Source organism: Clostridium fermenticellae (assembly GCF_003600355.1).
In the GTDB taxonomy this organism is placed as follows: Bacteria; Bacillota; Clostridia; order Clostridiales; family Clostridiaceae; genus Clostridium_AV; species Clostridium_AV fermenticellae.
The window spans coordinates 748933-864275 of the sequence record NZ_CP032416.1; the positions used below are offsets into that span (position 1 = coordinate 748933).

101 protein-coding genes, 5 tRNA genes and 1 other annotated feature (1 of these 107 running past the window's edge) are annotated in these 115343 nt (G+C 30.2%); of the genes, 79 read left to right on the forward strand and 27 right to left on the reverse strand.

Annotated features, from left to right (window positions below; translation table 11 throughout):
- The 8 genes from D4Z93_RS03760 to D4Z93_RS03795 form a co-directional block, all read left to right on the forward strand.
- Nucleotides 1–1450 carry the 3' portion of a sigma 54-interacting transcriptional regulator gene (locus D4Z93_RS03760; protein ID WP_119970512.1) on the forward strand. 128 nt of this gene lie to the left of the window's left edge, so only the last 1450 of its 1578 coding nucleotides appear in the window; its start codon lies off the left edge, out of view; the stop codon is at nt 1448–1450.
- Nucleotides 1451–1731: 281 nt separating this feature from the next.
- Nucleotides 1732–2928, forward strand: coding sequence for a methionine gamma-lyase (gene megL, locus D4Z93_RS03765; protein ID WP_119970514.1), 1197 nt, complete (start codon nt 1732–1734; stop codon nt 2926–2928).
- 401 nt (nt 2929–3329) lie between these two features.
- Entirely contained in the window at nt 3330–4553 is a 1224-nt protein-coding gene (gene tyrS, locus D4Z93_RS03770) for a tyrosine--tRNA ligase (protein ID WP_119974210.1), read from the forward strand.
- Between the two features lie 154 nt (nt 4554–4707).
- A complete protein-coding gene (locus tag D4Z93_RS03775) occupies nt 4708–4881 on the forward strand; it encodes an aspartyl-phosphate phosphatase Spo0E family protein (protein ID WP_119970516.1) in 174 nt (57 codons plus the stop codon).
- Between the two features lie 129 nt (nt 4882–5010).
- Nucleotides 5011–5439 (forward strand): hypothetical protein, encoded by a 429-nt coding sequence (locus D4Z93_RS03780; protein WP_119970518.1) that lies wholly within the window; start codon nt 5011–5013, stop codon nt 5437–5439.
- A 78-nt stretch (nt 5440–5517) separates the two neighbouring features.
- Nucleotides 5518–6870, forward strand: a complete 1353-nt coding sequence (locus D4Z93_RS03785; RefSeq protein ID WP_119974212.1) for a CCA tRNA nucleotidyltransferase — start codon at nt 5518–5520, stop codon at nt 6868–6870.
- A 137-nt stretch (nt 6871–7007) separates the two neighbouring features.
- On the forward strand, nt 7008–7916 hold the full coding sequence (locus D4Z93_RS03790; RefSeq protein WP_119970520.1) for a chemotaxis protein: 909 nt from the start codon (nt 7008–7010) through the stop codon (nt 7914–7916).
- Nucleotides 7917–8004: 88 nt separating this feature from the next.
- Nucleotides 8005–8904, forward strand: a complete 900-nt coding sequence (locus D4Z93_RS03795; protein ID WP_119970522.1) for an SDR family oxidoreductase — start codon at nt 8005–8007, stop codon at nt 8902–8904.
- Nucleotides 8905–8992: 88 nt separating this feature from the next.
- On the opposite strand, the gene D4Z93_RS03800 is transcribed toward D4Z93_RS03795, so the two are convergent.
- Nucleotides 8993–9616, reverse strand: coding sequence for a GntR family transcriptional regulator (locus tag D4Z93_RS03800; RefSeq protein WP_119970524.1), 624 nt, complete (start codon nt 9614–9616; stop codon nt 8993–8995).
- Between the two features lie 193 nt (nt 9617–9809).
- Between D4Z93_RS03800 and D4Z93_RS03805 the strand changes: the two genes are divergently transcribed.
- The 16 genes from D4Z93_RS03805 (at nt 9810) to pyrE (ending at nt 26702) form a co-directional block, all read left to right on the forward strand.
- Nucleotides 9810–10943 (forward strand): betaine/proline/choline family ABC transporter ATP-binding protein, encoded by a 1134-nt coding sequence (locus tag D4Z93_RS03805; protein WP_119970526.1) that lies wholly within the window; start codon nt 9810–9812, stop codon nt 10941–10943.
- Complete coding sequence (locus tag D4Z93_RS03810) at nt 10936–12528, forward strand: ABC transporter permease/substrate-binding protein (RefSeq protein ID WP_119970528.1); 1593 nt, start codon at nt 10936–10938, stop codon at nt 12526–12528. The genes D4Z93_RS03805 and D4Z93_RS03810 overlap by 8 nt, the downstream gene beginning before the upstream one ends.
- A 239-nt stretch (nt 12529–12767) precedes the next feature.
- Nucleotides 12768–13529 (forward strand): DeoR/GlpR family DNA-binding transcription regulator, encoded by a 762-nt coding sequence (locus tag D4Z93_RS03815; protein ID WP_119970530.1) that lies wholly within the window; start codon nt 12768–12770, stop codon nt 13527–13529.
- A gap of 29 nt (nt 13530–13558) precedes the next feature.
- The gene (pdxA, locus tag D4Z93_RS03820) at nt 13559–14575 is read left to right on the forward strand and encodes a 4-hydroxythreonine-4-phosphate dehydrogenase PdxA (RefSeq protein WP_119970532.1); all 1017 of its coding nucleotides are present in this window, start codon (nt 13559–13561) and stop codon (nt 14573–14575) included.
- A gap of 229 nt (nt 14576–14804) precedes the next feature.
- Complete coding sequence (locus tag D4Z93_RS03825; RefSeq protein ID WP_119970534.1) at nt 14805–16106, forward strand: four-carbon acid sugar kinase family protein; 1302 nt, start codon at nt 14805–14807, stop codon at nt 16104–16106.
- 49 nt (nt 16107–16155) lie between these two features.
- Complete coding sequence (locus D4Z93_RS03830; RefSeq protein WP_119970536.1) at nt 16156–17538, forward strand: GntP family permease; 1383 nt, start codon at nt 16156–16158, stop codon at nt 17536–17538.
- Nucleotides 17539–18059: 521 nt separating this feature from the next.
- Entirely contained in the window at nt 18060–19280 is a 1221-nt protein-coding gene (gene ilvA / locus D4Z93_RS03835) for a threonine ammonia-lyase (RefSeq protein WP_119970538.1), read from the forward strand.
- Nucleotides 19281–19540: 260 nt separating this feature from the next.
- Entirely contained in the window at nt 19541–20806 is a 1266-nt protein-coding gene (locus D4Z93_RS03840; protein ID WP_119970540.1) for a double-cubane-cluster-containing anaerobic reductase, read from the forward strand.
- Complete coding sequence (locus tag D4Z93_RS03845) at nt 20806–21057, forward strand: putative Se/S carrier protein (protein ID WP_119970542.1); 252 nt, start codon at nt 20806–20808, stop codon at nt 21055–21057. The genes D4Z93_RS03840 and D4Z93_RS03845 overlap by 1 nt, the downstream gene beginning before the upstream one ends.
- 14 nt (nt 21058–21071) lie before the next feature.
- Nucleotides 21072–21827, forward strand: coding sequence for an acyl-CoA dehydratase activase (locus tag D4Z93_RS03850; RefSeq protein WP_119970543.1), 756 nt, complete (start codon nt 21072–21074; stop codon nt 21825–21827).
- A gap of 184 nt (nt 21828–22011) precedes the next feature.
- Complete coding sequence (pyrB, locus tag D4Z93_RS03855) at nt 22012–22947, forward strand: aspartate carbamoyltransferase (RefSeq protein WP_119970545.1); 936 nt, start codon at nt 22012–22014, stop codon at nt 22945–22947.
- A 4-nt stretch (nt 22948–22951) separates the two neighbouring features.
- Nucleotides 22952–23383, forward strand: a complete 432-nt coding sequence (locus D4Z93_RS03860; protein WP_119970547.1) for an aspartate carbamoyltransferase regulatory subunit — start codon at nt 22952–22954, stop codon at nt 23381–23383.
- 39 nt (nt 23384–23422) lie between these two features.
- Nucleotides 23423–24283 carry an orotidine-5'-phosphate decarboxylase gene (pyrF, locus tag D4Z93_RS03865; RefSeq protein WP_119970549.1) on the forward strand — a complete coding sequence of 287 codons (861 nt, stop codon included), beginning with the start codon at nt 23423–23425 and terminating at the stop codon, nt 24281–24283.
- A 20-nt stretch (nt 24284–24303) separates the two neighbouring features.
- Nucleotides 24304–25044 carry a dihydroorotate dehydrogenase electron transfer subunit gene (locus D4Z93_RS03870; RefSeq protein ID WP_423243040.1) on the forward strand — a complete coding sequence of 247 codons (741 nt, stop codon included), beginning with the start codon at nt 24304–24306 and terminating at the stop codon, nt 25042–25044.
- A 1-nt stretch (nt 25045) separates the two neighbouring features.
- A complete protein-coding gene (locus tag D4Z93_RS03875; RefSeq protein ID WP_119970551.1) occupies nt 25046–25942 on the forward strand; it encodes a dihydroorotate dehydrogenase in 897 nt (298 codons plus the stop codon).
- Nucleotides 25943–26120: 178 nt separating this feature from the next.
- A complete protein-coding gene (pyrE, locus tag D4Z93_RS03880) occupies nt 26121–26702 on the forward strand; it encodes an orotate phosphoribosyltransferase (protein ID WP_119970553.1) in 582 nt (193 codons plus the stop codon).
- 326 nt (nt 26703–27028) lie between these two features.
- Here the strand turns inward: pyrE and D4Z93_RS03885 are convergent, their stop codons facing one another.
- From D4Z93_RS03885 to D4Z93_RS03900, 4 genes are all read right to left on the reverse strand, one after another.
- Nucleotides 27029–27703, reverse strand: coding sequence for an ABC transporter ATP-binding protein (locus tag D4Z93_RS03885; protein ID WP_119970555.1), 675 nt, complete (start codon nt 27701–27703; stop codon nt 27029–27031).
- Nucleotides 27704–27705: 2 nt separating this feature from the next.
- The gene (locus tag D4Z93_RS03890; RefSeq protein ID WP_119970557.1) at nt 27706–28947 is read right to left on the reverse strand and encodes an ABC transporter permease; all 1242 of its coding nucleotides are present in this window, start codon (nt 28945–28947) and stop codon (nt 27706–27708) included.
- Nucleotides 28948–28949: 2 nt separating this feature from the next.
- Nucleotides 28950–30044: an FtsX-like permease family protein gene (locus tag D4Z93_RS03895; RefSeq protein WP_119970558.1), complete on the reverse strand. Its 1095-nt coding sequence runs from the start codon at nt 30042–30044 to the stop codon at nt 28950–28952.
- 84 nt (nt 30045–30128) lie between these two features.
- A complete protein-coding gene (locus D4Z93_RS03900; RefSeq protein WP_119970560.1) occupies nt 30129–30488 on the reverse strand; it encodes a hypothetical protein in 360 nt (119 codons plus the stop codon).
- Between the two features lie 360 nt (nt 30489–30848).
- On the opposite strand from D4Z93_RS03900, the gene D4Z93_RS03905 reads away from it, so the two are divergent.
- The 17 genes from D4Z93_RS03905 to D4Z93_RS03975 all read left to right on the forward strand — a co-directional run bounded on the left by D4Z93_RS03905 (nt 30849) and on the right by D4Z93_RS03975 (nt 50955).
- Nucleotides 30849–31589: a LytR/AlgR family response regulator transcription factor gene (locus D4Z93_RS03905; RefSeq protein ID WP_119970562.1), complete on the forward strand. Its 741-nt coding sequence runs from the start codon at nt 30849–30851 to the stop codon at nt 31587–31589.
- Complete coding sequence (locus D4Z93_RS03910) at nt 31577–32908, forward strand: sensor histidine kinase (protein WP_119970564.1); 1332 nt, start codon at nt 31577–31579, stop codon at nt 32906–32908. The genes D4Z93_RS03905 and D4Z93_RS03910 overlap by 13 nt, the downstream gene beginning before the upstream one ends.
- Before the next feature lie 589 nt (nt 32909–33497).
- On the forward strand, nt 33498–34559 hold the full coding sequence (carA, locus tag D4Z93_RS03915; RefSeq protein WP_119970566.1) for a glutamine-hydrolyzing carbamoyl-phosphate synthase small subunit: 1062 nt from the start codon (nt 33498–33500) through the stop codon (nt 34557–34559).
- 86 nt (nt 34560–34645) lie between these two features.
- On the forward strand, nt 34646–37837 hold the full coding sequence (gene carB / locus D4Z93_RS03920; RefSeq protein ID WP_119970568.1) for a carbamoyl-phosphate synthase (glutamine-hydrolyzing) large subunit: 3192 nt from the start codon (nt 34646–34648) through the stop codon (nt 37835–37837).
- A 256-nt stretch (nt 37838–38093) separates the two neighbouring features.
- Entirely contained in the window at nt 38094–38870 is a 777-nt protein-coding gene (locus D4Z93_RS03925; RefSeq protein WP_199798408.1) for a hypothetical protein, read from the forward strand.
- A 181-nt stretch (nt 38871–39051) separates the two neighbouring features.
- The gene (gene tig, locus D4Z93_RS03930; RefSeq protein ID WP_119970570.1) at nt 39052–40350 is read left to right on the forward strand and encodes a trigger factor; all 1299 of its coding nucleotides are present in this window, start codon (nt 39052–39054) and stop codon (nt 40348–40350) included.
- Nucleotides 40351–40450: 100 nt separating this feature from the next.
- Nucleotides 40451–41059, forward strand: coding sequence for an ATP-dependent Clp endopeptidase proteolytic subunit ClpP (gene clpP, locus D4Z93_RS03935; RefSeq protein WP_279220969.1), 609 nt, complete (start codon nt 40451–40453; stop codon nt 41057–41059).
- Nucleotides 41060–41079: 20 nt separating this feature from the next.
- A complete protein-coding gene (clpX, locus tag D4Z93_RS03940) occupies nt 41080–42369 on the forward strand; it encodes an ATP-dependent Clp protease ATP-binding subunit ClpX (protein WP_119970572.1) in 1290 nt (429 codons plus the stop codon).
- A 175-nt stretch (nt 42370–42544) separates the two neighbouring features.
- Nucleotides 42545–44236: an ATP-dependent protease LonB gene (lonB, locus tag D4Z93_RS03945; RefSeq protein WP_119970574.1), complete on the forward strand. Its 1692-nt coding sequence runs from the start codon at nt 42545–42547 to the stop codon at nt 44234–44236.
- 184 nt (nt 44237–44420) lie between these two features.
- A complete protein-coding gene (lon, locus tag D4Z93_RS03950; RefSeq protein ID WP_119974218.1) occupies nt 44421–46742 on the forward strand; it encodes an endopeptidase La in 2322 nt (773 codons plus the stop codon).
- Between the two features lie 14 nt (nt 46743–46756).
- Entirely contained in the window at nt 46757–47350 is a 594-nt protein-coding gene (yihA, locus tag D4Z93_RS03955) for a ribosome biogenesis GTP-binding protein YihA/YsxC (protein ID WP_119970576.1), read from the forward strand.
- Between the two features lie 22 nt (nt 47351–47372).
- Nucleotides 47373–48152 carry a CPBP family intramembrane glutamic endopeptidase gene (locus tag D4Z93_RS03960; protein WP_119970578.1) on the forward strand — a complete coding sequence of 260 codons (780 nt, stop codon included), beginning with the start codon at nt 47373–47375 and terminating at the stop codon, nt 48150–48152.
- Nucleotides 48153–48279: 127 nt separating this feature from the next.
- On the forward strand, nt 48280–48858 hold the full coding sequence (locus D4Z93_RS03965; protein WP_119970580.1) for a hypothetical protein: 579 nt from the start codon (nt 48280–48282) through the stop codon (nt 48856–48858).
- A gap of 228 nt (nt 48859–49086) precedes the next feature.
- Complete coding sequence (locus D4Z93_RS13180; RefSeq protein WP_162920254.1) at nt 49087–49248, forward strand: hypothetical protein; 162 nt, start codon at nt 49087–49089, stop codon at nt 49246–49248.
- 77 nt (nt 49249–49325) lie between these two features.
- On the forward strand, nt 49326–49664 hold the full coding sequence (locus tag D4Z93_RS03970) for a hypothetical protein (protein ID WP_119970581.1): 339 nt from the start codon (nt 49326–49328) through the stop codon (nt 49662–49664).
- 54 nt (nt 49665–49718) lie between these two features.
- Nucleotides 49719–49847 carry a hypothetical protein gene (locus D4Z93_RS13600; protein WP_279220954.1) on the forward strand — a complete coding sequence of 43 codons (129 nt, stop codon included), beginning with the start codon at nt 49719–49721 and terminating at the stop codon, nt 49845–49847.
- Between the two features lie 154 nt (nt 49848–50001).
- Nucleotides 50002–50955, forward strand: a complete 954-nt coding sequence (locus D4Z93_RS03975) for a helix-turn-helix transcriptional regulator (protein ID WP_119970583.1) — start codon at nt 50002–50004, stop codon at nt 50953–50955.
- A gap of 160 nt (nt 50956–51115) precedes the next feature.
- Here D4Z93_RS03975 and D4Z93_RS03980 read toward each other — a convergent pair whose 3' ends face one another.
- A complete protein-coding gene (locus tag D4Z93_RS03980; RefSeq protein ID WP_119970585.1) occupies nt 51116–52051 on the reverse strand; it encodes an FG-GAP repeat domain-containing protein in 936 nt (311 codons plus the stop codon).
- 129 nt (nt 52052–52180) lie between these two features.
- Here D4Z93_RS03980 and D4Z93_RS03985 point away from each other — a divergent pair, with 129 nt between their 5' ends.
- Complete coding sequence (locus tag D4Z93_RS03985) at nt 52181–53410, forward strand: ABC transporter substrate-binding protein (RefSeq protein WP_243105977.1); 1230 nt, start codon at nt 52181–52183, stop codon at nt 53408–53410.
- A 43-nt stretch (nt 53411–53453) separates the two neighbouring features.
- Here the strand turns inward: D4Z93_RS03985 and perR are convergent, their stop codons facing one another.
- Complete coding sequence (gene perR / locus D4Z93_RS03990; RefSeq protein ID WP_119970587.1) at nt 53454–53879, reverse strand: transcriptional regulator PerR; 426 nt, start codon at nt 53877–53879, stop codon at nt 53454–53456.
- A gap of 153 nt (nt 53880–54032) precedes the next feature.
- Here perR and D4Z93_RS03995 point away from each other — a divergent pair, with 153 nt between their 5' ends.
- From D4Z93_RS03995 to D4Z93_RS04030, 8 genes are all read left to right on the forward strand, one after another.
- Nucleotides 54033–55379: an aspartate aminotransferase family protein gene (locus D4Z93_RS03995; RefSeq protein WP_119970589.1), complete on the forward strand. Its 1347-nt coding sequence runs from the start codon at nt 54033–54035 to the stop codon at nt 55377–55379.
- Nucleotides 55380–55454: 75 nt separating this feature from the next.
- Nucleotides 55455–56858, forward strand: coding sequence for an amino acid permease (locus D4Z93_RS04000; RefSeq protein WP_119970591.1), 1404 nt, complete (start codon nt 55455–55457; stop codon nt 56856–56858).
- A 616-nt stretch (nt 56859–57474) separates the two neighbouring features.
- On the forward strand, nt 57475–58020 hold the full coding sequence (locus tag D4Z93_RS04005) for an NADH peroxidase (RefSeq protein ID WP_119970593.1): 546 nt from the start codon (nt 57475–57477) through the stop codon (nt 58018–58020).
- Between the two features lie 152 nt (nt 58021–58172).
- Nucleotides 58173–58757: an alpha-ribazole phosphatase gene (gene cobC / locus D4Z93_RS04010; protein ID WP_119970595.1), complete on the forward strand. Its 585-nt coding sequence runs from the start codon at nt 58173–58175 to the stop codon at nt 58755–58757.
- 47 nt (nt 58758–58804) lie between these two features.
- Nucleotides 58805–59554 (forward strand): adenosylcobinamide-GDP ribazoletransferase, encoded by a 750-nt coding sequence (gene cobS, locus D4Z93_RS04015; protein WP_119970597.1) that lies wholly within the window; start codon nt 58805–58807, stop codon nt 59552–59554.
- A 20-nt stretch (nt 59555–59574) separates the two neighbouring features.
- A complete protein-coding gene (cobU, locus tag D4Z93_RS04020) occupies nt 59575–60123 on the forward strand; it encodes a bifunctional adenosylcobinamide kinase/adenosylcobinamide-phosphate guanylyltransferase (protein WP_119970599.1) in 549 nt (182 codons plus the stop codon).
- Between the two features lie 122 nt (nt 60124–60245).
- The gene (locus tag D4Z93_RS04025; RefSeq protein ID WP_119970601.1) at nt 60246–60443 is read left to right on the forward strand and encodes a DUF1858 domain-containing protein; all 198 of its coding nucleotides are present in this window, start codon (nt 60246–60248) and stop codon (nt 60441–60443) included.
- Between the two features lie 150 nt (nt 60444–60593).
- Nucleotides 60594–61277 carry a TetR/AcrR family transcriptional regulator gene (locus tag D4Z93_RS04030; protein ID WP_119970603.1) on the forward strand — a complete coding sequence of 228 codons (684 nt, stop codon included), beginning with the start codon at nt 60594–60596 and terminating at the stop codon, nt 61275–61277.
- A 78-nt stretch (nt 61278–61355) separates the two neighbouring features.
- Here the strand turns inward: D4Z93_RS04030 and greA are convergent, their stop codons facing one another.
- On the reverse strand, nt 61356–61823 hold the full coding sequence (gene greA / locus D4Z93_RS04035) for a transcription elongation factor GreA (RefSeq protein ID WP_119970605.1): 468 nt from the start codon (nt 61821–61823) through the stop codon (nt 61356–61358).
- 221 nt (nt 61824–62044) lie between these two features.
- On the opposite strand from greA, the gene D4Z93_RS04040 reads away from it, so the two are divergent.
- The 6 genes from D4Z93_RS04040 (at nt 62045) to D4Z93_RS04065 (ending at nt 68077) form a co-directional block, all read left to right on the forward strand.
- Nucleotides 62045–62635, forward strand: a complete 591-nt coding sequence (locus D4Z93_RS04040) for a flavin reductase family protein (RefSeq protein WP_119970607.1) — start codon at nt 62045–62047, stop codon at nt 62633–62635.
- A gap of 49 nt (nt 62636–62684) precedes the next feature.
- A complete protein-coding gene (locus D4Z93_RS04045) occupies nt 62685–63383 on the forward strand; it encodes a L,D-transpeptidase family protein (RefSeq protein ID WP_119970609.1) in 699 nt (232 codons plus the stop codon).
- Between the two features lie 112 nt (nt 63384–63495).
- Entirely contained in the window at nt 63496–64728 is a 1233-nt protein-coding gene (locus D4Z93_RS04050) for a M16 family metallopeptidase (protein WP_119970611.1), read from the forward strand.
- Nucleotides 64729–64739: 11 nt separating this feature from the next.
- Nucleotides 64740–65612 (forward strand): recombination regulator RecX, encoded by an 873-nt coding sequence (gene recX / locus D4Z93_RS04055; protein WP_119970612.1) that lies wholly within the window; start codon nt 64740–64742, stop codon nt 65610–65612.
- 81 nt (nt 65613–65693) lie between these two features.
- The gene (locus D4Z93_RS04060) at nt 65694–66878 is read left to right on the forward strand and encodes a transglutaminase-like domain-containing protein (RefSeq protein WP_119974221.1); all 1185 of its coding nucleotides are present in this window, start codon (nt 65694–65696) and stop codon (nt 66876–66878) included.
- 335 nt (nt 66879–67213) lie between these two features.
- The gene (locus D4Z93_RS04065) at nt 67214–68077 is read left to right on the forward strand and encodes a polysaccharide deacetylase family protein (protein WP_119970614.1); all 864 of its coding nucleotides are present in this window, start codon (nt 67214–67216) and stop codon (nt 68075–68077) included.
- A 60-nt stretch (nt 68078–68137) separates the two neighbouring features.
- Here D4Z93_RS04065 and D4Z93_RS04070 read toward each other — a convergent pair whose 3' ends face one another.
- From D4Z93_RS04070 to D4Z93_RS04080, 3 genes are all read right to left on the reverse strand, one after another.
- The gene (locus D4Z93_RS04070) at nt 68138–68494 is read right to left on the reverse strand and encodes a tetratricopeptide repeat protein (RefSeq protein WP_119970616.1); all 357 of its coding nucleotides are present in this window, start codon (nt 68492–68494) and stop codon (nt 68138–68140) included.
- Nucleotides 68495–68594: 100 nt separating this feature from the next.
- Nucleotides 68595–69398 carry an ABC transporter permease gene (locus D4Z93_RS04075; RefSeq protein WP_119970618.1) on the reverse strand — a complete coding sequence of 268 codons (804 nt, stop codon included), beginning with the start codon at nt 69396–69398 and terminating at the stop codon, nt 68595–68597.
- Complete coding sequence (locus D4Z93_RS04080) at nt 69395–70156, reverse strand: ABC transporter ATP-binding protein (RefSeq protein ID WP_119970620.1); 762 nt, start codon at nt 70154–70156, stop codon at nt 69395–69397. The genes D4Z93_RS04075 and D4Z93_RS04080 overlap by 4 nt, the downstream gene beginning before the upstream one ends.
- A 489-nt stretch (nt 70157–70645) precedes the next feature.
- Between D4Z93_RS04080 and D4Z93_RS04085 the strand changes: the two genes are divergently transcribed.
- Nucleotides 70646–74932, forward strand: coding sequence for a 2-hydroxyacyl-CoA dehydratase (locus tag D4Z93_RS04085; RefSeq protein ID WP_119970622.1), 4287 nt, complete (start codon nt 70646–70648; stop codon nt 74930–74932).
- Between the two features lie 69 nt (nt 74933–75001).
- On the opposite strand, the gene D4Z93_RS04090 is transcribed toward D4Z93_RS04085, so the two are convergent.
- Entirely contained in the window at nt 75002–76027 is a 1026-nt protein-coding gene (locus D4Z93_RS04090) for an ABC transporter substrate-binding protein (protein WP_119970624.1), read from the reverse strand.
- A gap of 214 nt (nt 76028–76241) precedes the next feature.
- Between D4Z93_RS04090 and D4Z93_RS04095 the strand changes: the two genes are divergently transcribed.
- Nucleotides 76242–76625 carry a phage holin family protein gene (locus D4Z93_RS04095; protein WP_119970626.1) on the forward strand — a complete coding sequence of 128 codons (384 nt, stop codon included), beginning with the start codon at nt 76242–76244 and terminating at the stop codon, nt 76623–76625.
- A gap of 82 nt (nt 76626–76707) precedes the next feature.
- On the opposite strand, the gene D4Z93_RS04100 is transcribed toward D4Z93_RS04095, so the two are convergent.
- The 5 genes from D4Z93_RS04100 to D4Z93_RS04120 form a co-directional block, all read right to left on the reverse strand.
- Entirely contained in the window at nt 76708–77751 is a 1044-nt protein-coding gene (locus D4Z93_RS04100) for a methylcobamide:CoM methyltransferase MtbA (RefSeq protein WP_119970628.1), read from the reverse strand.
- Nucleotides 77752–77835: 84 nt separating this feature from the next.
- Nucleotides 77836–78498 (reverse strand): corrinoid protein, encoded by a 663-nt coding sequence (locus tag D4Z93_RS04105; RefSeq protein ID WP_119970630.1) that lies wholly within the window; start codon nt 78496–78498, stop codon nt 77836–77838.
- A gap of 29 nt (nt 78499–78527) precedes the next feature.
- Entirely contained in the window at nt 78528–79400 is an 873-nt protein-coding gene (locus D4Z93_RS04110) for a uroporphyrinogen decarboxylase family protein (protein WP_119970632.1), read from the reverse strand.
- A gap of 90 nt (nt 79401–79490) precedes the next feature.
- Nucleotides 79491–81221 (reverse strand): ASKHA domain-containing protein, encoded by a 1731-nt coding sequence (locus D4Z93_RS04115; RefSeq protein ID WP_119970634.1) that lies wholly within the window; start codon nt 81219–81221, stop codon nt 79491–79493.
- Nucleotides 81222–81387: 166 nt separating this feature from the next.
- Nucleotides 81388–82440 carry a uroporphyrinogen decarboxylase family protein gene (locus tag D4Z93_RS04120; RefSeq protein ID WP_119970636.1) on the reverse strand — a complete coding sequence of 351 codons (1053 nt, stop codon included), beginning with the start codon at nt 82438–82440 and terminating at the stop codon, nt 81388–81390.
- Nucleotides 82441–82780: 340 nt separating this feature from the next.
- On the opposite strand from D4Z93_RS04120, the gene D4Z93_RS04125 reads away from it, so the two are divergent.
- The 3 genes from D4Z93_RS04125 (at nt 82781) to dut (ending at nt 88192) form a co-directional block, all read left to right on the forward strand.
- Nucleotides 82781–84301 (forward strand): Ig-like domain-containing protein, encoded by a 1521-nt coding sequence (locus tag D4Z93_RS04125; protein WP_119970638.1) that lies wholly within the window; start codon nt 82781–82783, stop codon nt 84299–84301.
- Between the two features lie 291 nt (nt 84302–84592).
- Nucleotides 84593–84813 (forward strand) — a binding site (T-box leader).
- An 82-nt stretch (nt 84814–84895) separates the two neighbouring features.
- On the forward strand, nt 84896–87550 hold the full coding sequence (locus tag D4Z93_RS04130; RefSeq protein ID WP_119970639.1) for a valine--tRNA ligase: 2655 nt from the start codon (nt 84896–84898) through the stop codon (nt 87548–87550).
- 210 nt (nt 87551–87760) lie between these two features.
- A complete protein-coding gene (dut, locus tag D4Z93_RS04135) occupies nt 87761–88192 on the forward strand; it encodes a dUTP diphosphatase (RefSeq protein WP_119970641.1) in 432 nt (143 codons plus the stop codon).
- 133 nt (nt 88193–88325) lie between these two features.
- Here the strand turns inward: dut and D4Z93_RS04140 are convergent, their stop codons facing one another.
- The gene (locus D4Z93_RS04140) at nt 88326–88844 is read right to left on the reverse strand and encodes a nitroreductase family protein (RefSeq protein ID WP_119970643.1); all 519 of its coding nucleotides are present in this window, start codon (nt 88842–88844) and stop codon (nt 88326–88328) included.
- Nucleotides 88845–88986: 142 nt separating this feature from the next.
- Between D4Z93_RS04140 and D4Z93_RS04145 the strand changes: the two genes are divergently transcribed.
- The 3 genes from D4Z93_RS04145 to D4Z93_RS04155 all read left to right on the forward strand — a co-directional run bounded on the left by D4Z93_RS04145 (nt 88987) and on the right by D4Z93_RS04155 (nt 93212).
- Nucleotides 88987–89334, forward strand: a complete 348-nt coding sequence (locus D4Z93_RS04145; RefSeq protein WP_119970645.1) for a winged helix-turn-helix transcriptional regulator — start codon at nt 88987–88989, stop codon at nt 89332–89334.
- Nucleotides 89335–89412: 78 nt separating this feature from the next.
- Nucleotides 89413–91845: a type IA DNA topoisomerase gene (locus D4Z93_RS04150; protein WP_119970647.1), complete on the forward strand. Its 2433-nt coding sequence runs from the start codon at nt 89413–89415 to the stop codon at nt 91843–91845.
- A gap of 26 nt (nt 91846–91871) precedes the next feature.
- On the forward strand, nt 91872–93212 hold the full coding sequence (locus tag D4Z93_RS04155) for a bifunctional folylpolyglutamate synthase/dihydrofolate synthase (protein ID WP_119970648.1): 1341 nt from the start codon (nt 91872–91874) through the stop codon (nt 93210–93212).
- A gap of 1666 nt (nt 93213–94878) precedes the next feature.
- On the opposite strand, the gene D4Z93_RS04160 is transcribed toward D4Z93_RS04155, so the two are convergent.
- The gene (locus D4Z93_RS04160) at nt 94879–95127 is read right to left on the reverse strand and encodes a TIGR03905 family TSCPD domain-containing protein (protein ID WP_119970650.1); all 249 of its coding nucleotides are present in this window, start codon (nt 95125–95127) and stop codon (nt 94879–94881) included.
- 145 nt (nt 95128–95272) lie between these two features.
- Here D4Z93_RS04160 and D4Z93_RS04165 point away from each other — a divergent pair, with 145 nt between their 5' ends.
- Complete coding sequence (locus tag D4Z93_RS04165; protein WP_119970652.1) at nt 95273–96160, forward strand: YncE family protein; 888 nt, start codon at nt 95273–95275, stop codon at nt 96158–96160.
- A 3-nt stretch (nt 96161–96163) separates the two neighbouring features.
- Here the strand turns inward: D4Z93_RS04165 and D4Z93_RS04170 are convergent, their stop codons facing one another.
- The gene (locus D4Z93_RS04170) at nt 96164–96691 is read right to left on the reverse strand and encodes a DUF4364 family protein (RefSeq protein ID WP_119970654.1); all 528 of its coding nucleotides are present in this window, start codon (nt 96689–96691) and stop codon (nt 96164–96166) included.
- 237 nt (nt 96692–96928) lie between these two features.
- Between D4Z93_RS04170 and pdaB the strand changes: the two genes are divergently transcribed.
- The 3 genes from pdaB to D4Z93_RS04185 all read left to right on the forward strand — a co-directional run bounded on the left by pdaB (nt 96929) and on the right by D4Z93_RS04185 (nt 99093).
- Nucleotides 96929–97639, forward strand: coding sequence for a polysaccharide deacetylase family sporulation protein PdaB (gene pdaB / locus D4Z93_RS04175; protein WP_119974223.1), 711 nt, complete (start codon nt 96929–96931; stop codon nt 97637–97639).
- A gap of 174 nt (nt 97640–97813) precedes the next feature.
- The gene (locus tag D4Z93_RS04180; RefSeq protein WP_119970656.1) at nt 97814–98296 is read left to right on the forward strand and encodes a hypothetical protein; all 483 of its coding nucleotides are present in this window, start codon (nt 97814–97816) and stop codon (nt 98294–98296) included.
- 101 nt (nt 98297–98397) lie between these two features.
- Complete coding sequence (locus tag D4Z93_RS04185) at nt 98398–99093, forward strand: single-stranded DNA-binding protein (protein ID WP_119970657.1); 696 nt, start codon at nt 98398–98400, stop codon at nt 99091–99093.
- Between the two features lie 180 nt (nt 99094–99273).
- Here the strand turns inward: D4Z93_RS04185 and dapD are convergent, their stop codons facing one another.
- Entirely contained in the window at nt 99274–99987 is a 714-nt protein-coding gene (gene dapD, locus D4Z93_RS04190) for a 2,3,4,5-tetrahydropyridine-2,6-dicarboxylate N-acetyltransferase (RefSeq protein WP_119970659.1), read from the reverse strand.
- Between the two features lie 505 nt (nt 99988–100492).
- Between dapD and D4Z93_RS04195 the strand changes: the two genes are divergently transcribed.
- Nucleotides 100493–101635: a pyridoxal phosphate-dependent aminotransferase gene (locus tag D4Z93_RS04195; RefSeq protein WP_119970661.1), complete on the forward strand. Its 1143-nt coding sequence runs from the start codon at nt 100493–100495 to the stop codon at nt 101633–101635.
- Nucleotides 101636–103483: 1848 nt separating this feature from the next.
- Here the strand turns inward: D4Z93_RS04195 and D4Z93_RS04200 are convergent.
- Entirely contained in the window at nt 103484–104308 is an 825-nt protein-coding gene (locus D4Z93_RS04200; protein WP_199798409.1) for a class I SAM-dependent methyltransferase, read from the reverse strand.
- Nucleotides 104309–104358: 50 nt separating this feature from the next.
- Nucleotides 104359–105813, reverse strand: coding sequence for an MDR family MFS transporter (locus D4Z93_RS04205; RefSeq protein ID WP_243105978.1), 1455 nt, complete (start codon nt 105811–105813; stop codon nt 104359–104361).
- Nucleotides 105814–105974: 161 nt separating this feature from the next.
- On the opposite strand from D4Z93_RS04205, the gene D4Z93_RS04210 reads away from it, so the two are divergent.
- Nucleotides 105975–106583, forward strand: a complete 609-nt coding sequence (locus D4Z93_RS04210) for a TetR/AcrR family transcriptional regulator (RefSeq protein WP_119970664.1) — start codon at nt 105975–105977, stop codon at nt 106581–106583.
- A 121-nt stretch (nt 106584–106704) separates the two neighbouring features.
- On the opposite strand, the gene dapB is transcribed toward D4Z93_RS04210, so the two are convergent.
- The 3 genes from dapB to D4Z93_RS04225 form a co-directional block, all read right to left on the reverse strand.
- Nucleotides 106705–107454: a 4-hydroxy-tetrahydrodipicolinate reductase gene (dapB, locus tag D4Z93_RS04215; protein WP_119970666.1), complete on the reverse strand. Its 750-nt coding sequence runs from the start codon at nt 107452–107454 to the stop codon at nt 106705–106707.
- A gap of 391 nt (nt 107455–107845) precedes the next feature.
- Nucleotides 107846–108727 (reverse strand): 4-hydroxy-tetrahydrodipicolinate synthase, encoded by an 882-nt coding sequence (gene dapA / locus D4Z93_RS04220; RefSeq protein WP_119970667.1) that lies wholly within the window; start codon nt 108725–108727, stop codon nt 107846–107848.
- 36 nt (nt 108728–108763) lie between these two features.
- Nucleotides 108764–109756 carry an aspartate-semialdehyde dehydrogenase gene (locus D4Z93_RS04225; RefSeq protein ID WP_119970669.1) on the reverse strand — a complete coding sequence of 331 codons (993 nt, stop codon included), beginning with the start codon at nt 109754–109756 and terminating at the stop codon, nt 108764–108766.
- Between the two features lie 277 nt (nt 109757–110033).
- Here D4Z93_RS04225 and D4Z93_RS04230 point away from each other — a divergent pair, with 277 nt between their 5' ends.
- From D4Z93_RS04230 to D4Z93_RS04270, 9 genes are all read left to right on the forward strand, one after another.
- Nucleotides 110034–111719 carry a peptide ABC transporter substrate-binding protein gene (locus D4Z93_RS04230; RefSeq protein ID WP_119970671.1) on the forward strand — a complete coding sequence of 562 codons (1686 nt, stop codon included), beginning with the start codon at nt 110034–110036 and terminating at the stop codon, nt 111717–111719.
- A 113-nt stretch (nt 111720–111832) separates the two neighbouring features.
- Nucleotides 111833–112090, forward strand: a complete 258-nt coding sequence (locus D4Z93_RS04235) for an alpha/beta-type small acid-soluble spore protein (protein ID WP_119970673.1) — start codon at nt 111833–111835, stop codon at nt 112088–112090.
- Between the two features lie 189 nt (nt 112091–112279).
- Nucleotides 112280–113023, forward strand: a complete 744-nt coding sequence (locus tag D4Z93_RS04240) for a class I SAM-dependent DNA methyltransferase (RefSeq protein WP_119970675.1) — start codon at nt 112280–112282, stop codon at nt 113021–113023.
- Between the two features lie 15 nt (nt 113024–113038).
- The gene (hslO, locus tag D4Z93_RS04245; protein WP_119970677.1) at nt 113039–113923 is read left to right on the forward strand and encodes an Hsp33 family molecular chaperone HslO; all 885 of its coding nucleotides are present in this window, start codon (nt 113039–113041) and stop codon (nt 113921–113923) included.
- A gap of 131 nt (nt 113924–114054) precedes the next feature.
- Nucleotides 114055–114130, forward strand: a tRNA-Val gene (locus D4Z93_RS04250).
- Between the two features lie 16 nt (nt 114131–114146).
- Nucleotides 114147–114223, forward strand: a tRNA-Asp gene (locus D4Z93_RS04255).
- A 4-nt stretch (nt 114224–114227) separates the two neighbouring features.
- A tRNA-Phe gene (locus D4Z93_RS04260) sits at nt 114228–114303 on the forward strand.
- Between the two features lie 5 nt (nt 114304–114308).
- Nucleotides 114309–114383, forward strand: a tRNA-Gly gene (locus D4Z93_RS04265).
- A gap of 6 nt (nt 114384–114389) precedes the next feature.
- Nucleotides 114390–114463, forward strand: a tRNA-Cys gene (locus D4Z93_RS04270).
- A gap of 66 nt (nt 114464–114529) precedes the next feature.
- Here D4Z93_RS04270 and D4Z93_RS04275 read toward each other — a convergent pair.
- Nucleotides 114530–115225, reverse strand: a complete 696-nt coding sequence (locus D4Z93_RS04275; protein WP_119970679.1) for a DUF6873 family GME fold protein — start codon at nt 115223–115225, stop codon at nt 114530–114532.
- Between the last annotated feature and the right edge of the window lie 118 nt (nt 115226–115343).

The window sequence follows — 115343 nt, forward strand, 5'->3', positions numbered from 1 at the left end:
TATGAAGATAGAAACTCTGCAGGAGGAGAGAAAGTTAAATATAATTGAAAAGATAGCTAATATAGAGGGTGTTATAAAAACACAGGAAGTAGAATTGCTATCTTATGAAAAAAATGAGAGAAGACTTATAGCAATTATAGATGCTGTACAAGATGGTATATTGGCTGTAAACCAAAATGAGAAAATAGAACTTTTTAATAATTATTGTGAGAAAATATTTCACATAAAGAAGGAAGAGATAGTCGGAAAAAATATAAAAGAATTGTTAACTCCAGAAGATCCAGTAGTTACTCTTTTAAGGACTGGAAAAGATTACAATAATATTGAAATGTTTAGACAAAATTCAACAAACAATTTTCATTACATTACTTCAGGGCGTTCTGTAAAGGATGACAAAGGGAAAACTATAACAGCTGTTGCTTCCATAAAAGATATCAATGAAGCAATAGAAATGTCAAATGCAATTACGCCAAAAGAAGACCTTACATTTAAAGATATTATAGGTAATAGTTCTGCGATTATGGAAACCAAGAAAATATGTGTGTCTGTTGCAAAGAATAATTCTACTATACTTCTTCGTGGTGAAAGTGGCACCGGTAAAGAGTTATTTGCAAGAGCAATACATAAATTAAGTTCAAGAGCAAATAAAAAGTTTTTGGCAATAAATTGTGCAGCACTCCCAGATAATTTAATAGAAAGTGAATTGTTTGGATACACAAAAGGAAGCTTTACTGGCGCATCGGGAAATGGTAAAGACGGTTTGTTTAAAGCAGCTAATGAAGGCACATTATTTTTAGATGAGATAGGAGAATTATCTCTGACGCTTCAAGCAAAACTTTTAAGGGTTTTACAAGAAGGCACTATAAGAAAGATAGGCAGCAATATAGAGGAAAAAATTGATGTTAGAATAATTGCAGCAACTAATAGAAATTTAGAGGATATGATTAAAAAGAAAACGTTTAGGGATGATTTATATTACAGATTAAATGTCATACCTATATATATTCCAAGTCTTAAGGAGAGGCTTGAAGACATACCAATGCTCGTTAACTTTTTTATAAAAATACTTAATAAGCAAATGGACAAAAATGTAAAAGGGGCTGATATGAGTTTTATAGAAGAGCTTGTAAAGTTTGATTGGCCAGGAAATGTGCGCGAATTAAGAAATGTTGTAGAAAGAGCCATGAATTTATGTCAAGGTTACTTGCTTAAAAAAGAAAATTTGATTATGGATTTTCAAAAAAATACAGATTGTGAGCAAAAGCAAGAAAATTCATCTTTTAATTTTAAATTAAAAGATGTGGTGGAATCTGCCGAAAAAAAGGCACTTATATCTGCTATGCAAAATTGTAAAAGTTGTAGAAAAGCTGCAAAGGCTCTTGGAGTATCTCATACTACCATAATAAATAAGTTAAATAAATATGGTATAAATTTTCATAGTCTATTTTGAAAACCACTTGCTGTACAGGTGTGTTCAGTAATAGCTTAAATGGTAAATAAAAAAACTTTGCTTTAATAAAATGGAAGTGATTTTGGCAACAAAATCTATAATCAAAGTAAGTATGTCCTAAATGTAAATATTTCTTTACAAGTGTAAATAAAGGTTTACATTTATCCTTAAGAAATGGTTGAAAACATTTACAAATTTCGATAAATACTGCAATAATAAGTTGGCATGAAACTTGCTTATATAATATAGTGTAATTAAAATTTATAAGGAGGATAAGTTTTATGAAAAATGAAAAATTGGGATTTAATACATTAGCAATACATGGAGGACATGTTGGTGACACACAATTTGGAGCTTTAGCAACTCCAATATACCAGACATCAACTTTTATATTTGATTCAGCTGAACAAGGAGGAAATAGATTCGCTGGCAAAGAAGATGGATATGTATATTCAAGACTTGGTAACCCAACTTGCTCAGAAGTTGAAGCAAAACTTGCTATATTAGAAGGTGGCGAGGCCGCTGTATCTACTGCATCTGGTATGGGAGCAATTTCAGCTTCACTTTGGACTGCATTAAAAGCTGGAGATCATGTAGTTGCATCTGATACATTATATGGCTGCACTTTTTCCCTTTTAAATCATGGCCTTACAAGATTTGGTGTTGATGTAACATTTGTTGATGCAACAAATATTGATAATATAAAAAAGGCTTTAAAACCAAATACTAAGGTTGTTTATCTTGAAACTCCGGCAAACCCAACATTAAAAGTTAATGATATCAAAGCTATATCTACTGTAGCTCATGAAAATAACAAGGATTGTCTTGTATTTGTAGATAATACATTCTGTACTCCTTACATACAAAGACCTTTAGAATTGGGTGCTGATGTAGTTGTTCATTCTGCAACTAAATATTTAAATGGACATGGAGATGTTATAGCCGGATTTGCAGTTGGTACAAAAGAATTTATAGATCAGGTTAAAGTTTTCGGATTAAAAGATATGACTGGTTCTGTACTTAGTCCTTTCAATGCATATCTTATCATAAGAGGTATGAAAACTTTACCTATAAGAATGGAAAAACATTGTGAGAATGCTATGAAGGTTGCTGAATTCTTAGAAGGACATCCTGCTGTATCCAAAGTATACTATCCTGGTCTTGAAAGTTTTGAATATCATGATCTTGCTAAGTCTCAGATGAAACTTCCTGGTGCTATGATTTCATTTGAATTAAAGGGAGGAGTATCAGAGGGTGCATTAGTTATGAATAGTTTAAAACTTGCAACTCTTGCAGTAAGTTTAGGAGATGCTGAAACTCTTATTGAACATCCTGCATCTATGACACATTCACCATATTCTGCAGAAGAAAGACATGCTGCAGGAATAAGTGATGGACTTGTAAGATTATCTGTTGGACTAGAAAATGCTGAAGATATAATAGCTGATTTAAAACAAGCACTTGATTTAATAGTATAATCATAACTTTGTATTGAAAATCTAAAAGACCCTGTAGTTTATGGGTCTTTTAGATTTTTTTAAAATTTCTATTGACATTTGTCTGCTTTTAAACTACAATTCAATTAAATTATTTAAAGCTATGATGGGGATAAGTAAATCGGTATAAGTTTATTAAGAGAACACTCGGTTGGTGTGAGAGTGTATAAATTTTCCGTATTGAATACATCCTGGAGCTGCTGCCTGAATTGTAGTAGGGTTTTGCTGGGTGTGCCCGATACAGCATATGAGTGTGTTTGCACTCTTTGAGAAAAATTCTGTGAGGGATTTTTAAGTTAGAAGTGGTACCGCAATTTATGCCTTCTGTTCCGTGTTGGGAGCAGGAGGCATTTTTAATATTTATAAAGGAGTTGTTGTTTTTTATGGAAGTTTATGATGAACTTGTAGCCCGTGGCTTAATTGCTCAGGTTACTGATCAAGATGAAATTAGAGAACTTGTTAATAATGGCAAAGCAACATTTTATATTGGTTTTGATCCGACTGCTGATTCACTTCATGTTGGTCATTTTATGGCTCTTTGTCTTATGAAACGTCTGCAAAAGGCAGGAAATAGACCTGTAGTTCTTATAGGTGGCGGAACTGGATATGTCGGAGATCCATCTGGACGTACTGACATGCGTTCTATGATGACACCTGAAATAATACAGCATAATTGTGATTGTTTTAAAAAACAGATGGAGAGATTTATAGAGTTTGGTCCGGACAAAGCAATTATGGCAAATAATGCAGATTGGCTTTTAAAATTAAATTATATTGAAATGCTAAGAGATGTAGGAGCTTGTTTTTCGGTAAATAATATGCTTAGAGCAGAATGTTATAAACAGAGAATGGAAAAAGGTTTATCATTTTTAGAGTTTAATTATATGATTATGCAGGCATATGATTTTTATCATTTATATAAAACTTATGGATGTAATATGCAGTTTGGTGGTGATGATCAATGGTCTAATATGCTTGCAGGTACAGAATTAATCCGCCGTAAATTGGGAAAAGATGCTTATGCTATGACAATCACACTGCTCACGAATTCTGAAGGTAAAAAAATGGGGAAAACTGCAAACGGAGCTGTTTGGCTTGATCCTAATAAAACAACACCTTTTGAATTCTTCCAGTATTGGCGTAATGTTGGAGACGATGATGTTTTAAAATGTATGCGTATGCTGACATTTCTTCCACTTGAACAGATTGATGAAATGGATAAATGGGAGGGGAGTCAGTTAAATGAGGCAAAAGAAATACTTGCCTATGAATTGACTAAACTTGTTCACGGAAAAGAGGAGGCGGAAAATGCAAAAAAAACATCACATGCACTCTTTATAGATAGAAAAGATGATTCATATATGCCGACTACTGAAATTAATATTGACAAATTAACAGATAATTCTATTGGTATTTTGGATTTGATGATACTATCTGGTCTTGCTTCTTCTAAAAGTGAAGCCAGACGATTGATTAACCAGGGAGGAGTATTTATTGATGATACTAAGGTTGAATCAACAGATTTAAATATTACATCCAGGCAGTTAAAGAATGGAATAAAAATACGTAAAGGTAAAAAAACCTATCGTAAAGTTTTAGTGAAATAATGTATAAAAGATAGTCCGTGTTTTAGCACGGACTTTTTTCTTTTCGATAAATTATTCTAAATATTTATAAGGTTCAGCTGAATTTCCATTAGTTTAATATTTATCGTCTTTTCTCTCTTTCGTATACTTATTTAAAGAAAGGAGGGAAAAGGCAATGAACGAAATAAAAGAGATTTTGCGGCAAATAGAAGATCTAAAGGAAAATCTGAATAACTTGATTAACCAAAAAAGTATACTGTTAGACCCTAAAATAATTGCTGCAAGTCAGATGTTGGATTCGATTTTAAATGAATATGACGGAATAATTAAAAAGCAGCAAGGAGACTAAGAAAGGGAGAGGATAACCCTCTCCTTTTAGTAAAATGAATTTGAAATCTTTTATTTTTGTTACTTTTCGTTTTTAATTTGTAAATATGTGTTATAATTTTATATATAATTCTTAATTGGAGGCTTATATATGATAAAGGTTAAAAGAAGTATGTTTTGGTTTGTAATAATATGTCTATTGGCCTGTATTGGAATTTATGATTATACGATAGACAAACAAAGAAATAATTTCAATATAGTTGATGTTAGATTGCATGCCGATGCTAAATTCTGGACAGATAATACTAAAAGTAATATTTATGACATAAAGTTTAAATTGCTTGATGGAAAAGATACAAAGCAGATAACTTCTAAAAAGTCTGATTATACAATGAAAATTAGTTCTTCAGAAAAACAGGGGAATATAATTATAAAAGTATATAATGATAATAAGACACTATTTGAAAAAGGTGGGAATATAAATAATACAGTACATATTTCTGGGAATGACTCTAAAAATGTTAAAGTAGAACTTGCTGGTAAAAAAGCAGAAGGATATGCAAAAATAGTTCTAAAATAAAATAAATTTAATCTATATGACTGTCTTAATTTTGACTTTTGAGACAGTCTAATTTTTTATAAAAATAATATCGAGGTGATTTCGATGAGGAATATAAATATAGAAATCCCATGCCGTGTGAAATTTGTTTTAGAAAGATTAGGTTATGCTGGATATGAAGCATATGTTGTTGGTGGATGTGTTAGAGATGCTTTAGTTGGTAGAAGGGCTAATGATTGGGATATTACTACAAGTGCACTTCCGGATGATGTTATAAGTATATTTGAGAAAATTAATTTTAAGGTAATTGAAACGGGGATAAAACATGGTACTGTTACCGTTGTTATAGAAAATGAATATTTTGAAGTAACTACGTACAGGACTGATGGAGATTATAGTGACTTTAGGCATCCTGATACTGTGGCTTTTACAAGAAATTTAAAAGATGATTTGGCAAGAAGGGATTTTACTATAAACAGTATGGCATATAATGAGCAAAATGGACTAATAGATTATTTTGGTGGAGAATTAGATATTAAAAACAAGATAATAAGATGTGTTGGAAATCCTTTTAAGAGATTTAATGAAGATGCTTTAAGAATGCTTAGGTGTATAAGGTTCTCATGTCAGCTTGATTTTGACATTGATAAAGATGCTCTGCTTGCTATATCAAAACTGGAAGTTAATATTAAAAGAGTATCAGTTGAAAGGATCAGAGATGAATTGAATAGGATTTTAATTTCTGAAAATCCTGATAAAGGTTTGATTTTTCTTGCACATTTTAAATTACTTGAAAAATTCATTCCAGAATTAAAAAATACATATGATTTTAATCAACATAACAAACATCATGACAAAGATATATTTATGCATACTATAATGGTTGTTAAGAATGTACCTAAGAATTTGAATTTAAGGTGGGCGGCATTACTTCATGATATAGGTAAACCTTATTGTTTCACATTAGATAGCGACGGGGTTGGACATTTTTATAAACATGAATTAGTTAGTTTTAAGTTAGCAGAAAAAATTCTTACGAGACTAAAGTTTGATAATAAAACAGTAGATATTATATGCAAACTTATTTTAAATCATATGATATCTACAAATTTGAATGATAAGTCAGTTAAAAAACTAATTGTAAGGCTTGGAAAAGAAAATATATATGATCTCTTAAAACTTATAGAGGCCGATAGAAAGGCCCTTTCAACAAAATATATAAATTTTGACGATGTGCTGATTTTAAAATCTAAAGTAGACGATTTAATAAATAAAAAGGATCCGATGTCAGTAAAAGATCTTTCCATTAATGGTGATGATTTGATTGAAATTGGTTATAAAGAGGGAGTTAATATAGGAATTATATTAAATGATTTACTAGAAATGGTTTTGGAAAATCCAGATATTAATACAAGAGAACAATTATTAAAAATTGTTTTAAATAGAAAATAGGAAAAATTAAAAATAAATATCAAAATTATTATAAGCTTATTCATAATATAAATATTCTGACGAAAATATAGTATTAGGGGAATTATGTATTAATCGATTTTTAATTAAAATAGTGAAAGAGAGGTATGAATAATATTATGAATGCAGATATATTACTAGAAAGTGGAACAGGTGAGCTTGAGATATTAGAGTTCGTAATAAATAAAAAACATTATGCGATAAATGTTATAAAGGTTAAAGAAATAGTGGAAGTTGATAATTTAACAAAATTGCCGCAGTCAAATCCGGCTGTAGGAGGACTTATTCTATGCAGAGATGAGATAGTGACTTTAGTTGATTTGAAATATGTTTTGGATGGAAAAAGCGGCGTGGAAAATATTAAAAACTTTAGAGTTATAATATGTGAATTTAATAAAATTAAAGTGGCATTTAATATTGACGAAATATTAGGGGTTCACCGTATAAAATGGGAAGATATAATGAAGCCTCAAGATATATATGACAATCCCTTAGTTACAGGAAATATTATTTTAGATAATAAAATAATACTGATGCTTGATTTTGAAAAAATAGTTACAGATATAAGTCCTAAAACAGGTATAAGTGAGGACAGAATTGTAGATGTAGAGTATAAGGATAGATCTAACATTAAAATAGTACTAGCTGATGATTCTGTTTTAATAAGAAGATTACTAAAGGATACACTTACAAAAGCAGGATTCAAAAACTTACAATTCTTTAATGATGGTAAACAAGCCTATGACTATTTGATTAATTTAGAAGACGAAAAGCATGAGAAATTTACAGAAGACGTTCAAATGTTAATTACAGACATTGAGATGCCTCAAATGGACGGGCATACACTTACGAGAAAAATTAAGGAACATCCTATTTTAAAAAGGCTGCCGGTTATAATATTTTCTTCACTTATAACAGATGATTTAAAACACAAGGGGATATCTGTAGGTGCAGATGCACAGCTTAGTAAACCGGAAATAGGTGATCTCGTAAAAGTAATAGATAAATATTTGGAGACGTCCATTTAAGTATAAAGTGTAAAAATTTACAAAAATATTTAACATAAACTATTTATAAGCATATAATGTAATGATAATTTTTTTAGGAGGTCTATATTTGATATTTAGTTATCCATATTATGGTTGGAAGGAAAAATGTGAAAAAGTTCCTATAGCATTTCCACCTCAGCATCAGCCTGTACAGCCGGGACTTGAGACTCTTATGTGTCCTAGACCAATATTTAATGATCCAGATTATACTGGAAGCAATAAACTAAAGAATAAAGTAGCTTTAATTACAGGTGGAGACAGTGGAATTGGGAGAGCTGTATCATTGGCTTTTGCTAAAGAAGGTGCAAATATTGTTATTGCATATTATGATGAACATAAGGATGCTGAGTATACAAAAAAATTGATTAAGAATCAAGGGAGAAAATGTGTTTTGATTTCAGGTGATTTAAAAAATGAGCGCTTTTGTAAAAAAATAGTTGAAGAGTCTATTAATGCTTTTGGACATTTAGACATATTGGTAAATAATGCAGGAGTACAATTTCCGCAAAATAGCATTGAGAATATCTCGACAGAACAGCTGGAATGTACATTTCGTACCAATATATTTTCATTTTTTCACGTTACAAAAGCTGCCCTGCGTTACCTTAAAAAAGGAAGTAAAATTATAAATACAGCTTCAATCACGGCTTATAGAGGTGAAAAGCTTTTGATAGATTATTCATCTACTAAAGGGGCTATAGTAAGCTTTACACGTTCTCTTGCACTTTCACTTGTTTCAAAGGGAATAAGGGTAAATGCTGTTGCCCCTGGAGAAATTTGGACTCCATTACAGCCATCAAGTTTTGATGCTAAGTATATAACTACTTTTGGTACGGATGCTCCTATGAAAAGAGCCGGTCAGCCGGTAGAATTGGCACCAATTTATGTTTATTTGGCATCTGATGATTCAAGCTATGTTACAGGTCAGGTTATTCATGTAAATGGAGGCGAATTTGTAGCAACTTAAGGTTTCTATATTGATTTAAATGTTAAGAGTATGAAATAAAGGTTCACGAGAATAGCAAAGAATTCTCATGAGCCTTATTAATTTTTAGTCACTCTTTAAAAAATTTTTTTATTCTCTCATACGCTTGTTCGTCACCTATAGCTATGAATACGTCATTTTTATTAAAAGTTGCATATGGTCCTGGTGAAAGAATTAGTTTATTATTACGCCTTATAGCAATTATAGTAGCCCCCGTATTTTGCCAAAAATTAACCTCAGCTATCGTTTTACCTATAAAACTTGAAGTATTTTCTATTTCAAATTCTAATGGGATAAATGGATTGCAGTTTTTAAACCTATCTGAATAATCGATCAGCTTGTTTGTTAACAGCTGCAGATTATTTTCTAATTCGTGTTTTTTTGTAATTATATTTGAAATTTCTTTTTTTAGCGACTTCATGGAATCTATATCCTTAAATTTATCAATAAACTTAATGGCATTATCTACAGATTTTATAATGATACCGCTGCCTTTTATAACCGTAACTATATCCATATCACTTAATAATGTAACAGATCTTCGTATTGTTTCAGGAGAAACATTATAATTCCCAGCAAGTGTAGATCTCCCGTGAAGCTTTGATCCTATAGGGAAATCACCAGATACTATTCTTGATGCAATATCAATTGCTATTTGTTGGTAAACGGGCCTTATGATTGATTCGTTTGTCATTTGAAAAACTCCTAACTAGTATATAGTCAATGTTTAAAATATTATACTTAATTTTATTTATAACCTAAAACTATTTTAAGTTCATATTGGTGAAAAATCAAGTTAACTTTACAAAGGTACAACTTTATGATAATATATAAGTTGTATCTTAATTTAACAAAATAATTAAATTAATTTGAATTGGGGGAATAATATGATAAAGCTTAAAAATATTAGTAAGAAATTTAAAAATAAGATTGTATTAAAAAATATAAATGTAGAAATAAATGAAGGCGAATTAGTTGTATTTATAGGTCCAAGTGGTTGCGGAAAAACTACAACTTTAAAGATGATAAATAAACTTATAAATCCTACTTCCGGAGAAATTCTAATTGATGGTAGGAATATTGTAAATGAAGATACTATAAAACTTAGAAGAAGAATGGGTTATGTTATACAACAGACGGGACTTTTCCCGCATATGACTGTGAAAGAAAATATTGCTTTGATAGCTAATTTAGAGAAATGGAATAAGGATAGAGTTACAAAAAAAGTTTTTGAACTATTAAAGCTTGTTGGATTGAACAGTGAAGAATATATAGATAAATATCCAAATGAATTAAGTGGAGGACAACAACAAAGAGTTGGAATTGCCAGAGCCTTTATGATGAATCCTGAAATTATTCTAATGGACGAGCCGTTTAGTGCATTGGATCCAATTACAAGAGGTCAGCTTCAAGATGAAGTATATAATATACAACAAGAATTAAAGAAAACTATTATATTTGTAACTCATGATATGGATGAAGCACTAAGGTTAGCAGATAGAATTTGTATTATGAATGATGGTGAAGTGCTACAATTTGATACTCCTGAAAATATTCTTAAATGTCCAGCCAATGATTTTGTCAAAGAATTCATTGGTCAGGATAGAATTTGGAATCAGCCGGAATTAATTAAAGTAAAAGATATAATGATAAAAAATCCAGTTAAGACCATTGAAGAAAGAACATTACTTCAAGCTATTCAAATAATGCAGTCAAATCATGTTGATAGTTTATTAATAGTTGATAGTAATGAAAAACTTAATGGACTTGTTACTTTAAAAGATATAAGAAAGACATTTAATAAAAATACAAAGTTAAAGGATATTATGGAAAAAGGTATTGTAACAGTTTCTGATCAGGATTCAATAATAAATGTACTAGAAAAAATGAGAAAAGAAAATATAGGATATGTACCAGTTGTAGATAATAATACAAGGTTATTAGGACTCATTACTAAAAGTAGCCTTTTATATGTTCTAAGTAATCAGTTTTTAGACAAGGAGGTTTTACTGGATGAATAGTTTAAATGCGTTAAATTCTTTTTTTCTCTTTATATCGGACAGAAAAGATCAGATATATAATTTGTTTTGTGAACATATTGAGTTAACGGTTTTAGCTGTATTGATTTCTATAGCTATTGGTATACCTCTAGGAATATTAATTACGCGAATTCAAAAGTTATCTGCTCCAATAATTGGGATAGCAAATATTATGCAGTCTATTCCTAGTTTAGCACTTTTGGGTTTTTTGATACCTATACTTGGTATAGGCAGTAAGCCGGCTATTACTATGGTTGTTTTGTATTCACTACTACCTATAATTAAAAATACATTTACAGGAATGACTAATATAAATCCATCTACGTTAGAGGCTGCTGAGGGAATGGGATTAACAAAATCTCAAATTTTAACTAAGATTCAGCTGCCATTAGCACTCCCTGTTATTATGTCTGGTATAAGAATATCTGCTGTTACTGCTGTTGGACTTATGACGATTGCAGCATTTATAGGTGCTGGAGGATTGGGGTATTTGGTTTTTTCTGGTGTACAGACCGTTGATAATAATATGATTTTAGCTGGAGCAATACCAGCGTGTATTCTTGCTCTTGCTTTAGATTTTATAATTGGAAAGGTAGAAAAAGTAGTTGTACCAGATGGAATTAAAGCATCTAATTCAAGATTAAAATCTAGGAGAAGAAATAAAATATTTAAAAATAAGAAATTTAAAATAGTTGCGGCAGCCCTTGTTGTTGTAATTGTAGGACTTGGCTTATTTAATGCTTTTGCAAGTAATAAAAAGACAATAGTAATAGGTTCAAAGAATTTTAATGAGCAATTGATACTTGGAAATATTATGGCATCACTAATTGAACATAACACAGATTATAAAGTTGAGAAAAAATTGAATCTTGGTGGGACGAATGTGGTTTTTAATGCTATTAAATCTGGAGATATAGATATGTATGTGGAATATACAGGTACAGGTTTGGTTAATATAATGAAAAAGCAGGTCCCATCAGATCAAGATAAAGTTTATAATGAAGTAAAAGATTATTTTAAAGAAAATTATAATATTGATTGGTTAAAGCCTTTGGGATTTAATAATACCTTTGTATTAGCTTTAAAGGAAGAATTGGCTGATAAGTATAATATTGATACTATATCAGATTTATCTAAAGTAAGTGGAAGCTTAAATTTAGGTTCTACCATGGAGTTTGCTAATAGACCTGATGGATATATTGGTTTAAAGAAATTATATCCTTTAAACTTTAAAAATGTAAAAGGTATAGATGGTGGTTTGAGATATTCAGCGCTGTCTCAAAATTCAGTACAAGTAATAGATGCTTTTTCTACGGATGGCCTGTTAGAAAAATTTAAGTTAAAACTTTTAAAAGACGACAAAAAATTCTTCCCTCCATATTATGCGGCTCCAATAATTAGAGATGATATATTAAAGAAGTATCCAGAATTAGGACCATTGTTAAATAAATTAGAAGGAAGTATAACAGATGCTGATATGAGAAAATTAAATTACAGAGTGGATAATGGAGAAAAGCCTGAAAAGGTAGCAGATGACTTTCTAAGGGGAAAAGGCTTAATTAAATAATAGTAATTAAATTATTTCAAAGTCTAATAAAAGATAAAAATATAAAGCACCGTGAAATTTAAAACACGGTGCTTTTAGTCGTATTATACTTTATTCAAATAACTTTTTACTATTTGGAAATACTAATATTGTTAATAAAAAAACTAAATGAAAGGTATTGAAAACATTTAAAAGGTATGATATTATAATATTACTTTCAAAGTGTTACTTAATCAATAATGATTTATAGGAGAAATTTTATGTTTGCTTTAGAAAGAAGAGAAAAAATTTATGATTATATTCTTAAACTAGGTAATGTAACCGTTTTGGAATTATCTAAAAAATTAGATGTTTCGGAGGTTACAATAAGAAAAGATTTATCATTTTTAGAAAAACAGGGACTTATAGATAGAACATTTGGCGGTGCTATTGTAAAAAGTCCTATAATCAAAGAACAGAGTTATTTAGAAAAAGAGAAGTATATGATAAAGGAAAAAAATTTAATAGGAAGAAAAGCTGCCGAATTTGTAAAACCTAATTCTACAATAATATTAGATGCCGGTACTACAATAATGGAAATGGCAAAAAGTATAAGAGACATCAAAGACCTTAAAGTAATAACCAGTAATCTAAAAATTGCACTTTTTTTAAGTGATTTCCCTAATATAGAAGTTACAGTTATAGGAGGAAGGGTATTTACAAAGTCTCAGGAATGTATGGGAATTGAAGCCTGCAGGTCTGTTGAGAAATATAATGTTGATGCATGCTTTTTGGGATGCGACGCATTTAGCATAAAAGACGGTTTTATGACAACTAATATAGAGAAGATGCATTTAAAACATACTTTTATGGAAATAAGTGAAAAATCTTTTCTGCTTGCCAGTAGTGATAAATATGATAAAAAAAGTATGGTTAGAGTGTCTAAATTTGATGAGCTTACAGGAATAATAGTAGATAAACAGTCAGAAAAACTTATTAAAGACTTTGATAAACATAAAATTGATAACTGTGTATTTGTTTAAATATTCTTGTTTGGAAAGAGGAGATAATTATGATTAAACCCATTATTGCAATTACCTTAGGAGACCCTGCTGGTGTAGGACCTGAGATTGTAGTCAAGGCTTTAAGAAAAAAAGAAATATATGATGTATGTAATCCGCTTGTAATAGGAGATTATGGAGTCCTAAAAAAAGCACTTCAAATAACAAATATATCATTAGAACTGAATACAGTTTCAAATCCATGTGATGGTAAATATACATTGGGCAATATAGATCTTATTGATATGAAGAATATAAATATTGAAACACTAGAATATGGAAAAGTTCAAGCACAGTGTGGCAAAGCGGCATTTGATTATTTATCATATGCGATAAAATTAGCATTAGATAAAAAAGTAACTGCTATAGCTACTACTCCATTAAATAAAGAATCATTTAAAAAAGCAGGAGTGCCTTATATTGGACATACTGAAGTTCTGGAGAGTTTAACCAAGGTTAAAGACCCGCTTACTATGTTTGAAGTAAAGGGACTTAGGACATTTTTCTATAGTAGACATGTTTCATTAAAACATGCCTGTGAATTAATAACTAAAGAGGGAATTGAAGAGTTTGCTGTAAGATGTCAGGAGGCACTTAGAGTTTTAGGTATTGAAAAGCCCCACATGGCTATTGCGGGATTAAATCCACATTCTGGAGAACATGGTCTGTTTGGTGACGAGGAAGTTAAATATATTTATCCGGCTGTTGAGGACTTACGCAAAAAGGGTATTGATATAAGTGGACCAATTGGAGCTGATTCTGTATTTTATCAAGCATTAAATGGGAAATATGATGCAGTTCTTTCACTTTATCATGATCAAGGTCATATTGCAACAAAGATGGTTGATTTTGAAAGAACAATTTCATTAACAAATAATATGCCATTTTTACGTACTTCAGTAGATCATGGTACTGCATTTGATATAGCCGGTACAGGAAAAGTAAGTGATGTTAGCATGGTAGAGGCTATTTTACTTGCGGCTAAGTATGGACCTAGATTTTTAAAAGAAACTCAAAAAAATAATTAAAATATAAATAAAAGCCTCTTATTTTTACTTATAGAAAAGATCCCTCAATCTTTTCCATAAGTAAAAGAGGCAAACAAAAATTATAATTTTACAATATAATTTTATCATATTTTCAGTAGAAATATAAATATTATGTATATTTTTAAATGGTTGATTATAGTCATATCATAATAAAATGTAACCGTTTAATTTTTAACAAACTATAAAAATAAGAGGGAGAGAAGGATATATGTTGAAAACAGTTATTATCGCAGATGACTTGACTGGTGCAAATGATACAGGAGCTATACTTGCGAAAAATGGTATGAAAGTTGGAACTTTACTTCAAAAATCAGATATAAATAAGTTCAATAAATTTGATGTTTTGTGTATTACAACTAACAGCAGAGCTTTAAAACCTTCTGAAGCTTATGATAGAGTGAAGGATGCTGCAAATATGTTTAAAAATAAAGATGAACTATTTTTTAGTAAAAGAATAGATTCTACTTTAAGAGGCAATGTTGGATATGAGATTGATAGTATTATTGATACATTAGGTGAGGATACTTTTGCTATTGTTGTTGCATCTTTTCCAGATTCCGGTCGTGTGAGTGTAGGAGATATACTTCTGGTTAATGGAATACCTCTTGAAAAAACAGAGGTTGTTAAAGATCCTACTTGCCCTGTCAAAACATCTAGAATAACTGAAATAGTTAAAACACAAACCAAGTACAATGTGGGTTTTGTCCCTCTGGATAAGGTCTTGAAGGGTTCTGAAACCATAAAAAATGAAATAATTAGAAATGCTAAAGATGGCAACAGAGTAATTATAATAGATGCTTATACAAATGATGATATAAGTGAAATTGCAAGAGCTTGTATTGATAGTAAACTTAAATTTGTAGCAGTTGATCCAGGTCCATTCACGGCAGTTTCAGCGGATCTATTAAATAAAGACAAAGATAAAGAAACCTTATTAGAAGGAAAAGTACTGTGTGGAATAGGAAGTGCAAGTAGTCTTACAAGGCAGCAAATTAAGAGTTTAAAGGAAAAATATAATCCATTAATTATAAAGACTAATACAGTGGATTTCTTGGATGATGAAAAGAGAGGAAAAGAGATAGAGAGAGTTGTAGATGAGATTACAAGTAAAGAAGATAATTATAATACATTACTTGTTACAACAACTCTTGAGGATAATGATGTTCTGGATTTCTCAGTTATAAAAGAAAGGTTCAGCTTAGATAAAAAAGAATGTGCAAACTTAATAACAGAGTCTATTGCTGAAATTATCTATACAATAATTGAAAAATTAGATACTAAGGTAGGCAGTGTGTACACTTCAGGTGGAGATGTTACGGAGGCATTTTGCAATAGAATAAGAGCAGATGGAATAGAAGTACTGGATGAAGTTGTTCCTCTTGCTATTTATGGTAAGGTTATAGGTGGAATTTGTGATAAAAAACCAATTTTAACTAAAGGTGGATTAGTTGGAAAAGATGATACATTAATAACATGTGTAGAGTATCTCTATCAAAAAATGGGCAAATAATAAGTTTTAAGTAAACAGAATTAAATTTATGAGAAAGAGGTAAAAAATTATGAGTTCAGGAATACAAATGATAATTGGTCTAATTATTGGTATATGCTTACTTGTATTCTTAATTACAAAAACGAGAGTACATGTATTTTTGGGAGTAATTATTTGTGCTGTTACAATAGGTGTTATTGGTGGTATGGATCAAATGACGCTTGTAAATTCGATTACTAAGGGATTTGGTAATTCATTAAGCAGCATAGGTATTATAATCGGATTTGGTGTTATGCTTGGAAAACTTTTAGAGGTATCTGGTGCTACTGAGGTTATGGCGAATACTTTTATAAAATTGTTTGGACATAAAAAGGAAGAATATGCACTGGCCACTTCCGGATTTGTAACTTCTCTATCAATATTTTGTACATCGGGATTTATAATATTAGCACCATTAGTCAAAGGATTGTCTAAAAAGACCGGTAAATCTGTTGTATCACTTGGAATAGCATTAGCAGGCGGACTTCTTATGAGTCATACTTTAGTTCCACCAGCTGCTGGGCCTATAGGTGTCGCAGGAATTTTAAATGTCAACATCGGAAAATTTATGCTATTTGGAACTATTATAGCTATTCCGATATTATGTGCTATAATACCATATGCAAAGTATTTAGGAAAGAAAATATATCAATTACCTAATGATACTGAGGATGGCTGGGTAAGACCAGAACAAGAACAAAATATATCACTTAACGAAACAAAGGATAATAATATTGAAGCAAATAAAAATTTGCCTTCACCGTTTATGGCTTTTGCTCCAATTTTAATTCCAATATTATTGATATTATTAAATACTGTGCTAAAATCGTTGAAAGTTAAAAATACTATTATAATGTCGCTTTCTAATTTTACAGGTGCTCCAATAATTGCACTGGCAATAGGACTCTTGATTGCTATTATAGGTTTAACTAGTCAATTCACTAAAGAAGAGACATTGGATGCTATGGAGGAAGGACTTAAAGCAAGTGGTAAATTACTTCTGTTAGTCGGAGGTGGTGGAGCACTTGGAATGATTATACAAAATAGTGGAGTTGGAACATTTATTGCAACAAACATTGCAAAAACAAGTATACCTCCAATATTGTTACCATTCTTAATTTCTTGTTTATTAAGATTAGTACAGGGGTCAGGTTCTGTGGCTATGATGACTTCGGCTTCGGTTACTGCTCCAATGATACCATTACTTCATGTTGATCCTGTTTTTGCAGCTTTAGCAGCCTGCGTTGGTTCAATGATATTCTCGTACTTCAATGATTCTTATTTCTGGGTTATCAATGAATCAATTGGTATAAATAATGTTAAAGAACAAATGAAGGTTTGGTCTGTTACATCAACTATAGCTTGCTTTGTAGGATTAATTGCATTATTAATATTAAATTTTTTCTTTGGTTAGTATAGGGTTTGTAACTGAAAGCTTAACTTAGCCTTTAGCCGGGATTTCCAAAATACGTCACGTAAAAAATTTCTAGTAAGTCTAAGCTTGCGTTTATAAAAGTCTAAGCAGATTTTATAAACTCGCTTTACTCAAACATATAAAATCCACTAAGGCTTTTAAGAACGCTTCACTAAGACTTACTACAAAATTTTTTAATGTGCCTAAATTTTAGAAATCCCGGCTAGAGGCTAAGTTAAGCTTAGAATTACAATAAAAGCATTTAATATACCTATATTTTGTCAGCATCTCCTTCTATATAAATTAATCTTAGAATAAATATAATTAGACTTCTATATACATAAAAAACAAAAAAGCTATAAAATTTTTATGAAAATGATTGCATATGAACTACAAATATGTTAGAATGATCGTGTAATACGAACTAGTGAAACATATATGCTAAATGCATTTATGTAATTTGGTTATAATAATATTGCTGTAAACGTTTTTGAATATTAAATTAATGGAGGGAAAATATTATGGAATTAAATTTAGACACAATTAAAAAAGCACAGGAAAATATTAAAAAGGTAGTAAGAAAAACTCCGTTGTTTTACACAAGTACTTTCTCAAATAAGTGTAATTGCAATATATATTTAAAGTGTGAAAACAAACAAAAAACAGGCGCTTTTAAATTAAGAGGTGCATACAATAAATTAGTGAATTTGACAGATGAACAAAAGAAAAGGGGAGTTATAGCATCTTCTGCAGGAAATCATGCACAAGGAGTTGCATATGCGGCAACAGCATTTAATGTTAAGTCAACAATAGTTATGCCAGAGACTGCTCCTTTGGCAAAAGTTAAAGCAACTAGGGGATATGGCGCTGAAGTTATTCAGTCAGGACAGGTATATGATGACTGTTATGCTAAAGCTGTAGAAGTTCAAAAAGAAACTGGTGCAACATTTATAAATCCATTCAATGATATAGATGTAATGGCTGGACAGGGAACAATTGCACTTGAAGTATTAGAAGAACTTCCAGAAGCTGATTGTATAATAGTTCCAATCGGCGGAGGTGGATTAATATCCGGTATAGCAACAGCAGCAAAATCAATAAAACCATCAATAAAAATAATTGGTGTACAACCTGAGATAATTGCTTCAAGTAAGGCTTCAATTGAAAAAGGCGAGGTTGTAACTTTACCGGGAGCTAAATCACTTGCAGATGGTATATCAGTAAGTACTCCAGGAGATAAATGTTTCGAGTATATAAAGAAGTATGTTGATGAAATAGTTACTATAAGTGAAGATGAAATAGCATATGGTATGTTTGAACTTATGGAGAGAAATAAGCTAATTGCCGAAGGTGCAGGAGCATCACCACTTGCAGCTTTACTTGCAGGAAAAATAAAAGGTATGGAAGGCAAAAATGTAGTTGCACTTGTAAGCGGCGGAAATGTTGATATAGCTACGACTGCTAAAATAATAGAAAGAGAATTAGTTTTATTAAAGAGAAGAATTAGATTTTCAGTAGAACTTCAGGATAAAGAAGGAACCCTGGGAACATTAATATCTGAAATTGGTAAAATGGGAGGAAATGTTGTTACAGTGAGACAAAATAACAACTGGAATGAAAAAGGTCTTGATTTTGCAGATGTATTATTTGAAGTTACTGTACCTTCTGAAGAACATGGAGATCAAATTAAAAATAAACTTAAAGAATCAGGATACAAACTTGGATCTTACAAATGTATCTAGTGGATTTTGACTTGAGAATTAGTATATGTCTATAATTTAGGGATATGTTGCCAAACCGGCAACATATCCCTTTTATAATAAATTTTTTTATATTGTTGTATTTAAAATGACACAATACGTCATTTATCAAAAAATAATTTAATATAGAACAAAAATGTGTTAAAAAAGAATTGTTAAAGCATTTTATATATAATGATTTTTTTGGAATTTTTGTAAACATTTTCAGTCACACTGAAATAATCAAATTAGGAGGAATAACAATGGGAAATTACAAAGAATTATGGACAAAACTAGGAGTTGATTTAGAGAAGCATGACAAGCTTTGTGCAGTACTTCCTGAGATGTATGGAAATACATATTTAACTCAAGAAAATAGACCTCAGGGTATGAACTATTTTAATTCTGTTGTAGCTGAGATACACGGATTTAGAATACAAGAATTAGATGAACTCAAAAAAAAGGGAACTAAAGTTGTGGGAACTTTTTGTGTTTTTGTCCCGGACGAAATTATATTAGCAGCAGGTGCAGTAGGAGTTGGACTTTGTGCTGGTTCTGAATTCTGGGTAGAGGATGGAGAAAAGGTACTTCCTAGAAATATGTGTCCATTAATAAAAGCACTAATGGGAGCGAAAGTTGGCGGAACATGTCCTTATTTTCAGTCATGTGATATGATAATTGGAGAGACTACATGTGATGGAAAGAAAAAGGCTTGGGAAGTGTTAGACAAATATGTACCTGTCCATGTTATGGAAATCCCTCAAATGAAAAGAGATAAAGATTATAAACTGTGGGCTAGTGAAATAAAAGAATTTATAAATAAAATGGAAGAACTTACAGGAAATAAGATTACTGTTGAGTCCTTAAAAGCTGCAATGAAAACTGTAAGTGAGAAAAGGAAAGCCTTAAAAAGATTATATGATTTAAGAAAATATAAACCTTCACCTATAAGTGGTTTAGATTCACTTTTAATATCACAAATAGCTTTTTATGATGATCCTGAGAGATTTACACAAAAGTTAAATGAATTATGTGATGAACTTGAGGAAAGAGTAAAAGAAGATAAGGGCAATTGTGGTACTAAAAAAAGAATACTAATAACTGGAACTCCTATGGCACTTCCAAATTGGAAATTGCATTCCATAATAGAGAGTCTTGATGCAGAAGTAGTAGTAGAAGAAAATTGTACAGGCACTAGATATTTTGAAAATCAGGTATCTAGTGAAGGTGAAACAATGGAACAGTTAATTACCAATATATCCGATAGATATTTGAATATAAATTGTGCATGCTTCACTCCAAACACAGGAAGAATAGATGATATAGTAAGATATGTAAAAGAATATAATATTGATGGAGTTATAGATGCCGATTTGGCTTTTTGCCATACCTATGCTGTTGAAAGTAGTTCTGTTGAGAAAGAATTAAAGGATAGAAATATCCCTATAATGCATATAGAAACAGATTATTCTACAGAAGATTCGGGACAAATAAAAACAAGGGTTGAGGCATTCTTGGAGATGTTATAATGAAAAAAACCAGGTATTATATATTATTTCCATCACACACTGATGCAATAAGGATGGAGGAACTTCTGAAAAATGAAAAGATAGGATATACTATAGTTCCGACACCAAGAGAAATTTCGTTATGCTGTGGAATTTCTATAATGTACAATAAATGTGATGAAGAAAAAATAAAAGAGTTGATAGATTTAAACAAAATTAATACATCGGGTCTTCACTCTATAGTTCATGAGTTTAAAAATCCTTATTTATAGTGTGAGGTGAGTTTATGTTTTACGTTGGAATAGATATAGGATCTACTGCTTCTAAGGTATGTGTATTTAAAGATGATAAAATTCAATGTAATTTTGTTTATCCAACGGGTTGGAGCAGTGTCAAAATAGCAGATGAGATAAAAGCAAGATTATCTGATTTGGGAATTAACAAGGATAACTGTAAGATTGTAGCCACAGGTTATGGCAGGGTATCAGTGCCATATGCTGATAAAACTATAACTGAGATAACCTGTCATGGTAAGGGAGCATATTATCTTACGGGAGAAAATTGTACTGTTATAGATATAGGTGGCCAGGATACTAAGATAATAACTGTTCAAGATGGCAATATAACTAATTTTACAATGAATGATAAATGCGCTGCAGGCACCGGTAGATTTTTGGAACTTATGGCTAATACACTTGGACTTGGTATAGATGAGATGAGTAATATGGCTAGATCCGGAAGCGGAATAACCATAAGTTCAATGTGTACTGTTTTTGCTGAGTCAGAGGTCATAAGTTTGATTGGAAGTAATAAAAGAAGAGAAGATATAGCATATGGAGTTATAGATTCAATAACAAATAAAGTTAAAGCTTTGTGTCAAAAGCACTCAGAAGGATTTAATTATTTTCTAAGTGGAGGTCTCAGTGACAATAGTTATATAGTTGAAAGACTTTCTGAAAAGTTACAAGGCAATGTGAAGACACATCCGCTTGGGAGATATGCTGGAGCAATTGGAGCTGCGCTTATGTCTAAAAAGATTTGACTTTATATAAGATTCATGATATATTTGAAAAAACAGAAAATCCTTTAATACTAATCCTGTGAGATTGGGAAGGTTATATTAAATAGTAATTGATAATATTTGAGTATAATTATGCCTTCCGATAGGAAGGCTTTTTTTATACCTTTAAATTTAGCACTGAGAGGCTAAGAAGGAGGAATTAAATATGTTAAAAGGAAGAAGTTTAATTGATCCAATGGATTTTTCACCTGGAGAGTTAGATGAGATTTTTGATTTAGCAAGCCAAATAATAAAATCACCAGAAAGTTTTTCACATGTGTGCGATGGGAAAATACTAGCAACGTTATTTTATGAACCTAGTACAAGAACCAGGTTTAGCTTTGAGGCTGCAATGTTAAGGCTCGGTGGGAAAGTTATAGGATTTTCAGAACCTGGCTCAAGCTCGGTTTCAAAAGGTGAGAGTGTAGCAGATACCGTGAGGGTTGTGGGCTGCTATGCAGATATAATTGCTATGAGACATCCTAAGGAGGGTGCACCGAAGGTTGCTTCGATATATTCTACAATACCTGTTATAAATGCTGGAGATGGAGGACATCAGCATCCAACACAAACACTCACGGATTTATTAACAATCAAATCAATAAAAGGCAGTTTAGATAACCTTACTATAGGCCTTTGCGGAGACTTAAAGTTTGGGAGAACTGTTCATTCTTTAATAAAAGCTATGTCAAGGTATCAAAATAATAGATTTATTTTAATATCTCCTAATGAATTAAAAGTTCCAGATTATATAATAAATGAATTAAAAAATCACCATATTGAATTTGAGGAGATGGAAAGGTTGGAGGACACTATTGGGTCTTTAGACATATTATACATGACTAGAGTTCAAAAAGAGAGATTCTTCAATGAAGAGGATTATATAAGACTTAAGGATAGCTATATACTGGATAGTAAAAAGATGGATACAGCACCTAAAGATATGATAGTATTACATCCGCTTCCCCGTGTAAATGAAATATCAGGTGAAGTGGATGGTGATAAAAGAGCATGCTACTTTAAACAAGCCAAATATGGAATGTATGTTAGAATGGCACTTATGGCTGAGCTTTTAGGCGTAAATAATTTACGGGAGGATTAAAATTATGCTTACAATAAATAGTATTAAAAATGGTATAGTTATAGATCACATAAAGGCAGGTCATGGTATAAAAATATTCAATTACCTTGGACTTGACAGAGCCAACTATTCAGTGGCACTTATAATGAATGCTGAAAGTAAGAAGCTTGGTAAAAAGGACATAATAAAAATAGAAAATAGTATGAATTTAGATTTTACGGTATTAGGATTTCTAGACCCTAATGTAACTATAGATGTAATAAAAGATGAGAATATAGATAAAAAAGTAAAATTAACTTTCCCCAAAAAGGTTACCGATATTATAAAATGCAAAAATCCTAGATGTATAACTTCAATAGAGAGAAATTTACCGCATGTATTTGAACTTATAGATGAAGAAAAAGGAGAGTATAAGTGCCAGTACTGTGATGAAATTTATAAGGCAATGGATATATAAATAATTTATAATTCAAGTGAAATGAGAGTTGATAATAAAATGATTATAGATAAATTGTATGATAGTGTTAAAAAAAAGGGACATGTATGTGTCGGGTTAGATACATCTATGGAATATATACCTAAATGGCTGTTAAATAAACATACTTCAATTGAGAATGCAATTTTAGAATTCAATCAGAGTATCATTTATGATACATTGGATGTTGCTGCGTGTTATAAAGTTCAAATAGCATATTATGAAGCTCTTGGATTAAAGGGAATGACAGTTTATCGTAAGACACTAAAATATTTGAGGGACAAAAATGCGATTATAATAGCTGATGTAAAAAGAGGAGATATAGCAAAAACGGCTGAGATGTATGCAAAGGCCCACTTTGAAGGAGATTTTGAGAGCGATTTTGTAACACTAAATCCGTATATGGGGCTTGATGGAATAGAGTCATATCTTCCATACATTGAAAATAAAGATAAAGGTTTATTTGTACTTGTTAGAACATCTAATGAGGGTGCCTCTGATGTACAGTATTTAAAGACTGAATCAGGCGAAAAGGTATATGATGTGGTTGGAAACAAGATAAATAAGCTTAATTTAAAATATTTAGGATTAAATGGTTATGGACCTATAGGCGGAGTTGTTGGATGTACACATACAGATGAAGGAGTAAAAATAAGAAAAAGTTTGGATAAGATGTTTTTTCTTATACCAGGTTATGGTGCTCAAGGAGGAAAAGCTGGAGATGTGGCTGTTTATTTTAAGAGTGGAAATGGAGGAGTTGTAAACTCTTCAAGAGGCATTTTGCTTGCATATAGGAAAGCATCTGATGGAGAAAAAAATTTTGGTGGATATGCAAGAAAAGAAGTTATTAGAATGAGAGATGATATAAAGAGTAAATTATAATTTGTTTGGAGGGAATTGTATTGAATTTTAGTACGAGTTTAGTATATGAAAATGTTGAGGTATTTAAAAATATTTTTAAACTTTCAATAAGGGGAAAATTTGGCGGCAGGGCGGGACAGTTTTATATGCTCAGAGCATGGGGGGATTATCCAGTCTTATCAAGGCCAATAAGTATACACTTTGTAAGTGATAAAAAAATAGTCTTTTTATATCAGAATGTTGGAGAAGGTACTAAAATATTAAGCAGACTTAAAAAGGGAGATCCAATACAGATTACAGGACCACTTGGAAATGGATTTGACATTCAAAAGATAAATGGGAAAGCAGCTTTAATTTCTGGTGGAATAGGCATAGCACCTATGCTTCAGTTAGTCAGGGAGCTTAAGGATTCAGGCAGTATTGATATTTATTCAGGATTTAAGGATGAATTTTATGAGATTAAAGATCTTAAAGATTATGTAGATAATATAAATATATCAACAGAAACAGGAACATATGGACATAAAGGTTATATAACGGAAATATTCAAGCCTGAGTTATATGATGTTGTAATATGTTGTGGACCGGAAATAATGATGTCAAAGGTAATCAAAATGTGCAGAGAAAAGAGTATTCCGGTGTATGTTTCTATGGAGAAACATATGGCTTGTGGAGTTGGAGCTTGTCTTGTATGTACCTGCAAGACTAAAGATGGGAATAAAAGAACTTGTAAGGATGGACCTGTTTTCTTTGGAGATGATCTGATACTTAAGGAGGAATAATATGCTTTCGGTTAATATATGCGGTTTGAATTTTAAAAATCCTGTAATTGCGGCATCAGGAACATTTGGTTTTGGAGAAGAGTATGATAATTTTTATGATGTATCACGTCTTGGAGGAATATGTTCAAAAGGTCTTACGTTAAACCCAAAGTACGGAAATGATGGTGTGAGAGTTTTTGAAAGTAAAGCTGGTATGCTAAATAGTGTAGGACTTCAGAATCCGGGTGTGGATCATTTTATAAAATATGAGCTTCCTAATATGAAAAAATACAATACTGTAACTATTGCAAATTTGGGCGGTGGAAGTATAGAGGAATATATAGCTGGTATTCAAAAATTAAATGATACTGATGTGGATATGATAGAGTTAAACATATCCTGCCCAAATGTCAAGTCGGGCGGAATGGCGTTTGGAATAAAATCAAGTGTGGCATATGAAGTTGTTAAAGAGGCAAGGAAAGCCTGCAATAAGATAATGATGGTAAAACTTTCACCTAATGCAGAGGATATAGTGGATATGGCGTATAAATGCTGTGAGGCTGGAGCGGATGCTATATCACTTGTAAATACATTTAAAGCAATAGCGATAGATATTAATTTAAAAAAACCAGTATTTAATAATGTTACAGCAGGATTGTCAGGACCTGCAATAAAGCCTATAGCACTTAGAATGGTATATGAAGTTTGCAGGGCCATTGATATTCCTGTAGTTGGACTCGGAGGAATAACCTCCTGGAAAGATGCACTTGAATTTATCATGGCAGGTGCATCTGCAGTTCAAATTGGAACTGCAAATTTTATGAATCCAATGAGTTGTATTGAAATTATAGATGGAATTTCTAATTATATGAAAAGGGAAAATATAAATTCACTCAGTGAAATAAGAGGAATAATATAGGTTTTATGGATAAAAGCTTAACTTATGCTCCGGCCGGGATTTCTAAAATATGTCACGTAAAAAATTTCTAGTAAGTCTAAGCTTGTGTTCATAAAAATCCCAGCTAGAGGCTAAGTTAAGCTTAGAATTACAAATCCTATAGTTAAATTTAAAATTATATTATATGGAGGATGATTTTATGGAAAATACAGATAAAATGGTTATAGATACTTTAAAGGAGACGGGAGCACTCTTAGAAGGGCATTTCTTACTATCTTCCGGGAGACACAGTGATAAATACTGCCAGTGTGCAAAGCTTCTACAATATCCTGATAAGGCCGAGAGGGTTTTAAAGGTTGTAGCAGATGAACTTAAAGATTTAGACTTTGATATAATAGTGGGACCAGCTATGGGAGGAGTAGTTGTATCCTATGAACTTGCAAGGCAGACTGGAAAACCTGGCATATTTGCTGAAAGGCAGGATGGAAAAATGACTATAAGAAGAGGATTTGAAATAAAAAGAGGACAGAAGGCTATAATATCAGAAGATGTTATTACAACTGGCAAATCATTTTTAGAGGTAGCAGATGTAATCAAGGCTTTGGGCGGAGAAGTAGTGGGAATAACTTGTATAGTCGACAGAAGAGCACGAGGAGTAGAAGTAGAATATCCACTTTATAGTGCTGTAAAACTCAATATAGAAAGTTATGAAAAGAAAGAATGTCCTATGTGTAAAGATGGTACTCCATATATAAAACCGGGCAGCAGAAACATAAAATAAGTCATAGGTTTGTAACTGGAAGTTTAATTTATGATCCAGCCGGGATTTCCAAAATACGCCACGTAAAAAATTTCTAGTAAGTCTAAGCTTGCGTTCATAAAAATTTAAGCAGATTATATAAACTCGCTGAGCTCAAACAAATATAATCCACTAAGATTTTTAAGAACCCTTCGCTAAGACTTACTACAAAATTTTTTAATGTGTCTTAATTTTAGAAATCCCGGCCTGCGCATAAGTTAAGCTTCTACTTGTAAACCCTATAATGGTTACTAATTGAAAGATTAAGAGTTAATAATAAAGCATGTAATTTAGTGAAAAGATTAAATTTATTTACTGTATAATAGTTCTCCATCCTCTATTTTTATAATTCTGTCGCATTGACTTGCTATTTTTAAATCATGTGTAACTATAATAACTGTTTTACCTTCACTATTTAAATCTTTAAAAATATTCATTACATCTTGTCCTGTTTTTTGATCTAATGCTCCGGTGGGTTCATCTGCAAGTATTATTTCTGGATTATTTACTATTGCCCGGGCAATTGCAACCCTTTGACACTGTCCACCTGAAAGCTCTTTAATTTTCTTATTCATTTTATCTTTCATATTCAATTTTTCGAGCACATTAATTATAATTTTTTTTCTTTCGTTTTTCTTTACTTTTCCATATTCCAGTGGGATTTCTATATTTTCAAACACCGTATAATCATTTATTAGTGCAAAATGCTGGACAACAAATCCAAAGGTTTTGTTTCTAATTTTACACAACATGGAAGTTTTTAATTTATGTACTTTTTGGTCTTTTAGAAGATATTCTCCATCTGTTATTGTATCCAATGTACCAAGTATATTTAGCAGAGTGGATTTACCTGAACCCGATGGACCAACTATTGCAATCAATTCTCCTTCAGTTATATTTAAATTTACATTATTTAATGCTCTTACTTTATTTTGTTTAGAAGAATATATTTTGTTTACTCTGTTTAATTTTATAATGTCCATAACTATTCATCTCCCTTTACTAGTTCATTGATATTAAGCTTAAATATTTTAATCACAGGAATTACTGCTGCAGCTAAGGATATAATTAATACAATAATAAATAGCAGAATCAGACTGTTTATATTTATAAGCTTTCCATCTCTGTAGTATATAATTGATCCTGTAATTACATATGATATAAAAAATGTTATAAATATCTCCCAATATGTGATTTTGGCAATATCAGATAATGTCCCTCCGCTCATAATGTGTATACCATATTCTTTTTTCCTTTTATCTACAGAGTCAAGTATTGATATTATGAAGGTTATACAAACAAATATGATTACACTTATAGAAGTTATGGAGATTATTTCATACTGTTCTTCAAGCATATCTCTATCTTGAGTTATATACTTTGAAAGATCTCTCATATTTGCATTCCTAATTGCAGGTACAGCGTTAAGTGCCTTTTTTATTTTTGAAAGCTCACTATTTATTTCAGATTGTTCCGTAGAGTTATCAAATATAATGTAATTTGTATTGAATAGGGTCGAATCGCATAAACTAACTTCATTTTTATAGGAAGCATCTGTAGATATAATATAGTTGTTCAAATTTACATATCTTTCACCGATTTGAGATACATCACCCGGAGAGTATTCATTTTCCTTAAGTATTCCTACAATTTTACCTATACGTGAATCCATTGGAATTTTATCTCCTACTTTAAAGTACTTGCTGTAGTTTGCTCCAATTATAATAGGGAATACATTATTGTCACCAATAAAATTAAATTCATCGTCAGTAAACATTCTTCCTTTCTGAACATTTAAAGGATACATTTTTATATATGGTCTATTTATGCACATGTCTTTAGTTTGAAAATATGTTTTACCATCAACAACTGCATGAAATTCACCTGAAGCTTGAAATTGCTTATAATTATTAAAAGTCGGAATCATCATTCCTGATCCTGAATTTCTTACAAAAGTATATTTTTTGCTTTTTTCCATAGTTTTAAAAATATCCACTATTGTCTTAAAATTACTGCTGTTAGCATTGAAATTAAATTCTTCAGCTTCTAATTTATAGGCTTTTTTATCTTTAAAGAACCTTTCGACCTTATTTGTTTCAGAATTAACTCTTTTATACATATTTATGTTTTCATATATAGAATAAAATCCAAAAGTCAGTTGGGTAATGATCAAAAATGAATAAAAGAATCTGGAGGATATTCCCATGAGGGCGTATTTAATTTTCATATTTATGCCCTCCCTTTTATAAGATAACTTATCTGAGCCCTATTTATACCCAAGGAGCTTATTCCTATAACTATAATGCCTATAAGTAAAATAAAAATGACACTTATAAATATATTAAATGCATTTAAACTCGCATTTTGTATTTGAAGAAATTTACTCATTATAAGAGTTTTTTGTACCGCAATTGATATGATAAATGATATAAAAGATATCATTAAATATCTTTTAGTTATATGAAAAATGATGTCCCTGTTTGAAGCCCCATACATCCTTCTTACTCCTAGTTCAAGAGAAATTGTGTATATCCAGTGGAAAGTAGTTCTTATAAGAGTTATAACAATACATAGTATTATAAGTGAAAAATTAAGCATTACAGTACTGGAACCTTGTAGTGCAGTTATTAATGGGCTTACAGCATGAGCCTGATTAGATATTTCTATAGAACTGCTATTGTTTCTTGTATTGATTTTATGGATTAAATTTTTAAGATCATTATCGCTTCTTACCAAGCTGTCTAAGTTAAATCCTCCATATAAATATGTGAGATTTTCATAATTAAGGTCACAGTTTAAATTATATAATATGCAGGAATCATATTGTGTTTCTTTGTTTTTCTTACCCATTATTCCTACAACTAAAAATTTTTCATTACCCCTGTATATATATTTTTTACCATCTTCTGTGTTTGTATTATTGAGAATATCTTTGCCTACAACTGCTATTTTCTTATTTCCTTTAAAATCATTCGTAGTAAAGAATCTCCCTTCAAGTAAATTGTATTTATTTTTATATATTCCATTAAAATAAAATCCATATTGAGATACTCCTGGAATAAATGCCTCTCCTCCTTCATGGATAATTATTATATTCTTTTGAGATTCAATTTCCTTCAAAGTTTTTATCACATTTTCTAATTTAAAACCATTTTCATTAAAATAAAAGGAGATGCTGTTTATTGTTTTAAAATTATTTGCTTCCAGTGTTATATCGTATACTTTTTCAATATAACCTATTATAAGTGATGCAAAAATTAATATAGAAGTTAAACATAGTGTTAAAAATTTTGTTTTTCTAAAATACTTTACTGATATTTTCATAAAATACCTCCAGATTGTTTAATGGCAGTTTGAATATCTAGAAAGGATTCACCATAAAATTTTGTGATGAATCCTTTTTAAATTTTAAAGTTTATAATCTACTCTGTGTAATTCAGAAGCGGGCAAATTTCCAGGAGCACTTAAACTTTTAGTTTGCACATAATTAGAAGCATGAACTTCACTACTTTCTCCTCTAAGTATTATTTTAGTTCCAACATGATATCCATTGCATCCACAAGCTGATAATGCATATGTTTGCTTTGCACTTGTATTGTGTGTTATTCTAATCTTTACACTATGCTCCGGCCCCTTATCTCCATTGCACATTGTATCATTGCTATAGTAGGTGTTGATATAATAACTATGACCTGATCCCATTGCGAAAACCGGAGTAGCTGTTATTACAGATATAATCCCGATAAATAATAATGTTTTAAATTTCATTTTTAATCCCCTTTGCAAATAAATTTATTTAATAAACCCTTGGCCAAGAGGTTTAAACGAGTTTGTAGTTAATTTAACTATCAGTCCTAAACCAATATACTATAAGTTTTATTGTATTTTCAAGTTAAAATGCGTAAAGTAGGGATATTATACCTTAAAAAAGGCTTTCTATGTTTTTATGATTATTTTTATTTGTTTTAGGATACTTTGTAAAATTGATAGATTTTCAAGGTATATTTTTAATAGCAAAAAAAGTCATATAGTGGAAATATAACACTGTATGTGGTACAATATCATAAAAATATAATATAATTAGTATCAATTGTAATTATTATTTTACAGGGCGAGAGAGGTAATGAAATGATTGACATTATAATTTGTGAAGATAATGATTATCATAGAAATCAAATAGAGAATATTGTAGTAAGTGAAATGCTTAATTTAAATTATAATTTTAAAATTCAAATGTCTACAAAAAATCCAGATGAAGTTATTAGATATGTTAAAAAATATAGGAGCGATGCACTTTTGTGTTTTTTAGATATTGAATTGGATTTTAAGACAAGTGGAATGGAACTTGCAAGAATAATTAGAAAAATTAATCCTATGGGGTATATTGTATTTATAACATCTCATGTGGAACTTACGCTTCTTACTTTTGAATACAAGGTACAAGCTATGGACTATATAATAAAGGGAAATCTTGATTACATGAAAAAGAGGATTGCTGAGTGTATTATTGAAGTCTATAATGATTCAAAAAATGCTCTTGCAATAAAAAAAAATTCTATAAAAATAAATATAGCAAATAAAGTTATTTACTTTAATTTAGATGATATTTTATTTTTCGAAACTAGCACTAAGGATCACAAGATAAGAATACATACCTGTGATGAACAATTGGAGTTTTATGGTGTATTAAAACAAATTGAGAAAGAGGTAACATCGGATTATTATAAAGTACACAGATCATATTTAATAAATACTAAAAAGATTAAAGCTGTAGATAAAAAAAATTTTATAGTGTATATGATAAACGGTGAGAAATGTTATGTATCAGAGAAACGTTTGAAAGGATTGCTGGATAAATGGGTAATTTAGTATTTGATTTATCGTATACAACTGTTATAATTATTAATTTTATTATAATTATTATAAATATAAGCTCTGATGGATTTGATAAAAAGAATTTAATTATATTTAGTATTATAAATTATATCTTGATTTTTTTATTACATATAGCTAAATATGATGTTGTAATATTTTTATCATTATTTTTAAATCCTGCTTTGTATTTATATATAATTTCAAAAAAGATATATACATCTATAGTTAAAGCAGTATTTATAAATATTATTTTTACTATCAGTAATTCTATTACTGTTTTTTTTAGTGTTAATATTTTTAAAGTAAACTATGATAAAATAATAACCAACTCCGATATATACTTTATAGCAGGGCTAAGTACAATTTTATTTTCGTATATTATAAGTAAAATTATAGGAATGATTTTCAACAAGCTTTTGATTAAAACGGATAATTTAGATGATTTTATAAAAGGAAATTCATTAATAATAGCTTATATGATAGTTGATTTTATTATAATAATTTCGGGAATTATTGTATATAATTACATATTTAAAGACATAGATAGAATTACTATTTTTTTAAATATAATAGTATTATTATTTGTTCTAGCTAGTTCGGTTATATTATGCTATTTTAACAATAGAAATATTAAAATAAAACTTGAACAAAAGTATAAGAATGAGGAATATCAACAACTTAAACAATATATAGATATGCTTGAAAGTGCAGAAAATAGTTTAAGGAGATTTAAACACGACTATTTAAATATATTACAGACGCTAGAAAATTATATAAAATCAGAAGATATTGTTGGCTTAAAACAATTTTATAAAAATGAAATATTACCAGAAAGTAATAAGATAATTAATAACAATAAATATTTATATCCACTTAAACGTATTAAAATTAGTTCATTAAAAGGATTAATATCCTCAAAAATAATAATCGCTGATTCAAAAAATATTGAAGTTAAGTTGGAAATCTTAGATAATATATGTGATATTTCAATGGGAGTTATAGATATTTGTAGAATTATTGGAGTATTGATGGATAATGCAATTGAAGGAACAGAGTTAACTGATAATAAAAAAATACATATTGCTGTAATAAAGAATGAATGTGCTACTATATTTTTTATAAAAAACTCATGTATTAAAGATACCCCTAAGATTTATGAAATATATCAAGAAGGTTTTTCTACAAAAGGATATAATCGAGGAATTGGTCTAAAAACAGTTAGAAGTATTATTGATAGCAAATATAGTAATGCATTGCTAAATACCAAAATTAAAGATTTAATATTTACTCAAGAATTAGTAATTTATGATTAAAAACATTTATTTGTAATTTTAAAGTTATTTTATCCGCCGGGGGATACTGCCAAAATCCGGTACTATAAATACTTTTAGTAATTCTAGGCTTAACTTATGCTCCGGCCGGGATTTCCAAAATACGCCACGTAAAAAATTTCTAGTAAGTCTAAGCTTGCGTTCATAAAAATCTTAGTGGATTATATAAACTCGCTGAGTTCAAACAAATATAATCCACTAAGATTTTTAAGAACCCTTCGCTAAGATTTACTACAAAATTTTTTAATGTGTCTTAATTTTAGAAATCCCGGCCTGCGCATAAGTTAAGCTTAGAATTACAACCCTATATAAATATTTATTGACAACAAGACATCATTATGATAACCTATGTATAAATATAAATAAAAATGTATAAAAATTAATCATCAGATCAAGATGAAGTTATTTATTATAATGTGATATGTTAAAAATAAGCTGTATACTTTGATAGTTTCTATGATAAGTAATTATGTTTCATATACAAAAATTTTTAAGTTTGAAAGATATATGATAATTTTTATGTATAATTTATGTATACATGAAACGATAAATTTATATAGAGGTGTATAAAATGAATGGACTACTATATTTAGAAGATGGTACTTTTTATGAGGGGAATGGTTTTGGAAAGGCTGGGACGGCTGTAGGAGAATTGGTATTTAATACATCTATAACAGGATATCAGGAGATACTAACAGATCCATCTTATGCAGGTCAGATAATTACATTGACCTATCCACTCATTGGAAATTATGGAGTAAATAAGTTTGAAGATGAATCGGATAAAATATATGCAAAGGGTCTTATCGTAAAATCCATATCAAATAATCCATCAAATTACCTAAGTGAAGATACGGTTGATTATATGTTAAAGAAAATGGGTACAGTTGGAGTATGTGGTTTAGATACAAGAAGTATAACTAAAAAGGTTAGAAGCGGCGGGGCAATGAAGTGTGTTATAACAAATGAAGAATTAAGTGAAAATGAATTAAAAGAATATTTATGCAATACTGAAGCTGATTCAAATTATATGGAAGAAGTAAGTACTAAAAAATTAATACACATATCCGGCAGCGGTCATAAAGTTGCATTGCTGGACTTTGGAGTGAAGCTTGATATAATAAATAATCTGAAGAAAAGAAATTGTGATATAACAATTCTTCCTTATAATACATCATATGATGATATAGTAAAATTGAATCCAGAGGGAGTTCTATTAAGTAATGGACCTGGAGATCCTAAGTCAGTTAAGTGCGGTATTAATACAATTAAAAATATTTTAGGCAAATACCCTGTATTTGGGATATGCTTAGGGCATCAAATGCTTGCTTTAGCAATTGGCGGAAATACCTACAAGATGAAATATGGTCATAGAGGCGGGAATCATGGAGTGTATGATATTGAAAAAGACAGAGCCTATATAACATCTCAGAATCACGGGTATGCGGTTGATCCTGAAAGTGTAAAAAAAGATATGATAATAACACATGTAAATTTGAATGATAATACAGTAGAAGGTATGAAACATAAAATTCTTCCGGTATTTTCAGTTCAATTTCACCCAGAAGGTGCACCAGGACCTGAAGATTCAGCATATTTATTTGACAATTTTATAAAGATAATGGAATGTTAGTAATGTCCAGGTGTTATACCTGGACATTACTTTAAATGGTAGTTGTATTTTAAATTGATATAGATTTAAGGTAGGAGGAAGTTTAAATGTCATTAGATAAAAGTTTGAAAAAGGTATTAATACTTGGTTCGGGACCAATTATAATCGGTCAGGCTGCTGAATTTGATTATTCTGGTACACAAGCGTGCAAGGCTATAAAGGAAGAAAAAATAGAAACTGTATTAATAAATAGTAATCCGGCGACAATAATGACGGATACACATATAGCTGATAAGGTATATATAGAACCTTTAAATATAGAATGTGTGTCCAAAATCATAGAGAAGGAAAAACCAGATGGAATTTTAGCAGGATTTGGAGGGCAGACGGCCCTAAATCTTGCGATGAAGCTAAAAAAAGAGGGGATATTGCAAAAGTTTGATGTAAAACTCCTCGGAATTAATAGTGAATCGATAAAGAAGGCAGAGGACAGAGAAGAATTTAAAAAACTTATGATAGATATAAATCAGCCGATACCTATGAGCATAATAGCTACAAATATCGATGAATGTGTTGAATTTGTTAATAAGTATGGATTTCCGGTAATAATAAGACCTGCGTATACTTTAGGTGGTACAGGTGGTGGAATTGCTGAGAATATGAATGAGCTTTTAGAAATATGTGATGTTGGTATAAAATTAAGTCCAATAGGTCAGATTCTGCTTGAGCAAAGTGTTGCCGGATGGAAAGAACTTGAGTATGAAGTAATACGGGATGCAAAGGACAACTGTATAATAATCTGCAACATGGAAAATATAGATCCGGTAGGTATACACACAGGAGATAGTATAGTTGTAGCTCCATCCCAGACTTTAAGGGATAAGGAATATCATATGCTCAGAAAAGCAGCTATTAATATAATAAGAAGCCTTAAAATTCAGGGGGGATGCAATATACAATTTGCTCTTGATCCAGATAGCAGCAATTATGTTGTTATAGAAGTGAATCCTAGGGTTAGCAGATCAAGTGCATTGGCATCTAAAGCTACAGGATATCCAATTGCAAAAATAGCTGCTAAAATAGCTATAGGATATAGCTTGGATGAGCTCAAAAATTATGTTACAGGAAATTCAAGTGCATGCTTTGAACCATCAATAGATTATATAGTTACAAAAATACCCAAGTGGCCATTTGATAAATTTAGCAGTGCAGAAAGAAGTCTTGGAACTCAGATGAAAGCGACAGGAGAAGTTATGGCTATAAGCAGAACATTTGAAAGTTCACTTTTAAAGGCGGTTACTTCACTTGATGGAAAATTTTCAACACTTAAGATACACAAAATGGAAGAAATGAGTGTAGATGAATTAATTGAAAAAATAAAAATGCAGGATGATCAAAGAATATTTGCAGTTGCAGAAGTTTTTAGAAAAGGAATAGGTGTTGAAGAGGTATTTGAAATAACAAAGATAGACAGATGGTTTTTAAATGGAATAAATAATATAGTTAATATGGAGAATAGACTTCAAAATGAGAAAATGAGTGCAAATTTATTATATGAAGCAGAGGCTATGGGATTTATAGAAGAAGAAATATGCAAATTTTCGAAAGTTCCCAAAGAACAACTTGATATTATCAGGCGGGAGAATAAAATATATCCCGTTTACAAAATGGTGGATACATGCAGTGGAGAGTTTGAGGCTCAAACACCTTATTATTATTCATGCTATGAAGATGAGGATGAAAATGTAATAACTGATGAAAAAAAAGTACTTGTTATAGGTTCGGGACCTATAAGAATAGGGCAGGGTATAGAATTTGATTACTGTTGTGTACATGGTGTTTGGGCAATAAAGGATATAGGTTATAAAGCTATAATAGTAAACAATAATCCAGAAACCGTAAGTACAGATTTTGATACGGCTGATAAACTATATTTTGAACCTCTCCATATAGATGATATTATGAATATTGTAAACAGGGAACGGCCCGAGGGTGTCATAGTGCAGCTTGGAGGGCAGACATCAATAAATTTAGCTGAAAAAATCAATGAAAATGGTGTTAAGATATTGGGAACTTCTTTTGAGTCGATTGATCTTGCAGAGGATAGAGATAAATTCAGTAAGTTTCTTAAAAAGCTTGACATACCTTCTCCAAAGAGTGCATCTGTTACAAGTATTGAAGAGGCGTATAATGCTGTAGAAAAATTAAAATATCCTGTTGTAGTAAGGCCTTCTTATGTAATAGGTGGTCGGGCAATGGAGGTTGTATATGATAAAATTGCACTCACAAAGTATATGAAGGAGGCTGTCGGATTATCTACGGGACATCAAATACTCATAGATAAGTATATAAAAGGAACGGAGATAGAAGTTGACGCAATATCAGATGGAGAAAGTGTGCTTATGCCGGGCATAATGGAACATATAGAGAGGACAGGAGTACATTCTGGAGATAGTATGATTGTTTATCCGTACATTACACTTCCAAAGAAAACTGTCAATACACTTGTAGAATATACAGAAAAGATTATAAAGAATATGAAAATTATAGGACTTGTCAATATACAATATGTCTTTGATGGCGAAAAAGTATATGTAATAGAGGTAAATCCAAGGGCATCCAGAACAGTACCTATCTTAAGTAAGGTAACTGGTGTTCCAATGGTTAAGATTGCAGTAGAAGTGTCACTTGGCAAAAAGCTTAAAGAGTTTAAATATGGCACTGGGTTATTGAAAAATAGGAAGTTATATGCAGTAAAGGTTCCTATCTTCTCAGGACAAAAATTGGCAGATGCAGATATGTATCTTGGACCTGAGATGAAGTCAACTGGTGAAGTACTTGGAGTGGATAAGGATTTTAATAAAGCAATTTATAAAGGATTCAGTGCGTCTGGGATAGATATAATAAGCAGTGGGAATATATATGTATCATTAAAAGAGTTTGATAGAGAAGAAGGATTTGAAATTATAAAGGATTATTCTAAGCTTGGGTTTAATATATATGCGTCTGAATCAACAGCAAAATATTTTAATGATAGATTACTTAATTGTGAAGTTATAGAAATAAAGAAAGTACCTGAACTCATAAGCAAAGGGAAAATAGATCTTGTAATTAATACACCTACACGAGGAAATAATTCAGAAAGTGATGGGTTTAAACTGAGAAGAAAAGCAGAAGAATATAGAGTACCAATATTTACATGTATTGATACTGCAAAAATATTTTTAACAGCAATAGCACTTAAGAATAAAAATGAAATTATGGAATGTAGGACTATAAGTGAATATTTAGATGTATAAGTTATATAAGATGTATCATTAAAAATTTTATGATCTAATGATACATCTTTTTGTATACTGTATAATATTTATAAGTTCAAAAATTGTTTACATTGAAATTCAACTATTTTATTGCTAAAAATGTTATTATTTTTAATGTATTTGAGTTATAATAAATAATGAGTTACTATAAAGTAGTTTTATTGCTAATAATTTTATATATTTAAAGAAGAATTCTGATATTCATGTATTATATAGTATATAGGAGGAATTAAAGGTGGCAAAGCCAAGTATATTTAGTAAGGATTATGATAAAAAGATGAAGAAGAGGAAAAGAAGGATAATTACTGCCGGTATTGTAATTGCCCTGGCAGTTATTGTTTTTATTGGATTTTCTGTAGTATCTTTTAGTGGAGCAATTAAAGATGCAAGTAAAAATTTAAGTAAAAATACTAAACAGAATGTTCAGAGTACACAAAAAGCTCCAGTTAATAAAACTAAAACTAAAAAAGATACTAAGGCAAGTCAAAATTCATATAGTATACAGTTAAGTGATGGTAAGACAGCAAAGGCAATATATGAAATCAATAATGGGGATAAGTTATTTAAAAGTGTTACATGTGATGGTGAAAATCTATCTTATGATGTAAATCCTTCAAAGAAGAATGTTATTATTTATGATTCTAAAAATCAAGCTATACTGCTTTTAGACACAAGTGGAAATAAACAGGATATTACAAATCCTCAATATACTCCTACAAGTGGAAATACTATAACTAAGGATGCTCAACTTTCATCTGATTCCAGTTATATTTGGTGTAGTAATCCGAAATTTTTAGACGATAATAATATCGCATATGTAAGCCAACTTCCCTGGATAGGTAAAACAACGAAATATGTATGGATAGAAAGTCTAAGTAATAAGAATAATGTTTTAGTTCAAGGAATTGAAGGCGAAAATGTGAAATTAGATAAAATAACTGATAAGGGTTTGACTGTTATTTCAGATGATAAGACTGTATATTTGAAAGCAGATGGGACTTTTGGAGAATAGTTGATAAAAATAGCTGTAAATTTTATGGCTTTGGGTATATAATTAATATTACAGAAGTACTGGATATACTCAATTATATTTGATAGAATATAGTATTGTATAATGTGTATTAATAGATTTAAATATATGTTATAATAATATAGCTAACATAAGCATGTTGAAGAGTAGGAGGAATAAGGCTATGAATGCTAAGGTAGAGAAACTAGAAAATAATGTTGTTAAATTAGAAATATCAGTGGAAACAGAAAAATTCAATGATTATTTAAAAAAATCTTTCAAGAAAAATTCAAAGAAATTTAACATACCTGGATTTAGAAAGGGAAAAGCTCCAATAAGCATAATAAAAAAATACTATGGAGAAGGAGTACTTTATGAAGATGCAGTGAATTTTTGCTGCGATGATACATATCCAAAGGCTATTGAGGAAAATGATATAAAACCTGTAGATTATCCTAAAATAGATATAGTCAATATAGGAGAAAATCAGGAATTTGTATATACAGCTACAGTAACTGTAAAACCAGAAGTTAAACTTGGTGATTACAAAGGGTTAGAAGTAAAGAAAGCAACGTATGAAGTAAAAGATGAGGACATAGAGAACGAATTAAAGTCTATGCAGCAAAAAAACGCTAGAATAGAAACTAAAGAAGAGGGAACTATTGAAAAAGGAAATATAGCTATTATTGATTTTGAAGGATTTATGGATGGCAAATCATTTGAAGGCGGAGAAGGAAAGGATTATGAACTTGAGATAGGTTCGGGTACTTTTATAGATAATTTTGAGGATCAATTGATTGGATTGAATAAAGGTGAAGAAAAAGACGTTATAGTTAAATTTCCGGAAGAGTATGGAAGAGAAGAATTAAATGGAAAAGAGGCTACTTTTAAAGTTACAATTAAAGGTATAAAGATAAAGGAATTACCGGATTTAGATGATGAATTAGCTAAAGATGTTTCTGAATTTGATACTTTGGATGAGTTAAAGGCTGATATAAAGAAAAAGATGGAAGAGTCTAATAAAGCAAAAGAAAAAAGGGAATTTGAAGAGGCTGTTATAGAGACTGTTTCTGAAAATACTACAATAGATATACCACAGGTTATGATTGATAAAGAAGTAGATAATATGCTTAAGGATTTAGAGATGAGATTAAAGTATCAAGGATTAGATCTTGAGTCATATTATAAATATACAAACAATACTGAAGAAAAAGTTAAAGAATATATGAAAGATACTGCGGAAAAGAGAGTAAAAACTGACTTAATGTTAGAGCAAATAGCTAAAGTTGAGAAGTTAGATGCTGATGAAGGAGAGCTTTTATCTAAAGCTAAGGAGATGGCAAAGCAGTATGGTACTGAAGATGATAAACTAGAAAAAACTGCTAAATTAATCTTGGGTGCTCAAGGAAATCTTTTAAAGATAGAAGTAGTTAATCAAAAGGCAATTGACTTATTAGTTAACAATAGTAAAGCAGTTGCATAATATGTTAGAGGGTTAATTGCCAGGAATTATTCTGGCAATTAATTTTAGACTTGAAAATATTATTGTATTATTTTATACTAATCTGGTAATATTTTTAATAATTAGTAAAAAGGAGGAGAAATTTATGAGTTTAGTACCAGTAGTTGTGGAACAGACAAATAGAGGAGAAAGGTCATATGATATTTATTCTAGATTATTAAAAGATAGAATAATTATGCTGAGTGAAGAAGTGAATGATACTAGTGCAAGTTTAGTTGTGGCACAATTGTTATTTTTAGAGGCAGAAGATCCTGATAAAGATATATATCTGTACATAAATAGTCCTGGAGGTTCAATCACATCTGGAATGGCAATTTATGATACAATGCAATATATAAAACCTGATGTATCCACTATATGTATAGGAATGGCAGCTTCAATGGGTTCATTTTTATTATGTGCTGGTGCAAAAGGAAAAAGATTTGCACTTCCTAATGCTGAAATAATGATACATCAACCTCTCGGAGGATTCCAAGGTCAAGCAACAGATATAGGAATCCATGCTAAGAGAATACTTGAAATAAAGAAAAAACTCAATACTATTTACAGTGAGAGGACAGGTCAGCCTTTGGAGACAATTGAGAAGGATACAGAAAGAGATAACTTCATGTCAACTCAAGATGCTAAAGAATATGGATTAATAGACGAAGTAATTACCAAAAAAAAATAAACCTTTAGTGAGGTGTTAAAATGGCCAAAATAGATGAGAAAAAACAGCTCAAATGTTCATTTTGTGGTAAAACCCAAGATCAGGTTAGAAGACTAATTGCAGGTCCTGGAGTATATATATGTGATGAATGTATAGAACTTTGTTCAGAAATAATAAGTGATGAATTTGAAGAAGATGTGCAGGTAGATATGAATTCTTTGCCTAAGCCTGTCGAGATAAAAGAGTATCTTGATCAATATGTAATAGGTCAGGAAGAAGCTAAAAAGTCTTTAGCTGTAGCAGTTTATAATCATTACAAAAGGATAAATAATAATGTCAATGCAGATGATGTTGAACTACAAAAGAGTAATATACTGTTACTTGGGCCTACTGGTTCTGGAAAAACTCTTTTAGCTCAAACACTAGCTAAGTTTTTAAATGTTCCTTTTGCAATAGCAGATGCTACAACGTTGACAGAGGCTGGTTATGTTGGTGAAGATGTAGAAAATATACTTTTAAAGCTTATCCAAAATGCAGATTATGACATAGAAAAGGCTGAAAGAGGAATAGTTTATATAGATGAAATTGATAAGATAGCGCGAAAATCGGAAAATCCTTCTATAACAAGGGATGTTTCAGGTGAAGGTGTTCAGCAGGCACTTCTTAAGATACTTGAAGGAACGGTTGCGTCAGTACCTCCTCAAGGAGGGAGGAAGCATCCGCATCAAGAATTTATACAGATAAATACCACTAATATATTGTTTATATGTGGTGGTGCCTTTGATGGTATAGATAAGATTATCGAGAGCAGAACGAGGATAAGTACTTTAGGATTTGGCGCTAAAATTGAGTCTAAAAATGAAAAAGATATAGGTAAGTTGTTAAAGGAAATAATGCCAAGTGATTTACTGAAATTTGGTCTTATACCTGAGTTTGTAGGCAGATTGCCTATAGTTGTAACTCTTGAGGCATTAAATAAGAAAGCACTAATTAGTATATTAAAAGAACCCAAAAACGCACTTGTTAAACAATATAAAAAGTTATTTGAAATCGATAATGTTGAGCTTGAGTTTGAAGAAGCTGCTTTAGATGCAATAGCTGATGAGGCATTTAAACGAAATACTGGTGCAAGAGGTCTTAGAGCTATTATAGAAGACACAATGAAGGATATAATGTTTGACATACCTTCTAAAGAGGAAATAGCTAAGGTTATAATAGATAAAAATACTATAAAGACAAAAAAACCTAAAACTATTAAGGCGGAAGATGGAAAAAGAGCTCCAATAAAAGTGAAAAAGAATAGATCCAGAAAAGGACCTGAAACTGCGTAATTAAGATGAACACTGAAATTTTATATTTTGGTGTTCATTTTTATATTTAAAATAATATTTTATCTCAATTTTATATAAATTCCTGAATTATAACTTTATTAGAAAGAATATGAAAAGCAAAATATGTGCATAATAAAAAGGTATTATATAGGATTTTGGAGGTAGAATTTAAAATATGATATATACTTTAATGATTATTGAAATGGCGGCAACCTTTGTAATGGGAATATACTTTTTTACAGCTTTAAAAGGTCAGAATTCACGAAAAGTTGTTATAAATAAAGAGAGTCAGACTCAGATGGAAAATTTAAAAAAGCTTAGAAATATAAAATTAACGGAGCCTCTTACAGAAAAAAGCAGACCATCGACTTTTGATGAAATAATAGGACAGCAAAAGGGGATAAAGGCTTTAAAGGCAGCACTTTGTGGACCTAATCCTCAGCATGTAATAATATATGGTCCTCCGGGAATTGGAAAAACAGCGGCGGCAAGATTGGTCCTTAAATATGCAATGCAGAGACCGTATTCTCCATTTAATGAAAAATCTAAATTCATAGAAATAGATGCAACTACTATAAGATTTGATGATAGGGGAATTGCAGATCCTCTTATAGGGTCTGTTCATGATCCTATATATCAAGGAGCAGGTTATCTTGGTATAGCAGGTATTCCCCAGCCTAAACCAGGAGCAGTAACTAAGGCACATGGAGGAATATTATTTATAGATGAGATTGGAGAGCTGCATCCTGTAGAAATGAATAAGTTACTCAAGGTACTGGAAGATAGAAAGGTCTTCTTGGACAGTTCATATTACAGTACATGGGATACAAATATTCCTGTATACATTAAAGATATTTTTGAAAATGGGTTACCAGCTGATTTTAGACTAGTTGGAGCTACAACTAGAAATCCAGAAGAAATTACACCTGCACTAAGGTCAAGGTGTGTGGAAATATTTTTCAGGGATTTACTTCCGGAAGAGATTGAGATGATAGCTGAAAATTCACTTAAAAAGATAAATTTCTCTATGGAAAAAAGTGCATATGGCATAATAGGAAGATATTGCAGCAATGGTCGTGATGCAGTTAATTTAATACAATTGGCATCAGGTATAGCTTTGAATGAAAATAAAACTATGATTGGTATAGATGATGTTGAATGGGTTATAGAAAATGGAAGATATTCTCCTAGAATTGAGAGAAAAATAAATTCACAACCCATGGTTGGTTATGTAAATGGGTTAGCTGTATATGGATCTAATATTGGTGCACTTATGGAGATAGAAGCAACAGCGTCTGAAGTTGCTTCTCATAGGGGAAGTTTAAATGTGACTGGCATTGTAGACAGGGAAGAAATAAATATGCAAAATAGGAAGATACTTAGAAAAAGTACAGCTCAATGCTCAGTTGAAAATGTTATAACTGTTATAGAAGAGGTTTTTAACTTAGATTGCAGTAAATATGATATACATGTAAATTTTTCTGGGAATGCCCCGGTTGATGGACCATCAGCTGGAATCAGTATAGCAGCGGCTGTGTATAGTGCTATAAAACAAATACCTATAAATAATGAAATTGCGATGACAGGAGAATTATCAATACATGGCAAAGTTAAGGCAATAGGAGGAGTTAATGCTAAAATTCAGGCTGGTAAGAAAGCAGGTGCAAAGACTATAATAATACCTGAGGAAAACTGGCAAAATAGTTTTTCAGCTTTGAAAGACATTAGAATTTTACCTGTTAATAATATAGAGGAAGTTATAGAGGCTGCATTGTTTAATAATCAAAAGGATATTTTGGATAAACAATCATTAGATTCGAAAAATAATATAGATATTCTTGCTGCAGAATCTGTAAAATCTCAATAGATTTTGATTACAAACTATAATTGTGAGTTTATAGTTTATAAAGATTTGAGTAGTAATTGAAAAAAACGTGTTTTATAGTTATAATATACTAGTCTAACCATTGATTATTTTGAATTTAATGTTTTACAATTAATCAGTATTAAGATTAAATCTTTTAAAGTGAGGGGAAAAGACAGTGGATAACATTAATAATAATAAAATAGAAAGTCTTTCTCTAATTCCTCTAAGGGGTATTACAATATTTCCATATATGGTTTTACATTTTGATGTTGGTAGAGAGAAATCTATATTGGCTTTAGAGCAAGCAATGCTTGAAGAACAAAAAATATTTTTGCCATCTCAAAAAGAGGCAAAAGTTGAGGAACCAAGTCAAAATGATATTTTTAAAATAGGCACTATTTGTAGTATAAAGCAAATTTTGAAATTACCAGGAGATACAATAAGGGTTTTAGTTGAAGGGCAAAGTAGAGGAAAGTTAAAAAAATATATTCAAACAGACCCTTTTCTGAAAGGTGAAGTTGAAGTCTTAGAGGATGATGAGTGTGATAGAAATAATGAGACTGAGGCACTTGTTCGCAGCATTAAGAAATTTTTTAATGAATATGTTAAATTATCAGGTACTATACCATTAGAGACATTTATGGCATTGGATGACATAGATAATCCTGGTAGATTTTCTGATACTGTTACTTCCTATCTTATGTTAAAACAGGATAAAAAACAGGAACTTATAGAAACTTATGATGTAGTCAGCAGATTAAAAAAACTTTTGGATATATTGATAAAAGAAGTAGATATTTTAAAGCTCGAGAAGAAGATAGGATTAAATGTAAAGAAAAAAATAGATAAAGCACAAAAAGATTACTATCTAAGAGAGCAGTTAAAGGCTATTCAAGAAGAATTAGGTGAAGAAGATGAAGATAAAAAGGAAATAAATAATTATAAAACAAAAATAACAAAAGCAAAACTTCCTAAGCCCGTTAAAGAAAAAACTTTATATGAATTAGATAGACTAAAGAATGCGGGAAGTTACTCTAGTGAAGGTGGAGTTATAAAGACTTATATTGATTGGGTACTTGCACTTCCGTGGAATAAACAAACAAAGGATAATTTAAATATAAAATCAGCTAGAGAAATTCTTGAAAAGGAACATTATGGGCTTAAAGATGTAAAGGATAGGATAATTGAATATTTAGCGGTTAAAAAGGTTAGTAATTCGCTTAAAGGACCTATATTATGTCTTGTTGGACCTCCAGGAGTTGGAAAAACATCAATAGCAAAATCAATAGCTCATGCACTTAATAGAAATTTTGTTAGAATGTCACTTGGAGGAATTAGAGATGAGGCAGAGATAAGAGGACATAGAAAAACATATGTCGGGGCTATTCCGGGAAGAATTATATATGGCATGAAACAGGCAAAATCGAAAAATCCGCTATTTTTATTAGATGAAATTGATAAGATGAGCAATGATTTTAGGGGTGACCCTGCAGATGCGCTTTTAGAAGTATTAGATGGTGAGCAGAATAATACATTTAGAGATCATTACCTTGAGTTAGATTTTGATTTATCCAATGTATTGTTTATAACAACGGCAAATAGTCTGGATACTATACCAAGACCCTTACTTGATAGGATGGAGATTATAAATGTCTCAGGATATACAGGTGAGGAGAAATTTCATATAGCAAAGAATCATCTGATAGTAAAAAAGCTTAAGGAACACCAAATTGATAAAAATGTAATTAAATTTTCAGATTCATCTATTTATTTTATTATTGATAATTATACTAGAGAATCTGGGGTTAGAAGCCTAGAAAGAAAGATAGCAGCTGTTATAAGAAAATCTATAACGGAGATGCTTGAAAAGGATAAAAAAAATATTCAAATAACTATAACCAAGGTTAAGAGATATTTAGGCCCAGAAATATTTAGTTATGATAAAGCTGATAAGAAAGATAAGATTGGTGTAGTAACAGGAATGGCTTGGACTGGGTATGGTGGAGATACATTACCAGTAGAAGTGAGTGTTATGCCCGGGACTGGAAAATTAGAGTTAACTGGCAAACTTGGAGATGTAATGAAGGAATCTGCAAAGGCAGGATATAGCTATGTTAGATCTAATGCTGGTAAATATAATATACAAGGTAAGTTCTATAAGGAGAAAGATATTCATATACATGTACCTGAAGGGGCAGTTCCTAAGGATGGACCGTCAGCAGGAGTTACTATGATAACAGCTATGATTTCTGCATTAAGTAATAGGAGGGTTAAACATAATGTAGCAATGACAGGTGAGATAACATTAACTGGACGAGTACTTCCTATAGGTGGTCTTAAGGAGAAGAGTTTGGCAGCTTATAGGGCGGGTATTGATACTATAATTATACCTAGGGAGAATGAAAAAGATTTAAAAGAAATACCAAATACAGTGAAGAATAAAGTAAAATATATATTAGCAGATAATATAGATAATGTATTGGATAATGCTTTAGTTAAGGATTAGTAGGTGATTTTTGTATGGAAATAAAGCAGGCAGAATTTGTAACATCAGCAGTATCTTCTGATCAATATCCAAAGGATAATAGGACAGAGATAGCATTTGTTGGAAGATCAAATGTCGGTAAATCATCGTTGATAAATACTTTAGTGAATCGACGTAAGTTAGTTAAAGTAAGCAGTACTCCCGGAAAAACCAGGCTTGTTAATTTTTTTATAGTGAATAATCAATTTTATTTTGTTGATTTGCCAGGATACGGATATGCAAAAGTTTCTAAATTTGAAAAACAAAGTTGGGGAAAAGTAATAGAAACATATTTAAGCAATAGAAGGCAGTTGGGAATGATAATATTACTTGTAGATTGTAGACATAAACCAACACAGGATGATGTAATCATGTATAATTGGATAAGATATTATGGATATCAATATACTATAGTTGCGACTAAAATTGACAAATTAAAGAAAAGTGAGCTTGTAAAAAATTTAAAAATTATAAGGGAAACTTTGAATTTAGGCAAAGAAGATAAAATATTTACTTTTTCGTCATTAAAAAAATACGGAAAAGAGGAACTTTTAGATTTATTTGATCAAATTGTAGATTGTCAAAATTAATTAGAAATAGGGAGATATTGTATTGATAAGATTAGATACTATAAAAGATATAATTGTATTTTTATTAGCATATATTCCACCTTTACTTGTTTTTGCAAAGTTTTGGAGAGAAAAACATAAAAATATAATTGTATTAATTATAATTACACTGATTTATTTGGGTGGATCTATATTTACGCAAAATTTACTGCCTTTTATACTTATTATATTTGATATAAAGTTTATTAAATCTGCAGGTACATCTTATCTGGATAATAAAATTGATAATACTTATAATAAAACGAAATTTGGAAGAGATATAAACAGTGTATTAAAATTTGATTACAATAGATTCAAATTTAATGGAAGAAACTTTAGTATATTTTCTGCTTTAAAATTATCGGCGATTTCTTATACTGTTTCATTACTTATATCTATTGTTGAAACTATACTGCTTTCAAGGTTAAATGTTAAATTAGAGGGACAGGAAGTAGTTTCGTGGATGAGCAGTATGCAGCTATGGAGATTTATAATTATAATTCCTGTTATGATAATATTTGCTCCTGTAGTTGAAGAATTTGTATTTAGGTGGCTGTTTTTTGAAAAGATATTTAAAAATAGAATGGGTATATATTTGTCTGCATTAATAAGCAGTTTAATATTTGGATTTGCCCATTTTAACTTAAGATCATTTCCTATATTGGTCTGGATAGGTATATTTAATTGTTATTTAATTGATAAAAAAGGATATTGGTATTCAGTATTTAATCATTTTACATTTAATTTTATAACAACTATGGCACTTTTGATTGATAAAATATAATTGTATATATGGAAAAGGAGTGTAGTTCAAAATAATATTTGAACTACACTCCTTTATTTATGTGTCAAAAGAATTGTTAGTAGAATAAAATATTAGAGAATAGAAAGTATTTTTAAGGAGGAAAATCATGGAAATAAATCAACTTATAAATATGTTTAATAACATGAATAATAGAGAAGATTGTTGTGATAGCGATGATGGCTGTTGTGATAATAATGGTTGGTTTGGTAATAATAATTGGATTTGCATAATCTTTTTATTCATTATTTTTTACCAGACATACTGCTGCCAGGGTTCAAGATATTATAGACGTTATAGGAGAAGTTGTGGGTATGGAGATGGTTGTGGATATGGTTATGGATACGGTAACAATATATGGATAGGAATATTCATATTAATATTTTTATTGTGTTCTTCTACGAGAGATGGAAATTGTAATGATAGATGCTTAGGAAATGAAGGCCCATGTGATCGAGATAACCATTGTGACCGAGATGACCAATGTGATTGTAATGATGACAATTGTGAAGACGATGATGACCGTGATAATGGTTGTTATGATGACTATGAAGATCCTGATGATTGTGACAGAAATTATGATGACGACAGATGTGATAATTATGACTACGATGATCCAGATGGATGTGAATGTGCAGATTATAAGGAATCCGATGATAATGTTGTAGATGTTGACTATGACGATTAGTCATAAAAATCTTCAAATTTAAACATGTTAATTAAAAATGGATAAACTAAAGATAAAGTTTACTCCTAAGTATGGATAAATACTATATATTAAATTCCAGGCACAAAACGGATGAATATGAATAATATATATTATAAAAAACTTTTTGATGTAGAAAAAACGCTGATCAGATGATGTACTTAAGATTTCGGATTTAAAATGAGTAGGAAAAATTAGGAGGAATAGAAGATGAGTTGTAGAAGAAGTAGTTACTGCTGTGGTGGGGGCATGAGTTGTGAAAGTTTAATAGCTTTAGCCATAATATTAGGACTAGGTGTAGTATTCTACAAAGGATTTAATGATGGTATATTTGCAACGGTCATAGTTTTAGCGGCTATATTTGCATTATAAAACTTTCCATAACAGATAAAAATGAAGGGGAGTCAAAATTATGACTCTCCTTAATATAAAAGGAGGTAAGTTGCATAATGTCTAAACATCATGAAAGAGGCAGGGGAAATCCATTGAATGATATACTTAAGGGTATAGACATAAATCAAGTTATTTCACTCATGTCTTCATTAGGAATGAATAAAGGCAATAATAATACTAGTAATAGAAGGATGCCTAATGCTTATACAGGCAATAAGGGCGGAAGAGATGCTCAAGATTTTGCAAAATTGCTAGCAAACCCTAAATTTTTAGATATAGTAAACAGTCTTTCGAGAAAGATTAATGATAAAAATATTGATGAACAAACTAAACAAGATGAAATAAAAAATGCATTTAATAGAGTTAATGCACTCATAAAAAGAAACAGGAGTTAAAATAAAACATATGTAGAGATGAAAAACCCAAGGCCTTAAGAAGGGGGAGTATAAATGACGAGTTACACAAATTTAATTGCCTTGACTATAATCTTAGCACTAGGTGTGATCTTTTATGGAGGGTTTAATGATGGAATAATTGCAACAGTCATAGCTGTAACTGCTATTCTAACTTGTGCTTAAGTGCATAGTAATTTTTTAAAAGTGTGGCGCGAGCTGCGCTTTTTTTGTAAAAAATAATTAGTTAATATTATTATATTTAAGAAATTACTAAAATATTTGTGAAATTTTACGATATATTTAAAGGTTACATAAAACATACAGGAGGTAAAAGTGTATGTCAAAAATTTCTCATTTAATAGAAGTAATAATAACTTTACAATTTAAGGGTCTTACAACAGCATCGGAACTTGCAGAAAGTTTAGGTGTTGATAAAAAGACAATATATAGGTACATAAGCAGTTTAAATGAAGCAAATATTCCTATTTATACTAAGAAGGGACGATATGGTGGTTTTTGTATAGATGAAGAATTTTATATGAAACCAGCGAACTTAAGTTGTGAAGAATTGGAGGCCCTTCTTATGGCATCAGAAATACTAACAAAGGAAAATGGTTTTACGAAAGAAAAAGAACTTAAAATGGCTGTAACAAAGATAAAAAATTTGGAAGTAAATAATAATGATAAACTAAAAATTATTAATAAAAACTCTCATTTTGGGTTTGAGCAAACTGGAAATCTTGAAAATTTGGATTACAAAATATCTAAAATAAATTACTCTATAAGTAAAGGAAGAAGTTTAAGTATTAATTACTTCTCAATTAATAGAAGTAATTTGACTATAAAGAAAATTGATCCATATGATCTAATATTTAGAATGGGATCATGGTATTTGATTGGATATTGTCATATGACAGGTCGTATAGAAATTTTAAAGGTAAGTAGAATACAGAGTTTGAAAACATTAAATGAAATATATATAAAACCACATGACTTTTTTCTAAAAGATTATTTAGATGACCTTTGGGCAGCCTTCAATGGTGAAAAAATAAAAGTGAGTATAAGGTTTTGCAGTCATATTTCAGATTTTATAAGAAATGGAAGATGGCATATAGATCAAAATATAACAGATTTAGAAGATGGATCAGTTGTACTCGATATGTACTTAGATGATATAAGAGATGTGAAATCATGGATACTTAGTTTTGGAAAGTATGCTGAGGTTATTGAACCTAAAAAATTGAGAGAGGAAGTAAAGGAGGAATTAAGAGAATTGTATATTAAATACTAAAAAAGTTTTACTACATATGAATAAAATATACATATTGGGATAATATAATAAATGTGATTTGGAGATATATTCTCCTAGAGCATCAAATTTTAAAAATTGATGCTAATAACCCCCCATCCCCCTTGGGACCGTTAAACGGTCCCTTTTATTTTATAATAAATCATATTAATGACATTGATGAAATTTTAAAGTAATATTTCTCAGTGCTGTTTTGATCAGGTACTAGAGTTATATTTATAGTGTAGTTTTTTTTGGAAGTCTTATCCTCATTTGAAATACCTCTAAAATTTAATTTCCATAATATTTCAGAAGGATCCCCTTTGTCTGTACATTTTGTTTCTTCAAATACTGCATCTTGAAATGTATAAGTGTTATTTTGAGATGACATGTTTGATAATAAGTCAAATTCTTTATTTATTATATTTGCACTAAATATATCTTTTGGGATATAATCTTTGCTTTGTGGCAAGGTTTGTATAAGATTTATAAAGCCACATATGCTGTCTTTTCCCATAAATGTTTGACTATTTTCATAATTATAGTTTTTAAATTTGTAATTTAGAAATATATAGTTGTAAGTATATATAGTATTATTAGAGAATTTACCTGATATTACTTTAGGGGTTTTATTATTTTTACAATCAATAAAACCCAATATGTTACTTGAGTTTGAAAATACATTTTCAAATTTACTATCAATCCATGAAAAAACATATTGAACCGGCTTGTCTTTTACGGAGCCTTGAACAAATATTTCAGGAATTTTATCGCGCGATATATCCATAAAAGTTATGTGTACAGGCCAATAATTACATACATCAGATATACTTTTACTAAAATTAGAAGTAAGATTATATGTCTTGTTTTTTGTACTTATGTCTAAATAATATTTATTTGAATTCTTTTTTAGATTTAAATTATCCTTATAGCCATCACCGTCAAAATCGCTTTTTATTGTCTTTGTTTGCGATACATCGTTAAAGGTTTGAGTAGAATCATTTTTTATGAATAGTACAAGTAGAAATATCAAAAGTATAAATATAATTAAAAAAATATAAATATATTTTTTCCTTAGAAATAATATCCTTAGTTTCATGTATTTCACCTCCAATTAATTATATGAATGGATTATATATTTAATTAATATGTAAAGAATAAATTTAGAATAATTTTTTTATTATAAAATTGTAAATATTTTAGTTGAAATATAAGAGGAGGGGAGTATTTGAATCATATAAAAAAGCTTTTGATATTTATTTTATGTATAGTATTTTCATTTAGTATTAATGGATGTAAAAATTATGATGCTTCAAAAGATGAAAAAAAACTCAATATATATATTGATACAAAAGATGTAAAAACACAAAATATATTAAAATATATTATAGATGAATATAAAAAGGATAATCCTGAAGTTAAAGTTACAGCAAATAATATTATAGGTGATAAAATAGAAAATCAATTAGGCAAGTCACAGGATATTGATTTAATATGTATTTCTAGAAATGATATGATAAATATAGTCAATAAGGGATTATTAAATGATATAGGTGGCTTTTATGAAGAAAATAAAATTAATGATAAATATTATACGGTTGTAAATGCATACGGAAGATTTAAGGACAAATATTATGGTATTCCAATAATGCCATATACTCTTGAAGTATTGTACAATAAGGATGCCATCAATTCTTTTAAATTAAAGGCACCTGACAATATTGACAATTTTAAAGAACTATTAAAAAGTTTAAATCAAATGTCTTTAAGAATACCGGTAGTTTTAGATGATAATATTGATATAAATAGCACAGTATTATCTATAATGGTAAATAATGAGATAAGTATGAAAAGGATTGAAGATAGCTACAACAATTTGGAAGCATATAGAAATTTACCAGAAATGAAAACTGCATTTGATAATATTCAAGAGTTAGTCAAACAGGGAGTATTAAATAAAAACACCTTTGAGATTGGAAATGAAAGTAGTATAAAAAAGTTTAATAAAGGTGACATACCAGTTTTGATAACGTCTTCATATTATACAAAAGAACTTGCGAAAAATAACAACATTTCAATTATGGAATATTCAGGTAATGCATTATCTAAAATGAGTGTGCCTGTATCCTGCAACTCTATATTATGCATGTCTGTAAATACTAAAAACAGAGAGCAGATAAGTAAATTTGCCAAATTTATTGTGAGCGATAAATTATATAAGAAATTATCAAATAATGGGTATGTGACTAGTAACAAGAATGTAAATAAGATATTTAAGTATGGGATAAATAAGAATATAGTGGATCAATTATCAAAGAGTAATGAGAATAATATTCCTTATACGTATAATATACCTGAGAAATTGAAATTGAATATATCGAGTAAATTAGAGGAAGTCTTAGAAGGAAGGACATCAGGTGATTTGTGGGATGAAATACTAAATGAAACATATAAGTAGCTAAAAGAGACTGTCTTTTGAACTGTAAAGACAGTCTTTTTAGCTAATGACTGCTAAGTTTATCTTGACATGATTTACAAATACCATAGAAGTATACTTTGTTTCCAATAATATTATAATCTGTCAGATCTTTAATTTCATTGTTTAAATGAGAAAATGAAATTCCTTCAATATCATCCACCCTGGAGCATTCTATACATTTTATATGGGGATGAGGTATTATATTTGCATCATATCTGAAATTGCCCTCACCTACATTGATTTCTTGAATTAACTTAACATCTGTTAATGTTTTTAATGTTTTGTATACAGTTGCAAGACTCATTGTAGGATAATCTTCCTGAAGGGCTTTATATATTATTTCAGCAGATGGATGTTTCTTTGTCGAGATTAAATATTTATAGACAGCAATACGTTGAGGAGTAAGTTTTAATTTTTTCTCTCTAAAAATAGTAGTTAAATTATTCATAAACACCACCCTTATTTTTAATTAGTTATAGTGTATAACAAAAATGATTATTTGTCAACAAAGGTTTTATGTAGATAATTATTATTTATGATTTGATAAAAGAATATATGTGGATGGGTAGGAATAAAGTGTAATAGAAGGGGGTTATGAATCATGAAAATAGATAAGTGTATCAAAGAAGTTGAAAGGGACAGCAGAGTTATTTCTAGGGCCTGTAGAATTCCATATTTTCCATTAGTAGTGGAAAGCATAAAAGGATCTATTGTAAAGGATATAGACGGGAATGAATATATAGACCTGCTCTCCAGTGCCGGTTCAATAAATGTAGGGGGAGCTAATGAGAAGGTTAAAAAATCTATAATTGAACAGGTGAACAAATATGTTCACTATACTCCTGGCTACCTTTATAACAAACCTATGATTGATTTGGCAGAAAAACTTGTAAAAATTACACCCGGAGAATTTCCTAAAAGAGTTGCTTTTGGGCTTTCGGGTTCAGATGCTAATGACGGAGCAGTTAAATTTGCTAGGGCTTATACCGGGAAAAGTTCAATAATTAGTTTTATTGGAGCTTATCATGGTGTTACCTATGGATCTATGTCCATGTCTGCAATTACAACCAAGATGAAGAGAAAACTAGGACCTTTTTTACCCGGAATTTATAGTTTTTCTTATCCTAACTGTTATAGATGTAATTACGGTAAAAAAGAAGGGTGCTGTAATCTAGAATGCTTAAACCAGATCCAGATTGCATTTGACAGCTATTTGCCTTCCGATGAAGTGGCAGCAGTTATAATTGAGCCTATTCAAGGAGATGCTGGGCTTATAATCCCTCCAAAAAGATATATGAAGAAACTCTATGAACTTTGTGCTGAAAATGGGATTTTGTTTATAAGTGAAGAAGTCCAGCAGGGGTTTGGCCGTACAGGAAAATGGTTTGGTATTGAAAATTTTGATTTGATTCCGGATGCGGTTATTCTTGGGAAATCCATGGGTGGCGGACTGCCGTTGAGTGCTATTGTAGGAAGAGAAGAGATAATGCAGAGTCTTGATCCTCCTGCTCATATATTTACAACAGCTGCTAATCCTGTATGTTGTTCCTCTGCTGTTAGTACTATAAATATAATTTCTGAAGATGGATTTTTAAAACATGTTAATGAAGTAGGGAATTTTGCGAAAAACTATCTGAATAATCTGAAAGACGAATGTTCTATTATAGGAGATGTAAGAGGAGTTGGATTATCCATAGGAGTGGAATTAGTTAAAGATAAAATCAGCAAAGAAAAAAATATAAAAGGTGCTTTGAAAATATGTTACAGGTGTTATGAAAAGGGAGTTATTCTAATATGCCTAAATGGAAATGTACTTAGAATTCAACCACCTCTAATTATTACGAAGGATGAAATGTTTAAGGCCTTGGAAATTATAAAGTCCTCTATTGAAGATTATCTGCAGGGGAATATACCTGATGAGGTATTGAATACAATAAAAGGGTGGTAATAAAAGTAAACTTAAAAGAAGATTTTATACTTTCTAGATTGACCGTAAAATAAAGTGAGAAGGGTAGGAAAATGTATGGCTTCAGAAAATAAAGTAACTTATGAAAAAGAATCATTGGAGAGAGGTCTAAAAAATAGACATATTCAAATGATTGCTATAGGGGGAACAATAGGAACTGGACTTTTTTATGGGAGCAAGGATTCAATTTCTGCAGCTGGTCCAGCCGTTTTAGTATCATTTTTAATTGCCGGATGTATAGTATTTTTAACTATGCGAGCTTTAGGAGAGATGAGTGTAGCAGAGCCAGTATCTGGATCGTTTAGTGCATTTGCATATAAATATTCGGGAAAATTTTTAGGCTATTTATCTGGATGGACATATTGGCTTATGCTAGTGTTAGCAGCTATGGGGGAAGTAACTGCATCCGGTATTTATATGAATTTTTGGTATCCACAGCTGCCAGCTTGGTTAACAGGTTTTATATGCTTATTAATATTGACAATAGTTAACCTTACTTCAGTAAAATCATTTGGTGAATTTGAATTTTGGTTTGCAGCGATTAAGGTAGTTACAATATTGGCAATGATTGCTTTTGGAATTCTTATTATTTTTTTTGGTGTTGGACATAAAGGAATTCCTGTTGGATTGACTAATTTAACGGCACATGGTGGTTTTGCTCCTAATGGATTTTCTGGTATTTTGCTGGGATTAGTTATGGCAACATTTTCATTTTTAGGTGTAGAAATGATTGGTACAACAGCAGGAGAATCTGAAGATGTAGAGAAATCATTTCCAAAAGCGATTAATAATGTAGCATTAAGAATATTAATTTTTTATGTTGGTGCAATTTTTATTGTGGTGTCACTGTTTCCTTGGAATGGTGCAGCAACATTTAAAGGAAGTCCTTTTGTAGCTGTATTTTTACAAGTAGGTATTCATTCAGCTGCAGGAATAATTAATTTTGTAGTGATTACGGCTGCATTATCCGGGATGAATAGTTGTATTTATGTTGGATCAAGAATGGTGTTTAATCTTTCTCTGCAAGGTAATGCACCGAAGTTTTTGAGTTCAATTACTAAAAAAACCAAAACACCTTATGCATCAATTATTCTTATTTCTTCAGTAGTTATGCTTGCGGTTGTTGCTAATTATTTTGTTCCAGAAAAAGTATTTGGGTTTGTTACCGGATTAGCTGTTGTTGCAGGTTTGACATCATGGGCAACTATTATTTATGTTCAAATTAAATTCAGGCGTGCTAAAATGAAGAATAATGAACGCATAGCTTTTAAAATGCCATGGTGGCCATATTCGTCATATATAGTATTTGGATTTATTGCTTTAGTATTAATTATAATGGCTATTAATCCAGGTACAAGACCTATTATTTATGCAGCACCATTTTGGTTTGCATTTATTATCATAATTTATATATTTTCCATTAATAAAAAAAATGTTATTAAAGGAGAAAGTAAAAAATAATACATTTTTTTAATCAAATTTCTATCTTTATTTAGAAAGATTTTTGAAAATGGTTAATATAAAGATTGTATATAGATAATTATTACCGATAATGTAATGATAAATTGTATTTAAATAATAATTAATAATGCTATTTTATCATTTTAAGTATATATTTTTTTCTATATTGTGAAAATTTGAAATTTATATCAACTGTACTTGATTTTTATACTATATATGATAAAATTATATATGTTAAATAATTAACAATAAATTTACTTTAGTTCGTTTCTCTAAATAAGGAATATACCACTAGATAATTTTTAATTTATTCTGTAGTGTATTCCTTATTTAATGTATTATTGATTTAATTGTTGAATGTAGAAATGAGTTTTTATTTATATAGTACTATATTTTGTGCTATAGGAAAGTATAATATAAGATTATAGATTAATTATAAAAAAATTGTTTTAAAGATTACTAATTTTTAAAACAATTTTTTTATAATTTTTTAAAAATATATTGACAAATAATACTTAAAGTAGTAAACTAAAAACATAATAAATAATAATTATTAAATAAAAATAAATATTAAAAAATAAATTAAGATCATAAATGATTTGGGAGGAATATTAATATGAAAAAATTTGTTTGTTCAGTATGTGGATATGTTTATGAAGGAGAAGAGGCACCAGAGAAGTGTCCTCAATGTGGAGCAGGAAAAGATAAATTTACTGAAAAAGTAGATGGCGAAATGGCATGGGCAGATGAGCATAAGATAGGTGTAGCACAGGGAGTGGATAAAGAAGTAATAGAAGGATTAAGAGCTAACTTTACAGGAGAATGTACTGAAGTTGGAATGTATCTTGCAATGAGCCGTCAGGCAGACAGAGAAGGATATCCAGAAGTGGCAGAAGCATATAAGAGAATAGCATTTGAAGAGGCAGAGCATGCATCTAAATTTGCAGAAATGCTGGGAGAGGTAGTAGCACCTGACACAAAGAAGAATCTAGAAGTAAGAATTGAAGCAGAATATGGTGCCTGCAAGGGTAAAAAGGATTTAGCAGTATTGGCAAAGAAGTTAAATTATGATGCAATACATGATACAGTTCATGAAATGTGCAAGGATGAAGCAAGACATGGTGCTGCATTTAGAGGATTATTAAATAGATATTTTAAATAAAAATTTCATAAAAATTAATTTTTTAGAACCATCTTAAGATAATATTTTAAGATGGTTCTATTTGATTTTGTAATTTGCTTGGGTTTACTATATAATTACAAGTAATAGTTTTAGATATATCATTTCGTTAATTAATGGAGATGGAATATGATATGAATTTATATTTTGTAAGACATGGACAGACTATATATAATAAATTAGGATGTTATTATGGTAGTTTAGATGTTCCAATAACAAAAGTTGGACAGTCTCAAGCTGAAAAAGCATCAGAAATACTAAGTGACGTAGATTTTAAAAAGCTCTATGTAAGTGAAAGAAGTAGGACTGTCCAAACTGCTGATATAATATTGAAAGACAAAAAAATTAATACAATTGTTGACAAGAGATTGAATGAAACTGATTTTGGAAAGTTTGAGGGTAAAAATTATAAAGAACTCAGTAAGTTGTTTAAGAACGAATTTGAAGCATGGAATAGTGATTGGAAAAATACACCGCCATTAGGTGGGGAAAGTTGTATTCAAACTTATAGCAGAGTTAGTAGCTTTATGGATGATATATTAAAATTAAATGAAGATAACGTACTTATAGTTTGTCATGGTGGCATAATACGATCTGTATACTGTTATGTTTTAAACAGTATTGATTTTTTTTGGAAGTTCAACTCTTTAAATGGTGATATATCAATTATAAAATATGAATACGATAATCTCTATATAGATACTATAATGCATGTATAATTATGTTTTAAGGATAAATATTTCGTTTGGAGGAAATTAATAGGTATATGAAGAGAATTTTTTTGAATTTTTTATTAATGGTACAGTTTCTTACTAAGATTCCGGTAAAATTTAATTTGCCATGCGAATTAAGTGATTTTAAAAGAGGAGCGGCATTTATGCCTTTAATAGGACTTATTATTGGTACAGTACAGTTTTTTGCATATAAAGGACTTGTGATGATACTACCCTTGAATGTTACGATTGTTTTGATTGTAACTATTGGAATTTTTATAACAGGTGGATTTCATTTAGATGGACTAGGTGATACATGTGATGGCTTTTTTGCCTTTAAGGAGGATAAGAAGGCAATAGATATTATGAAGGACAGCAGAATAGGAACGTATTCGTGTATAAGTTTGATAATAGATATACTTCTTAAGTATACCCTTTTATATTTTATAGTGCCTAAATTTCCTATAGCAATTATAGCTTCTCCGATGATTGCCAGATTATGTACCGTATTTATAGCATGTATTGGAAAAACAGCTAAAAGCAGTGGTACAGGAAACCTTTTTATATCAAATGTTGGTAAACTTCAGTTTTTTATAGCATTTTTAATAACTAGTGTAATTTTGTCACTTGTTATGAATCCTAAGTATGTGTTGATGCTTGTATTTTCAGGTGCAATTTTTACAGTTATTTTTAATTTATTTTGTGATATAAAAATAGGAGGACTTACTGGAGATACTTTAGGTGCTAGTAACGAGTTAAATGAAATATTTAGCTTAATGTTAATAGCAATAATTATGAAGTAAAGAGAGGAAGAATTGATGTAATGGGAAATGTGGTTTTAATTACAGGGGGAAGTAGAAGTGGAAAGAGTGGTTTTGCAGAGAAGCTTTTAAAAGATAAAGATGATGTTCTTTATATTGCGACAGCGGTTGTTACTGATCTTGAAATGAAAAGAAGAGTTGAAATTCATAGGAATCGTCGAAATTGTAAATGGACTACATATGAAGGACATAAAAATTTTGATATTGTTTTGAGAGATTATAATGAGAAATATATTATGTTTGAATGTGTAGGAACTATGATTACAGATTTGATGCTTGATGAAAATTGTGATTTTGAGAATATGAGTGTGAGTGAAATAGATTCTCTAGAAAAGAAAATCAACCTGGAAATAGATAAGCTAATTAAGATAATTAGGAATGAAAATAGGAATCTTATAATAATAACAAATGAAGTAGGTTGTGGGATAGTTCCAGAATATAGGATGGGAAGGATTTTTTCTGATATTTTGGGACGCATTAATCAATTTTTGGGACAGGTAAGTGATGAGGTATATATGGTTTCATGTGGTATACCACTTAAATTGAAGTGATCTATGGTAAAAATATATTATAAAAATCTTATATTTTTATTTGTAAAAAATCAAAATATGAGATAATATAATTTATAGTATACTTAATATACTATAAATGAAACAGGAAAAGAGGTATAAATATGGAAAAAATAAATAAAGATATGACAATTGGCGAAGTTGTTAAAATGAATGTTAAAAATGCTGAAACTTTAATGATGTTTGGAATGGGATGTGTAGGTTGTCCTTCAGCTCAGGCTGAAACACTGGAAGAGGCAGCACAAGTTCACGGCATAGATATTGATAATCTATTAAAAGCTTTGAACTCAGTAGAAGCATAGAAATTGTAGGCTATAGTTTGTTATATTGCTATAGCCTTTTTTGTTTGTTTTATAATTGACATTAACATTTTTATAATATAATATATCTTATATAAGTGAGCAGTCACTCATAGTTATATGATTTATTTAAAAAGGGGATAGTAGGGCAATATGGAAAATAATTATAGAGATACTATGGAAAATTTGTTCGACTTTAAGTATTCTATGCCTAAAGAAATGACTAAAAGACAAGAAGATATATTAAGGGCTGCTATAAAGGTTTTTTCTGAAAAAGGTTTTGAGGGAAGTAGGACAAGTGAGATAGCTAAGGAAGCAGGTGTAGCTGAGGGAACTATTTTTAGATATTATAAGAGTAAAAAAGATTTACTTATAAATTTATCAACTCTTTTAATTATTAATTTTTTTAGACCCTTAATGTCAGAATCGATTGAAAATATAATCGAGCAAGAAAAACAAAAATCTGTAAAAGAAGTACTCGAAAATATGATAGATGAAAGATTAAAGCTTGTAGATGAAAATTTACAATTAATAAAAACTATATGTGTGGAATCCATTTATCATGAAGAACTTTTAAAAGAAATGCAGGATTATGTCATACCAAATATTTCAGCATTTTTAAATGAGTTTGTGGAAAAGAATATAGAAAATAATATTTTTAAAGAAAAGGATCCCAAAATTATAACGAGAACTCTAATAAGTTTGTTATTGGGGTATGTTGTTTTAAGCAACTTTTCACCTCAATACTTCGCAAATGAAGATAAAAGCAAAGATCCAACAGAAATTGCTGATTTATTTCTAAATGGTATACTATGTAATGACAAAAAAGAAAATTAAATATAGATTTTAATATCAACAGAGAAAAACAGCAATTGCTGTTTTTTATTATATTCAACTGCTGGTATATATTTTAGGTTAATCTATTAATTTTATAACTTCTACTTCATAATCACCATCAGGTGATTCTACAGTAGATTTTTCTCCGACTTTTGATTTATAAAGGGCTTTACCTAATGGAGAATCAATACTTATTCTCATGTTTTTAGCATCAGCTTCTACTGAACTTACAAGAGTTACTTTCTCTTCATCATCAACATCATAGAATTTTATAAGTGCAGTTTTGTTTATGCCAAAAACATCAGCTTCATCAGTATCTTCGATAATTACTGCTGTTTTCAATTGTTGTTCTAATTCTAAAATTCTAGTTTCTGTCATTGATTGGTCATCTTTTGCTGCGCTATAGTCAGCGTTTTCACTTAAATCACCCTGTGCACGTGCAGATTTTAAGGCGGCTTTAATTTCTACTCTTTTTACGGTTTTTAAGTATTCTAATTCGTCTTCTAGTTTTTTCTTACCAGATTCGGTTAAAATTAAATTACGCATACAATCACCTACTATTTTAAATTTTATTATATAAAGAAAACTATATGATTAAACTATTTTTATTTTGATTAAAATTAATCATATAATTGACTTCAAAATTAAATAATATTACTCTATTATTATAATATTACTCATGTAATAATACAAGGATTTAAACAATACGGCGTTATAAAGCAGTATATAATAGTTATTGTAATAAATGGGAGAGGAATGAATATAATATGTCAAAAATGCATTTCAAGGGGAGTAGTATGTTAAATCCGGTTCCGGCTGTGCTTATAACAAGTATGGATAAAGGTGGAAATAAGAATGTATTTACGGTCGGGTGGATTGGAAGTGCATGCACACATCCACCTATGCTTACAGTGGCCATAAGACCAGAAAGACTTTCATATAAATACATAAAAGAGTCGTATGAATTTGTTATAAACATGCCAAGCTCAAAAATGACAAAAATTGTTGATTTTTGTGGGGTTACTTCTGGAAGAAATATAAATAAAATTGATAAGTGTAACATTAAATTAGAGGATAGTACAAAAATAAAAACTCCCTCTATAGAAGAATGTCCTATAAATATAGAATGTCGCGTTAAACGCATAATACCACTTGGAAGTCACGAATTGTTTCTAGCTGAGGTTTTGGCAGTGAGTGTGGATGAAAATTTAATTGATGAAAATGGAAAAATACGTATGGAAGAGGCTGAACTTATATGTTATTCTCATGGTGAGTATTTTAATTTGCCTAAAAGATCATTAGGCAAGTTTGGGTATTCAATTCAAAAGAAAAAATCTAAATATAGAAATAAAAAATAAATTCTTTAATTCCCCCTTACTACATAAAATGTTTTAGGGGGGATTAAAAATGCATTTGAAAAGAATGATGCTCATTGTATCTTTTATAATTGTGATTGAAGTATTAATGTTATACAATAGGCCTCTGGTTACTTCATATAAAGATGTAAGTAGCAAGATAAGTTTGAAAGATAATTACATAATTATTGTGGATACGACTTCTAATGAATTAAGTGTTTTTAAAGATGGTAAATTGTCTAAGATGTATACTGTGGCTGCAGGTAAGCCTATCAGCCCATCTCCAATTGGCACATGGAAAATAATAAGTAAAGATACCTGGGGTGAAGGATTTGGAGGACGTTGGATGGGATTCAATGTCCCATGGGGAAGATATGGCATACATGGTACTATATATCCTAATTCAATAGGTTGGAATTCTTCGCATGGCTGCATAAGAATGAAAAATAAGGAAGTAAGGGAGCTATATGATTATATTCCAATCGGAACTACTGTAATAATTTATGGTGGTGAATATGCAAGATTTGGACAATCTTTAAGAATATTACGTCCAGGAATGACAGGGTCAGATATATATGAACTTCAGTTGATATTAAAAGAAAAAGATTATTATAAAGCTAAACCTGATGGTATATATGGTGATTATTTTAAATTGGTAGTTCATGAGTTTCAAAAGAAAAATGGACTTCAAATAAGTGATAATGTAGGGAATTCGTTCTATTCTAAACTTGGAATACGTCTAATAGATTGAAATTATATATTTTATTGTTTGTTTATTGTATATAGTTTGTTTATTATGATAATATATATAGATGAACTTTACGAATTCACTTAAGTATATTATAAAAAGGAAGATAATTATTATGTTTGATGTTCAGGAAAAAATTTTAGAAAATGGCATAAAAATTGCAACCGTTAAAAAAGATACTAAGATGATTTGCATACATTGTGGAATAAATATAGGTTCAGTATATGAGGATAGAAATCAAAGAGGCATATCACATTTCATAGAACATATGCTTTTTAAAGGAACAAGGAAACGGAATAATGAGCAAATAAATTCGTATCTAGAAAATTTGGGTGGAGAATATGATGCATATACTGATGTTACTAATACTGTATATAGTATAGCAGCTTTGGATGATGAGCTTGAACATTCATTGGAAATATTATCAGATATGCTTATGAATTCTACATTTCCAATTGAGGAACTTAATAAGGAAAAAGAGGTTATATTAGCTGAAATTAGGTCAAGCAAGGATGATATAGAGGATTATAGTTTTAAGAAGGTTAATGAGTTTGCTTTTGATAAAAGCCCATTGAAATATGATACTATGGGAGATGATACAACAGTAGCGAAATTTAAAAGAAATGATATATTGGAATTTTATAATAAATATTATGTTCCTAATAACTGTTATATGTCAATAGTATCTCCCTTTAACCACGATAAGGTGTTAGATATTGTTTACAGGTATTTTGGAATATGGAAATTAAGGCAATTTAAAAGAAGTGAAATAGTAGTGGAGGATAATATTCCAATAACTAAAGTTTCGTATAGAAAAGATATAGAACAAAGTACTATAGTTTATGCATTTACATTTAATGATATAACTGTAGAACAGGAGCTTGCACTTAGGGTATTAAATTATAAGTTTGGTGAAAGTGCTAATTCAATATTATTTAGGAGACTCAGAGAAGAAAAAGGGTTGGCTTACGATATTTATACAGATTTAACTTTACAAAAACACATAAAAATATTATATATATATACAGCTGTGGCGGATGAGAATATTGATAAAACATTAGATACTATAAATTCTTGTATTAATGAGATAAAATATGAACAAATAATATTTGATGATGATACTATAAACCATATGAAAAAAGTATTAAAAACTGCTATAGCTTTTACTTTGGAAGATTCAATAAATATAGGTGATTATGTTCTTCGCCAAATCATAAATAATGAAGATATATTTAAGTTCATAACAGATATAGAGGAATTGAAATATGTAAAAAAAGAGGATATATATAATGTTGCAAGACTTGTTTTTGATAAACCAACTATTCATATAGTTAAAGGCAGGAGATAGGGTGATTTACTTTGGAAGAAAAGGAAAAGGCTATTACAAAAATTGAAACACAAAAAAATAATAAAAATAGAGTAAATGTATATATAAATAACGAATTCGGATTTTCATGTGATACAGAATTGATTTATATATATAACTTTATAAAAGGAAAGAAATTAGAGGCTGATTATATAAAAAAGATAATTGATGAAGATAATTTCGTAAAATGTAAAAATTCTGCACTTAGGACTATTGAAAGATCATATAAGACAGAGTATCAGATTACTCAAAAATTAATTCAAAAAGGATTTGAAGATAACGCAATTAATCGCGTTATTGATTTTTTAAAAAAATATAAATTTATAGATGATAAAAGGTTTATTAAATCTTATATTATGGAAAAAATAAAGTCGCAGGGAAAAAATAAAATAAAATGTGAACTATTAAAAAAAGGAATAGATAAATCAATTGTTGATTCTGAACTTAAAAATATAGATGGTTCAACTGAAATTAAATATGCAATAAAACTTGCAATAAAAAAATATAATATTTTAAAGAAAACAGAAATAAATTATAAAAAAGTGTACAAAAAACTTGGGAATTACCTAATAACGAGGGGATATAATCAAGATATATTAAAAGATGTATTAAATCAAGTAATTGATAAGAATGATTGTGATAAGCAGGTTATAAAAAATAGGGAAGAGCAAGATACAAATAATAATGATATTGATGAATTAAAAAGGATAGCTAAGAGAAGATATGATATAATATCAAAGTCAGAGAATAGTGCTGTAAGGATATACCGAAAACTTGGAAATTATTTGGTAAGGAGAGGATATTCCTATGAGAATATAAGAAAAGTTTTAAAACTGCTTATTGATTTTAATGAGGATAATGTTTAAATAAAGCATTTTCTTTTTTTGAAATAGCATAAGAGAAACTTGTTTTTAAAATGGGTTAAGAAGGTGATTATTGTGAATAATATGAAAACTAATCCAATAACAATTATGTTATTTTTAATATTTTTTTATCCATTAATCAAGGGTTTTTTGTTTAAATTTAGTTCAAGAGATTTCAAAGGTGACATTGATAGTATAAATAGGAATATTTCATTCTTGGTAGCTATTTTTTTAGGAGTCTACAGTGGCAAAAAAATATTTATTGAGCACCAATATGGAGTATATATGAATATATATAAATTTATTCCAGATAAATTTACCAATTATATTAATAATAATATAATTATTGTTTACTCGGTTCTTATACCTATAATTATATTTTTGATATATAAAATTATAAAACTTTTATTAAATCTTATAAATTATACAATATCCTATCCTATATTGGATACTGTTGATAAATTTCTGAAAACGAGAGGAAATTTTTTTAATAGAATAGCTGGAACTATGTTTCAAATTCCAAAAGCCATATGTTATGTAATATTTATAGTTTTTATAATTAATATAACATCTATATTTAATATAAGTGAAAAACTTAATAGATATGCTGAAACATCGAGGCCATATAATTACATTTGCAGAGAAATTGTAATTCCAGTTATGAATTCGACTGTTGCGAAAAAACTTCCAAATATAATAGACAATTCATTCAAAGTTGTAATAAAAAATCCTGATTCAACGGATTCTGAGGAAAGTACAACTCAAAATTTTGTAAATAAGGGTAATACAATAGCTTATTATAATGGGGTCACATTAGATCAGGGAGTAAAATCTAATGATGAGATAGATCAGTTTTCAAGACAGATTACTAAAAATTACAGTGGTACTAGAGAAAAAGCAAAAATTATATATGATTGGGTAGGAAGTAATATATCTTATGATCATGAAAAGGCGAATAGTGTTTTGAACAATAATTTTAATGTAAGTTCAGGAGCTATACCGGCTTTTAATACAAGAAAAGGTATTTGTTTTGATTATTCGTGTTTGTATGTTGCTATGGCAAGAGCCAATAACATAAAAGTAAGATTGGTGATTGGAGAAGGTTTTAATGGAGTAAGTTGGGTAAGCCATGCATGGAATCAAGTATACATACCAGAAGAAAACAAATGGATAAATATTGATACTACTTTTTACAATGGTGGAAACTATTTTGATAATAGAAGATTTAATTTAGATCACAGAAGCTCTCAAATAATAGGAGAATGGTAAAATGTTTAATAAATTGCTAACAAGAAAGTAATTTGTTCTATATAGAGTTTGTAACTGAAAGCTTAAGTTATACTTCAGCTGCCATTTCCAAAATTCGTCACCTAAAAAATTTCTAGTAAGTCTAAGTTCGTATTTATAAAAATCTAAGCAGATTTTATAAACTCACAGGTTCAAACATATAAAATCTACTAAGATTTTCAAAAATACTTCACCAGGGCTTACTAAAAAATTTTTTAATGTGTCTACATTTTGGAAATGTCAGCTTACGTATAACTTAAGCTTGGAATTACAAACCCTATATAATTATTTTGACAAAATTATGGGAGATGGTATATATGGATAAGTATGGTGAAGGTGGACATGGTAAGAGAAATAATGCTAGAAGAAATAGGGAAATAAAGCGTATTATAATTATGATTATATCTCTTGTGGCATTATTTTCAATTGGACTATTTATAGGTGGAAAAATATCTGGCAAAAAAACAGCAATGGCAAGTGTGGCAAAGGAAAAAAATCAAAAACAGTTAGAACAGAAGAAGATGAATGAAAGGGAAAGCAAGATTAATCCAATAAATACCAAGGATTCAAGTGGATTTAATCCATATAAATCAGATGGTAAAAAGGTGGTGTATTTGACTTTTGATGATGGACCTTCGAGGAATAATACACCTAAAATACTTAAGATTTTAAAACAATATAATGTAAAAGCTACTTTCTTCTTAATAGGTAAGAATGCTGAACAGAATAAGGATTTAGTAAAGGAAGAAATAAATGATGGACATGTAGTTGGAAATCATAGTTATACGCATGAAATGCATTATTTATATTCTAATCCTGAAATCTTTTTAAATGATTTAAATAAGTGTGATAAGACTTTAAAGTCGATTATTGGTCCTAATTATAAACTTAAAATTATGAGATTTCCTGGAGGATCTTTTGGGCGTAGACTTGCTCCTTTTAGAGATGCAGCTAAAAAAGCAGGATATCATTATGTGGATTGGAATGATCTAACTGGTGATGCCGAGCATAATAACGTTCCTGTAGCTAATCTTATTAATAATGTTAAAAAATATGACAATCATGACCATCTGGTCGTATTGATGCATGATGCACCTGCCAAGGTAACTACTGTGGAAGCACTTCCAGGTGTAATACAATATTTTAAATCAAAAGGGTATATATTTGAAACTTTAAAATAAAAGAAGTCCATTTAATGGATTTCTTTTATTTTAAGTAGTTTATATTTTTATTAATACAAATTAGGATTTAGATGAATAAGATTTCATTATTTTATTAATTGCTTTTTCACAATCCAGATCATTATTATTAAGACACCATGCTGTATTGAAATATAGTAGCGCCTTTTTATTGTCTTTAATCATAGTGTAACAATAACCAAGATTAAAAAAGTATTTATTGTCTTTTTTTAAACTTATAGCTGATTTTAGTAATTCTATAGCTTTTTTATAATTTTTTAGTTTTATGAAACATACAGCGGAATTGTAAAGGGCTGATGAAACATTATCCTTTTTAATTATGGCTTTTTCGTACATATATATAGCATTTTTATAGTCTTTAGAGTTATAGTAGTCATTGCCCATTTGAAAATAATTCATCTAAATCCTCCTCAACTTTATTTAATAGTGATATCAGATATAATTAAAATGTTTCTATAGAAATAATATCCCAAAAAGCATCAATTTATACATATTTACGTCAATGGTTTAGTTTTGAAATGAGTTTTTTTTCGAGTATATTAACTCCTTCATACATTAGGTAGGCAAGGATCGATAATATCAGTATACTTAACATTACCGTGTCAAGTTCTGAAGTTTGACCTCCAAATACTATTAAGAATCCTAAACCTTCTTTTGCAACTAAAAATTCACCCATTATTACTCCAACCCATGATAGCCCTACGTTTATTTTTAGAGCAGATAAAAAGGTTGGTACTGTAGCAGGTATTATCAGATGTGTTAATGTTTGAAATTTTCTTGCACCAAAGGTTTTTAAAAGTTTGATTTTATCATTATCTACTGAATTAAAGCCATCCAATATGGTTATAATTGTAACTACAATTGAAATAAGTAATGTGATTACAATTATCGCAGTTATACCATTTCCAACCCAGAATATTATAATTGGAGCAAGAGCTATTTTAGGGAGAGCATTAAGAACTACAATATATGGATCTAGGACTTTTGCAGCAAGTTTTGAACACCACAGAAGTACTGCAATTATTGTTCCTAGAAATGTTCCAAGTGTAAAACCTATTATTGTTTCCAAACATGTTATTCCTATATTTGTAAATAGGTTTCCTTCATTATATAATTTTATTAGGGTCTTAAACATTCTTGATGGTGTACTTGTCAAAAATGGATCTATCCATTTTAAATCTCCTGATATTTCCCATAATGCAAAAATAGATACAAGCAATATTATTCTAAGGGCAACTACTTTTTTTCTTTCTTTTTTTATATTATCTATAAAAACTTTATGTTCTTTTATTTCATCTATCATTGTGAATTTAACTCCTTCCAAATATTATTGAAATAAATTCTGAATTCAGGTTCCTCTCTGCATTTTAAAGGTGAATCGTGTGGAATAGAAAATTTTATATCAACAATTTTTTTTATGCTTGCTGGTCTTTCTGATAATACTATTACTCTGTTAGACATAGATATTGCCTCAGATATATCGTGAGTGACCATTATAGCTGTCTTATTTTCGTGTTTAATAATTTTAAAGATTTCATCGCTTATATTGAGTCTTGTTTGATAATCAAGTGAAGAAAATGGTTCATCTAATAATAAAACTTCTGGATCTAAGGCAAGGGTTCTTATTAGTGCAACTTTTTGTCTCATACCACCCGATAATTCATCCGGATAATGTGATACAAAATCAATTAGTCCATAATTTTTTAATAAAGTGTTGAGTTTTAATTTATAATTATCTATGTTTTTGTGTTGAATTTTAAGTCCGAGTATGATATTTTCCCATACAGTAAGCCAGCCAAATAGTTGATCTTTTTGAAACATATATCCCATTTTGCTGGAGTACGATGTCATTTTTTCGTCATCAATATATATAGAACCATAAGATGGTTTTAAAAGTCCTGCTATTATATTTAAGAGAGTTGATTTTCCGCAACCAGATGGCCCTACTATACTTAGAAATTCACCATCATTGACTGAAAAGGTTACATCATTTAATGCTTTAGTGCAAGTAGTCAGAGAATGATAATTCATATATATCTGTTTTACATATACTTTACTCAAGTGATCATCTCCTATTAATTTGATTACTGTCATATATATTTCAGTATATGAATTACGATATTATATAGTGTTAAATAGACAAAGAGTTTTACTGTATCGTTTATATTTAATGTGTATGTAAAAGAAAATATATGTTATAATAGCAGTAAGCAATATTAGAACATAATGACTTTATATTAATATAAGTCTGCAAAATAGTTATAACCGTATATATTAAAAATATGGTTATTTTTTACTCTCTGTAGTTAATTATAAATATATATATAGATCCAATTATATATATTGACAATAATCTTTTGGTAATATAAAATGAAAGTGAGTAATCACTCATTAATAATAATTATTTTTTAATACTGCTTATTTTTGTACTTATTGTAAAAAAAAAATAATATGATTTTATTAGTAAATACAATAATTTAGTTATTCAAATTTTAAATAAAATTTGAATTTACTCCATTAATTTATTAATTGTAAAAGGTGATATAATTTATGAAAAACTTATTTCGTATAGGTCTGGATGTCGGTTCTACTACTGTAAAAATAGCTGTCTGTGATGATAAAGATAGTATGGTTTATAGTAGTTATCAAAGACATTTTTCGGATATAAGAAGCACAATTGCAGATGTCATAAGAGAAGCTTATAAACGTTTTAAAGAAGCAGATATTACAATAATGGTTACTGGTTCTGGAGGACTTTCAGTATCTAAATGGCTTAATATATCTTTTATTCAAGAGGTTATAGCTTGCACAAATACAATTGAGAGATTTATCCCAAATACAGATGTAGCTATAGAACTTGGAGGAGAGGATGCCAAAATAACGTTCTTTGATAATGGAATAGATCAAAGAATGAATGGCACATGTGCAGGTGGTACTGGTGCTTTTATAGATCAGATGGCATCATTATTAAAGACGGATGCTCAAGGTCTAAACGAATTAGCTAAACATTATAAAGTTATTTACCCTATAGCGGCTAGATGTGGAGTGTTTGCAAAAACTGATATACAACCTCTTTTAAATGAAGGAGCGGCAAAAGAGGATATTGCGGCTTCTGTCTTTCAATCAGTTGTAAACCAGACTATAAGTGGTCTTGCTTGTGGTAAATCAATAAAAGGAAATGTAGCATTTTTAGGGGGACCGCTGTACTTTTTATCGGAACTTAGAAAGAGATTTACAGAAACATTAAATCTTACAGAGAAAGAAATAATTTTTCCGAATAATTCTCAATTGTTTGTTGCAATGGGGGCTGCCCTTTCATCTAAAAATGAATCAGTTATTTCATTTAAATCATTAATTGATACACTGTCGCTCATGAATAAATCAGTTGATGATGAAGTTCAGACATTAAGGCCTCTTTTTAAAGATGAGGATGAACTTGATGAATTTAAAAAGAGACATAGTAAGAGTGTAGTTAATAAGTTGAGGCTAGAGGAATTTGAGGGAAATTGTTATTTAGGTATAGATTCTGGTTCAACTACTACGAAGGCCGTTCTTATAGATGAATCTGGTAATCTTCTATACTCATATTATGGAAGTAATGGGGGAAGTCCCCTCAAATCAATTGTTAAAATTTTAAAGGATTTATATGGAAGACTACCTAAAAATGCAAATATAATAAATTCGTGTGTGACTGGTTATGGTGAAGCACTTATAAAGGCCGCCTTGTCAGTAGATATAGGTGAGGTCGAAACGGTGGCACACTATAAGGCAGCAGAATTTTTTCAGCCCGGAGTTGATTTTATATTAGATATAGGTGGTCAGGATATGAAATGCCTTAAAGTAAAGGATGGGTTTATTGACAGTATTATGCTAAATGAAGCCTGTTCATCAGGGTGCGGGTCATTTTTGGAAACATTTGCTCATTCTTTAAATATGAGTGTTGAGGATTTTGCCAGGTCAGCGCTTACTTCTAAGAGTCCTATGGATTTGGGATCTAGATGTACTGTTTTTATGAATTCCAAAGTAAAACAAGCGCAAAAAGAAGGGGCAACTGTAGGTGATATTTCTGCAGGACTGTCTTACTCAATAATTAAGAATGCATTATTTAAGGTTATAAAAATAAGAAACCCGGAGGGACTTGGAAAGAAAATAATAGTTCAAGGTGGAACATTTTATAATGATGCAGTACTCAGGGCATTTGAGCTTATATCTGGAAGAGAAGTGATAAGACCAGATATAGCAGGACTTATGGGTGCTTTTGGAGCAGCTATAATTGCAAAGAATAGGTATGTGAGTGGAAGCAAGAGTACTCTGCTTAAAGTAGATAAATTAAACACATTTACTACAGATGTATCTATGAGAAGATGCGGTAAGTGTGCAAATAATTGTTTGCTTACGGTAAATAGATTTCAAGATGGGAAAGAATTTGTATCAGGAAATAGATGTGAGCGTGGAGCAGGAATTGAACGTAAGAAGAATGATATTCCTAATTTATTTAACTATAAATACAATAGACTCTTCAAGTATGTTCCGTTAGCCTTAGATAAGGCTAAGAGAGGCAGAGTTGGAGTCCCAAGAGTCTTAAATATGTATGAAAATTACCCATTTTGGTTTACTCTTTTTACAGAACTTAAATTTAGAGTGGAGTTGTCACCTAGATCTTCCAAAAAATTATATTCTTTGGGTATAGAAACAATTCCTTCTGAATCTGCTTGTTATCCGGCAAAATTAGTTCATGGACATATAATGAGCCTTGTTAAAAGAGGGATTGATTTTATATTTTATCCGTGTATACCATATGAGAAGAAAGAGCAGGAACATGCGGATAATCACTATAATTGTCCTATGGTTACCTCATATCCTGAGGTTATAAAAAATAATATGGATGTTTTAAGAGATAAGAATATAACATTTAAAAATCCGTTTTTGCCTATAGATAATAAAAAGAAACTTATAAAAAGACTTTTAGAAGAGCTTAAAGAATTTGGTATAAGCAGATCTGAGATGGCTAGAGCTGTTGAGATGGCATATGCTGAGGATGCAAAAGTCAAACAAGATATAAGATCAAAAGGTGAAGAGGTACTGGAATATTTAAAGAAGACTGGTAAGAGAGGTATTGTCTTGGCTGGAAGACCTTATCATTTGGATCCTGAAATAAATCACGGTGTACCAGATATAATTACTTCATACGGAATGCCTGTTTTAACGGAAGATTCCATATGCCATTTAGGCAATGTTGAGAGACCTCTTAGGGTAGTAGATCAGTGGGTTTATCATTCGAGATTATACGCTGCAGCAAGCTTTGTAGCCAATAATAACAACCTTGAGTTAATACAGCTTAATTCATTTGGATGTGGACTTGATGCGGTAACTACAGATCAGGTTCAGGAAATATTAAATTCTTATAAAAAAATATATACTGTATTGAAAATAGATGAAGGCAGCAATCTGGGTGCAACCAGAATAAGGATACGTTCATTAAAAGCCGCACTTGACGAGAGGAATGATGCAGGATTTATTCCTGGTAAGGTTGTAGAACATAATAAAAAGATAGTTTTTACAAAAGAGATGAGGGAAAAACATACTATTTTATGTCCTCAAATGTCACCTATACACTTTCAATTCCTTGAAGAAGCGTTTAATGTTTCAGGATATAATTTAGAAGTCTTGCCATCTGTTGATAAAAAAGCTGTAGATGAAGGGTTAAAATATGTTAACAACGATGCATGCTATCCTTCTATAATGGTTGTAGGTCAACTTATTGAAGCACTTAAATCGGGTAAGTATGATTTAAATAATACATCTGTTATAATGTCGCAAACCGGAGGAGGATGCAGGGCAACAAATTATATAGGATTTTTGCGAAAGGCTTTAAAAGAGGCAGGAATGTCGAATGTCCCAGTAATATCACTTAATGTAGTTGGATTAGAAAAGAATCCTGGGTTTAAGATAAGTATGGGGCTCGTTAATAAAGCTTTGATAGCAGTTTTATATGGAGATCTATTTATGAGGGTGCTTTACAGAGTAAGACCTTATGAAAAGATACCTGGATCAGCCAATGTACTGTATAAAAAATGGGTAGAAAAATGTAAAGAGAATGTTAGAGATGGAAATCACAAAAAATTTAAAGAGAATATATACTCAATCGTCAGTGATTTTGATAATCTAGAGATAAATGATATTAAAAAACCTAGAGTTGGTATAGTTGGAGAAATTTTAGTTAAATTTCATCCCACGGCAAATAATAATGTAGTTGATATAATTGAAAGAGAAGGTGCTGAGGCTATTGTACCTGACTTAACGAATTTCTTCTTATACTGTGCATATGATGCGAACTTTAAATATAAATATCTATCTGGTAGTATGAAGAGTACGGTTATAAACAATTCAGCTATAAAATTTATTGAATACTTTAGACGACATATGAGAAATGCACTCGCAAAGAGCAATAGGTTTACTGTACCAGATGATATAGAAACACTGGCAAGAGGAGCAGAACCTATAGTTTCACTCGGAAATCAAACTGGAGAAGGATGGTTTTTAACTGCTGAGATGGTTGAATTAATAAAAAGTGGAACTAAAAATATTATATGTATGCAACCATTTGCATGTCTTCCTAATCATGTAACTGGCAAAGGGATGATAAAAGAACTTAAGAGAAGATATCCAGGCAGTAATATAGCAGCTATAGATTATGATCCGGGTGCTAGTGAAGTAAATCAGCTTAATAGAATAAAACTTATGCTTTCAGTTGCGTTTAAGGCTTTAGAAAGCGAAGAGAATAATTCTAAGTTAGATTTACCTAGAAAAGAAAAAGTCGTAATTGAAAAAAAATAATACTAAAAAGAGTAGGGTGGATAATTTTTTATACACTTTACTCTTTTTAAATTTTTGATCAAAATTCTATTATTTAACTTCTTTCATTGCAGCTCCTGCAAATTTAGTATTAACTATTTTATCAAATGCTGGTCTCTGCGGAATAAGTTTTTTGTTGTAACTTTGTATTATATCCATAAGCCTGTTTAAATTTTCTTCTTTAAGGACAGGGTCGGATGCAAAAGCGTTTATAGATCTATAATTTTTTACAACTGATATCAGTATTTCCTCATCAGTTCCAGGGAAAAATGATTTTATGGCTTCAGCCACTTCTTTGTCACTATGTTTTTGTACCCAAAGTTGCCCTTTATATATAGCCTTAGTAAAATTTTTTATTGTTTCCGGATTTTTTTCCATATAAGATTTAGTTGAAAAATAACATGTATAAGGTAAAATTCCTGCTGATTTACCAATTGAAGCTACAATGTGACCATTTTTACTTTTTTCGATCATACTTCCGCTTGGTTCAAATAGGGAAACGTAATCACCTGTACCAGAGGTAAATGCGCCCGCTGTAGCTGTATATGCTAAATTTGTTATTAAGGTTATATTTTTGCCAGGACTTAAACCATGTTGCTTTAGCACATATTCAAGAGACATTTCAGGAACACCTCCAGGTCGTCCACCTATTATTGTCTTACCTTTTAGACTTTTCCAATCAAAAGAAGGTTCTGAATTTCTTCCAATTAAAAAAGATCCATCAGTTGCTGTCAGTTGGGCAAATAAAATTGGATAATCTTCTCTTTTTTGATTGTATATATATATAACTTGTTCGGGACCGCAAAATCCTATATCGGCATTTTTACTTAATACATCCTGCATGGTTTTGTCAGCACCTTGACCTGTGCTTAATTTTATATCGATACCTTCTTCTTTAAAGAAGTTTTTGTTTATAGCAGTGTACATTGGAGCATAAAAAACTGAACGGGCAACTTCATTTAATCTAATTATTTGTGTAGTAGTACTATTATTTGTACTGCCGCATCCTGTAAATAATACAACTATGAATATAATACTTAGAAAAATAGAAAAGATATCAAGTTTTCTTCTTTTCATAAAATCCCCCAAATCAAATTTATATTACTTTATGATATGAATATAAATTTGATTGTGTTAAAGGTTATAGTTAATAAAATGTTTTTAAAAAAATATATAATAATGTAATGACAATTGTATACAATAATTTTAAATTATTAAGTTATATTTTTAAACAATATGATACACACTATATTTGTATCATAAATTTTTAAATAAGGAGGCAGTTTTTATAATGCAAAATAATGAAGCAAACCAAAAAAATCAGGATAACAAAAAAGAAAGTAATTCATTTTCTCATTGGATAATACGATTCATTTTTGTAGCGATTGTTTTAGCCGTGACATCTTTTTTGACTCCAGGCTTTACTATCAGAGGTCTGTGGTCATTCTTATTGGCAGCAGTTGTAATAACTTTTCTTGATTATTTAGTTGAAAAATTTATGGGAGTTGATGCATCGCCTTTTGGAAAAGGCTTTAAAGGATTTATTATTTCTGCAATAATAATTTATCTTACACAATTTTTAGTTACAAATATGAGGGTATCTATATTAGGAGCACTGCTTGCAGCTATTGTTATTGGAATAATAGATGCAATCATTCCAGGAAGAGTCATGTAATTAAAATTAAATAGCTGTTGTACTAATTTTTTTAGTACAACAGCCACTTATTTAGGAGAAGTAACTTGGAATATATTATAGATTATTTACATTTTCGTGTAAAATAAACATACTTTCTTTTTTTAGCTGCATTTACCATTGCTCTTACATTTTCTATATGGCTTTTAATTCCTATACCACAAGCTGGTGATAATATATTTACTCCTAAATCCATGCAAGTATTAGCTAGCTTCTCTACTTCATTAGGAGTACTATTTTGTATGCTTAATGTGCTTACATTTCCCATTACTACTTTATTATTAACATTTTTACGTACTTGAGTTACACTACTTATAGAATCGAAACTTATAACATCACTATGCAGATCATTTAATTCTTTATATATGCTTTTTAGTCTCCCACAGATATGTATTATTGTTCCATCTGTGTAATCTTTAAGCTCATCTATTATTCTATTCAAATAATGTATTGCAAACTCTTTAAATAATTTTGGCCCTAGTATTTCTCCAGTACCACTTGGATCTGAAATTGTTATAACATTAGCCCCGGCTAAAAGCTGAGCTTTACCAAATTGTATTAAATTATCTGTTACAAAACTTATGAATTTGTGTGCTTCTTCTTTTTTTCTAACTAATTCTTTATAAAAATTCATAGGTTCCATTAAAGATGAAGCTACACTTATAGGACCTGTTAAGTTAGCCATTATTGGAACTGGCAGATTTTTTTCTTTTATAATTTTTATAGCATCTAAAACTACTTTTTCTCTTCCTTCATTTAGATTTATACTTTTTAATTTTCTCCAGTCTACTACTGAGTCTATTGGATATTTTATAACTCTAGGTTCAGTTGTCTTATTTCCTAAATCTACGGTAGCTCCCATTGCTTCTGCTTCTATGGTCATGCAGAAAGGTACTCCGAAATTTTCAAAGCCTCCCTCCTTATACATTGATATAGCTAAATTAGCCATGATTTCCGGATTTGTATGAGCTTCTGGCCATTTATAACCGCTTATATCCATTAAATCTTCTATTATCATATTCATCATTCCACCAGGACATATACAAGGTGGTCTATCTACTTGTTTATTTTTTAATGCTAAATTTAATCTTTCTTTTGGTGTTAACATTTGCTGTACCTCTACATTTAAATTTTTTATATTTTTATTAAATTTTTCTATTGAAATTTATTATTCCATAACTACCTATTTAATCTAGCACCTGGCTTTTTCTGTTATCAATTTTTTAGCACATCTTGCTGCTTTTGAAGCATCTATTGTATATATGTCGGCACCTATTTTATCTGCAAAATTTTGAGAAATAGGCCCTCCTCCTATCATGACTGTATAGTTATCTCTTATTCCTTCATCTTTAAGTATGTTTATAACTTCTCCCATACCATCCATAGTTGTGGTCATTAAAGTAGACATACAAATTATTTCTGCATTTACTTCTTTAGCTTTGTCTACAAATTCTCTTGGTGCTACATCTCTTCCTAAATCTATAACTTCAAATCCTTCTGTTTCCATCATTATTTTAACTAGATTTTTACCTATATCATGTGTATCTCCTTGTATTACTCCTATAACTATTTTATGTTTATTTCCTAAGTCATTTTTTTCTAGATGAGGTTTTAAAACTTCTAATCCTGAGTACATAGCATCAGAACACATGAGCAATTCTGGAATATAATATTCTCCTTCCTCGTATAGTTCACCTGCTTTGTTCATTCCGTGGGCAAGACCTTTATCTATAGCTTCATAAGCACTAATATTTTTTTCTATACATTCTTTAGCTAAAACTACTGTTTTTTCTTCTTCCATTTCTACTACTGATTCTGATAATTTATTTATTAATTCTTCTGATATGCTGCTCATTTATTTTCCTCCTTAATATTTTATAATAATTATAATTGTATCTCCCAAACTGTGGATTGTTTCAACGGTTTAGTCGTCTTTCTTAAACAATTATGCCCTAATATTTTTACATTTTTATTTTTTTTTCTAATATAGTTTATCGCCTGTCCATATGTGATGCCTTCCGGTACTTTTATAGGATTTGATTTTATAAAGCCTGCTCTATCTAGTGAAGCTGAAGTTATACCACAAATATGAATTATAGAATCTCCTAAATAATTTATAGCTTCTTTTAAAACATTATAAGTGTATTTTCCACCTAATTCTTTATAAGTTTTGGGCCCTAATATATCTAAAGTTCCTGCAGAATCTCCAAAGGATATTATATCTGCTCCTTTTTTTATACCTTCTTTTATAAATTCCACTGAACCTTTTTCTACTATTTCCATAAGTCTTTCTACTTCATCTTTGTTTTTTCTTACTGCCTTATAAAAAACTCTTGGGTCTATTAAAGAACTTATTATAGTAAAAGGCCCTTGTACATCCATTATTACAGTTTCTCCTTGTTTCTTTAATATTTCAACAGATTTTAAAACTTCTTTTATTCTTTTAGTTTCAAAATCTATTCCCTTTAGTCCTTTAAGATCTTCAATGGTTTTAAATGTATAATTGGATACTCTGGGGCCAGCCTTTTCATCTCCTAAATTTATCTGCCCTCCTAGAGCCTCAGCTTCTACTGTCATGCAAAATGGTACCACAGAAAAAAGATCTTTATTGCATTCTCTTATACTCTTTGAAAGTGCTGCCATTTCCTTAGCATTTTTGTGCACATCCGGGAATTTTACACCTGCTTTTTTCACAGCTTCTTTAGGTATTTCATCTTCAGTACCTAAAACGCATTTAAAGTTCACATCGTAATCCATTATCATTACTCCTTAAAAACATATTATATAACTATAGATTTCATATAATATATTATATTCATTATTAAGCTCTATATAAGTGTTAATATTTTAAAAGCTTAAAGCCTTTACAAAATACTCTTGAAAGTCTTTTCTTGTAGAAAGCTCTACAACTTTAATACTTCTTCTTATATCCATCATGATTTTTGAAATACCTTTATTTAATAAAGACAGTCTTGCCCCTTCTATAGAAGAATTTCCAACAAAGTTTATCTTACCTTTGAATCCCTTTGGTATTATTCCTAATGTTTTTATGCTTTCTGGGTTTATATGATATCCAAAAGCTCCTGCAATTACAGCTTCTTCTATATCTTCTATATTGGCATTTATTTCTTTTAATAACATAGTAACACCTGAAGATATTGCTCCCTTAGCCAATTGTATTTGTCTTACATCATTTTGAGATATATAAATTTTATCCGTTATATAAAATTTTTTATCTTTTAGTCTCTCTTTTAAGGCATATGGCATATTCTTATTAAATCTTCCACTAGTCATAACTACTTTGCTTTTTATTAATGCTGCCATAACATCCATAAGTCCGCTGCCACAAATACTTTTTGCTTCTTTATTACAAATAGTAGAATACTTAATGTTATACTCTTTGTCTATAGAGAAGCTATCTATAGCACCATCTTCAGCTCTTGATCCACAAGAAATGTTCATACCTTCAAATGCTGGTCCTGCCGCAGTTGAAGATGCTGACATATTGCCTTTATAAATGGCAGCTAATTCTCCATTAGTTCCTATATCTATAAATATAGATGGATGTTTTTTATTTTGAAAATCTGTCGCCACAATACCTGCCACAATATCCGCCCCTACATAAGAAGATAATGATGGAAGCAATATCACATTTGCTTCTTCATTTATCTTTATATTTATATCTTTAGCTTTTATTTCAAGTTCATCTAGGAATATAGCCCTATATGGTGCTTTGGCTATAGTCTTTGGATTAACGCCTGCAAAAAGATGCAGCATAGTTGTATTTGCTGCTATAGCTATCTCATAAATATTATTATTTTTGTAGTCCCTGCCAATTAATTCTTCTACCATAGAATTTATTTTTTCTACTATACATTTAGATAAAATTTTTATACCATCTTCGTTTTCCATACAATAAGTTATTCTAGATAATACATCTCCTCCGTATTCTGTTTGAGGATTTAAATCTGATACTTTATTTAAAATTTGTCCATCTTCTAAATTTAAAAGATAAGCTGATAAACCTGTAGTACCTATATCCACAGCTGCAGCTAAAACAGGCTCGTTTTGATGTATTATATCTATTAGTTCATTTTCATTAATAACTCCACAAAAGTTTTTTCCCTTAACTTTCTCTATTTCACCTATTTTCTTTAAAACACTTAATTTTTCCGTAATAACATTTAAAGTATTTTTATAAGGTATACTAGTCTTTTCATCTATATCTTTTATTTCTATTTTTCTTATTCTACTATCTAAAGGTACTTCTATGGAAAAGCCTTTGTTAATAGTTTTTAATTTTTTATTGCTATCCCTGGCTATTAATTCTATTTGAGCATCACCCATAACCTGACACATGCAAGCAAGTCTAATATTCTTTTTATCTGTAAATTTATTCTCTTCTTTTGTTTTAGGAGAAAGATTTCCATTTGCTATAACTTTACACTTACCACAAATTCCTTTTCCATTACAAGGTGATTCAATATTAAATCCTGCTTTTCTTATACATTCTATAAGCTTTGTACCGTCTTCTACTTCTATCTCTAAATTATTTTCCATAAAAGTAATCTTAGCCATAAACTACCTCTTTCTATAACTAAATTAAGTTTGATAACTCATTCAATTAATTTAAATTTACTTATACTATAAAAACAAACTTATGAAAATTTATTCATAAGTTTGTTTTAGAATCTATGAATATGTTTTCATAAAAACTTTCAAATGAATGACATTAATTTTTATGTTATAAGTTTATAGGATATGTGCCATATTTCTTGCCTGCTTCCATAAACATTTCAATATTTTCTATTGGTGTATGCATTGGAATTTGACAGCCTGTACTTAAAACATAACCCTTTTTAGAATCGTGAGCTTTTTTAATACATTCTTTAACTGATGCAAATATCTCTTCTTTACTTCCCCTGTATACTACATCTACAGGTGGAACATTACCGGTAATAACAACCCTATCTCCCATTACTTTTTTAGCTTCCTCTAAATCTTCTGCATTGTCAATACTGAAATTAGAGACTCCTGCATCTACAATATCCTCCCATAATTCTCTGCTCTTTCCACAGACATGTATACTAGGGTTTCCTCCGGTTTTTTCCTTTATTTTATTAATATTTTTCTTTAAAGCTGGTAATGAAAATTCCCTAAATTGTTTTGGACTTATGAGACTAGTAGATGAAACTGGATCTGCAAATCCTATAGATACTCCAAGTTTTGCTACCTCTTCTATATATCTGTTATTAGATTCTGCAACTATATCCATTAAAGTGTGTACCCTTTCAGGATATTTTATCATCCATTTTAGTAAATTTTCTGTACCTACTACAGAAGCTGCAACACTAAAGGGACCAGACATAGCCGCTCCAACATCGACTTTATCATTAAGAGCATCTCTTGTAAGTTTTATTGCTTTAAGTAAAGTTGGCAAATTACCATCTTTTAAAGGATCTACGACTTTAAGAGATTCTATTTCATCTATTGATTTAATAGCTGGTTCTTTTAAATATGAAATTCCATATTCAGGATAACCAACTTTAGCACCCATAGCTTCAGCGATTCCTCTAAGACTAGTAGATATACTTACACCATCATGATGAAGTCTATTAAACAAAGCTATCTCTAAATCTGCCATAAGTTCAGCTGAATGATAATAATCTCTGGCTGTGACTCCAATAAAAGGTGCCATAGTAACACCCATATCTGGAACACATACTATTCTGTCGATTTCTTCTCCTTTAGCAAAAGCGGTTGTCCTTTCTTTCGGTGTCATTTCTTCTTTAATCAAATTGAAAACACTTCCCTCTAATTAATAATTTAAACTGTACTTAAATTTACAGCTACTAATGATAGTATTTTAACATTTTATTGATAACTTTTCTACAATTATACCAGAGATTTTAGCACTTAAAAAACTTTTAGGACGTAGTCCTTTGATTGTAAAGATTTATGAGTATTTATCAGAGCTTTAGCACTTAAATTCCAGTGAGAATAAAATTTCCATTGGAATTTAAGTGCTAAATCTCTGTTTTTAGGTAATAAAACTTGTATAAATATAATATTAAGGGTATACTTGTATAGTATTGTATTTACATGGAAGTTTTATACGGAAAGTGAGGGAAACTATTTTGATTAAGTACTTAAAATACTTTTTTATATTTGTAGTTATTTTTGCAGCAGGCCAATTCAGTTTTTGTAATAATACAGTACTAGCTGATAATGTCTCTAGTGTATCCCAAGGGCAGTTAACGTCCACAGATGATAAGGATACTTCTGAAATTGTGGCACAAAATACAGCAAATTCTTTGAAAGCTGAGCAAACTATAACGCAGACTTCGATAGTAAATGCCGGTGATTTAAATAATATACCCTTGAATAAAGTATGGAAAATTAGATTAAGTCAGTCGGTAACATTGATGGCTGCACAAAATAGTGTGAAGATCATAGAAAAAAATAATGGCAATGAGATACCGACGAGTATAACATTAAGTGAAAATGATTTTTGTGTTAATGTAACTCCAGTATCAAAATATAGTCCAAGCAGTGAATACATATTGAGTGTAGATACTAATTTAATATCGAAGCAAAATAAAAGACTTAGAAATCCAGTTAGTTTGAATTTTAAAACTGAAGCATCTAAAACTCCTGTTCAGTCTATAACTGGAATAGATGATATAAGTGTATCTATAAATAAAGGTGACAGTTATACACTTCCTGATACTGTTACTGCTAATATGTCAGATGGAACTAAAATGCAAGTAAGTGTCACTTGGGACAAGTCATTTGATGCCTCTCTTGCAGCAGGAACTTATACATATCAGGGAAGTGTTTCAGGATATAGTAATAAAGTTAAATTAAATTTAACTATTAATAAAAAAGTTATACCACCAACTGTAAAAAATAAAACAGATGCTACCTTTGCATGGATATGGCAGCTTCAGGATCAAGTTGATGAGTATGGAGGTATAAATAATTTTATACTGAGGCTGAAATCGCTTGGAATTAGTAATATTTGTATAAAATACCATGAGGGTTCAGGTACAACTGGCGGAGGCGTGAATTTTAAGAGCGATTTTTTAAAGTATGTTGATGATTTTAAGAAGGCAGGTTTTATAGTTGGGACCTGGGGATATAATTATTTTAATTACCCTGAGGCAGAAGCTGATTTGATAGTAGATGCTTTAGATAATAGTGATTATTATATTTTTGATCCAGAAGTTGATGTAGCAGGAAAAACTGATCAGGCAGAGCAAGTCCTCCAAATTGTGAGAAGCAAAAAACCTAATGCTGTTTTAGGATATTCTTCTTTCCCTATAGCTACATATCATGAAGATATACCGTATTCTGTGTTTAATAAGTATTGTGATTTTGCTGCACCTCAATGTTATTGGGGTGAAATGCAGTGGTCAATGAAAAATGCAGTTGATACTATGCTTGAGTCATATAAAGAACTTGGTTTGGACAAGCCTATATATCCTGTAATACAGACATATAATGTAGACTATAATGATCTTATAGATTATCTTAATTATAAGTTTGATTGTACTGGATTATGGTCAGTTGATAATTGGGATAGTACATTTACGGATTTTCAGTCAAATAGAGGAAGTGGATTCAATAACGGAAGTTGGATGTATGAGAGAGAATAACATAATGAAAATAAGTACTAGCAGTGATTTCAAGGGCTAGTACTTATTTTTTAGTGATTTATAGTGTTTACAAACCTAGGTTTAACTTATGCTCCGGCCGGGATTTCCAAAATACGTCATGTAGGAAATTTCTAGTAAGTCTAAGCTTGCGTTCATATTTGGGATATAATCAAATTCGGTATACTAAAACATTATCACAATTCAATCATAATGACACAAACTAAATAAAAATTATTCTTGACAGTCTGAAATTTAAAGTTATAATATAAATTAATGATTATGAAAATAATATCAGAAACTGTGAAAAAGAGGAGTAAAAGTAATAATCTTTTATAAAGAGAGGGAAGTTTGTTAGCTGGAAGATTTCCTATAAGATTTACTTTGAAGGTAGCTTTGGAGTTTCTCTGCTGAAGTTTTCAAGTAAGCAGAGTCGGTTCTCTTAACCGTTATTTTTATTAAGAGCCTGTATTTATGCAGGAAAAAAGGTGGTAACGCGGCTTTTCGTCCTTTATTTTGGATGAAAGCCTTTTTTATTCATGTGAAAGTTATTCACATTAAATGTGAATTTTTAAATAAAGATAGGAGGTTTAAAAAGTGGAAGAATCAAAGAATATTGCAAAAACATATGATCCGCAGGAATTTGAGGATAGAATTTATAAAAATTGGGAGGAAAAGGGATATTTTACTCCAGAAATTGATAAAAGTAAGAAATCATATACTATAGTTTTGCCGCCGCCAAATATTACAGGAAAACTTCATTTAGGTCATGCACTTGATGATACCATTCAGGATATTTTGATAAGAACAAAGAGAATGCAGGGATATAATGTATTATGGCTTCCTGGAGAGGATCATGCGAGTATAGCAACGGAAGTTAAAGTTGAAAAAGAACTTCTAAAAAAAGGCTTAAAGAAAAAGGAAATGGGAAGGGAAGCTTTTTTAAAGGAAGTTTGGAAATGGTCAGATGAATATAGAGAGAGAATAAGACAACAGGTCAAAAAATTAGGTGCATCTGTTGACTTTACAAGAGAAAGATTTACTATGGATGAAAAGCTTAATAAAGCAGTAAAAACTGTATTTGTAAAGTTATATGACGATGGACTTATATATCAGGGAAATAGGATTATAAATTGGTGTCCGAAATGTCAAACTGCTTTGTCTGATGCCGAAATTGAATATAAAGAAGAAAAAGGACATTTATGGCATATAAAATATCCTTTGGCTCAAAGTAAGAATGAATACATTGAGATAGCAACTACAAGACCTGAAACAATTCTCGGAGATACGGCAGTTGCAGTAAATCCTAAAGATGAAAGATATAAACATCTGGTAGGAAAAACTTTAATTCTTCCATTAGTTAATAGGGAAATACCGGTTATAGAAGATGATTATGTTGATCTTGAATTTGGAACTGGTGCAGTTAAAATAACCCCAGCACATGATCCTAATGATTATGGAGTAGGAAAGAGGCATGATCTTGAAGAAATAATAATTATGAATCCAAATGGAACAATTAAATTCCCGGGAACAAAATATGATGGGCTTGATAGATATGAAGCTAGAAAAGTAATAGTTAAAGATTTAGAAGAACAGGGATTCATGGTAAGTGTTGAGGAATTAAACCATAATGTGGGATGTCATGACAGATGCGGGAGTGTAGTTGAGCCGATGATTTCAAAACAGTGGTTTGTTAAGATGGAATCACTTGCAAAACCAGCTGTGGATGTTGTAAAAAATAAAAGAGTTAAATTTGTGCCAGAGAGATTTGATAAGACATATTTCAATTGGATGGAAAATATAAAGGATTGGTGCATATCGAGGCAACTTTGGTGGGGACACAGGATTCCAGTATGGTATTGCAAGGATTGTGGGGAGACTATTGTATCAGTAGATACACCACATGAATGTACAAAATGTAAGAGTACTAATTTAGAACAAGATAAGGATGTACTCGATACCTGGTTCAGTTCAGCACTTTGGCCTTTTTCTACACTTGGATGGCCTGATAAAACTCCAGATTTAGAGCATTTTTATCCTAACAGTACACTTGTTACAGGATACGATATAATATTCTTCTGGGTGGCAAGAATGATATTTTCCGGTCTTTATTGTATGGACGATATACCATTTGATCATGTGTTAGTACATGGTATAGTAAGAGATTCTCAAGGAAGAAAAATGTCTAAATCTCTTGGTAATGGAGTAGATCCGATAGATGTAATTAAAGAATATGGTGCTGATGCATTAAGATTCACACTTATAAGTGGAAATGCGCCTGGGAATGATATTAGATATTATCCTGAAAGGGTAGAAGCGTCAAGGAATTTTGCAAATAAGATATGGAATGCTTCAAGATTTGTTCTTATGAATTTGGATCAGAATATAATGAATAAATATAAGGATTGCAAAAATTACACTGAAGCAGATAGATGGATATTATCTAGAATGAATAAAGTAGTAAAAGAAGTTACAGATAACATAGAAAAATTCGAACTTGGAATAGCAGCACAAAAGATTTATGACTTTATATGGGGAGAATTATGTGATTGGTATATTGAACTTGTAAAGCCAGTTATGTATGGAGATAATGAAGAAGTAAAAGGAGTTGCATTTAATATATTAAATGAAGTGTTAACTACAAGTCTCCAATTGCTTCATCCTATAATGCCATTTATCACAGAGGAAATATATACTCACTTGAATACAAATTGTGAATCAATAACAATTTCAAAATGGCCGGAATTCAAAAAAGAACTTGATGATCCGAAGGCTGAAAGTGATATGGAATATATTGTAGAGGCAATAAAATCAGTCAGAAATGTTAGAACTGAAATGAATGTGCCTCCATCAAGAAAAGCTAAGATTATGATATATGTTACTGAAGAAAATGCAAAACAAGCATTTAAAAATGGTATACCGTACTTTGAAAAGATTGCATCAGCTAGTAAGGTGGAATTTTTAGAAAGTAAGAAGGATATTTCTAAAAATGTAGTTTCAGTTGTTACGAGAGGTGCAGAAATATTTATGCCTTTGTTTGAGCTTATTGACCTTGAGAAAGAACTTGAGAGATTAAATAAGGAAAAGGAGAGATTACAAAAAGAAATTGAAAGAGTAGAGAAAAAGCTTTCAAATGAAAAGTTTGTTTCTAAGGCACCTCAAAAGGTTGTAGATGAGGAGAGAAATAAAGGCAAAAAATATGGCGAGATGCTTGACGAAGTAATTGAGAGACTAAATAGTTTAAATAAATAGAAAACATATAGAGTTTATAGTTAAAAAGTTAATCTATTCTCCGGGAGATACTGCCAAAATATGGTATTATAAATGCTTTTAGTAATTCTAAAGCCCGATATTTTGAAAATCTGGCCTGCACATAAATTAAGTTTGAAATTATAAACTCTATATCTTAACCTGATAACTTAAAGGTAGTATTGGAGTATAAAAATGAAGGAGAAGTTAACTATGGAAATTAAAATAAAAAAGGTAAGTGAAGAAGCAAAATTGCCGGAATATGCTCATGCAAGTGATGCTGGAATGGATCTATTTTCTATAGAGGAAAAAGTTATAGGTGCAGGAGGAACATCTTTAATAAGAACTGGTATTATAGTAGAGCTTCCAGAAAATACAGAGGCCCAGATAAGACCGAGAAGTGGATTGGCCTTGAAAAATTCCATAACAGTTTTAAATAGTCCTGGTACAATTGATCAAGGCTATAGGGGAGAAATTTGTATTATATTAATAAACCATGGAAGATCAGATTTTAAGGTTGAAAAATATATGAAAATAGCACAAATGGTGATAAAACCTGTTTTAAAGGTTTCTATAAAAGAAGTTAAAGAAATAGCTGCATCTGATAGAAACGATAATGGTTTTGGCTCGACAGGAATAAAATAAGTTATAATATAATATTTATAGAGTTTATAAATGAAAGCTTAAGTTATACGTAAGCTTTCATTTCCAGAATTCGTCACCTAAAAAATTTCTAGTAAGTCTAAAAAACTGCTCAACTAAGGGCAGTTTTTTATATTTATAGATGTTCATAATGAACGAGTTGTGATAACGGTTTTCTAGTTGATACGTGTCTGTCAGGATTCTGAATTGGAGCATCGCCGTATCCTATAGCAAGTATATTTATGACTTCCATATTTTTCGGAATGTTGAATTCTTTTGCTAGTACGTCTGGTTTAAAATAGCAAATCCACACACTATTCAAGCCTAAATCAGTTGCTTCGAGCATCATATGATCAGTCAATATACTTGCATCAATATTACTTACATTTTTGTTATCATAAGACCTGGTCCAAGCTTTATTTTCATCTGAACAAACTAATATTGCTAATGGCGCCCCATAAATATCGGCGGCTTTAGAGACCTTTTCCAAACCTTCGTCTTCTTGAATAACGATTAAAGAAACAGGCTGGCAGTTTGCACCGGTGGGTGCAACATGTGCTGCTTCTAAAATTTTATCAACTTTTTCTTTTTCAATTTTGGTTTTAGTATATTTTCTGCAGGCAAACCTTTTCTTTGCAATATCCAAAAAATCCATATAAAATCTTCCTTTCTATAAATAATTAAAAATTTGATATCCTAATGAACGTATGCTATCATTATAAACATTAAGGATTAATATAACAAGAATGTACTTAAAAGTAATATAGTATATAAAAAGATAGTATAGGGAGATATATATGTTAGAGAAGAAAAGATTTAGCTGTTCAATGGATGCTACAATAAAGGTCATATGTGGCAAGTACAAGGGAATTATTTTATGGAATCTTATAAATAAAACATTAAGATTCAATGAGCTCCAGAAGCTTATACCACAGGCAACACCGAAGATGTTGACACAGCAGCTTAGGGATCTTGAACATGATGGATTGATTAATAGGGTTGTATATCCTGTGGTGCCACCCAAGACGGAATACTCATTGTCTGGTTTTGGTAAAAGTGTTATTCCGGTTTTGAATATGATGTACCAATGGGGAGATAATTATGTAAAAAAGTTAAAAGAAAAACATGATGAAAATTGTGATTAGTATGAACATACATTAACACGTAGAATGGATGTTCAAATTTTGTGAATGGACAATTGAAAGGAGATTTACATTAGTATAATGAAGCGTTTAATAATAGCAGAGAAGCCGAGCTTGGCCATGAATATAGTTAAAAGCATTGGGAGCATGAATAGATATGATGGATATTTTGAAGACAGTAATTACATTGTAACCTTTGCATTTGGGCATCTTCTTCAGTTGTTTGATGTAGATGATTATTTTAATAGAGAAAAATCAAGATGGGAGCTTGAGGAGCTTCCTTTTATTCCAGATAATTTTAAATTTAAGATAAGAAACGACAGTGGGGTAAAAAAACAATTTAAAATAATAAATGATTTAATTAATAGAAAAGATGTTTTAGAGATTGTAAATTGTGGAGATGCAGATAGAGAAGGTCAAGTTATTATAGATAATATAGTAAATAGAATTTTTAAGGATAGTGAATTAAAAAAAACTGTAAAAAGAATGTGGCTTCCAGAACAAACTATGCAAACAATAAAAGATGAATTAAAAACTTTAAAAGATGATGGGGAGTATAGTAATTTATATAATGAAGGGCTTGCAAGAACATATCTTGATTGGACATATGGGATAAATTTAACAAGGTATTTAAGCATAAAATCTAAATCATTTTTACCTGTAGGTCGTGTGCTTATACCAATAGTTAAATTTATATATGATAGAGATAAAACAATAAAAAACTTTAAACCAGAAACCTTTTTTGAAATAGGTGCGATCATAAGCAAAGAAAACCTAAAAATAAAAGCTAAGTTAAAAGACCGACATTTTTCAGTGAGTGAAAGAAAAAAAGCAGAAAAGCTATTAAAAGGTTTGGAGGATAAAAAAGCAATAGTAAGTAAGGTAGAAAAGAAAGAAGTAAAAAAGTATCCACCTAAATTATTTTCACTTGATACTCTGCAGAACAAGATGTTTAAAGATTATAAAATGTCCCTTGATGATACATTAAAATACTTGCAGAGCCTGTATGAAAATGGATATACTACATATCCAAGGACTAATACAGAATATTTGGCTGATAATGAGAAAAGTAAAATAAAAAGTGTTATTGCACAAGTAAGGGAAAAGTATAATGTAGATATAGCTTTTAAAGATAAAAAAACTATATTTAACAATAAAAAGGTTGAAAGCCATAGTGCGATTACACTTACTGTAAAATTTCCTTGTGAAAAGCATTTAACTGAAGGTGAAAGAAAGGTTTATGATGCGATAAAGAATAGATTTATAAGTAATTTTTTAAATGAAGAGGCATTGGTAGAAGAAACTAAGATAATCATAAATATAGAAAATGAAATTATAGAACTTAAGGGAAATGTTATTAAGCAAAAGGGATTTTTAAAATATGAAAGAATGAAAAGGGAAAATGAACTTCCTAAATTTGTTGAAGGTGAAGAACTTGATACAAAGCTTTCAGTAGATGAAAAACAAACTCAAAAACCAAATAAGGTAACAGAATCAGAACTGAACAATTTTCTCAAAAATCCTTTTAAAAAACAAGAAGTAGAAGAACTTGAATCAGAAAATGATGATGATGAATATAAATTTATACTTGAAGGCTGTGAAATAGGCACTGTGGCAACAAGGGCAGGAATTATAAAAAATGCACAAAAATATGAATATATAAAAGAAATCAAAGGACATTTAGAATGTGAGGATAAGGGAACTAAACTTATAGAAGTTCTTGAAAAGCTTAATATTGATATGAACAAAGAAAAAACCGTTGAGTTTGGAAGGGAACTTAAAAAGGTATATAAAAGTGATATAGACGTAGGTACCGTAGTGGATAATGTAAAACGTGAATTAAATAGTATAATAACTAATGGTAAAAATATAAAAATTAGTAGAATAGAAAATAAGGTATATAGGACAGAGAATGAATCTAATAGTTTAGGGGCATGTCCTGCATGTGGAAAGGGAAGTATTATAACTGGCAGAACAGGTTATGGCTGCAGCAGATGGAGACAAAACTGTAACTTTTTTATAGGAAAAAAGATAGCTGGAAAGGATATAAGTGAGTCAGTTGTAAAAAAACTTTTAAGGGATAAAAAAACGGGAATTATAAAAGGGTTTAAGAGCAAAAATGGCAAGAATTTTAATGCCGGGCTCAAGATAGAGAAATCTAATGTTGTGTTTGATTTTACTCTTCAGGATGAGGGATTAGGCATATGTCCGGTATGTGGTAAAGGTAAAGTAAAAGAGAATAAATCAGGCTATGGCTGCAGCAGATGGAAGGAAGGATGCAAGTTTTTTGTAGGAAACAAAATAGCCGGGAAAAAGATAAGTGAAGCTATGGTTAAAAAACTTATAAAGGATAAAAAAACAAAAATTATGAAGGGTTTCAGGAGCAAGTCTGGTAAAGACTTTGAAGCTGCATTAAAGGTGGAAAATGGCAAAGTTGTATTTGATTTTACGCCAGCAAAACTTATCTCTAAAAATACGCATAAAGTTGCCGGCTCAAAAGTTAATTTACCATAGTTTATAGCAAAAGGATGTGATAAAAAATGAATTATGATGAAGCAATAGAATACATAGATAGTGCAGCTAGATTCGGAAAAAAATCTGGACTTGAAAGAATTAGAAAGATACTTGAATTATTAGGAAATCCGCATAAAAAAGTGAGGTTTATACATATAGCAGGTACAAATGGTAAAGGTTCTATAACTGCAATGATTACAAGTATCTTAATTGATGCAGGTTTTAAGATTGGAATGTTTACCTCACCTTATATAGAAGAATTTGAGGAGCGAATTCAGATAAATGGAAGAAATATAGCTAAAGATGATTTAAGCAGGATAATAACTAATATTTCAAGGGTCGTTAACATAGTAATGGAAATGGGATTTGAAAGACCTACACAATTTGAAATAATAACATGTGTTATGTTTTGCTATTTTTATTATGAAAATGTGGATTTTGCTGTAATAGAGGTTGGAATAGGTGGAAGGCTTGATTGCACCAACGTAATTGAGGAATATAATAATAAAACTAAGGGAGGGGTGATATTAAGTATTATTGCCTCTATAAGTTTTGATCATATGGATTTGCTTGGAGATACATTAGAAAAGATAGCATATGAAAAAGCTGGAATAATAAAAAATGGTATTCCAATTGTTTTGTATCCTAACGAAAAGAAAGTTGAAAGAGTTATAGAAGAAGTTTCTTTAGATAAAAATTCTAAACTTATTAAAGTATCATCTATGTCTGTTGAAAGCAATAATTGTAAAATAAGTAGTGAAAGTGTAAATTTTGCTCAAAATATTAAAGTAACAACCTCACAAAATGAGTATAATATCGAGTTGTCACTTATAGGCAGGTATCAGATTCTTAATTGTGCAACTGTAATATTTGCAGTTGAAGAATTAGTTAAAATGGGAATTGAGATAGACAAAAGCTGTATATATGATTCCTTAAAGAAGGTAAAATGGGTGGGAAGACTTGAAGTAATGAAAAGAAATCCCCTTGTTGTTTTAGATGGTGCACATAATGTAGATGGTATTCAAAAATTAAAGGAAAGCATAGAAAAATGCTTTAAATATAAAAATCTGATTTTAATACTTGGGATATTAGCTGATAAGGAAGTTTGTAAAATGGTAAATGAAATAGTACCTTTAGCACGAAAAATTATAACAGTGGCTCCAAATACATATAGAGCAGAAGGTTCTCGTCAACTCTGCGATATGATAAAAGAAGTAAATGAAAATTGTGAGTCAGAAGATAGTTATGAAATGGCTTATAAAAGAGCATTATCTTATTGCAGTGATGATGATCTTCTTGTTGTGTCTGGATCTTTATATATGATAGGTGATATGAGAAAAATAATAAGTAAATCAAGGAAGGTATAATGCATATATTGCGTATTAAGCATTGATCATAGATATATGGGGCTATAAGAACAAACTAGCCTTATACGTAAGGGTGCAATAACAAAACTCAGCACGTTAAAAAGTTTTAACAGTTCTAAGCTTGTATTTTGGAAATTTAAGCAGATTATATAAACTCGTAAAACTCAGACATATATAATCTACTAAAATTTCCTAAAATACTTCGCTAAGAATTGTAAAAAAACTTTTTAAATGTGCTTTCATTTTGTTATTGCACCCCTACGTATAAGTCCAGTTTGTCCTTATAAGTTATATACTTAAATCAATAAATGCTTTATATACTAATAAAAGTATATAAATAATTATATAACTTTATGTAAACTTGATAAATATGATTTCTCCTTTAAGGGTTTATGGCGATAGCCATATTGATTTATACTATAATTGCAGTTTTAGACATCTGTTAAGATAACTAAAAAAGTCTGAATAACCTGTAATTCAGATAGTATATTCAGAACTTTAAGATCTTTTTGGGCATAAAAGATATTTAACTAAAATTTTAGATAAATGAAATGATTCCAGGACGGTTAGTCCTATTGAATTATTTAAATTTAAATGTGAGTTTTACTATATACCCGGAAAGTTAATGTCCTAATAATTAAATTAGTACAGTCACTACTATAAACTTAAAGAAGGAAGGCTGTAAGCCTTCAAACCCGTTAGGGTGCTCTGTCCTTCTTATGAAAGGCAGGTTATTTTAGTTTTAAATATATTTAATCTTTTACCGGGCAAAATTTCGTTATTTATTATAATTTCTGTAGTTTTAAAATATCCCTCCGGGATTAATACTATGTATACAAGGACTACGTCCGTAAAACCTTTATAAAGAGAATACAATCATGGAAATTATAATGTAAATTGCAAATACTGTTACAAGAAAATGAGTGAGATTATATATGATTTGGGTTTAAATGGAGTAGAGAATTTTTAAATTAATATGGCTATCGCCATAAACCCTTAAAGACGAAATTATATTCAGAAAGTTTATCAAATTTACATAAAGTTATAAAATCACTTATATACTTTTATTGGTATGTTAAGTATTTGATGTAAACATAAGTAGAATTCTTACGTAGCAGGATACTGTAAGGCCGGAGACACATCTAAAACTTTTCTATAAATTTTGACGAAGTGCTGTGAAAGACCTTAAAGTCCCGGATATCATTTGAAATATGATCTTATTCAGGCTTTTTTAATTACTTCAATATATGTTTAAAATTGTAATTATAGTATAAATCACAAGGGCTGATCGCCCTAGAACCCTTGAAGGTGATATTTCACTTATTAAGCATATAACCTGGTTTAAATATATAGCTTATAAGGACAAACTTAACTCACACCGCAGAGGTATATCTGGAAACTGAAGGCACATCTAAAAAGTTTTTTACATCTCTTGGCGAAGTCTTTTAGAAAAATTTTAGTAGGTTATATATGTTTGAGCGAAGCTAAGTTTATATAATCTGCTTAAATTTTTAAAAGACAAGCTTAGAGATGTTAAAACTTTTTTAGGGTGCCGAAGTTTGTGAGTATACTTCTGTGGTATGAGTTGAGTTTGTCCTTATGTGCTATAATCTTACAACAATGCCTAATACGCAATATATGCATAATATGAATAAAAAATTTAAGCTTATTTTTTTGGTATGAATTCTTGAACTGCCTGAGCAAGTTGGTCAGGACAGGAAGTACCTTTCCCATTGCATGATATACCTTTTAATTTTTTTGAAACATCATTTATATTCATACCCTCAACAAGTTTTGATATACCTTGTAGATTTCCATTACATCCACCTACAAATGAAACGTTGAAAATTTTATTATCTTTTACATCAAAGCTTATTTTCTTAGAACAGACACCTTTTGGTATATAAGTATACACAGTTTGTCACTCTCCGATCAATTAAATATTTTATTAACAAGATCATTATATAAAATATAAAAATATTATTCAACACAAAAATTTCAAATTTATTAAAGCCATTTTTCATTAATCTTCATATTATATTTGTGAGAGGGTGATAATATTGAGTTTTTTGTATGTGTGTAATACTTCATCAGATTGTATTTCTAGTATAAACATAGATAAATTTAAAGAAGATAAGAGGATTATTTTAAAAAAACATAATTTTAACTATAGAATTGGGCCTCATGGCATATGCTCATATAAAGATAAATTATTAGTTGTTAATAACTATAGTAATAATATATCAATATTAGATATAAAAAATGGAGTAGAAGAAAGCAGTCATTATATAGGTGTACATTGTAATGATGTAGTAGTATTTAAAGATACAGCATATGTAATATGTGGAGATACTAACAGTCTTATTGCCTTTGATTTGTTAAAAAAACAAATTATTTCTCAAATTCCATGTGGAAATTTACCTCATAGTATATGTATAAATAGAGAAAAAAAACTACTTTTGATTTCTAATGTAGAAGATGATAGTATAAGTCTAATAGATTGTACAAATAATGAAAATATAAAAAATATACGTGTAGGAGCATACCCTACCAAAGCTCTCTTCACAGTAGATGGAAGATATATTTTAGTATGTGAAAGTAATATAGGATCAGATTATAAGGGGAGTATAGCAATAATATCTTTGAAAAATTACAGATTGATAACAAAAATTACGGCTGGAAGCTCACCTATAGATATGTGGTGCAATGAAAATTCATGCTTTGTATCAAATTTTGGTGATGGAAGTATAAGCTTGATAGATATAAATTGTTATAGGGAAGATGAAAATATAATAGTAGGTGGAATGCCAAGAGCTATAATTAAATATGGAAAAAATATTTATGTTGGTGATAGTTATAATAATTTATTAATAAAAGTAAATGTTTTAAGCAAACAAAAAAAATATATACCCATAGGAGGAGAACCCACAGGTATGATTTTAATTTAAATATTATTCTTCATTAAGTAAATCTATTATCTTATTATACAGCTTTAAGGAGTTTTTATTCCACTTTTCACACAATTCTTTTGCTCGTTTATTTGAGTCTACGTTTAACTTAAGGTCAATAATTACAGAATCATTTTTCAAGGTCTTTAAATCAACAATAAAGTTATTTTCAGATTCTATTGTGTAATCAGCAATTACAGTAACTTTTTTCTTAATATTATCTATTTGCTTATTAAGATATTCATCTACAGTATTAGTTTTTTGTTTTGCAATTCTATTGGCGAATAGTAGAAGAACTTTTTGACCTTTATTTGTTATAATATATCTGTAATTTCCAGTCTTATTTGTATATTTTAAAAAGTTAGAGGATACTAATTCCGTTAAATATTGCTGGAGTGTAAAATAATTTATAAGGTTATTTTCAAGTACTATTTCTGTTATCTGATTATTAGAAATTGGGAAGCTCATTTTATTAAAAATGTATAATAATAAAAGTTTATTTTCCGCTAATTCTAAAGTGTCATCAAACATATGAATCCTCCTCACTATAAACACTCATTTATCTATATTACTTATATATTATAGCATAAAAAATAATAAAATAAATAAAGCTTTGATTTTATGAAATTCTTTTAACCGTCCCTTGTTTTTAAAATTTAGTAGTAATATTTAGATGATATTTATACTATATAAATTTATGAGAACTAATATATTGGGGGAGAAAAATTGTATAGTATATTAAAGAAAAAGATTGTATTTGTAGTTATCATGCTGACAATAGCTATATGTGTATCTATGCTTGTAAATCGTAGAAATACAGGTGTATTCATAAATACGAATAGAAAGCTGCCGATATATTCTGTAGATACACAAGAGAAAAAAGTTGCTATTACATTTGATGTGAGTCTTGGAAATGATAATATGGATGAAATTTTAGATACGCTTGATAAGTATGATATAAAAGCTACATTTTTCTTGGTTGGTGAGTGGACAGATAGCCATTCTGATGAAGTTAAAGAGTTGTATAAAAGGGGACACGAGATAGGCAATCATTCTGATAAACATCCTGATATGACTAAGCTTTCCAAAGATGAAATTATAGAGGATATTAATATCAATGATGCTAAAATAAGAAATTTGATTGGAACTTCTACAAAATTATTTAGATGTCCTTCTGGTTCTTATAATAATTCAGTTATTCAAACTGTAGAAAATGCTGGATGGTATTGTATACAATGGGATGCAGACAGCATAGATTGGAAGGATCAGGGTATGGAATTAGAATATAATCGAATTATGAAAAATGTAAAACCTGGTTCAATATTATTATTTCATACTACTGCTAAGTATACACCGCAAAATTTGCCTAGAATAATTGAAAATTTAAAGAAGGAAGGATATAAATTTGTAAAGGTTGGAGATCTAATATATAAAACTAATTATCATATAGATTACAGTGGAAGACAAATTCAGAATTAAAATATAAATAAATTATGATTTAGACCATAATTTTATTGAAATGCACAACATATTTGTATTATAATGGAAATATAGTTATTAACTTTATAAGAATAAAAATGGTATAAAAACTTATCTCTAGTTAAAAATAATTTTAAATAATAAATTATTTTAATAAAGGAGGTAATAAATAGTATGAAAACAATAGCTGTTATAGGAACGAATAAAGCTTTTAATGGATACCTGTTTAAAATTCTAGATTTGATGAAAGTAGACTTGAATACGTTTAACAGATATATGGTTAAAAAAGAAAATAATTATAATTACATCGTAGTAAATTCAAATACTAATATCAAGAATATCTTTATAAATGGTAAGTATTGTTTAATAAATATGGATTTGGCAGATTATAAAAATTCTAATATAGATGTATTTGGGAATATAATAACTTATGGATTGGGAAACAAGAATACGGTCACAGTATCAAGTATTGATGATAAAGATAGTTTTGTTTATTGTCTTCAAAGAACGCTTTTTTGTGATGATAGGATACTTGAACCACTTGAAATACCGGTAAAAATGAAATTTACTAATGAGGACGAACTATATGCAGCTATGACAGGAATAACTATAAGTCTTATAGAGGGGAAAGATGCCAATAATTTATATATAAGGTAAAACTTATATTTTAATTAATATTTTTTAGTATATTTTATATCTGCTTTGAATAACTATATTGTGATGAGGTAATTTAAAAACTAATGGAAAGAGGGGTTAGAATGGACAATTTAATGTTAAATAATAAAATTTATTTAGAAGGAGAAGTGATTTCTGAATTACAGTTTAGTCATGAAATGTACGGAGAGGGATTTTATACTTTTTATTTTGAGGTTCCTAGATTAAGTAGTACAAAGGATAAGTTATTTGTAACAATATCAGAAAGATTAATTAGTGAAATGGAGATAAAGGTTGGATCTCAACTCATCGTAGAAGGACAGCTTAGGTCTTATAATAAATTTATAAATGGAGCTAATAGGCTTATATTAACAGTATTTGTGAGAAATATTGCTTTCTGTGAGGAAAAAAGTAGAAATCCAAATCAGATATTCCTTGATGGTTTTATTTGTAAACAACCTATATATAGGACAACTCCTTTTGGAAGAGAGATATCAGATATGCTTTTGGCGGTTAATAGATCCTATAATAAATCGGATTACATACCGACTATAGCATGGGGAAGAAATTCAAGATTTTGTAAGAATCTTGAAGTTGGTGACAATATAAGAGTATGGGGGAGGCTTCAGAGTAGAGAATACCAAAAGAGAATATCCGATACTGAAGTCATGAAGAAAATGGCATATGAGGTTTCAATTTCAAAGATGGAAAAGGTAAATAAAGAGAGTGATGATCCAAAAACAGACGAAACATGTGAAAAAGCAGATGGAAAAAATCAAGATGAGAAACAAATTTCATAAAAGTAAAATACTGTAGGGTGGTTAGTTCACAGATTAATTTATGTTTAAGTATATATTTCTAAATATCGTGGTATTTGGACTTACACAAAATTTTTAAATGCTTAGATTTATCAAAATATATATTTACGTGTAAGTTAATCTGTGAATTGTAATCTTTATTATAATGAAAAATAAATAATATTATTTTCTAAGATCATCAAGTAAGTGAGTCTTATCTTTAGTCTTATCATCTACTTTTTTGATTATTTTAGCAGGTACTCCTGCAACTACAACACCTTCAGGTACATCTTCCACAACTACTGAACCAGCAGCAATTACAGAGTTTTTACCTATTTTAACACCTTCAAGTATTACTGCATTAGCCCCTACAAGAACATCATCACCTATTTCACAAGGGGATTTGCTAGGTGGTTCAAGAACACCAGCTACTACAGCACCTGCACCAAGATGAACTCTTTTTCCGAGTTTACCTCTTGCACCTACTACAGCATTCATATCTACCATTGTGCCCTCACCAATTTCAGCACCTATATTTATAACGGCTCCCATCATTATAACAGCATTTTTTTCGATTTTCACCTTGTTTCTTATAATTGCACCTGGTTCAATTCTAGCACCTATTTTTGTAACATCTATAAGTGGAATTGCAGAATTTCTTCTATCATATTCTACTTTGAATTTTTTAATTTTATCTTTATTATGATCAAGCAAATCAAAAACTTCATCAGCTTCTCCAAATAATATATAAAATTTAGAGTTCGCTTCAAAACTTTCTATATTTCCAAGATTGCATCCACTAAGATCACCTTCTAAATATAATTTTACTGGAGTGGATTTTTTAGACTCTTTTATGTATCTTGCTATTTCGTATGGGTTAGTTAAATCGTAATTCATGCAGACAGCCTCCTATATTTTTTAAATAATAATACTATTATAATAAATATCACAAATTAATTAAAGTTTAAATATAAATATTTTTGTAGAATTATAGGATTTGTAATTTTAAAGTTAATTTATGCTCAAGGGAGATACTGACAAAATCCGGTATTATAAATGCTTTTAGTAATTCTAAGCTTAACTTATGCTCCAGCCGGGATTTCCAAAATATGTCACGTAAAAAATTTCTAGTAAATCTAAGCTTGCATTCATAACAATCTAAGCGGATTATATAAACTCGCTTTGCTTAAGCATATATAATTCACTAAGATTTTTAAGAACGCTTCGCTAAGACTTACTATAAAATTTTTTAATATGCCTAAATTTTAGAAATCCTGGCCGGAGCATAAGTTAAGCTTTCATTTATAAACCCTATATTTAAAAATGAAAAGCAGTGGTATAATAAATATTAAGTATTTTGGATTTTAATATTTTAATTTTGAGAATTATTGGAGGAGATTTTATGGGCAGCAGTTTTTTATCAGATAGAGTAAATTCAATAGAAATATCTGGTATAAGAAAATTTTCTAATAAAGTGTCAAAATATCCGGATGCAATATCACTTACGCTGGGGCAGCCGGATTTTAATGTTCCGGAAAAAATAAAGAAAGCTATGATTGATGCTATAAATAGTAATAAAACCACATATACAACAAACGCTGGAATAGTAGAACTGAGGCAGGAAATTTCAAGATATTTAAAGTCAATGGGAATATTATATACAGAAGATGAGATATGTCTGACAGTTGGTGGAAGTGAAGGTCTGATGTCAGTATTTTCTGCGTTAATAAATCCTGGTGATAAAGTGCTTATACCAAATCCGTCATATCCAGCATATGAAAGTTGTGTTAAACTTTTAGGCGGCAGTATACTAAATTATAAATTTAATGAAGATTATAGTATAGATTTTGATTATCTTGAAGATTTAATAAAAAAGGAAAATCCTAAAATAATGGTATTATGTTATCCTTGTAATCCAACAGGGGCAGTCTTATCAAGAAATGACAGAGATAAACTTCATGATATAATAGATAAAAATAATGTTTTGGTCATAAGTGATGAGATATATGCTTCTTTATGTTTTGAAGATGAATACTACTCTATGGCACAGTTTGATGATATAAAAGATAAAGTAATAGTTGTAAGTGGATTTTCAAAAATGTTTTCAATGACGGGGCTTAGAATTGGATATGTATGTGCTAAAAATGATATTATGAGTGGTATAGTTAAATCTCATGCTTATAATGTAACGTGTACATCATCAATAGCTCAATGGGGAGCATATGCTGGGCTCAGAAGTTGTTTAAGTAACGTTGAATATATGAAGCGGGAATTTATTAAGAGAAGAGATTTTGTGTATAATGAATTGATTAATATGGGATTTAAAACTAATTTGCCTAAGGGAGCATTCTATATATTTCCTTCAATAAAGAAATTTAGTTTATCAAGTGAAGAATTTTGTGAGAGACTTTTGAAGGAAACGAGAGTTGCAGTGGTTCCAGGTAGTGCCTTTGGAAGTGGAGGAGAAGGATACATAAGAATTTCTTATGCATACAGTATGGATGAACTGAGAGAGTCCTTACATAGAATAAAAAAGTTACTATAAGTTACATAGTGCATATATTGCGTATTAAGCATTGTTGTAGACACATAAGTAGAATTCTTACTCCAGTGAAATACTGTAAGGCTTTGACACGTTAAAACTTTTTATAAATCTAAAACTTGTGCTGTTAAAAATCTAAAAAACCTGGATAAACTCGTACCTCAGACAGTATCCAGAACTTTAAGATTTTTAACAGCACTTCGCCAGGATTTATAGAAAAAGTTTTAAATGTGTCTTCAGCCTTACAGTACTCCACTACGTAAGAATTCTACTTATGTTTGCAATAAATTGTTTAATGCGATATTCTATATTTTTAATTGATTTACAGTATTTATATCTGTTTTAGGCGTGTGCCGTCTGCTAAAATTTTTCTAAAAGACTTCGCCAAGAGATGTAAAAAACTTTTTAGATGTGCCTTCAGTTTCCAGGTATACCTCTGTGGTGTGAGTTAAGTTTGTCCTTATAAGTTATATATTTAAACCAGGTTATATGCTTAATAAGTGAAATATCACCTTCAAGGGTTCTAGGGCGATCAGCCCTTGTGATTTATACTATAATTACAATTTTAAACATATATTGAAGTAATTAAAAAAATCTGAATAAGATCATATTTCAAATGATATCCGGGACTTTAAGGTCTTTCACAGCACTTCGTCAAAATTTATAGAAAAGTTTTAGATGTGCCTTCGGCCTTACAGTATCCTGCTACGTAAGAATTCTACTTATGTTTACATCAAATACTTAACATACCAATAAAAGTATATAAGTGATTTTATAACTTTATGTAAATTTGATAAACTTTCTGAATATAATTTCGTCTTTAAGGGTTTATGGCGATAGCCATATTAATTTAAAAGTTCTCTACTCCATTTAAACCTAAATCATATATAATCTCACTCATTTTCTTGTAACAGTATTTGCAATTTACATTATAATTTCCATGATTGTATTCTCTTTATAAAGGTTTTACGGACATAGTCCTTGTATACATAGCATTAATCCCGGAGGGATATTTCAAAACTACAGAAGTTATAATAAATAACGAAATCTTTCCCGGTAAAAGATTAAATATATTTAAAACTAAAATAACCTGCCCTTTATAAGAAAAACAGAATGCCCTAACGGGCTTGAAGGCTTACAGCCTTCCTTCTTTAAGTTTATAGTAGTGACTGTACTAATTTAATTATTAGGACATTAACTTCCCGGGTATATAGTAAAACTCACATTTAAATTTAAATAATTCAATAGGACTAACCGTCCTGGAATCATTTCATTTATCTAAAATTTTAGTTAAATATCTTTTATGCCCAAAAAGATCTTAAAGTTCTGAATATACTATCTGAATTACAGGTTATTCAGACTTTTTTAGTTATCTTAACAGATGTCTAAAAACTGCAATTATAGTATAAATCAATATGGCTATCGCCATAAACCCTTAAAGGAGAAATCATATTTATCAAGTTTACATAAAGTTATATAATTATTTATATACTTTTATTAATATATAAAGCATTTATTGATTTAAGTATATAACTTATAAGGACAAACTCAACTCATACCACAGAGGTATACCTGGAAACTGAAGGCACATCTAAAAAGTTTTTTACATCTCTTGGCGAAGTCTTTTAGAAAAATTTTAGTAGGTTATATATGTTTGAGCGAAGCTAAGTTTATATAATCTGCTTAAATTTTTAAAAGACAAGCTTAGAGATGTTAAAACTTTTTTAGGGTGCCGAAGTTTGTGAGTATACCTCTGTGGTGTGAGTTGAGTTTGTCCTTATGTGCTATAATCTTACAACAATGCTGAATACGCAATATATGCATATTCAGTATATATTATTTATTTTAGAACTAAAAATCGTACTTCATTAAACGCATTGCATTTCTAGCTGGAGGTACAAGTGATAACAGATCAAATATTAATCTACTTTTAAAAGACAACTTTTTTATATAAATAGAATTCATAAGAGGAAGTTCTTTTATTTTTTTAAGCTTTGAGTTAATTAAATCAATTTCATTTGTATCATTAACAGCCCATTTATAAACAGCACCTGTTTTTTTCTCGAGCTCCTTTTTTCCTATGCTAATTGCCAAAGAATTCATTACATCAAATATAATTTCTCCGTGATTGAAATGATCTATTATACGTCTAAACAATTCTTTCACCTCTTCAGATGAGAGATATTCCAAAACACCTTCTGCAATAATCAATGTTGGCCGATCTTTAGAAATTTTCTCAAGCCATGAAAAATTTGTGGCAGAAGAGTCAATCATTTGATATTTATCTTTATTAGAATAAAATAGTTTCCGAACTTCTATAACTTCAGGAAAATCTAAATCATACCAGTATACTGTTGATGGTGGGTTAATTCTAGTAATTCGTGAGTCCAATCCGCAGCCAATATAAACAACAGTAGAATTTTTGTTTGCTTCAATGTATTTAATTATCCATTCGTCAAATTGTTTGGCACGAACAACAGTGCCGCTATCATCATCTTTTTCGAACTTTGCGAAATCATAATTAATTTCTTTAAGAATTTTATAAGCAGTATCATCATGAAGAATAGAATTTACTAAAAGACTATCTATAGCCTTTGCCCTTAGTGTAATAAATAATGTTTCTTTTTCTTTAGATAACGATATTTTTTTATTTTCATTCATATGAACGTCCTCCAATTTAATATTTTCAAACTTGTTTTATGCTATTTTTACTGCTGTTAGTTTGCCTACAAATTTGTTTCCTGCTCGGACATTTTTGGTTTCGATTTTTTATGTTTTGTTAAAAACAATGCAGGGATTACTGCAATTAGAGTAAAACCAATTGCCCATAAGAAAGAGACATCGAATGCATTGGAAATTAAATGAAGATTGAGGTTAGTGTGACTCGCCATCTGATGTTGAGCGACAGTTGCAAGAATAGCTGACCCGAAAGCTCCACCGATGGTTTGAAAAATTCTTGTGGCGGTACTTGCATGGGGAATCTGCTCTTTTTGAAGTCCAATATAAGCGGATGTCATGATTGCAATCAGCAAACCTCCAAGTCCTGCACCTCTAATCAATAAGGCAGAAGACAAAAGGATATAATTCGTATCTGTACCTACGAAAGCGAATGGCAGAGTGCCAATTGCAATAGCAGTGAGGCTCATCAGCACAATATTGCGCGAGCCATTATGGTCGGCTGATTTACCAGCCCAGTTTCTAGTGAGCAGCATGCCAATTCCTTGCGGAAGCAGCCATAATCCGGCATACAGAGCGCTCGCTCCGCGTACTTCCTGATAATATAGTGGCAGCATCAGCATGGCTCCATTTGTGATGATTCCACATAGAATCAGAAGGATATTGGAAGCAGAAAAATTTACGGATTTGAAGAGCCGTATATTTAGAACTGTTTCTCGTTTTGCATTTAATGCATAGATGACATAAGCTGCCATTAGAATGATACCGATGGTAAGAGGAAGATAGACTGCACTGTCATTTAATTTTCCATGAGTTGCAATTTGGGTAATACCGTAGATCAGAAGAGCAAATGCCGGGGAAAGTAAGAGCATACCAATCACATCAAGAGATGATTTCTTTTCCGAAAGTTTATCATCCGGTATTCCCCATATAGCTAACGGGATTGCCACGATACAGATTGGAACATTAACCCAAAAAATGGCGCGCCAGCTAAAACTGTTGACGATAATTCCTCCTAGTACCGGGCCCAAAATTGGTCCGAGTAGAGCAGGAATGCTGACGATGGACATAATCTGTCCGAGGTTGCGACCGCCAGAAATTTGTACAAGCTCTGTTTGTAATACTGGCATTAATAATCCTGCGCCGGTACCTTGAATAATTCGGAAAACAATTATGCTTTCTATGTTCCATGATAATATAGAGCACATGGAGCCAATTAAAAAAAGCACTAATGAGAAGATGTACGATCGTTTGCATCCAAATCGTTTAGTGACCCAGCCTGAAATTGGGACAGTTAGCCCCATTGCTAAAACATATCCAGTAGTAATCCATTGTACGGAAGAAATACTTGCTTTCATATCAGCTGCAATTGTATGGATTGCTACATTAACCATCGTTGAATCAAACAGTGGTGCGAGAGCTCCAATAACTAGAATAAAAGCAGTTCTGATTACTATTGGATCAAGTTTCTCATTTTTGGATTTTTCATTAAGCATTGTATTCATATACAAGATCCTTTCATATCTATAATTAAGAAACGTTTGTGTTTCTTATATAGCTATGATATAATAAATATATGATTTTGTCAATAAGAAACTTAATTGTTTCTTACATACTTGCTATATAATAGGGAGAACTAAACTTAAAGCTCGGAGGAAAATAAAAAATGGATGAACAAAAAAAGAATACTCGTCGCCGCGGAAAAGTTCTGGAAGAGGCAATTCTATTAGCTGCATGGGAGGAACTTGCTGAAACCGGCTATGCTCATCTAACTATGGAAAGCGTCGCAGCAAGAGCAGGAACAAATAAGGCCGTTCTTTATCGCCGATGGGACAACAAATCAGAGCTTGTGATTGCCGCCATGCGTAAATATCTACCTAAAATTACTAATGAGGTTCCAAACACAGGTGATTTGCGCAACGATGTATATGCATATCTTCATGCGCGTGTTGAACCACTGAGAAAAATCGGTGCTCAGACTATCAGAGGACTTATGATGGAACCACAAGTTTGGCGTACTATAATTGCTTTGATTCCGCAAATTATCCAGAAGAAATCAGAAAACAAGATGATAGTGGGTATGAAGGCAATTATGAAAAATGCTGAACTTCACGGTGAGGTCTGTCTTGAAAAACTATCACCCAGGATTATTTCATTGCCCTTTGCTCTGCTGCAGTACGAACTTATCACAAAGCGGGGGCCTATTTCTGACACAACAATAGCAGAAATTGTAGATGACATTTTTATGCCGCTTATACATGCATCACAGCATTAGTGGGGTTTTTCACAAATATATGATTGGAAAAGCAAACCGAGATCATAAAAAGATGTATTTAATGTATGTGTTAATGGCGATAAATAAAACAGCTGAAAATCTAATTTTCAGCTGTTTTTATCTATTGACTTATGATGTCATCCATTGAATAAAGTCCATTGTGCTTGCCTGACATAAATTCACAAGCTTTTAGTGCTCCTATTGCGAATACTTCTCTTGATAAGGCGGTGTGTTTTAATTCTATTGTTTCACCTTGCCCTGCAAATAAAATATCATGTTCCCCAACTATACTTCCACCTCTTATAGAGTGGATTCCTATTTCCTGATGTTTTCTCTTTGCTATGCCGTTTCTACCATGCACATAAGTAGTTTCTTCAGGGATAGAATCTTTTATAGTATCTGCAAGTAAAATTGCAGTTCCACTTGGAGAATCTACTTTTTGATTATGGTGTTTTTCAATAACTTCGACATCGAAATTATTGTATAAGAATCTACTTATATTTTTTAGAATATTATTTACTACATTAATACCTATGGACATATTTGCCGAATGAAAAACGGCAATTTTATCAGAAGCTTTTTTTATTTTGGCAATCTGTTCATCGGTATATCCGGTTGTACAGAAAATAATTGGAATCTTTTTATCTATAGAATAATTTAAAAGGCTATCTAATGAATCCGGTCTTGAAAAATCTAAAATTATGTCGCTATTTATAGTGCAATCAGATATATTAGAAAAAACGGGATAAGTTGATTCTTGAGCATTTTTATCTATTCCAGCAGCTATAGTTAATTGAGGAAAATTGGTGATGCAGTTTGATACAACCTTTCCCATTTTCCCATTACATCCATTTAATAAGATATTAATCATTTTAAAAGCCTCCTGTAAAATACAATATTGTAAGTTTTGGCTAGAATCATTTATAGGATTTATAATTTTAATGTACCGGATTTTGTCAGTATCTCCCGGGGATGGATTAATTTTTTAACTATAAATCCTCTATAGGGTTTGTAATTCCAAGATTAAGTTATACGTAGGCTGACATTTCCAAAATGTAGGCACATTAAAAAATTTTTTAGTAGGTCTTAGTAAAGTATTTTTGAAAATCTTAGTGGATTTTATATGTTTGAGCCTGCGAGTTTATAAAATCTGCTTAGATTTTTATAAATACGAACTTAGACTTACTAGAAATTTCTTAGGTGACGAATTTTGGAAATGTCAGCTGGAGTATAACTTAAGCTTTCATTTATAAACCCTATAATTATTTTAACAGTCCGTAATTTTTAAGTTCATTCTTTAAAACCTTTAGATTTGATTGACTCATGTCGCAGAGAGGAAGTCTTAACTTGCCTACATTCATTCCAAGAAGATTCATTGCAGTTTTTACAGGTATAGGATTTGTTTCTATAAATAATGCATTAGTTAAAGCAAGTGAATCAAGTTGCAATTTCAACGCTTCATCTATCTTACCTTCGAAGAATAGTTTGCACATATTACTTATATCTTTTGGAATTATATTTGAAAGCACAGATATAACACCTATACCCCCTAAGGAAAGAATAGGAATTGTTTGGTCGTCATTCCCGGAGTATATATCAAGTTTATCTCTGCAAAGAGCTTTTATTTCAGCTATTTGACTTATATTTCCACTTGCCTCTTTGACTGCAGATATATTGTCAATTTCACTTAATTCCTTCAAGGTTTTAGGAAGTATATTCATGCCAGTTCTTCCTGGAACATTGTATATTATTATTGGTACTTTAATACTTGATGCCACAGTTTTAAAGTGTTCTATAAGTCCCTTTTGAGTAGTCTTGTTATAGTAAGGTGTAATTACTAATACGCCATCCACCCCAATACTTTCTGCCCATTTGCTCATATCTACAGCAGATTGGGTACAGTTGCTTCCGGTGCCTGCAATAACTGGAATTCTCTTATTTACAGTATCAACAGTAAATTTTATTGTATTTTTCCTTTCTTCTAGAGTCATAGTGGAAGCTTCTCCAGTAGTTCCGCATATTACAATAGCATTAGTTCCTGATTTTATATTAAATTCTATCAGTTCCTTTAACTTGTCAAAGTCAACACCATTTTCATTGAATGGTGTAATAATGGCAACACCAGCGCCTTTAAATAAAGTCATAAAAAACACTCCCTTATATTTTATTAAATTTATTTTTTATTTGTTGTTTATTATATATTCAGCTATTTGAATAGCATTACTAGCGGCACCTTTCCTTATGTTATCAGCTACGACCCATAAGTTTAATCCATTATCAATGCTGAAATCTTTTCTTATTCTGCCAACATATACTTCATCATGTCCAGCTGCATCAATAGGCATAGGATAAACGAGGTTATCAGGATCATCCCTTAATATTATACCAGGAGCATTTTTGTAAAGCTCAAAAATATCCTTCAAATCGAAAGAATTTTTTAGTTCAACATTTATGCTTTCACAGTGGCTATATGCTACTGGAACTCTTGCAGTAGTTGCAGTTATTTTTAAATTGTCATCATGTAGTATTTTTTTTGTTTCGTTTACCATTTTCATTTCTTCTTTTGTGTATCCGTTTTTAAGAAAAACATCAATGTGTGGTAAAATATTTCCGGCTATAGGATAAGGAAACTTTTTAGGAGGATTATTTTTATATCCTTCTAATAAATCATTATATCCACCCATACCTGCTCCTGATACAGCTTGATATGTTGAATATATTATTCTTTTTATTCCGTATTTGTCTTTAAGAGGTTTTAAAGCTACCATTGCTTGAATTGTAGAGCAATTTGGATTTGCAATTATACCTTTGTTACATTTTATATCTTCTGGATTGACTTCTGGGACAACTAAAGGTACCTCTGGATCCATTCTCCACGCACTGCTATTATCAATTACAGTAATATTATATTTGGCAAAAATGGGAGCAAATTTTTCACTTACGCTTCCACCGGCCGAGAATAGTGCAAAATCTATTTTTTTATTTTTGATATTATCTTCTTTTAATTCTTCAACTAATACGTTTTCTCCTTTAAATTTTAAGAATTTACCTGCAGATCTTGAAGATGCATAAAAATAGATTTTATTTACTGGAAAATTTTTTTCCTCTAATACTTCTATAAATTTTCTTCCAACCATTCCTGTGCATCCAACAACTGCTACATTATAATTCATAATATGAACCCCTCCCAAAGTGTTTTTTATATATTATATAACTCAAATGAATAAAAATATATACTTTTTAAATAGAATAAGCTATAGTTTTGAAAAAATATAAAATTGGATATAATGAATAAATATAGGAACTTCTATATTTGTTATAAATACACAAAATAGTAATAATGTTATATTTGTATTTATTTTAACTAAATTGGTATAAGATTAGAATATAGTTTAAATTGTATACTCAATTTATTTTTATAATAATATCATAAAAAGGAGGAAAAGACACTTGTTAAATATAAAAAAACCACTGATTTTATTAACGGTTTTAATAAGTTTTACGGTTACAGGTTGTTTACATAAGGAAACATATCAAAAAAAAGAAATTATATCTGTTGATAAAAATCAATATTTAAATATGACTTTAGAATCTGAACCTCAAGGACTTGACCCTTCTAAAGATTATGATACATCATCTATTCAGGTTTTGACTGAAGTAAATGAAGCACTTACAAGAATTGAAAAAGATAAAAATGGAAATGAAGTAGTAAAACCAGCAGGAGCAAAAGGATGGAAGGTTACATCAGATGGATTAAATTGGACATTCTATTTAAGAAATAATAAATGGTCAGATGGTAGAAAAGTTACAGCTAAAGATTATGAATATGGTATAAAAAGAACATTAAATCCCAATATAAGATCAAAAAAAGCATATCTCTTGTATAATATAAAAGGAGCTAAAATTTATAATACATCTAATTATAATGTTTCATCTGATATAGTTTCTGTAAAGGCATTAGATGATAATACTTTAAAGATAACTTTAGAAGCTCCATGTGCATATTTTTTAAAATTAACTAGTTTTTCATTTATGCAGCCTCAGCGTGAAGATATTGTTAAAAAGTATACTGATAAATATGGATCAGATAGCAATTCAACAGTATTTTGTGGGCCATTCTTATTAAAACAATGGATTCATGGTGATAGAGTAGAACTTATTAAAAATAACAATTATTGGGATAAAAATTCTGTAAAACTTCAGAAAGCTACTATGGAGGTTTTGAAAGAAAATAATACTATATATTCACGATTACTGAACGGTTCAATTGATATTGCAAATATAATACAACCTGATTTGAAAAATAAATTAGATAAACAGAACAAATTTAATGTAATTAGTGTAAGTGAACCAACTACGGATTTTGATGTGTTTAATCAAAGCAACAAGTATTTTAAAAATGTGAATATAAGAAAAGCATTTTCACTTGCAGTTGATAGAGAGGAAGTATCTAAAACATTATGGAAGGGGTTATATACTTCTGCTTATGGATTAGTATCACCTTCTATTCAAATAGGAAATGAAAATTTCAGGAAAAAAGTAAATCAAGAACCTGTGAAACAATTACAAGAATTGGGTGAAAACCCTAAGAAGCTTTTAAATAAAGGATTAAAAGAAATAGGATTTGATGGTGATCCATCGAGTATAACTATAACATATCTTGAGCCTGATACAGATTATGAGCAGAAGAATATAGCAGAATTTCTTAAAAATATGTATCAGAAAAATCTAGGAATAAATATAAAGGTTGAATATGTTCCATGGGATAAATTTGAAAGTAAAATATTATCAGGGGACTATGAATTTGCATCTATGATATGGACTGCGGATTTTAATGATCCATTATCAGAATTACTTATGTGGAGTAAAGATTCACAGATGGTAAAAATAAATTGGAATGATAAAAATTACGATTCCCTGATAAAAAAAGCGGCGATTTTACCGCAAAGTCAGAATGATCAAAGATTTGAGAACTTAAAAAAAGCAGAAAATATATTGATCACACAAGATGCTGTTATTTCACCTATTGATTATAGGAATAACAATGTGTATAAGCGTAAATACATAAAAAATTTGATGTGCAATTCATTTGGATCTTTATATGAAATAAAATATGCTTATACTAATGGAAGATAGTTCTAAATATACAAAAACACCGTGCTAGGATACTTTAATTTATATCATGAATACATGAATAAATGTTGATTTAATGTAAAAAATAAGTATTAAAAGTGAGGGTGGTGTTATATATGGGAAGAACTCCATTAAAAAAAGTAATAAAGGCTAAACTAAAATCAAATAGAGAATTAAATGAAGCCGAAAAACTTAGAGAAAAGATGAAATTTGAGATAGCAGATGAACTAGGATTAAGTGAAAAAGTGGATAAGTACGGCTGGAGTGGTCTTACGTCAGAAGAGACTGGAAGAATTGGAGGTATAATGACCAAGAGAAAGAAGGATCTTAATCTTCCTAAAAATGATGTTATATTAAAAGAATATGAAAAATAGATTAATTGGCTTGCCTTGAATAGGTGAGCTGATTTATTGCTATGAGTGCATCATTTCATAAGAATGAAATAATGTATTTAAGATAATTTATTGACTTGAACATTTATAATATATATCATTAAGTAATGATATGATGATTCATAGGGAGTATATGGCTAAAGTATTTAATTAAAGTGAGATGATTAATATATGAATTGTTACGGAGATTTTGCTCATATATATGACGAACTTATAAATTCAGATATAGACTATTTGAAATGGTCAAAAGTGATATTAAAGATTTGTGATGACTTTAATGTTACAAAAAAGCGCTATTTGGATTTGTGCTGCGGTACAGGTAATATGACTCAAAATTTGGCTTCTTGTTTTGCGGAGGCATGGGCCGTGGATTTGTCTTATGATATGTTAACTGAGGCGGATTTAAAACTTAGAAATAATGCATTTAAAGTTAAAATGGTATGCCAGGATATGGCAAAGTTAAACCTAAATAGAAAATTTGATCTTATAACATGCTGCCTTGACTCAACTAATTATATCTTAAAGGAAGAAGACATGATAGAATATTTTAAGAGAGTGGCCTTACACTTAGAAGACAATGGAATATTTATATTTGATATAAATTCATATTATAAACTTTCAAATATTTTAGGAAATAATACTTATAATTATGATGATGAGAATGTCACTTATATATGGGAAAACTCTTTTAAAGAGAATGTTGTGGACATGTATCTGACCTTTTTTGTTCGGGAAGGTGATATGTATAGAAAATTCATAGAAGAACATATGGAAAGAGCATATACAGATAAGGATATACGTCTATTTATAAAACAGGCGGGTTTAAAGATATTAAAGACTATTGACAATTATGAAGATAAGAGTATAGATGATTCTACAGAGAGAATAGTTTATATTGTAAAAATAGATGATTAGAAGGAGATTTATAAGGTGAAGGATAAATTGGTAAGAGCGACTGCTAAAGGTGGAGAAATAAGAATAATAGCAGCAATAACTACAGAACTTGTAAATGAGGGCGTAAAAATTCATAAGTGCAGTGCAACTGCAGCAGCTGCACTTGGAAGGATGCTTACGGCTGGAAGTATCATGGGTTCCATGCTTAAATCAGATAAAGATAGTTTAACTTTGCAGATATCAGGTGGAGGAGAAGCTAAGGGGGTTGTTGTTACCTCGTATGCAGATGCACATGTAAAAGGCTATATTGGAAATCCTAATGTAGATCTTCCGGCAAATTCAAGGGGAAAACTTGATGTCGGTGGTGCTGTTGGTAAAAATGGAAATTTGACTGTTATAAGGGATATGGGCCTTAAAGAGCCGTATGTAGGGCAGGTACCAATATGTACTGGAGAAATAGGTGATGATCTTGCTTATTATTTTACAGTATCGGAACAGACACCATCTGCAGTTGGAGTTGGCGTACTTGTGAATAAAGATTTAAGTATAAAGGCAGCAGGTGGATTCATAATCCAGATGATGCCAGAAGCAGATGATTTAACAGCAGATTTAGTTACATACAGACTTCAAGAAATTCCATCTGTAACAAGTTTAATTGAAAAAGGAATGAGTGTAGAAGAAATACTGGAGTTTATATTCGAAGATATGGATTTAAAGATACTTGATAGCGTGCATCCTGTCTATAAATGTGACTGCTCAAGAGAAAGAGTTGAAAAGGTGCTTATGAGCATAGGAAGCAAAGATTTAAAGAGTATATATGATGACGGAAAAACTGAAGAACTCGTATGTGAGTTTTGCAATAAATCATATGAATTTACGCATGAAGATATAGGAAAAATACTTGAAAGTGTAAATAAATAGCATCACTGTATGATTACTAATTGTAAAAATATATTTTTCTAGCGTTGACAAGGTAAAGAAATTATTATATAATAACAATGTCCTTTAAGGATGTTGTTATTATTTGTTTCAGATGGTAGGTTTAATAATATGGGCGCATAGCTCAGCTGGGAGAGCATCTGCCTTACAAGCAGAGGGTCACAGGTTCGAGCCCTGTTGTGCCCACCATCAAGTTTTAAAATGCGGCCTAGTGGCTCAGCTGGTTAGAGTGCCGGCCTGTCACGCCGGAGGTCGAGGGTTCGATCCCCTTCTAGGTCGCCAATTTGGCCAGATAGCTCAGTCGGTAGAGCAGAGGACTGAAAATCCTCGTGTCCCTGGTTCGATTCCTGGTCTGGCCACCAGCATTGCGGGAGTGGCTCAGTGGTAGAGCGTCACCTTGCCAAGGTGAACGTCGCGAGTTCGAATCTCGTCTTCCGCTCCATTTTGCGGCGCTATAGCCAAGTGGTAAGGCAGAGGTCTGCAAAACCTTTATCCCCAGTTCAAATCTGGGTGGCGCCTCCAAACAGTAAAAAAGCAATTTAAGTATCGGTTTTGATATTTAGATTGTTTTTGTTTTTTATATTTACATTATAATTTTAATATACTCCCTCTATCTATAAGTCTATCATTTCTTAAAAATACAGGATTTACGCTATATTTATTCAAAAATTCAAGTACTTCTTTTCCATATTTGTAATATTTAAGATTTCCGTAAAAAGCCATAGTATGACTGTCTATTAATCCACAGCATCCTCCTATAAATCCATAATCAAGACCTGGAAGAAGTATGTCTCCAGGTGGAACCAAAAGTGTATCTATATTTTCGATTTTGACAGCATTTGCTATAGAAAGATCGCTTGTAATTATTGCTTTATTGCTGACAATAGCTGTTGAACATTTTGTATACCCCTGATTTACATTTATTTTTCTTTTCCGTTTCATGAAATTTAAAAGTACAGGATCTGTATATTTAATATTATGTATAAAAATATCATCTAGATTCACACTATTTAATATAATATCATTTGGATATTTGCTATTTAAATTATTTTTTGATAAAAAGATTTTATATCCTAAATTTCTCAACTTATTTATAAAGCTTAGGGGCATGTCTTTATGTACTAGAATTGTATTATTGTTTACAATTTTTAACAACATATCAGGATGGCCTGATACTGCTTCATAAAGTAAATCTGATTTAGGACACATAAGTGGCTTGAACCCAAGTTTTTTTAGATTATTTATTTCTTCAATGCTTGTTCTGCAATCTATAATTACACACATAAATTTCTCCTATTTAAGTTAGTATCGAGTATAACTTATTATATTATTATTGTCGATATTTGCAAATAAATTTTTGTATATACATTTTGTTTACACATATACTAATTTAAAGAAGGGA

Bases quoted from the DNA above. Each gene is read 5' to 3' on its own strand.
- megL (WP_119970514.1), top strand. From the start codon at position 1,732: ATGAAAAATGAAAAATTGGGATTTAATACATTAGCAATACATGGAGGA.
- tyrS (WP_119974210.1), top strand. From the start codon at position 3,330: ATGGAAGTTTATGATGAACTTGTAGCCCGTGGCTTAATTGCTCAGGTT.
- D4Z93_RS03775 (WP_119970516.1), top strand. From the start codon at position 4,708: ATGAACGAAATAAAAGAGATTTTGCGGCAAATAGAAGATCTAAAGGAA.
- D4Z93_RS03780 (WP_119970518.1), top strand. From the start codon at position 5,011: ATGATAAAGGTTAAAAGAAGTATGTTTTGGTTTGTAATAATATGTCTA.
- D4Z93_RS03790 (WP_119970520.1), top strand. From the start codon at position 7,008: ATGAATGCAGATATATTACTAGAAAGTGGAACAGGTGAGCTTGAGATA.
- D4Z93_RS03800 (WP_119970524.1), bottom strand. From the start codon at position 9,616: ATGACAAACGAATCAATCATAAGGCCCGTTTACCAACAAATAGCAATT.
- D4Z93_RS03805 (WP_119970526.1), top strand. From the start codon at position 9,810: ATGATAAAGCTTAAAAATATTAGTAAGAAATTTAAAAATAAGATTGTA.
- D4Z93_RS03810 (WP_119970528.1), top strand. From the start codon at position 10,936: ATGAATAGTTTAAATGCGTTAAATTCTTTTTTTCTCTTTATATCGGAC.
- D4Z93_RS03815 (WP_119970530.1), top strand. From the start codon at position 12,768: ATGTTTGCTTTAGAAAGAAGAGAAAAAATTTATGATTATATTCTTAAA.
- pdxA (WP_119970532.1), top strand. From the start codon at position 13,559: ATGATTAAACCCATTATTGCAATTACCTTAGGAGACCCTGCTGGTGTA.
- D4Z93_RS03825 (WP_119970534.1), top strand. From the start codon at position 14,805: ATGTTGAAAACAGTTATTATCGCAGATGACTTGACTGGTGCAAATGAT.
- D4Z93_RS03830 (WP_119970536.1), top strand. From the start codon at position 16,156: ATGAGTTCAGGAATACAAATGATAATTGGTCTAATTATTGGTATATGC.
- ilvA (WP_119970538.1), top strand. From the start codon at position 18,060: ATGGAATTAAATTTAGACACAATTAAAAAAGCACAGGAAAATATTAAA.
- D4Z93_RS03840 (WP_119970540.1), top strand. From the start codon at position 19,541: ATGGGAAATTACAAAGAATTATGGACAAAACTAGGAGTTGATTTAGAG.
- D4Z93_RS03845 (WP_119970542.1), top strand. From the start codon at position 20,806: ATGAAAAAAACCAGGTATTATATATTATTTCCATCACACACTGATGCA.
- D4Z93_RS03850 (WP_119970543.1), top strand. From the start codon at position 21,072: ATGTTTTACGTTGGAATAGATATAGGATCTACTGCTTCTAAGGTATGT.
- pyrB (WP_119970545.1), top strand. From the start codon at position 22,012: ATGTTAAAAGGAAGAAGTTTAATTGATCCAATGGATTTTTCACCTGGA.
- D4Z93_RS03860 (WP_119970547.1), top strand. From the start codon at position 22,952: ATGCTTACAATAAATAGTATTAAAAATGGTATAGTTATAGATCACATA.
- pyrF (WP_119970549.1), top strand. From the start codon at position 23,423: ATGATTATAGATAAATTGTATGATAGTGTTAAAAAAAAGGGACATGTA.
- D4Z93_RS03875 (WP_119970551.1), top strand. From the start codon at position 25,046: ATGCTTTCGGTTAATATATGCGGTTTGAATTTTAAAAATCCTGTAATT.
- pyrE (WP_119970553.1), top strand. From the start codon at position 26,121: ATGGAAAATACAGATAAAATGGTTATAGATACTTTAAAGGAGACGGGA.
- D4Z93_RS03885 (WP_119970555.1), bottom strand. From the start codon at position 27,703: ATGGACATTATAAAATTAAACAGAGTAAACAAAATATATTCTTCTAAA.
- D4Z93_RS03890 (WP_119970557.1), bottom strand. From the start codon at position 28,947: ATGAAAATTAAATACGCCCTCATGGGAATATCCTCCAGATTCTTTTAT.
- D4Z93_RS03895 (WP_119970558.1), bottom strand. From the start codon at position 30,044: ATGAAAATATCAGTAAAGTATTTTAGAAAAACAAAATTTTTAACACTA.
- D4Z93_RS03900 (WP_119970560.1), bottom strand. From the start codon at position 30,488: ATGAAATTTAAAACATTATTATTTATCGGGATTATATCTGTAATAACA.
- D4Z93_RS03905 (WP_119970562.1), top strand. From the start codon at position 30,849: ATGATTGACATTATAATTTGTGAAGATAATGATTATCATAGAAATCAA.
- D4Z93_RS03910 (WP_119970564.1), top strand. From the start codon at position 31,577: ATGGGTAATTTAGTATTTGATTTATCGTATACAACTGTTATAATTATT.
- carA (WP_119970566.1), top strand. From the start codon at position 33,498: ATGAATGGACTACTATATTTAGAAGATGGTACTTTTTATGAGGGGAAT.
- carB (WP_119970568.1), top strand. From the start codon at position 34,646: ATGTCATTAGATAAAAGTTTGAAAAAGGTATTAATACTTGGTTCGGGA.
- tig (WP_119970570.1), top strand. From the start codon at position 39,052: ATGAATGCTAAGGTAGAGAAACTAGAAAATAATGTTGTTAAATTAGAA.
- clpX (WP_119970572.1), top strand. From the start codon at position 41,080: ATGGCCAAAATAGATGAGAAAAAACAGCTCAAATGTTCATTTTGTGGT.
- lonB (WP_119970574.1), top strand. From the start codon at position 42,545: ATGATATATACTTTAATGATTATTGAAATGGCGGCAACCTTTGTAATG.
- yihA (WP_119970576.1), top strand. From the start codon at position 46,757: ATGGAAATAAAGCAGGCAGAATTTGTAACATCAGCAGTATCTTCTGAT.
- D4Z93_RS03965 (WP_119970580.1), top strand. From the start codon at position 48,280: ATGGAAATAAATCAACTTATAAATATGTTTAATAACATGAATAATAGA.
- D4Z93_RS13180 (WP_162920254.1), top strand. From the start codon at position 49,087: ATGAGTTGTAGAAGAAGTAGTTACTGCTGTGGTGGGGGCATGAGTTGT.
- D4Z93_RS03970 (WP_119970581.1), top strand. From the start codon at position 49,326: ATGTCTAAACATCATGAAAGAGGCAGGGGAAATCCATTGAATGATATA.
- D4Z93_RS13600 (WP_279220954.1), top strand. From the start codon at position 49,719: ATGACGAGTTACACAAATTTAATTGCCTTGACTATAATCTTAGCACTA.
- D4Z93_RS03975 (WP_119970583.1), top strand. From the start codon at position 50,002: ATGTCAAAAATTTCTCATTTAATAGAAGTAATAATAACTTTACAATTT.
- D4Z93_RS03980 (WP_119970585.1), bottom strand. From the start codon at position 52,051: ATGAAACTAAGGATATTATTTCTAAGGAAAAAATATATTTATATTTTT.
- perR (WP_119970587.1), bottom strand. From the start codon at position 53,879: ATGAATAATTTAACTACTATTTTTAGAGAGAAAAAATTAAAACTTACT.
- D4Z93_RS03995 (WP_119970589.1), top strand. From the start codon at position 54,033: ATGAAAATAGATAAGTGTATCAAAGAAGTTGAAAGGGACAGCAGAGTT.
- D4Z93_RS04000 (WP_119970591.1), top strand. From the start codon at position 55,455: ATGGCTTCAGAAAATAAAGTAACTTATGAAAAAGAATCATTGGAGAGA.
- D4Z93_RS04005 (WP_119970593.1), top strand. From the start codon at position 57,475: ATGAAAAAATTTGTTTGTTCAGTATGTGGATATGTTTATGAAGGAGAA.
- cobC (WP_119970595.1), top strand. From the start codon at position 58,173: ATGAATTTATATTTTGTAAGACATGGACAGACTATATATAATAAATTA.
- cobS (WP_119970597.1), top strand. From the start codon at position 58,805: ATGAAGAGAATTTTTTTGAATTTTTTATTAATGGTACAGTTTCTTACT.
- cobU (WP_119970599.1), top strand. From the start codon at position 59,575: ATGGGAAATGTGGTTTTAATTACAGGGGGAAGTAGAAGTGGAAAGAGT.
- D4Z93_RS04025 (WP_119970601.1), top strand. From the start codon at position 60,246: ATGGAAAAAATAAATAAAGATATGACAATTGGCGAAGTTGTTAAAATG.
- D4Z93_RS04030 (WP_119970603.1), top strand. From the start codon at position 60,594: ATGGAAAATAATTATAGAGATACTATGGAAAATTTGTTCGACTTTAAG.
- greA (WP_119970605.1), bottom strand. From the start codon at position 61,823: ATGCGTAATTTAATTTTAACCGAATCTGGTAAGAAAAAACTAGAAGAC.
- D4Z93_RS04040 (WP_119970607.1), top strand. From the start codon at position 62,045: ATGTCAAAAATGCATTTCAAGGGGAGTAGTATGTTAAATCCGGTTCCG.
- D4Z93_RS04045 (WP_119970609.1), top strand. From the start codon at position 62,685: ATGCATTTGAAAAGAATGATGCTCATTGTATCTTTTATAATTGTGATT.
- D4Z93_RS04050 (WP_119970611.1), top strand. From the start codon at position 63,496: ATGTTTGATGTTCAGGAAAAAATTTTAGAAAATGGCATAAAAATTGCA.
- D4Z93_RS04060 (WP_119974221.1), top strand. From the start codon at position 65,694: ATGAAAACTAATCCAATAACAATTATGTTATTTTTAATATTTTTTTAT.
- D4Z93_RS04065 (WP_119970614.1), top strand. From the start codon at position 67,214: ATGGATAAGTATGGTGAAGGTGGACATGGTAAGAGAAATAATGCTAGA.
- D4Z93_RS04070 (WP_119970616.1), bottom strand. From the start codon at position 68,494: ATGAATTATTTTCAAATGGGCAATGACTACTATAACTCTAAAGACTAT.
- D4Z93_RS04075 (WP_119970618.1), bottom strand. From the start codon at position 69,398: ATGATAGATGAAATAAAAGAACATAAAGTTTTTATAGATAATATAAAA.
- D4Z93_RS04085 (WP_119970622.1), top strand. From the start codon at position 70,646: ATGAAAAACTTATTTCGTATAGGTCTGGATGTCGGTTCTACTACTGTA.
- D4Z93_RS04090 (WP_119970624.1), bottom strand. From the start codon at position 76,027: ATGAAAAGAAGAAAACTTGATATCTTTTCTATTTTTCTAAGTATTATA.
- D4Z93_RS04095 (WP_119970626.1), top strand. From the start codon at position 76,242: ATGCAAAATAATGAAGCAAACCAAAAAAATCAGGATAACAAAAAAGAA.
- D4Z93_RS04100 (WP_119970628.1), bottom strand. From the start codon at position 77,751: ATGTTAACACCAAAAGAAAGATTAAATTTAGCATTAAAAAATAAACAA.
- D4Z93_RS04105 (WP_119970630.1), bottom strand. From the start codon at position 78,498: ATGAGCAGCATATCAGAAGAATTAATAAATAAATTATCAGAATCAGTA.
- D4Z93_RS04110 (WP_119970632.1), bottom strand. From the start codon at position 79,400: ATGGATTACGATGTGAACTTTAAATGCGTTTTAGGTACTGAAGATGAA.
- D4Z93_RS04115 (WP_119970634.1), bottom strand. From the start codon at position 81,221: ATGGCTAAGATTACTTTTATGGAAAATAATTTAGAGATAGAAGTAGAA.
- dut (WP_119970641.1), top strand. From the start codon at position 87,761: ATGGAAATTAAAATAAAAAAGGTAAGTGAAGAAGCAAAATTGCCGGAA.
- D4Z93_RS04140 (WP_119970643.1), bottom strand. From the start codon at position 88,844: ATGGATTTTTTGGATATTGCAAAGAAAAGGTTTGCCTGCAGAAAATAT.
- D4Z93_RS04145 (WP_119970645.1), top strand. From the start codon at position 88,987: ATGTTAGAGAAGAAAAGATTTAGCTGTTCAATGGATGCTACAATAAAG.
- D4Z93_RS04150 (WP_119970647.1), top strand. From the start codon at position 89,413: ATGAAGCGTTTAATAATAGCAGAGAAGCCGAGCTTGGCCATGAATATA.
- D4Z93_RS04155 (WP_119970648.1), top strand. From the start codon at position 91,872: ATGAATTATGATGAAGCAATAGAATACATAGATAGTGCAGCTAGATTC.
- D4Z93_RS04170 (WP_119970654.1), bottom strand. From the start codon at position 96,691: ATGTTTGATGACACTTTAGAATTAGCGGAAAATAAACTTTTATTATTA.
- pdaB (WP_119974223.1), top strand. From the start codon at position 96,929: ATGCTGACAATAGCTATATGTGTATCTATGCTTGTAAATCGTAGAAAT.
- D4Z93_RS04180 (WP_119970656.1), top strand. From the start codon at position 97,814: ATGAAAACAATAGCTGTTATAGGAACGAATAAAGCTTTTAATGGATAC.
- D4Z93_RS04185 (WP_119970657.1), top strand. From the start codon at position 98,398: ATGGACAATTTAATGTTAAATAATAAAATTTATTTAGAAGGAGAAGTG.
- dapD (WP_119970659.1), bottom strand. From the start codon at position 99,987: ATGAATTACGATTTAACTAACCCATACGAAATAGCAAGATACATAAAA.
- D4Z93_RS04195 (WP_119970661.1), top strand. From the start codon at position 100,493: ATGGGCAGCAGTTTTTTATCAGATAGAGTAAATTCAATAGAAATATCT.
- D4Z93_RS04205 (WP_243105978.1), bottom strand. From the start codon at position 105,813: ATGAATACAATGCTTAATGAAAAATCCAAAAATGAGAAACTTGATCCA.
- D4Z93_RS04210 (WP_119970664.1), top strand. From the start codon at position 105,975: ATGGATGAACAAAAAAAGAATACTCGTCGCCGCGGAAAAGTTCTGGAA.
- dapB (WP_119970666.1), bottom strand. From the start codon at position 107,454: ATGATTAATATCTTATTAAATGGATGTAATGGGAAAATGGGAAAGGTT.
- dapA (WP_119970667.1), bottom strand. From the start codon at position 108,727: ATGACTTTATTTAAAGGCGCTGGTGTTGCCATTATTACACCATTCAAT.
- D4Z93_RS04225 (WP_119970669.1), bottom strand. From the start codon at position 109,756: ATGAATTATAATGTAGCAGTTGTTGGATGCACAGGAATGGTTGGAAGA.
- D4Z93_RS04235 (WP_119970673.1), top strand. From the start codon at position 111,833: ATGGGAAGAACTCCATTAAAAAAAGTAATAAAGGCTAAACTAAAATCA.
- D4Z93_RS04240 (WP_119970675.1), top strand. From the start codon at position 112,280: ATGAATTGTTACGGAGATTTTGCTCATATATATGACGAACTTATAAAT.
- D4Z93_RS04275 (WP_119970679.1), bottom strand. From the start codon at position 115,225: ATGTGTGTAATTATAGATTGCAGAACAAGCATTGAAGAAATAAATAAT.